This is a genomic window from Mesorhizobium sp. WSM4935, assembly GCF_029625735.1.
Classification (GTDB): domain Bacteria; phylum Pseudomonadota; class Alphaproteobacteria; order Rhizobiales; family Rhizobiaceae; genus Mesorhizobium.
On sequence record NZ_JARTVR010000011.1, the window covers coordinates 1 to 115,343 of the forward strand.

General features: G+C 58.1%; 86 protein-coding genes and 18 pseudogenes (1 of these 104 running past the window's edge). 47 read left to right on the top strand and 57 right to left on the bottom strand.

What is annotated here, in order from left to right:
- Positions 1 to 188: 188 nt before the first annotated feature.
- The 12 genes from P9273_RS22450 to P9273_RS22505 form a co-directional block, all read right to left on the bottom strand.
- A complete protein-coding gene (locus P9273_RS22450; protein ID WP_063169260.1) occupies positions 189 to 2,060 on the bottom strand; it encodes an acyltransferase family protein in 1,872 nt (623 codons plus the stop codon).
- An 83-nt stretch (positions 2,061 to 2,143) separates the two neighbouring features.
- A complete protein-coding gene (locus P9273_RS22455; RefSeq protein ID WP_063169261.1) occupies positions 2,144 to 2,704 on the bottom strand; it encodes a CpaD family pilus assembly lipoprotein in 561 nt (186 codons plus the stop codon).
- Between the two features lie 12 nt (positions 2,705 to 2,716).
- Positions 2,717 to 4,183: a type II and III secretion system protein family protein gene (locus P9273_RS22460; RefSeq protein ID WP_082826566.1), complete on the bottom strand. Its 1,467-nt coding sequence runs from the start codon at positions 4,181 to 4,183 to the stop codon at positions 2,717 to 2,719.
- Between the two features lie 26 nt (positions 4,184 to 4,209).
- Positions 4,210 to 4,896: a response regulator gene (locus P9273_RS22465; protein WP_063169262.1), complete on the bottom strand. Its 687-nt coding sequence runs from the start codon at positions 4,894 to 4,896 to the stop codon at positions 4,210 to 4,212.
- A 754-nt stretch (positions 4,897 to 5,650) separates the two neighbouring features.
- Positions 5,651 to 5,878, bottom strand: coding sequence for a hypothetical protein (locus tag P9273_RS22470; RefSeq protein ID WP_405023112.1), 228 nt, complete (start codon positions 5,876 to 5,878; stop codon positions 5,651 to 5,653).
- A gap of 706 nt (positions 5,879 to 6,584) precedes the next feature.
- A complete protein-coding gene (gene tdh, locus P9273_RS22475; protein WP_063169264.1) occupies positions 6,585 to 7,619 on the bottom strand; it encodes an L-threonine 3-dehydrogenase in 1,035 nt (344 codons plus the stop codon).
- 65 nt (positions 7,620 to 7,684) lie between these two features.
- Positions 7,685 to 8,698: an adenosine kinase gene (locus P9273_RS22480; RefSeq protein ID WP_063170366.1), complete on the bottom strand. Its 1,014-nt coding sequence runs from the start codon at positions 8,696 to 8,698 to the stop codon at positions 7,685 to 7,687.
- Positions 8,699 to 8,798: 100 nt separating this feature from the next.
- On the bottom strand, positions 8,799 to 9,974 hold the full coding sequence (gene metK, locus P9273_RS22485; protein WP_063169265.1) for a methionine adenosyltransferase: 1,176 nt from the start codon (positions 9,972 to 9,974) through the stop codon (positions 8,799 to 8,801).
- A 57-nt stretch (positions 9,975 to 10,031) separates the two neighbouring features.
- Positions 10,032 to 11,369 (bottom strand): serine hydroxymethyltransferase, encoded by a 1,338-nt coding sequence (glyA, locus tag P9273_RS22490; protein ID WP_063169266.1) that lies wholly within the window; start codon positions 11,367 to 11,369, stop codon positions 10,032 to 10,034.
- A 37-nt stretch (positions 11,370 to 11,406) separates the two neighbouring features.
- Entirely contained in the window at positions 11,407 to 11,751 is a 345-nt protein-coding gene (locus P9273_RS22495) for a helix-turn-helix domain-containing protein (RefSeq protein ID WP_082826567.1), read from the bottom strand.
- Between the two features lie 1,056 nt (positions 11,752 to 12,807).
- The gene (locus P9273_RS22500; RefSeq protein ID WP_024505366.1) at positions 12,808 to 14,742 is read right to left on the bottom strand and encodes an HrpF/NolX family T3SS translocon protein; all 1,935 of its coding nucleotides are present in this window, start codon (positions 14,740 to 14,742) and stop codon (positions 12,808 to 12,810) included.
- A gap of 301 nt (positions 14,743 to 15,043) precedes the next feature.
- Entirely contained in the window at positions 15,044 to 15,742 is a 699-nt protein-coding gene (locus P9273_RS22505; protein ID WP_024505367.1) for a secretin N-terminal domain-containing protein, read from the bottom strand.
- A 187-nt stretch (positions 15,743 to 15,929) separates the two neighbouring features.
- Here P9273_RS22505 and P9273_RS22510 point away from each other — a divergent pair, with 187 nt between their 5' ends.
- From P9273_RS22510 to P9273_RS22565, 12 genes are all read left to right on the top strand, one after another.
- Positions 15,930 to 16,439, top strand: a complete 510-nt coding sequence (locus tag P9273_RS22510) for a nodulation protein NolB (protein WP_024505368.1) — start codon at positions 15,930 to 15,932, stop codon at positions 16,437 to 16,439.
- Positions 16,440 to 16,448: 9 nt separating this feature from the next.
- Positions 16,449 to 17,312 carry a type III secretion system inner membrane ring lipoprotein SctJ gene (gene sctJ / locus P9273_RS22515; RefSeq protein WP_024505369.1) on the top strand — a complete coding sequence of 288 codons (864 nt, stop codon included), beginning with the start codon at positions 16,449 to 16,451 and terminating at the stop codon, positions 17,310 to 17,312.
- Entirely contained in the window at positions 17,257 to 17,943 is a 687-nt protein-coding gene (locus tag P9273_RS22520; protein WP_210326671.1) for a nodulation protein NolU, read from the top strand. Before sctJ ends, P9273_RS22520 begins: the two co-directional genes overlap by 56 nt.
- Positions 17,940 to 18,563 (top strand): type III secretion system stator protein SctL, encoded by a 624-nt coding sequence (gene sctL / locus P9273_RS22525; protein ID WP_024505371.1) that lies wholly within the window; start codon positions 17,940 to 17,942, stop codon positions 18,561 to 18,563. The genes P9273_RS22520 and sctL overlap by 4 nt, the downstream gene beginning before the upstream one ends.
- Complete coding sequence (sctN, locus tag P9273_RS22530) at positions 18,560 to 19,918, top strand: type III secretion system ATPase SctN (protein WP_063169268.1); 1,359 nt, start codon at positions 18,560 to 18,562, stop codon at positions 19,916 to 19,918. The genes sctL and sctN overlap by 4 nt, the downstream gene beginning before the upstream one ends.
- Positions 19,894 to 20,406 (top strand): hypothetical protein, encoded by a 513-nt coding sequence (locus P9273_RS22535; RefSeq protein WP_063169269.1) that lies wholly within the window; start codon positions 19,894 to 19,896, stop codon positions 20,404 to 20,406. The genes sctN and P9273_RS22535 overlap by 25 nt, the downstream gene beginning before the upstream one ends.
- Before the next feature lie 89 nt (positions 20,407 to 20,495).
- Complete coding sequence (gene sctQ / locus P9273_RS22540) at positions 20,496 to 21,524, top strand: type III secretion system cytoplasmic ring protein SctQ (RefSeq protein ID WP_095769044.1); 1,029 nt, start codon at positions 20,496 to 20,498, stop codon at positions 21,522 to 21,524.
- Positions 21,517 to 22,182, top strand: coding sequence for a type III secretion system export apparatus subunit SctR (gene sctR / locus P9273_RS22545; RefSeq protein WP_029354851.1), 666 nt, complete (start codon positions 21,517 to 21,519; stop codon positions 22,180 to 22,182). Before sctQ ends, sctR begins: the two co-directional genes overlap by 8 nt.
- Before the next feature lie 29 nt (positions 22,183 to 22,211).
- Positions 22,212 to 22,460: an EscS/YscS/HrcS family type III secretion system export apparatus protein gene (locus tag P9273_RS22550; protein ID WP_081714428.1), complete on the top strand. Its 249-nt coding sequence runs from the start codon at positions 22,212 to 22,214 to the stop codon at positions 22,458 to 22,460.
- A gap of 8 nt (positions 22,461 to 22,468) precedes the next feature.
- Positions 22,469 to 23,287: a type III secretion system export apparatus subunit SctT gene (sctT, locus tag P9273_RS22555; RefSeq protein WP_063169270.1), complete on the top strand. Its 819-nt coding sequence runs from the start codon at positions 22,469 to 22,471 to the stop codon at positions 23,285 to 23,287.
- Positions 23,284 to 24,321 carry an EscU/YscU/HrcU family type III secretion system export apparatus switch protein gene (locus P9273_RS22560; protein WP_024505377.1) on the top strand — a complete coding sequence of 346 codons (1,038 nt, stop codon included), beginning with the start codon at positions 23,284 to 23,286 and terminating at the stop codon, positions 24,319 to 24,321. Before sctT ends, P9273_RS22560 begins: the two co-directional genes overlap by 4 nt.
- A 574-nt stretch (positions 24,322 to 24,895) precedes the next feature.
- Positions 24,896 to 25,480, top strand: a complete 585-nt coding sequence (locus P9273_RS22565; protein WP_278050856.1) for an effector protein NopP — start codon at positions 24,896 to 24,898, stop codon at positions 25,478 to 25,480.
- Positions 25,481 to 26,005: 525 nt separating this feature from the next.
- Here P9273_RS22565 and P9273_RS22570 read toward each other — a convergent pair.
- The gene (locus P9273_RS22570) at positions 26,006 to 28,120 is read right to left on the bottom strand and encodes a hypothetical protein (RefSeq protein ID WP_224570035.1); all 2,115 of its coding nucleotides are present in this window, start codon (positions 28,118 to 28,120) and stop codon (positions 26,006 to 26,008) included.
- Between the two features lie 1,348 nt (positions 28,121 to 29,468).
- On the opposite strand from P9273_RS22570, the gene P9273_RS22575 reads away from it, so the two are divergent.
- The 6 genes from P9273_RS22575 (at position 29,469) to P9273_RS22600 (ending at position 35,377) form a co-directional block, all read left to right on the top strand.
- Positions 29,469 to 29,798 (top strand): hypothetical protein, encoded by a 330-nt coding sequence (locus P9273_RS22575; protein WP_081714433.1) that lies wholly within the window; start codon positions 29,469 to 29,471, stop codon positions 29,796 to 29,798.
- Positions 29,799 to 29,869: 71 nt separating this feature from the next.
- Positions 29,870 to 30,112 (top strand): nodulation protein NopA, encoded by a 243-nt coding sequence (locus P9273_RS22580; RefSeq protein ID WP_224570034.1) that lies wholly within the window; start codon positions 29,870 to 29,872, stop codon positions 30,110 to 30,112.
- A gap of 117 nt (positions 30,113 to 30,229) precedes the next feature.
- Positions 30,230 to 31,120, top strand: a complete 891-nt coding sequence (locus P9273_RS22585) for a SctD/MshK family protein (protein ID WP_024505382.1) — start codon at positions 30,230 to 30,232, stop codon at positions 31,118 to 31,120.
- A gap of 232 nt (positions 31,121 to 31,352) precedes the next feature.
- Positions 31,353 to 33,416, top strand: a complete 2,064-nt coding sequence (sctV, locus tag P9273_RS22590) for a type III secretion system export apparatus subunit SctV (RefSeq protein ID WP_063169272.1) — start codon at positions 31,353 to 31,355, stop codon at positions 33,414 to 33,416.
- Between the two features lie 53 nt (positions 33,417 to 33,469).
- Positions 33,470 to 34,012, top strand: a complete 543-nt coding sequence (locus P9273_RS22595) for a tetratricopeptide repeat protein (RefSeq protein ID WP_082826568.1) — start codon at positions 33,470 to 33,472, stop codon at positions 34,010 to 34,012.
- Between the two features lie 894 nt (positions 34,013 to 34,906).
- Complete coding sequence (locus P9273_RS22600) at positions 34,907 to 35,377, top strand: MucR family transcriptional regulator (RefSeq protein WP_024505385.1); 471 nt, start codon at positions 34,907 to 34,909, stop codon at positions 35,375 to 35,377.
- A gap of 228 nt (positions 35,378 to 35,605) precedes the next feature.
- Here P9273_RS22600 and P9273_RS22605 read toward each other — a convergent pair whose 3' ends face one another.
- Positions 35,606 to 35,818, bottom strand: a complete 213-nt coding sequence (locus P9273_RS22605) for a cold-shock protein (protein ID WP_008874821.1) — start codon at positions 35,816 to 35,818, stop codon at positions 35,606 to 35,608.
- Between the two features lie 1,543 nt (positions 35,819 to 37,361).
- A complete protein-coding gene (locus tag P9273_RS22610; RefSeq protein WP_063169274.1) occupies positions 37,362 to 38,483 on the bottom strand; it encodes a DUF418 domain-containing protein in 1,122 nt (373 codons plus the stop codon).
- A gap of 751 nt (positions 38,484 to 39,234) precedes the next feature.
- Here P9273_RS22610 and P9273_RS22615 point away from each other — a divergent pair.
- The 7 genes and pseudogenes from P9273_RS22615 to P9273_RS22645 all read left to right on the top strand — a co-directional run bounded on the left by P9273_RS22615 (position 39,235) and on the right by P9273_RS22645 (position 49,387).
- Positions 39,235 to 39,693: a response regulator transcription factor gene (locus P9273_RS22615; protein WP_224570033.1), complete on the top strand. Its 459-nt coding sequence runs from the start codon at positions 39,235 to 39,237 to the stop codon at positions 39,691 to 39,693.
- 220 nt (positions 39,694 to 39,913) lie between these two features.
- Positions 39,914 to 40,370, top strand: a pseudogene (locus P9273_RS22620) (helix-turn-helix domain-containing protein); the annotation flags it as partial.
- A gap of 619 nt (positions 40,371 to 40,989) precedes the next feature.
- Complete coding sequence (locus tag P9273_RS22625; RefSeq protein ID WP_024505389.1) at positions 40,990 to 41,649, top strand: response regulator transcription factor; 660 nt, start codon at positions 40,990 to 40,992, stop codon at positions 41,647 to 41,649.
- The gene (locus tag P9273_RS22630; RefSeq protein WP_063169275.1) at positions 41,646 to 42,974 is read left to right on the top strand and encodes a sensor histidine kinase; all 1,329 of its coding nucleotides are present in this window, start codon (positions 41,646 to 41,648) and stop codon (positions 42,972 to 42,974) included. Before P9273_RS22625 ends, P9273_RS22630 begins: the two co-directional genes overlap by 4 nt.
- Before the next feature lie 1,950 nt (positions 42,975 to 44,924).
- Positions 44,925 to 46,229: pseudogene (locus P9273_RS22635) on the top strand (M16 family metallopeptidase); the annotation flags it as partial.
- A 549-nt stretch (positions 46,230 to 46,778) separates the two neighbouring features.
- Positions 46,779 to 47,504, top strand: a pseudogene (locus tag P9273_RS32300) (M16 family metallopeptidase); the annotation flags it as partial.
- 568 nt (positions 47,505 to 48,072) lie between these two features.
- A pseudogene (locus P9273_RS22645) lies at positions 48,073 to 49,387 on the top strand (NAD-dependent succinate-semialdehyde dehydrogenase).
- 784 nt (positions 49,388 to 50,171) lie between these two features.
- Here P9273_RS22645 and P9273_RS22650 read toward each other — a convergent pair.
- Together P9273_RS22650 and P9273_RS32405 are read right to left on the bottom strand one after the other, a co-directional pair.
- Positions 50,172 to 50,687 carry a DUF2285 domain-containing protein gene (locus P9273_RS22650; protein ID WP_224570032.1) on the bottom strand — a complete coding sequence of 172 codons (516 nt, stop codon included), beginning with the start codon at positions 50,685 to 50,687 and terminating at the stop codon, positions 50,172 to 50,174.
- A gap of 115 nt (positions 50,688 to 50,802) precedes the next feature.
- Positions 50,803 to 50,982: pseudogene (locus P9273_RS32405) on the bottom strand (transcriptional regulator domain-containing protein); the annotation flags it as partial.
- Between the two features lie 582 nt (positions 50,983 to 51,564).
- Between P9273_RS32405 and P9273_RS22655 the strand changes: the two are divergent.
- From P9273_RS22655 to P9273_RS22660, 3 genes and pseudogenes are all read left to right on the top strand, one after another.
- Positions 51,565 to 51,936: pseudogene (locus P9273_RS22655) on the top strand (transposase); the annotation flags it as partial.
- Between the two features lie 760 nt (positions 51,937 to 52,696).
- Positions 52,697 to 52,813: pseudogene (locus P9273_RS32410) on the top strand (hypothetical protein); the annotation flags it as partial.
- A gap of 3 nt (positions 52,814 to 52,816) precedes the next feature.
- Entirely contained in the window at positions 52,817 to 52,945 is a 129-nt protein-coding gene (locus tag P9273_RS22660) for a hypothetical protein (protein ID WP_135907184.1), read from the top strand.
- Here the strand turns inward: P9273_RS22660 and P9273_RS22665 are convergent.
- The 3 genes and pseudogenes from P9273_RS22665 to P9273_RS22675 form a co-directional block, all read right to left on the bottom strand.
- Positions 52,911 to 53,540: a hypothetical protein gene (locus P9273_RS22665; protein ID WP_278050857.1), complete on the bottom strand. Its 630-nt coding sequence runs from the start codon at positions 53,538 to 53,540 to the stop codon at positions 52,911 to 52,913. The two genes, P9273_RS22660 and P9273_RS22665, sit on opposite strands and share 35 nt — an antisense overlap.
- A gap of 192 nt (positions 53,541 to 53,732) precedes the next feature.
- Positions 53,733 to 54,046, bottom strand: a pseudogene (locus P9273_RS22670) (ATP-binding protein); the annotation flags it as partial.
- Positions 53,979 to 54,590 (bottom strand): annotated as a pseudogene (locus tag P9273_RS22675) (Mu transposase domain-containing protein); the annotation flags it as partial. The pseudogenes P9273_RS22670 and P9273_RS22675, both read right to left, overlap by 68 nt.
- A 516-nt stretch (positions 54,591 to 55,106) precedes the next feature.
- Between P9273_RS22675 and P9273_RS22680 the strand changes: the two are divergent.
- Positions 55,107 to 55,466, top strand: coding sequence for a hypothetical protein (locus tag P9273_RS22680; protein WP_126066776.1), 360 nt, complete (start codon positions 55,107 to 55,109; stop codon positions 55,464 to 55,466).
- 569 nt (positions 55,467 to 56,035) lie between these two features.
- Here P9273_RS22680 and P9273_RS22685 read toward each other — a convergent pair.
- Together P9273_RS22685 and P9273_RS22690 are read right to left on the bottom strand one after the other, a co-directional pair.
- Entirely contained in the window at positions 56,036 to 57,352 is a 1,317-nt protein-coding gene (locus P9273_RS22685; RefSeq protein WP_063169281.1) for a type II toxin-antitoxin system HipA family toxin, read from the bottom strand.
- Entirely contained in the window at positions 57,342 to 57,641 is a 300-nt protein-coding gene (locus tag P9273_RS22690; protein WP_210326673.1) for a helix-turn-helix transcriptional regulator, read from the bottom strand. Before P9273_RS22690 ends, P9273_RS22685 begins: the two co-directional genes overlap by 11 nt.
- Positions 57,642 to 58,405: 764 nt before the next feature.
- On the opposite strand from P9273_RS22690, the pseudogene P9273_RS22695 reads away from it, so the two are divergent.
- Positions 58,406 to 58,754, top strand: a pseudogene (locus tag P9273_RS22695) (aldehyde dehydrogenase family protein); the annotation flags it as partial.
- Positions 58,755 to 59,300: 546 nt separating this feature from the next.
- Here P9273_RS22695 and P9273_RS32415 read toward each other — a convergent pair.
- Together P9273_RS32415 and P9273_RS22705 are read right to left on the bottom strand one after the other, a co-directional pair.
- Entirely contained in the window at positions 59,301 to 59,519 is a 219-nt protein-coding gene (locus P9273_RS32415) for a hypothetical protein (RefSeq protein ID WP_063169286.1), read from the bottom strand.
- A 549-nt stretch (positions 59,520 to 60,068) separates the two neighbouring features.
- The gene (locus P9273_RS22705; RefSeq protein ID WP_063169287.1) at positions 60,069 to 62,000 is read right to left on the bottom strand and encodes a potassium transporter Kup; all 1,932 of its coding nucleotides are present in this window, start codon (positions 61,998 to 62,000) and stop codon (positions 60,069 to 60,071) included.
- 975 nt (positions 62,001 to 62,975) lie between these two features.
- Between P9273_RS22705 and P9273_RS22710 the strand changes: the two genes are divergently transcribed.
- The 5 genes and pseudogenes from P9273_RS22710 to P9273_RS22730 all read left to right on the top strand — a co-directional run bounded on the left by P9273_RS22710 (position 62,976) and on the right by P9273_RS22730 (position 69,399).
- Complete coding sequence (locus P9273_RS22710; protein WP_063169289.1) at positions 62,976 to 63,254, top strand: helix-turn-helix transcriptional regulator; 279 nt, start codon at positions 62,976 to 62,978, stop codon at positions 63,252 to 63,254.
- On the top strand, positions 63,251 to 63,883 hold the full coding sequence (locus P9273_RS22715) for a hypothetical protein (RefSeq protein ID WP_127287488.1): 633 nt from the start codon (positions 63,251 to 63,253) through the stop codon (positions 63,881 to 63,883). The genes P9273_RS22710 and P9273_RS22715 overlap by 4 nt, the downstream gene beginning before the upstream one ends.
- 702 nt (positions 63,884 to 64,585) lie before the next feature.
- Positions 64,586 to 68,119 carry an autotransporter outer membrane beta-barrel domain-containing protein gene (locus P9273_RS22720; RefSeq protein ID WP_082826570.1) on the top strand — a complete coding sequence of 1,178 codons (3,534 nt, stop codon included), beginning with the start codon at positions 64,586 to 64,588 and terminating at the stop codon, positions 68,117 to 68,119.
- Between the two features lie 243 nt (positions 68,120 to 68,362).
- Positions 68,363 to 69,046: pseudogene (locus P9273_RS22725) on the top strand (integrase); the annotation flags it as partial.
- Between the two features lie 116 nt (positions 69,047 to 69,162).
- On the top strand, positions 69,163 to 69,399 hold the full coding sequence (locus P9273_RS22730; protein ID WP_063169293.1) for a hypothetical protein: 237 nt from the start codon (positions 69,163 to 69,165) through the stop codon (positions 69,397 to 69,399).
- 161 nt (positions 69,400 to 69,560) lie between these two features.
- Here the strand turns inward: P9273_RS22730 and P9273_RS22735 are convergent.
- Positions 69,561 to 69,761: pseudogene (locus tag P9273_RS22735) on the bottom strand (SMC-Scp complex subunit ScpB); the annotation flags it as partial.
- A gap of 93 nt (positions 69,762 to 69,854) precedes the next feature.
- A complete protein-coding gene (locus tag P9273_RS22740) occupies positions 69,855 to 70,115 on the bottom strand; it encodes a hypothetical protein (protein ID WP_095769041.1) in 261 nt (86 codons plus the stop codon).
- A gap of 217 nt (positions 70,116 to 70,332) precedes the next feature.
- On the opposite strand from P9273_RS22740, the gene P9273_RS22745 reads away from it, so the two are divergent.
- Together P9273_RS22745 and P9273_RS22750 are read left to right on the top strand one after the other, a co-directional pair.
- Positions 70,333 to 72,495, top strand: coding sequence for a prolyl oligopeptidase family serine peptidase (locus P9273_RS22745; RefSeq protein WP_082826571.1), 2,163 nt, complete (start codon positions 70,333 to 70,335; stop codon positions 72,493 to 72,495).
- Between the two features lie 38 nt (positions 72,496 to 72,533).
- Complete coding sequence (locus tag P9273_RS22750) at positions 72,534 to 73,232, top strand: OmpW/AlkL family protein (RefSeq protein ID WP_063169295.1); 699 nt, start codon at positions 72,534 to 72,536, stop codon at positions 73,230 to 73,232.
- Between the two features lie 307 nt (positions 73,233 to 73,539).
- Here P9273_RS22750 and P9273_RS22755 read toward each other — a convergent pair whose 3' ends face one another.
- The 8 genes and pseudogenes from P9273_RS22755 to P9273_RS22790 all read right to left on the bottom strand — a co-directional run bounded on the left by P9273_RS22755 (position 73,540) and on the right by P9273_RS22790 (position 80,370).
- Positions 73,540 to 73,740, bottom strand: coding sequence for a hypothetical protein (locus tag P9273_RS22755; RefSeq protein WP_244514237.1), 201 nt, complete (start codon positions 73,738 to 73,740; stop codon positions 73,540 to 73,542).
- A 905-nt stretch (positions 73,741 to 74,645) separates the two neighbouring features.
- Positions 74,646 to 75,301, bottom strand: a pseudogene (locus tag P9273_RS22760) (IS630 family transposase); the annotation flags it as partial.
- Between the two features lie 68 nt (positions 75,302 to 75,369).
- Positions 75,370 to 75,604 (bottom strand): annotated as a pseudogene (locus P9273_RS22765) (aldehyde dehydrogenase family protein); the annotation flags it as partial.
- 308 nt (positions 75,605 to 75,912) lie between these two features.
- The gene (locus tag P9273_RS22770; RefSeq protein WP_063169297.1) at positions 75,913 to 76,161 is read right to left on the bottom strand and encodes an aminotransferase class III-fold pyridoxal phosphate-dependent enzyme; all 249 of its coding nucleotides are present in this window, start codon (positions 76,159 to 76,161) and stop codon (positions 75,913 to 75,915) included.
- Positions 76,122 to 76,349 carry an aminotransferase class III-fold pyridoxal phosphate-dependent enzyme gene (locus P9273_RS22775; protein ID WP_263485461.1) on the bottom strand — a complete coding sequence of 76 codons (228 nt, stop codon included), beginning with the start codon at positions 76,347 to 76,349 and terminating at the stop codon, positions 76,122 to 76,124. Before P9273_RS22775 ends, P9273_RS22770 begins: the two co-directional genes overlap by 40 nt.
- 221 nt (positions 76,350 to 76,570) lie before the next feature.
- The gene (locus P9273_RS22780) at positions 76,571 to 78,553 is read right to left on the bottom strand and encodes an argininosuccinate synthase-related protein (RefSeq protein ID WP_063169298.1); all 1,983 of its coding nucleotides are present in this window, start codon (positions 78,551 to 78,553) and stop codon (positions 76,571 to 76,573) included.
- Positions 78,550 to 79,494 (bottom strand): DMT family transporter, encoded by a 945-nt coding sequence (locus P9273_RS22785; RefSeq protein ID WP_082826572.1) that lies wholly within the window; start codon positions 79,492 to 79,494, stop codon positions 78,550 to 78,552. Before P9273_RS22785 ends, P9273_RS22780 begins: the two co-directional genes overlap by 4 nt.
- A gap of 657 nt (positions 79,495 to 80,151) precedes the next feature.
- Complete coding sequence (locus P9273_RS22790; RefSeq protein ID WP_029354714.1) at positions 80,152 to 80,370, bottom strand: helix-turn-helix transcriptional regulator; 219 nt, start codon at positions 80,368 to 80,370, stop codon at positions 80,152 to 80,154.
- Positions 80,371 to 80,479: 109 nt separating this feature from the next.
- Here P9273_RS22790 and P9273_RS22795 point away from each other — a divergent pair, with 109 nt between their 5' ends.
- Positions 80,480 to 80,746 carry a DNA -binding domain-containing protein gene (locus tag P9273_RS22795; RefSeq protein ID WP_063169299.1) on the top strand — a complete coding sequence of 89 codons (267 nt, stop codon included), beginning with the start codon at positions 80,480 to 80,482 and terminating at the stop codon, positions 80,744 to 80,746.
- A gap of 438 nt (positions 80,747 to 81,184) precedes the next feature.
- Here P9273_RS22795 and P9273_RS22800 read toward each other — a convergent pair whose 3' ends face one another.
- Positions 81,185 to 81,418: a helix-turn-helix domain-containing protein gene (locus P9273_RS22800; RefSeq protein ID WP_082826573.1), complete on the bottom strand. Its 234-nt coding sequence runs from the start codon at positions 81,416 to 81,418 to the stop codon at positions 81,185 to 81,187.
- 115 nt (positions 81,419 to 81,533) lie between these two features.
- Here P9273_RS22800 and P9273_RS22805 point away from each other — a divergent pair, with 115 nt between their 5' ends.
- Positions 81,534 to 81,815, top strand: coding sequence for a DNA -binding domain-containing protein (locus tag P9273_RS22805; RefSeq protein WP_063169301.1), 282 nt, complete (start codon positions 81,534 to 81,536; stop codon positions 81,813 to 81,815).
- Positions 81,816 to 82,253: 438 nt separating this feature from the next.
- A complete protein-coding gene (locus P9273_RS22810; protein WP_063169302.1) occupies positions 82,254 to 83,210 on the top strand; it encodes an IS481 family transposase in 957 nt (318 codons plus the stop codon).
- Positions 83,211 to 83,385: 175 nt separating this feature from the next.
- Here the strand turns inward: P9273_RS22810 and P9273_RS22815 are convergent, their stop codons facing one another.
- From P9273_RS22815 to P9273_RS22860, 10 genes and pseudogenes are all read right to left on the bottom strand, one after another.
- Positions 83,386 to 84,111 (bottom strand): LuxR family transcriptional regulator, encoded by a 726-nt coding sequence (locus tag P9273_RS22815; RefSeq protein ID WP_411908607.1) that lies wholly within the window; start codon positions 84,109 to 84,111, stop codon positions 83,386 to 83,388.
- 882 nt (positions 84,112 to 84,993) lie between these two features.
- Positions 84,994 to 86,400: an aminotransferase gene (locus P9273_RS22820; protein WP_063169303.1), complete on the bottom strand. Its 1,407-nt coding sequence runs from the start codon at positions 86,398 to 86,400 to the stop codon at positions 84,994 to 84,996.
- A 190-nt stretch (positions 86,401 to 86,590) separates the two neighbouring features.
- Positions 86,591 to 87,011, bottom strand: a pseudogene (locus P9273_RS22825) (IS66 family transposase); the annotation flags it as partial.
- A 483-nt stretch (positions 87,012 to 87,494) separates the two neighbouring features.
- A complete protein-coding gene (locus P9273_RS22830; RefSeq protein WP_063169304.1) occupies positions 87,495 to 88,001 on the bottom strand; it encodes a TIR domain-containing protein in 507 nt (168 codons plus the stop codon).
- A 9-nt stretch (positions 88,002 to 88,010) separates the two neighbouring features.
- A complete protein-coding gene (locus P9273_RS22835; RefSeq protein WP_063169305.1) occupies positions 88,011 to 88,871 on the bottom strand; it encodes a DUF4231 domain-containing protein in 861 nt (286 codons plus the stop codon).
- 1,402 nt (positions 88,872 to 90,273) lie between these two features.
- The gene (locus P9273_RS22840) at positions 90,274 to 90,771 is read right to left on the bottom strand and encodes an Lrp/AsnC family transcriptional regulator (RefSeq protein ID WP_063169306.1); all 498 of its coding nucleotides are present in this window, start codon (positions 90,769 to 90,771) and stop codon (positions 90,274 to 90,276) included.
- A gap of 493 nt (positions 90,772 to 91,264) precedes the next feature.
- Positions 91,265 to 92,788, bottom strand: coding sequence for a fumarate hydratase (locus P9273_RS22845; RefSeq protein WP_063169307.1), 1,524 nt, complete (start codon positions 92,786 to 92,788; stop codon positions 91,265 to 91,267).
- A 27-nt stretch (positions 92,789 to 92,815) separates the two neighbouring features.
- Complete coding sequence (locus P9273_RS22850) at positions 92,816 to 94,249, bottom strand: NAD-dependent succinate-semialdehyde dehydrogenase (RefSeq protein WP_063170369.1); 1,434 nt, start codon at positions 94,247 to 94,249, stop codon at positions 92,816 to 92,818.
- Positions 94,250 to 94,442: 193 nt separating this feature from the next.
- On the bottom strand, positions 94,443 to 95,369 hold the full coding sequence (locus P9273_RS22855; RefSeq protein WP_063169308.1) for a LysR family transcriptional regulator: 927 nt from the start codon (positions 95,367 to 95,369) through the stop codon (positions 94,443 to 94,445).
- A 167-nt stretch (positions 95,370 to 95,536) separates the two neighbouring features.
- Positions 95,537 to 95,938, bottom strand: coding sequence for a hypothetical protein (locus P9273_RS22860; RefSeq protein ID WP_063169309.1), 402 nt, complete (start codon positions 95,936 to 95,938; stop codon positions 95,537 to 95,539).
- Positions 95,939 to 97,423: 1,485 nt separating this feature from the next.
- Between P9273_RS22860 and P9273_RS22865 the strand changes: the two genes are divergently transcribed.
- Complete coding sequence (locus P9273_RS22865) at positions 97,424 to 97,771, top strand: IS66 family transposase (protein ID WP_063169310.1); 348 nt, start codon at positions 97,424 to 97,426, stop codon at positions 97,769 to 97,771.
- 713 nt (positions 97,772 to 98,484) lie between these two features.
- The gene (locus tag P9273_RS22875) at positions 98,485 to 98,859 is read left to right on the top strand and encodes a zinc ribbon domain-containing protein (protein WP_063169311.1); all 375 of its coding nucleotides are present in this window, start codon (positions 98,485 to 98,487) and stop codon (positions 98,857 to 98,859) included.
- A gap of 22 nt (positions 98,860 to 98,881) precedes the next feature.
- On the opposite strand, the pseudogene P9273_RS22880 reads toward P9273_RS22875, so the two are convergent.
- The 10 genes and pseudogenes from P9273_RS22880 to P9273_RS22925 form a co-directional block, all read right to left on the bottom strand.
- Positions 98,882 to 99,039: pseudogene (locus tag P9273_RS22880) on the bottom strand (integrase core domain-containing protein); the annotation flags it as partial.
- A gap of 24 nt (positions 99,040 to 99,063) precedes the next feature.
- Positions 99,064 to 99,966 carry an HpcH/HpaI aldolase/citrate lyase family protein gene (locus P9273_RS22885; protein ID WP_210326668.1) on the bottom strand — a complete coding sequence of 301 codons (903 nt, stop codon included), beginning with the start codon at positions 99,964 to 99,966 and terminating at the stop codon, positions 99,064 to 99,066.
- A 133-nt stretch (positions 99,967 to 100,099) separates the two neighbouring features.
- On the bottom strand, positions 100,100 to 101,251 hold the full coding sequence (locus P9273_RS22890; RefSeq protein ID WP_063169312.1) for a CaiB/BaiF CoA transferase family protein: 1,152 nt from the start codon (positions 101,249 to 101,251) through the stop codon (positions 100,100 to 100,102).
- 11 nt (positions 101,252 to 101,262) lie between these two features.
- Positions 101,263 to 102,516 (bottom strand): methylaspartate ammonia-lyase, encoded by a 1,254-nt coding sequence (locus P9273_RS22895; protein WP_063170371.1) that lies wholly within the window; start codon positions 102,514 to 102,516, stop codon positions 101,263 to 101,265.
- A gap of 453 nt (positions 102,517 to 102,969) precedes the next feature.
- Positions 102,970 to 103,965: a succinylglutamate desuccinylase/aspartoacylase family protein gene (locus tag P9273_RS22900; RefSeq protein WP_063169313.1), complete on the bottom strand. Its 996-nt coding sequence runs from the start codon at positions 103,963 to 103,965 to the stop codon at positions 102,970 to 102,972.
- Between the two features lie 319 nt (positions 103,966 to 104,284).
- Positions 104,285 to 104,527, bottom strand: coding sequence for a hypothetical protein (locus P9273_RS22905; RefSeq protein ID WP_127273917.1), 243 nt, complete (start codon positions 104,525 to 104,527; stop codon positions 104,285 to 104,287).
- A 24-nt stretch (positions 104,528 to 104,551) separates the two neighbouring features.
- Positions 104,552 to 106,330, bottom strand: a complete 1,779-nt coding sequence (locus P9273_RS22910) for an ABC transporter permease subunit (protein ID WP_063169314.1) — start codon at positions 106,328 to 106,330, stop codon at positions 104,552 to 104,554.
- A 20-nt stretch (positions 106,331 to 106,350) separates the two neighbouring features.
- Positions 106,351 to 107,430 (bottom strand): ABC transporter ATP-binding protein, encoded by a 1,080-nt coding sequence (locus tag P9273_RS22915; protein WP_095769045.1) that lies wholly within the window; start codon positions 107,428 to 107,430, stop codon positions 106,351 to 106,353.
- A gap of 199 nt (positions 107,431 to 107,629) precedes the next feature.
- Positions 107,630 to 108,736 carry an ABC transporter substrate-binding protein gene (locus P9273_RS22920; RefSeq protein ID WP_063169315.1) on the bottom strand — a complete coding sequence of 369 codons (1,107 nt, stop codon included), beginning with the start codon at positions 108,734 to 108,736 and terminating at the stop codon, positions 107,630 to 107,632.
- A 62-nt stretch (positions 108,737 to 108,798) separates the two neighbouring features.
- The gene (locus P9273_RS22925; RefSeq protein WP_063169316.1) at positions 108,799 to 109,962 is read right to left on the bottom strand and encodes a M20 aminoacylase family protein; all 1,164 of its coding nucleotides are present in this window, start codon (positions 109,960 to 109,962) and stop codon (positions 108,799 to 108,801) included.
- Positions 109,963 to 110,405: 443 nt separating this feature from the next.
- Here P9273_RS22925 and P9273_RS22930 point away from each other — a divergent pair, with 443 nt between their 5' ends.
- Both P9273_RS22930 and P9273_RS22935 read left to right on the top strand, forming a co-directional pair.
- Positions 110,406 to 110,576 (top strand): hypothetical protein, encoded by a 171-nt coding sequence (locus P9273_RS22930; protein WP_164548526.1) that lies wholly within the window; start codon positions 110,406 to 110,408, stop codon positions 110,574 to 110,576.
- An 85-nt stretch (positions 110,577 to 110,661) separates the two neighbouring features.
- A pseudogene (locus P9273_RS22935) lies at positions 110,662 to 111,293 on the top strand (IS5 family transposase).
- Between the two features lie 2 nt (positions 111,294 to 111,295).
- Here P9273_RS22935 and P9273_RS22940 read toward each other — a convergent pair.
- Positions 111,296 to 112,471, bottom strand: coding sequence for a M24 family metallopeptidase (locus P9273_RS22940; protein WP_063169317.1), 1,176 nt, complete (start codon positions 112,469 to 112,471; stop codon positions 111,296 to 111,298).
- Between the two features lie 258 nt (positions 112,472 to 112,729).
- Here P9273_RS22940 and P9273_RS22945 point away from each other — a divergent pair, with 258 nt between their 5' ends.
- The 3 genes and pseudogenes from P9273_RS22945 to P9273_RS32420 all read left to right on the top strand — a co-directional run bounded on the left by P9273_RS22945 (position 112,730) and on the right by P9273_RS32420 (position 114,497).
- Positions 112,730 to 112,885: a hypothetical protein gene (locus P9273_RS22945; RefSeq protein WP_164548527.1), complete on the top strand. Its 156-nt coding sequence runs from the start codon at positions 112,730 to 112,732 to the stop codon at positions 112,883 to 112,885.
- 276 nt (positions 112,886 to 113,161) lie between these two features.
- Positions 113,162 to 114,153: pseudogene (locus tag P9273_RS22950) on the top strand (MFS transporter).
- Entirely contained in the window at positions 114,054 to 114,497 is a 444-nt protein-coding gene (locus P9273_RS32420; RefSeq protein WP_224570031.1) for an MFS transporter, read from the top strand. Before P9273_RS22950 ends, P9273_RS32420 begins: the two are co-directional and overlap by 100 nt.
- Positions 114,498 to 115,327: 830 nt before the next feature.
- On the opposite strand, the gene P9273_RS22955 is transcribed toward P9273_RS32420, so the two are convergent.
- On the bottom strand, positions 115,328 to 115,343 hold the end of the coding sequence (locus P9273_RS22955; RefSeq protein WP_063170375.1) for a penicillin acylase family protein. 2,324 nt of this gene lie beyond the right edge of the window; the window shows 16 of its 2,340 coding nt (coding positions 2,325-2,340); its start codon lies beyond the right edge, outside the window; it ends in the stop codon at positions 115,328 to 115,330.

Genomic DNA, 115,343 nt, shown 5'->3' on the forward strand with positions numbered 1-115,343 from the left:
TCCACATGGCAGCCTAAAGTCAAAAACGCCTATCAGTCGCCTCGCCCTGATCGAGGACAACCTGTTGAAGCTCCACACCTAGGTCACTATCGGGGGGCCTTAAACCTGAACAGCTCCATCGTCGCGGCTGCTGCGGAAGCAGGAGCTATCACTGGGACCCGTACTGGTGCTTGTCAGCCGCTGAGCCGCTACTTCGTCTTAGGAAGAGCATTGTCCTTGCCAAAAGCCGGCCAGTATTTCGAGATTGCCAGTGTGGCGCCGGCTGAAGAGAAATGACCATAGTCGAAATATAAAAACTCTCCTCTATCGAAATAGGCGCAGCGTCCTGCGCTGCACAGGAATTTCAGCGGATCGATGAATGTGGCGCCTTTGGTAAATGAGCGCACACGTTCGTTGACGTCGGGGTCCATCGCGATCGGCCAGGACGTATCGTCCAGATTTTGGCGCTTGGCGAAGAACGCAATTTTCCGGACGTCAGTTGGGAACTGCGGAGACTGGCCGATGACAAACACGCGCACGCCCAGGGCACGAAGCGTAGCGATTGTTTGCTGAAGACCGTCGAAACCTCTGACCTCATAGTCACTCCATCTACCGCTGAGGATAACCGTCTTGATGTCCGCTTCCAAGATGACGTCCAAGGCCTTGCGATTGAACCGGACACAATCAAGACGATCGTACGGGTAGTAATAGAGTATCGGCGCGCAGCTGGCGTACGTATATTCAACGATGTTCGCCTGCAATCGATTTATGTTAGCACCCAAGCCGGAAACATAGTGCGCGGCGAAGGAGTCGCCCCACAAAAAAACCGTTGTTGGAAAACCGCTGGTGCGCGTGCAATCCTCCATATTCCAGCTTTCGATCCGGCTGGTGCCCTCGTTGAAACAGATGCCATTCCTCCAGTCCCCGACGGAAATGCGCCGCTGGACATAGTCCGGAAACCGTTGCGGAAAGCCGTTGCCGAGCGCCCCCGCCGCTCCGCCGGCACAAAGGACAACGATCGCGAGCGCTGAAAAGGCGAAGATAGGCCCCGGGGAGGTGAAGGCCCTCTTCTGTCGAAACGGCTGCTCTACAAACTTCCAGGAGAATGCAGCCAATGCGAGGCTTGCCACCAACATCGCACCGGTCATCAACGGATCGAGTTTTTGGAACGAAAGATAGTGCGCGAACGCATTGAGAGGCCAGTGAACAAGATACAACGAATACGAGATGAGCCCAATCCAGACCAGCGGCCTGACTTCGAGCATGCGGGTGGCGACCGTCGAGGGGGTATTTTGGCCAACATAGATCAGAAGGGCCGTTCCGATGCATGGATACAAGGCGTTGTAGCCTGGGAACGGATCACTCGCCGAAATCGCGAAGAACCCGATGGCGAGAAGGCCAAATCCGGCCACCCCCACCGACTCCATCAGGAGTCGGTTGCCCAGCGGCGAGGGGCATTTGAGCATGAGCAGGGCGCCCAACATGAGTTCCCAGATTCGGGTCGGCAGCAGATAGAATCCGGCGGTGGGTGCCAGCGATGTCGCCATCACCGCCACTACGAAGCTGCAGAGAATTATCGGAAGAAGTGTCGTCAGCCAGCGCTTCCCGATGTAGCGATAGATTAGGAACATCAGGATTGGTGCGAAGATGTAGTACTGCTCCGCTACGGAAAGCGGCCAAGTGTGCAACAGTGGTAGAAGCGCGGCATCGATAGAGAAGTAACTTGACGTTTTCCAGAAGAAAACGTTCGACCAGAAGGTCGAGGTAGCTATGATGCTAAGACTGAATCCGCGCAGATCCGGTGGCAGAAGAATGAACAATGCCGCAATGCAGGTGAGAAGCATCACAAAGACGAGCGCCGGCAGAATGCGCCGGGCACGGCGCCAGTAGAAGTTGACGATGGAAAATTGGCCGCGTTCAAGGTCATCCAGGAGGCTTCCGCTGGTTAGGTAGCCGGAGATGACGAAGAAGATATCGACCCCGCTAAAGCCACCCGGGATCGCCGAAATTCCGAAATGAAAGAGTACGACCGGAAGTACAGCAACGGCCCTAAGGCCCTCGATATAGCGCCTATATTGCATCCAGCGGTTCCTTTTATTTTAGATCAGGACGCGATTGGAAGCTTTCAATCTCCGGTAGGAGTGCTGCCGAGATAAGGGCGGTATCAGCCACCTTTATCCGTCCCGAATGTTCTGTAAGTTGCAACTGGTACAGAAGCACGATCGCCATCGCCGGCCTTGACGGCCTGATTGTCGAGCAGATCGCGCGGATCGTTGACCATCACGGCCAGGTTATGTCCTGTCGAACAACCAAGCGGCTGTTTGAAGGATTCTTCATTGGGTAAGGCACCATATGAGGGACAGACCGGCGGACGGGCGTGATAGACAATCGCCTCAATTCGCACTGAGCCGGCGTCGTGTTGATCGCGCAATTGAATGTTGTCTTCTTCGATTGCCAACTGCCTGGCCTGATGGGCTACCCCTGCGCTGAGCTGGGGCGAACCGCTGATGAGGAGGTGGATGGCATCGAACCGGCCGCGACTGGCCTTGTCTAGGAAAACACGCAAACGCTGCCGTTCGGAAGCGCGCAGGCTTTGCAACGTCAGGACGGTGGTCTCCTCTCGGACAAGCATTGGTGCCGATGGTTCGACATCAACTGGCGTAGTGCTTGTGCAGCCACTTACGCTTGGTGCCAGAGCGACAAAGAGGATTATAAAACGCAACATCTTTGGATGACACTATTCGATGATGAAGCCGAGACCGCCCTGGGCGCTTGGCGCGCCCGCACGGATAGCAGCGCGGTCTCGCGGGGGACTTGTCACGGAATTCGTCGGAGCGCCCCCTCCGTTCAAAGCCGGTGCCGCCCGCTCGGTCGGTGCGCTCATCTGGTTTGGGTTGGAGCCTGGTCTTACAATGTAAGGCGTAACTAGAATGACCAGTTCTGACTCCTCTTTTTGAAACGAGGTCGAGCGAAAAAGCGGTCCCAGGATCGCCAGTTCTCCGAGCCAGGGAAAGGCCCTGACATCATTGTTGACGTTCCGCCTGATTAGACCGCCGATTGCGAAGCTCTGGCCGCTGGCGAGTTCGACGACCGTATCGGCTCGGCGCGTGGAAACTGCCGGCACGGAAATTCCGTTGATTTGCACGGCACCTTGCGTCGACAGTTCACTGACTTCGGGCGTTACGTGAATGTTGATTTGATTGTTGCTGAGAACTGTCGGCACAAATTCCAGACTGACGCCGAAGTGACGGAATTCAACCGATACCTGCCTGTTTTCCTGCAGGACAGGAATGGGAAATTCGCCGCCCGCGAGAAAGCTGGCCTTTTCACCCGACATAGCGGTGAGGTTCGGCTCAGCCAGGACGGAAGCTATATGCTCCTTGGCGAGCGCGTCGAGAACCGCGCTGACGTTGACGGCACCGTTGTCGAATCCGATTTCTGCTGTACCGCCACCCTGGGTTGAACCAGACCCAGCGCTTGCAGCGCTTCCGCTTAGAACGCCCACTTTGAAATTGCCGATTTGACCGAAGGCGGACAAGTTGACGCCGAGTGACTTCATGGCGCTGCGTGAGACTTCGGCTACGCGCACGCTGAGGTTAACTTGCAGGGATCCAGCGACCTTGATGTTGTTGACGACTTGCGCTCCGTCGCCCAGATATTGCTCAGTGACTCTTTTTGCGGTGTCGGCGACCTCTGCGTCGGGCGCCGTCCCGCTAAGGATTGCGCCGCGCGGCGTATAGTTGACGCGGATGGGATAGTCGCCGACCTGCTCCCGCAACATGGCGCGTAAATCCCCGATCGGTTGCGTGACAACGATACGCAATTCGGCGAGAGGCTCGCCATTGCCATCCAAGGCGAATAGGCTGGTCCGCCCCGATTTCTTGCCAAAGACGAAGATTGTTTTGCTCGATGGCGCCTGAAAATCCGCGATCGTGGGGTCAGCAACAAAGATGGTCGTGGCTGGCCCGGGCAGATGAACGGTCTCCCCGAGCGAAGAGGAAAGGGTCAGCGTGGCGTTGATGCTATTCGAAGCCGCATGCGGCGGGCCTTTGTCCTGCTTGTTTTGCGCCGCGACACCAAGTGGGAAAGTCACAATAAGCGCGCAGAGGAGATGGCCCAGGTAACGGGGCACTGCAGGTCTTGTAACCTTGTTGGCGATCGCCCGCCAATTGAGCGCAGCGCAAGGATGTTGAAGGATCAGCAAAATAGATCTTCTTTCGATTCGACAAACTATGCGGACGAGGCGTCAGTCAATTCTAGGATGTAACCAATGCCTCGGATGGTCTTGATCCGTGGCGTTGCACCTGATCTGGTCAGATGTCCCCGTAAACGATAAATTCCGACTTCAAGCGCGTTGGCAGACACGTCGTCGTTGAATGAATAGAGGTGATCTTCCAATTGCGCACGGGGCACGATGCGGCCTGCCCGGTTAAGCAGGTGCTCTAGAACACAGAGTTCGCGACGTGCGATCATCATTGGGTGCCCATCAACGAAAACCTGGCGGGCGACCGGATCAAAGTCGAGATTGCCAAATACGAGCCTCAGGTCGGTCATCTGTGTCGCCCGGCGCAGAATGGCTCTCATTCTGGCAATAAGCTCATCGGTAGAGATGGGTTTGAGCAGAAAGTCGTCCGCACCACCGTTGAAGATCGCAATTCGCTTATCGAGATCGTTAAGGCTGCTCATAATGACGGCAGGAACTGAATGCCCGTGGGTCCTCAACTGCCTCAGCCAACCCAAGCCATCGCCATCTGGCAGAGCCAATTCCAGCAGGAGAATTTCATAGCTGGCGCAAGAAAATGCACTCGAAGCCAGTTCCAGAGTACCAACGACATCAACGACGAAGCCGCCATCCCCGAGCGCAAGTCGCATGGCGCGCGCAAGATCCGCATGATGATCCACGAGCAGCGTTCGCATTTCATCTCCTCTCGAAGAGGGACGGCCCATCGAACGCGTCACCGGCGGCCATCTGATCGGAGCACACGGCGCGCAACTCGTCGCAGCTCTCGGAACTGGTCCGAGTCGGAGGGACATGCAAGTCGCTCGGTGGCAATAGGCGCGGGTGAGGACCAACTGACGGGCTCAAATACGCCGGTCGGCGAACCCACGAGGCCAGCAACCCGCGTGCGATTTCTCGTTGCATCATCTCTCCTACGTGCAGCCCCTGCGCTCGCAAGGCAGCGTCGCGGCTCAGAGCCCGATTCCCACAGAGGGTAGGGTTAGCTTTCGAGAAACTGATTGAACAAATCGATTATTTGGATCGAATGCATCCACGGTATGGATGCAGCGCACCATCTTCAACGACTGCGGCGTCCTGATGCACTGTTGTGTCTGTCGTGCTCTGCTTTTTTCGCTGTCCTTCAAGGCTGGCGAGCCTGGTGGAACCTGCGCGTCATTGGCTTGGTAGCTTGAATGCTCAACAACGGAGCGCCCTGCGCAAAGCCGCTCTCATTTCCAAAAAGCCTTGCAATCTGGTTGGAGCACTTCGCGCTCGACACCAAAATAGGCGAGGAAAACTGACGTCTGACAGGGATGTACATGCAACAGCCGATTTGCGGCACCAGCAAACGACCGCGTTCAGGCTGAAGATCGACGACCAACGGCTCCTCGATTTCCGCACTTTTACAAGCTCTTCCTGTGCGGGCGGATGCCGGCAAACAGCAGCACAGGGTCAGCGAAACCGGGAGCGGGCCTGCTTGATCGCCATGATCACATTGCCGCTGTCGCGCGTGCGGAGCGGAATGCAATCGGTCCAGCCGGCGGCAATCCGGTCAGCACCATCGTCTGCACGAAGCTCCCTGACGAAGACGTGCCCGAATGCGCTCAACAAAGCCGGGCGGCGGATCTTTCCAATCGCCGAAGGTGCGGGCTGGCACCGAGCGGCGAACTGCGAACTCATTCCTGCCCGGCGGCGCTGGCCGCCGCGAGCGTCGATGCGGACCCAGCCGCTCCGAATCCTCCCACAACACGATGAGCGCGTCGCGGACATCGCTGCCGTAACAGCGGCTGCGGCTCTTGCCCGCAGACGGCCTCTGCTCACGACGGTTCATAAGACGGATCGCGCGCTTGCGAATAATAGCCGGTTACCGCCTCGAACTCATCCAGAATGCGCCGCTTGTCAACGCCGCAATAAAGCTCCACGATCGCCGCTTCACCGTGTCGCCATGCTGAGCCGCGCCATCCTTCCCCCGAACCGGAATGGCACGACCTGTCCATCCCCTTTGGAACAGGACACTATTGGTAACATTTTGCTTGAGGCAATGCGGCTCGTTGCCTTCCTTTTCGCTGACCGGAAGGGTACCGGAAGTCGTCTATCGCATCTTACCCGCTGAAAGCGGCAACACCTCGACCTCAATCGCAGATCATAGGAAATAGACGATCGCGTCGGGGCCTCAGCATCGGTTCACCGGGTTTCCGTCATCGACTGAAGCGAATTGCCCCATCGACCGTCACCGGGTGGGCCGCGATACGTCGCCGTATATGATTAGCGAGCGCACGTAGCGGAGCCATAGCTCTCCACCCAGCCATGTTCCCCTAGTTGGAAAATGTCCGGCGGACCAGAGGTGCTGTCGTCAGCTTTTCCTGAATAGCGGCCAAGGCAATCCCTACCAGTCCATCACCACCTTGCCGGAACTGCCGCTCTTCATCGCATCGAAACCGATCTGAAAATCGTCGATGCCGATGCGGTGGGTGATCAGGCCGGAGACATCCAGCGGACCCTGCACAAGCGCGATCATCTTGTACCAGGTTTCGAACATCTCGCGGCCGTAGATGCCTTTGAGATGCAGCATCTTGAAGATGACCTTGTTCCAGTCGATCTCGAAGCCGGTCGGCGCGATGCCCAGAATGGCGATCTTGCCGCCATTGTTCATGGTGTCGATCATGTCGCGGAAAGCGGGGGCGGCGCCTGACATTTCGAGGCCGACGTCGAACCCCTCGGTCATGCCGAGCACCGGCATGACGTCGCGCAGCTTCTCCTTCGAGGCGTCGACGACATGCTGGACGCCGAGTTTCTTGGCTAGCGCCAGCCGCACCGGGTTGATGTCAGTGATGACCACTTTGCGCGCGCCGACGCATTGGGCGACGAGCGCGCCCATGATGCCGATCGGCCCGGCGCCAGTCACCAGCACGTCCTCGCCGACCAGATCGAAGGACAATGCGGTGTGGACGGCATTGCCCAAGGGATCGAAGATCGCGGCAATCTCATCGGGCACATCGTCGGGGATCGGCACGACATTGTGCTGCGGGATCGCCAGATACTCGCCGAAGGCGCCTGGACGGTTGACGCCGACGCCGAGCGTGTTGCGGCACAGATGCCCTCGCCCGGCGCGACAGTTGCGGCAATGGCCGCAGACGATGTGGCCTTCGCCCGATACACGCTGGCCGACCTTGTATTCGGTGACCGCTGCGCCGAAATCGGCAACGGTGCCGACGAATTCATGGCCCGTCACCATCGGCACCGGCACCGTCTTCTGCGCCCACTGGTCCCAATTGTAGATGTGCACGTCGGTGCCGCAGATCGCCGTCTTCTTGATCTTGATCAGCACGTCGTTGGGGCCGATTTCCGGCACCGGCACCTCTTCCATCCAGATGCCCGGTTCGGCCTTGGCCTTCACAAGCGCCTTCATCATGTTCGACATCAGGATTTCCCTATTCCGTGATTGCGCTTCTGGCGAGATAGCCTGCACAACGGGAAGGTAGGCCACTAACTCGTTTGAACGTCCGGAATGGTCAGCCCCGCCTGCTCAGCCTCGCGGCGCAAATTCTGACGGGGCCTGGGGCCGATCTGCTGGATCACCAATCCGGCTGCCAGTGAGCCAAGGTCGCCGCAAGTCTGCAGGTCGCGGCCTTGCGTGTAGCCATGCAGGAAGCCGGCGGCATAGAGATCGCCGGCGCCCGTCGTGTCGACCAGTTCCTTGATGGCGGTCGCCTTGATCACCACGGTCTCGTCGCCGCGCACGATCACCGAGCCTTTTTCCGAGCGGGTGACGGCGGCGATCCGGCAATCCTTGCGGATCTGGGCCAGCGCCTCGTCGAACGACGATGTCTGGTAGAGCGACTTGATCTCGTGGCTGTTGGCAAAGACGATGTCGACCGTGCCCGAGCGCACCAGGTCGAGGAATTCGTCGCGGTAGCGGTCGACGCAGAACGAATCCGACAGCGTCATCGACACTTCTCGGCCTGCCGCGTGCGCCAGCTTCGCCGTCTGGCGGATTGCCTCCTTGGCGCGCGGCGGGTCCCACAGATAGCCTTCGAAATAGGTGACCTTGGCGCCGGACGCCTTGTCGGCTTCGACATCCTCAGGGCCAAGCTCGACGCAGGCGCCGAGATAGGTGTTCATCGAGCGCTCGCCGTCGGGCGTGACGAAGATCATCGAGCGCGCCGTCGGCGGCTCACCCTTGAGCGGCGTGGTGCCGAAGGCGACGCCCTGCGCATGGATGTCGTGGGCGTAGATTTCGCCCAGCGCATCGTTGGAGACCTTGCCGAAGAAGGCCGCGCGGCCGCCAAAGCTGGCGACGCCGGCCGCCGTGTTGCCGGCGCTGCCGCCGGACGCTTCGATCGCCGGGCCCATGCGGCTGTAGAGCAGTTCGGCGCGTTGTGTGTCGATGAGGTTCATCGCGCCCTTGATGATGCCGTTGGTCTCGAGGAATTCCTCGTCGCACTGGGCGATGATGTCGACAATGGCATTGCCGATGCAAAGCACGTCATAATCCGGCATCAAAATCTCCGCCAAAACCCGAGCCGGCTTCTTGCCACGCCGGCCGGGCGTGGTCTCGCGAGTTGAAATGGGTTGCCGCATGCGCTTGATCCAGCCGCCCTCACGCAGCTGCCGGTCCGGCTTCACGCAGCAAATCGTCAGCTTTGTCCGTCTTCTCCCAAGTGAACTCAGGCTCTTCACGCCCGAAGTGTCCGTATGTCGCCGTCTTGCGGTATATCGGCCGTAAGAGATCAAGCATCTTGATGATGCCTTTCGGTCGGAGATTGAAAACCTCGAGAACAAGGCGCTCGATCCTTTTTTCCTCGATCCTTGCGGTTCCGAAGGTATTGACCATGACAGAAACCGGACTGGCCACGCCGATCGCGTAGGCAAGCTGAACCTCGCAGACCTCCGCAAGGCCGCTGGCAACGATGTTCTTCGCGACATACCGGGCGGCATAGGCCGCCGAGCGGTCAACCTTGGATGGGTCCTTGCCCGAAAAGGCACCGCCGCCGTGACGCCCGGTCCCACCGTAGGAATCGACGATGATCTTCCGTCCTGTGAGGCCGCAGTCGCCGGCAGGCCCACCGACCACGAACCGCCCTGTTGGGTTGACCAGAAATCTGATCCCCGAAGTATCCAGGTGGGCCGGCAGGACCGGTTTTATGATCTCCTCAATGACGCCTTCGCGGACCGTGGCTTGTGAGACCGCTTCGTCATGCTGCGTTGACAGGACTATGGTATCCAGCGCCACCGGGCGGAGCCCTTCGTAGCGTACCGACACTTGAGATTTCACGTCCGGACGCAGCCAGCCAAGCTGTCCCGCTTTCCGGACCTCGGCCTGTCTTTTCGTCAAATGGTGAGCGAGTTGGATCGGCAGGGGCATCAATGTATCCGTCTCGTTGCATGCGAATCCAAACATGATGCCCTGATCCCCTGCCCCTTGCCCGAGATCCTGCCCTCGTCCTTCATCAACGCCCTGGCTTATGTCGGGCGACTGCTCGGTGAGGGCCAGAACGACGGCGCAACGTCGACCATCAAAGCCAATCGCATCATCGTCGTAGCCAATATCGAGTATCGTATCGCGGGCGACTTGGCTGTAATCGATGTGGGCATGGCTGGTGATCTCGCCAGCCACAACGACCATCCCCGTCTTCACCAACACTTCACAGGCGACGCGCGCCTTCGGATCGGTGCGCAGGACCGCATCGAGAATGGCATCGGAGATGTTGTCTGCCATCTTATCGGGGTGTCCCGCGCCGACGGATTCGGAAGAGAACACGAACTGCCTGGTCATAAAAATGCCCTCGCTTCAAGTGCTGGAGTTAGTGAGGAGTTTCTGGATTGGGGTGGCTTATCGGTCGGGGATGCCGGGAACATCGAACGCAGTGCAGAAGTCGGCAACGTCTCTTCGTACGCTCGCATGAACTTCCTGGTCATCGGGCTGGCGGCAGACCGAGTCGATGAAAGCGGCGATCTGCACCATCTCCGTTTCGCGCATGCCCATGGACGTCACCGCTGGTGTCCCTAAGCGGATGCCGCTTGTCAGCGCCGGATGCCGCCGGTCGCCCGGGACCATATTGAAATTCGCAATGATGCCTGCACGCGATAAGCGCTCCGCATAGGCTTTGCCTGACAGCGACCGGTCCCGAAGATCAAGGATCAGCATGTGATTGTCAGTGCCCCCGGTGACGAGTTCATAACCTCGCTCCAGAAGTGCCTGGGCCAGAGCCTTGGCGTTGTGGACGATCTGCTGACCGTAGACACGAAAGGACGAGTTCGCTGCTTCCTGCAAAGCGACGGCAAGCGCGGCGATAGTATTCATATGCGGTCCGCCTTGCAGAAGAGGGAACACGGCGCGGTCTATACGTTTGGCCAGATTGTGTTTGCTCTTCGGATGATGGAGGGGCTGATAACGGTCTTCATTCCTTGATAAAATGAAGCCACCCCGGGGACCGCGGATCGACTTGTGAGAGGTGCTGGTGACCACATCGCAATGGGACACGGGGTTCGGATGCACTCCTGCGACAACCAGGCCGCAGATGTGGGCGATGTCAGCCACCAGATACGAGTTCACCTCCGAAGCAATTTCGGCCATTGCCGCGTAGTCAAAAATACGCGGATAAGCAGTTCCGCCGACCCAAATTAGCTTCGGGCGTTCCCGCTTGGCGGTCTCGCGCAAGTGGTCATAGTCAATTTGCTGTGTCTTTTCGTGCAGCCTGTACGGGACGCGCTGATAATCGCTGCCGGAAAAATTGACGGACCAACCGTGAGTCAGATGGCCGCCTTCGGGTAAAGGCAAGCCCATGACTTTGTCACGGGGGCTCAAAAGCGCGCGATAGACAGCCTGGTTGGCTGGCGAGCCTGAATAAGGCTGGACGTTGGCATGTTCACTGCCAAATAGCGCTTTCAGGCGCTCGATCGCGAGGGTCTCAAGCTCATCGACGATCTCGTTTCCGGCGTAGTAGCGCGCACCGGGGTATCCCTCGGCATACTTGTTGGTGAAAATCGACCCGGTCGCTTCCAACACCGCCGAGGAGGCAAAGTTCTCGGAGGCGATCAGTTTGAGAGTTGTCCGCTCCTGACGCTCCTGTCTTAGAAGCAGTTCGTGAACGCGGGAGTCGACGGCGGCTAAGTGAGGCCGCCCGTAAGTGTCGGGCTGCGCGATGGCGCCGCCGGCGGAGTTATCCATGGTAGTCGCGCTCCATTTGGACTGATCTATTTCACGATCAAGCAGGCGGTCCCTTCAACCGCGCGTCTTGTATTGCTTCCAGGCGTTGTAGGTCTCTTTTATGATGGCCATCATCGTGGGGCAGGAGATCGACCACCAATTGAGCCAGCTCGCCATCCTTGCCTCCTGCTTGCATATGGTACGAAGACTGCGGACGTTGTTCGTTGCAGCAAAGAAAGTTGGCTCTGACCAGCCGCCGAACGTGGCGTCGAACCTGCTCGCGAGGCAGACCGGTAATATCGGCCAGCTCGCCGACGGTTAGATCCGCATGCGCGCAAAGGCCCAGGATTCGAAGGCGATCAAGATGCGCTGCCGTCCTTAGGCGATTTACCAGTGTCAACATTGGTTAGCATCAACCCGGACGGGATGCAGCAAGCCGCTAGCCCTTCTATCCCCATCAATCCGCATGAGACCTCTCTCGTCATTTGCTGTAAATCCGCTGGTATGGATGCTAATGGAAGATAGATCACAGTCCTTTCTACGACTAAGACGCCAGATATTGGGGCTAATGTACCACCTGACAGGAGACTACACTCACGAACATTATGTGAATTTTTTTTAACGTTGCTGAGAATCAAGGGGGAGGTTTGGCGAATGTCTCGCCGTCGACTGTCGAATCCTGCCCGACGGGATTATAGGGTGCGTAGCCTGCTTGTCCTTTCCACATGACCAGCGACGATGGGGCGAAGGCGGCAGACATAGCTCTGGAGCATGCTGCGGTATCTTTGGCCTGAAGCCGAGGAAGGCGGACCGTGGCTTCCGCGCCGCTGCCGGGAGCCCGCGAACAGGCCAAGTGGATCAGCCGGGTGTTGCCGTCATAGAGCGTGAGACCCAAAGCTGGCCAGCCGCGCCCTGAGGCTGACGCACCGCTCAGCGTCCACCTTGCTCTCGAAGCCCATCGGCATAGCGCCGATAACGACTTGACCGCGTGCGTGTCGACGAGCGATCGGTGAGCGCAAGGATCGAGGGTGCAGTGCAGGATAATGCTGTTTTAAATCAGCGCTGTTTTCAGCCGACTGCCTTGAGCGTGGCACGAGGATATAGGCCCAAGGCAGGAGATCATCGTCTGCTGTTCGGGAGGCCGCCCTGGGCGCGCGACAGCCGTTCCTTCGGCTGCGCCGCTCCGCCACCATCCGCGCCGTGCCTTCCGGAGACCATTCCCGCTACCGGCCGGCGCCCGTGAAAACCTCGACCCGGCGCACCGGCTCGAGATGGCTGGGCTCAGCGTAACTCTGAAGTCGTCATATACCGAAGTCTTCACAGACTTCGGACATCCCCCTCACAGTCCGATCCAGATGGCGTCAGGAACACCGCTTGCGTTGATGCGGATGAACCCCTGCTTGTGCCACAATGACCCTTATGTCAGCGCGCGAGCCAAAGCTTCCGCGCAAGGCGACGGCTAGGATAAGGCAATGCCGACGAAGGGCACATTGCTTGCCACACTCTGGAATGATGGCATGCTCGGAAGGCCTAGGCTTTGCTCAGGGCCGCCTGCAAGGCGCGCTTTGAGGTTATTCACATAGCCTTCTGCGTAGTCCTGCGCCGTCGAGACCGAAAGATCAATGCCTGCCGCCAAGGCCTCTTCCATCAGGTGCTTTACGAGCCCATTTCGAATGGCCAGCTTGACCTCGGGGCCTGCGATAAGGCCGATCGCCTGCGCGGCCATATTGAGGCCAGCTTCCTCCAGCGCTCGCTTCATATCGCCTCCGTTAATGGCCGTACGCAGGAGATTGGCTGCTTGCGACTCAGCCTCGAGAACCATCGAGGCAAGATCGGCTACTTGTCCGAGGCCCGGAATGAAGCTGAGCAGTCCCACCGCCGTTGCCGCCAAGTCGAGCACTTTCGTCTCGATTTTGAGCACGGAGTCGACGACGTGCATGACGGCCCCGCCGTTCTTTTTGGCTGACTTAATGTCAGGCTGGTCCATCAGGCCCATCTTCATGTCCGCGACGGCATTCTGCTCTTCTGCGGTTTGGGCGCCGTGGGTGATTGGCTGCTGAACGTTGCGGTTCGCAGACGACATGTTTGTGCAAAAATGGGCAAAGTCTTTTTTGCTGATATTGCCGGAATCAACCGTATGCCCGCCGCCAAAGTCGAAGAATTTATGATGGGTCTTATAGCCCGTGATCGAATTGTTCAGGAGGCCAAACAAAAGAGGATCTGAAAGGAGCTGAGAGGCTGCTTCCCGCACTTTCGGATCAAGGCTCTTGTCGTCTTTCATTTTCGCCAGTTTGTCGCGAGTCAGAACACCGCTTCCAAAGAACGTGTCCTGATGGTCCTTGATCATCTCGACCGTATTCAGCTCAGTTTGCGTGAGGCTCATCGACGATGAGGCGACTTGCAGGAAATCCTCTTTGTGCATCTTCCCTTTCGAGCCACCGCACAACTGGTTCCAAGCATCGGGGTGATCGAGGAAATATTGCGCCGCCGCAATGACCTGGGGCGGAAATTTGCCGTTTTTCGATTCGCCGCCGACCATTTTCTTGAACTCATCCAGACTCAGGTCCTTGGACAGATTTTCGGAGTACCGGTAAAACTCCCGCAAGGCATCGCTCAAGGTCATGACCGAAGGCTGCAAACCTCCGCTGCCGTCGGATGGTATGTAGTTCTGCTCGTAGCTTCGCGCTTGGGCTTCCTGAAATGCAGCAACTTGTGGGTGGTGGTTTGAAAATCCGGCCAAGTCCTTGGCGTTGATCTTGCCTCCACAGCGGCCGTCGCCCTGCGAGCCAATCGCATAAAAAAGTCCCGAATCCTGCTGCAGTCCCTGGATCGCCGCTTTCAGATCCGGTGGCGTAGAGGGATCATTGGCTTTGTCGGTCAACGACTTCCAAGTAAGCGGGCATTGGTCCTTGTGACGGTTGAGTACCGCAACAATCTGCAACTCAGCCGTGGTCAGCGACCCACCGTTCCACGTGATTCCGGGGCTCGGCCTGGGAGCCGGCTCGATCTTCGGAGTGACGCCGAGCAGATGTTGGGCTTCAGTCGCCTTGGAGCGTTGCGATTGGTCCTCCTTGAGAGCCGCCCTCATATTTGGCGGCAGCAGATCCAGTGGGTGTTGCTCCAAGCCATTCAATGTCAAGACATCCGGTGCCAGATGGCCCAAAGGGTCCTGCCGCAATTTATCCATTGTCGAATCAAGATTCGACGCTGGCAGATCCCCTTGCGCGAAAGAGCCGGGCTTGTCTGCCAGCACACAAGTGGACAGCATCGCTTCGAAGCACGATGCACTTTGCTGATGCTGGGTCGCAAAATGGGAAACTTTCAGGCCCGGCCAACCCCTTGCGGACTGTAGCGAATTTGAGCGGTAGAAAGTTGAAAGATTACTGGCCGACATTATGCATCCTCAGACGTGACGTTGAAATCCCCACAAGAGACCCCGACAGAAGATCCCTTGCGTTTCACAAAATTCGACAATTCCAAGCGTCGGCAGGTCACGAATGCGCCTGCCCTGCCTTCAATTGCTGTGTTCCGGGCCGGCTCCAAGGTTCGGTCCAACACAATGGCCGGAGTCACCGCGAGAGCTGCCGGGACTCATCATGAGCGGATTAGCTTTCGAGAAACTGACGAGTTTGCGAAGAGTTCACAAAGGGGTAGCCGCAGTCATGTTCTTCAGAGCTGCGGGAAATCCTCAATGTTCATTTCTTGCCCAGCTCAGGCTTCCCGCCAACGCTATCCTGTTGTGGGATGTCAGAAGAATAAGAAGCATCCGGTCGTCCGTCGCGAACGACCGTAGTGGAGGAGCCGCGAAACAAGATCAGCACTGATTCCTTTGGCGTTGCCGCTATGTGAGTCTGCGCCTGCGCCTGCGCCACCAAGCCGTTAAAGGTCTGCTCCACGAGTGCGACGAAGCGCGGTGGACCGGAAACGAAGACGAGGCCATTGCCTGGCACGGGTTTGACCACATAGCGCTCGTCGGAGATATCAAGCTTGTCGAGAGCCCCCTTGAACGCATCGAAGCGAATCGACGTCATCAAAAGCATTCGAGTTTGCGATTCTTGTGCAGCAGACACATAGAGCACAAGGCCGTCATAGTACCATTGTAGACCGTAAAGGTTCGTCAAGCGGTCGAGGAACGCGCGCGGTGGCAAATCAGGCATACGTCCGCGAATTCGCCCCTTCACCGCAGGACTGATGTTGACCCTGATATTCAGGTTGTTGCCGAATTCCTGCAACGCTGCAGCGAGCTCCTGATCCAGAACCGTGTATCTATAGGGTGTCGCCGGAAGGGACAGCGGGACTGCATGCGCCGGGTGAATCCCGGTGGACAGAAAAAACCCGGCACAAAGAAGTCTCAAAACATGCAGGGTGACGGGTTGGATAAGCGTTCTCGGCATGTCGCACTGATAAACCAAACGCTGAAATCATCACAAGTGACTAAATTGCCGAAGAGATTTTAGATTGTCGAAATGACGCCGCCGTTAGTCAGCTTGTTGTCAGCTTGCCCCCCTAGGAGTGTTGCGCCGACACCGGGTGATGAATGGGCGGGGCTCGCCCGGTCAGAGAGAGCAACCGAGTCCTTACATGATGATGCCTGTCACGTCGATCTCTGCCACTCTAACGGCTGGCCTCCCCAGGGTCGGATCACCGTCGATTGTCGAGCAGGCCCAGTTTGAGCGCGCCTTAGGGCATGCAGCCGACTCGCTGAAAAACGATGCCGCCGCGGGGCCAGCGAGTGCGGCGCCAGTTGCTGCGGCGATGGATGTTCAGCGCGCGGCTGCGCCGACGAGCGGCATGGGCGATCGCGTGTTGCAGACGATTTCCTCCCTATATCCACACAACACTGTTTCCTTCCCCGCGCTCGACCATGACATAGCCCTTTCGAAGGGCGCTCTACCGGGACCGGCGCAGAAGCTTCCCGTTCCAGGTGAGGCGGGAACCGGAATCTCGGGCATTCCCCAACAAGGGCAAGACTTCGAAACGATGATGGCTGGTCTTCGGGATGTTTACAACGGCGTCACCCAGGTGGCGCTTATCTCCAAAGGCGTCAGCGGCGTCACATCATCCGTGAATAAACTTTTGAAGGAAGGCTGAACCGCGCGCATGATTGGCTTGGCCGAGGGCGAAATCATGCGTGGCCTGTCAGGGTGGCGGTCGGTTAGACTTGTCATGCTGCCAGTTCTCGTCGCCCTCACTGCTTGCAAAGCCGACCTCTACACGCAATTGCAAGAGCGTGAGGCAAATGAAATGCTCGCACTTCTTGAAGACAACGGGGTCGCCGCGATCCGGGTGGTCGCCAAGGATGGAACCAGCACGATCCAGGTTGACGAAAAGCTGCTCGCCTTCTCAATCAACCTTCTGAACGCCAAGGGGCTGCCGCGCCAATCCTTCAAGAACCTCGGTGAGATATTCCAAGGATCAGGCCTGATTGCCTCGCCGACCGAAGAGCGTGCCCGTTACGTGTATGCCCTGAGCGAAGAGTTGTCGCGGACGATCAGCGATATCGATGGCGTTTTTTCTGTACGTGTTCACGTCGTGCTGCCGCATAACGACCTTGTGCGAGCCGGTGCCACGCCATCCTCGGCCTCGGTGTTTATCAGGCACGACGCAAAAACAAATGTCGCGGCTCTGCTGCCAAAGATAAAGATGCTTGTAGCCGACAGCATCGAAGGCCTGTCCTACGATAAGGTGGAAGTGGTTTTGGTGCCGGTAGAACGTTCCGCACACGAGCAACGGCCCGATCCGACTGCTGTTTTGCCACAAGCATCACTACCTCTTCCTGCGCCACTTCTGGCGACCGTAACAGGTTTTGCCGCAGCCGTATTCGCCGTGGCCTGTTATCTCTTGATCGGCGTTGTTACGCGTCGGCGCAAGCAATCAACCGGCGTTTCCAAGGTCGAGGGGCGCCGGGATGCTTCTGCTGTCGAGGCCATTCGCAAAAGAATGCCTGCAATTGGACGTGGGTGACATCTCATTGCCAATGCCTATACAGACCGCCCGACCTGATGGTCCGCACTTTCCGGGCGCGAGCGAGCTTGCGGCTTCGGCCCATCCAACCCGTCTTGCGGCGCGTCTTGATCCAGCGTTATCGGCCGAAACGTTAGTGAAGTTGCAGAAGTGTTCCAGACTGCATCCAAGGCTGGCAGAATTGCTGGGCAACGATGACGTGGATCTGAACCACATCGGCTGCAGGCCGGACCTTCTACGCGGGCATGATCCATATCGAGCGACCCTTCTTGCTGGTAGTATCTGGCATGCCCGTTCGCTGGTCGCGTTTGTCTCTCAGCCTGAGCTTGCCATCCTTGTTAAACGCATCGGCGTGGATGCACACGCATTCGGAATCCGACACCTGCTGCATGCTGTTGACAAAAGACTGATCTCGGACCCAGAAAAACTCGCTCAGCAAATCGAATACGATGGACACGCATGTCTTGGAGCTTGGCTCCAGGACAGTTCAGCGACCGAGCGTAACCGCGTGCTTCTTCGATTGCCCGAGGGGACTGCCGCGGAGACTCCAGCACATGAGCATTGGACCGCCGCCGGCCAATTGCTTTCACTTGTAGTAGCTCATTTTGAGACAGAGACCCCGGTGAAATGACAGTCGAACTTTCCGAGGGGCCAATAGCGCCGCAGATGCGTCCAGTCGGACCACTGATACCCGCGAGCGAGCTCGAAACCTGGCACAGCGCCGCGCAAGCCCTTGCCGCGGCAGAACGGCATCGGCAGCGCGTTCGAAACTGGGCACGCGCGGTTTACCAGCGGGCGTGGGCGCGCGGCCACATGGAGGGCTCGAATGCAGGCACCGAGGAGATGGCAGGGTTGATTGCGGAGACAATCTCCGAAATCGCGCGACGAAAGGCGGCTCTGGAGCAGGAATTGCCGCAGCTCGTGATGGAAATATTGAGCGATCTTATCGGCGCTTTCGATCCGGGCGAGCTATTGGTGAGGGCTGTTCGTCACGCCATAGAGTGTCAATACAGCGGCGCCGACGTTTGCCTTCATGTTTCTCCCATGCAAGTCGACATGCTTGCACGAGAGTTTGCTCGATGCGACGGCCAGGATGGTCGACCAAGGGTGCGGATCGAGCCCGACCCGACATTGTCGCCGCAACGCTGCGTGCTGTGGAGCGAGTACGGCAATGTTGACCTTGGACTTGACGCCCAGATGCGCGCGCTGCGCCTTGGTTTCGGGACGCTCTGTGAGAAAGGCGAGCTATGAGAAAGCCCGTCCCAGAACATAACGCTGACGCCCACACTCGAGCTCTCGTTCCAGCAATCTCGTCTTTGAGGGCTGCGGCCAAGCGAATTGACACGCGTGCGGTGCGCGGTCGGATCACGCGGGCTATCGGCACACTGGTTCATGCCGTCTTGCCAGACACTCGTATTGGGGAACTTTGCCTCCTAGAGGACCCGCGAACCGGGCTGTCGCTCGAGGCCGAGGTGATCGGCCTGTCGGGTGATGGTGTATTGCTGACACCGATCGGGGACTTGGTGGGCCTATCCAGCCGCGCAGAGGTCGTGGCCACTGGCCGAATGCGTGAGGTGCCCGTCGGCGGCGATTTGCTCGGTCGCGTGATCGACAGTCGTTGCCGCCCATTGGACGGCAAAGGCGAAATCAAGACCGTCGAAACTCGGCCCCTGCATGGCAGAGCCCCCAATCCGATGACGAGGCGCATGATTGAGCGGCCATTCCCGCTTGGGGTCCGTGTCCTCGATGGTCTGCTGACGTGCGGCGAGGGCCAGCGGATCGGGATTTATGGCGAGCCAGGTGGTGGCAAGTCGACGCTGTTGTCACAGATCGTAAAGGGTGCCGCCGCTGACGTCGTCATAGTGGCGCTCATAGGCGAACGTGGACGGGAAGTTCGTGAATTCATCGAAAGGAATCTTGGTGAAGAGGGCCTTCTCCGTACGGTCGTCGTGGTTGAAACATCCGACCGCTCGGCGGTAGAGCGTGCGCAATGCGCTCCAATGGCGACTGCGCTCGCGGAATATTTCCGCGATCAAGGCCTACGCGTTGCTCTCATGCTGGATTCGCTGACGCGCTTCTGCCGCGCTATGCGCGAAATAGGCCTTGCTGCGGGTGAGCCGCCGACGCGACGGGGCTTTCCTCCTTCCGTTTTTGGCATGCTGCCAGGCCTGCTCGAGCGCGCCGGCATGGGTGAGCGGGGCTCAATCACGGCCTTCTATACGGTGCTTGTAGAGGGTGATGGCACGGGTGATCCAATCGCCGAGGAATCGCGTGGTATTCTCGATGGCCATGTCATCCTCTCACGCGCTATTGCGGCGCGATCGCATTTCCCCGCTATTGATGTGCTGCAGAGTCGCAGCCGCGTCATGGATGCAGTCGTTTCGGGGACACATCGCAAGGCAGCATCCATTTTCCGCGAGCTCCTGTCGCGCTATGCCGAGACCGAGTTCTTGATCAATGTTGGCGAATACAAGCCAGGTGGAGATCCCCTGACTGACCGGGCTGTCGCGTCAATCGACGAACTGAGGGAGTTTCTGCGCCAGAGCGAAGATGACGCGTCAGATTTCGAGGAGACGGTCGCATGGATGTCGCGTCTGACCGCGTAAACTGGATTCAGTCTTCGAGTATACGGCTTCTGAAGGAAATGCAAGAGCGTCGTGCCCTTGGCGAGCTGTCCAAGAAGGAAGCCCAGCGCGATGTGGCCGCCTCAGCCGTACAAAATGCCTCTAGGGAGCTTGCAATGATACAGCAACATTGTTCAAGAAAAGAAGCAGCGCTCTATCAGCATCTGATGTCACTCGACAACTTGTCTAGCGCAGCGCTCGACCGTCACCGCCTTCACACTGAACAACTTGCCGCTGAGATCAATTCCAGACGGCAGATGCTTGATGATACCCAAATCGCTCAAGAGGAGGCTGAGATGGCGGCGTCCAGGACGAGGGAGCTATGGGTCATATGTTCGGCGGCAAGGGACAAATGGCAACAAATCGAGGACGACGTGCGGCGCGCCGTCGAGACTCATTCGGAGGCCGCAGCCGAGATCGAGGCCGACGATGAGATACTGCTGAAATATGCGAGGGGGTCGCTTGCCTAAATGCCGCGCAACCGGATCCGACGGTCGCAAGAGGTCGTCCGAATGACACGACCGTGCAGTCTTTGATAGGCGCTGCGGTCACACCCGCCATGTTCGAACCAGTTCTGAAACTGTCCCACACGGTTGTCTCGTGGCTCAATGATACAGCAGCGCCGCGCACGCCGTTTCAAAGCCGGATCAACGAGGTGCCGCTATCGGTGCGAACGGCAGGGCTTGTCTGGCAGCAGGAACCTGCTGCCATTCCGATGCTTGACTGCGTCTGGAGAGTGGGAGCCGAAACGGTCATCTTGTCACTGTCGCGCCCGCTCGTAGAGGAGTTCATCACGACAGTGCAGAACGGCTTGGCCTTCCCTTCCGAGCCAACTGCTTCGCTAATTCTCGAACTCGCTCTGGAGCCGCTTGTCACTCGACTGGAGGAGACGACGCGTCTGAACGTGCAACTCGTGCGGGTATGCGAAGCCACGATGCTGGCTCCTCATCTTGAACTCGACATCATTTTCGGCGCGGTCAAGGGCAAGGGCCGTCTATTCCTGTTCACGCCACTTGACGGCTTAGTACCGCCTGCGTTTCGCGCGCTAGGCGAACTGCTTGCCCAGTTGCCGCGGCAGCTGGGCGGGCTGCCTCCAGAGCTCCCGCTCATTGTTGCAGGAGAGGTCGGCACGCTTCGCCTTCCTGCGGCGCTTCTTCGAAGCGCATGTGTCGGTGATGCATTGTTGCCCGATATTGCGCCGTTCGGCCGCGGCCAGATCACCCTAGCTGTCGGCCAGTTGTGCGCCGAGGCGGATCTTGACGGCGATGAATTAATCTTGCGGGGGCCTTTCCGCCCGCGACCGTGTCCTTTGGAGAGTGCGCATATGACACAACCCGGATCGCAACTGGAGCTTACTAAGGATCTCGACGATGTCGAGATCGTGCTTGTCTTTGAATGCGGCCGCTGGCCTATTTCTCTTGGGGAATTAAGAAGTGCCGGCGAAGGGCATATTTTTGAACTTGGATGGCCGATCGACGGCCCGGTCGACATAGTGGCCAATGGTCAGCGTATCGGGCGTGGCGACATTGTCCGCATCGGAGAAGAGCTGGGCATCAGGCTCCGTGGCGGGTTTGCATGCAATGAGTGAAGCTCAGCCGACAATCCTGGCGCTTCTTGCGGTTACCGCCGGACTCGGTCTGCTGGTTTTAGCAGTTGCCACGACAACGGCCTTTGTAAAGGTATCAATTGTTCTTTTCCTCGTCCGCAATGCGCTCGGGACCCAGACCATACCACCCAATGTGGTGCTGTACGCCGCGGCGATGATCCTCACTATGTTCGTTAGTGCGCCCGTTGCTGAGCAGACCTATGACCGCATGTCGGATCCCAAGCTCCACTATCAGACATTCGACGACTGGGTAAGCGCCGCTAAAGCCGGAAGTGAGCCCTTGCGCGAGCATCTCAAGAAATTCACAAATGAAGAGCAGCGGCGATTTTTCCTATCTTCGACAGAAAAGGTCTGGCCAGAGGAAATGCACGCTGCAGCCACGCCTGATGACTTTGCAATACTTGTACCATCTTTCTTGCTATCAGAATTGAAGCGCGGATTTGAGATAGGATTTCTACTTTATCTGCCTTTTATTGTTATAGATCTGATAGTGACAACTATCTTGATGGCAATGGGTATGTCGATGGTCTCACCAACTGTTATATCTGTTCCGTTCAAGATCTTCTTGTTTGTTGCCATTGATGGTTGGTCAAAATTGATGCATGGGCTTGTGCTGAGTTATACGTTACCGGGAGGCTGATCATCACTGAATCCAGCATCATTACTCTTATGAGCCAATCACTGGTGGTTTTCATGATCTGGATTCTACCGCCGCTCATTGCATCAGTGGTTGTCGGCCTCGTCATCGGCATCCTCCAGGCGGCGACGCAGATCCAGGATGAAAGCTTGCCGCTCACCGTGAAGCTTCTGGTCGTTGTCGCGGTGATTGGGCTGTTTGCTCCTGTGCTAAGCGCCCCGCTCATAGAGCTAGCCGATCAGATCTTCACCGAGTTTCCCGCAATGACACTTAGCTACTAGTCCGCCCCATGGACGCGCCATCGGCCGATATTCAAATTCTGATCCAGACGGCTTTCGAACTCGTCGTTGCGGCAGGTCTTGGGGCAGCCCGCGCGATGGGCATCATGCTGATCTTTCCCGTATTCACACGCTCGCAGATCAGTGGGCTGATCCGGGGCTGTTTGGCTGTTGGCTTCGCACTACCATGCCTGGCACACGTCAGCGGCGGATTGCCGGCGCTGGATCCTGATACGCGCCTGATCCAGCTAACCCTGCTCGGATTCAAGGAAGTTTTTGTCGGTGTACTCCTTGGCACTTTTCTTGGCATTCCGCTTTGGGGCCTTCAGGCTGCCGGGGAGCTTATCGACAACCAACGCGGCATCAGCAGCCCGACCGCTTCGGCCGATCCCGCGACGAACAGTCAGGCTTCCGCGATGGGCGTTTTTCTGGGGATCACTGCGATTGCCATATTCGTCGGATCAGGAGGCCTGGAAACTTTGATCAGTGTCCTGTACCGCAGCTACTTGATCTGGCCGGTGTATCAGTTTCACCCGACACTGAGCGGGCCAGGAGCAATGGAGTTGTTGGGGCTTCTCGACAGCATAATGCGCACGGCATTATTGGTTTCGGGGCCTGTCGTGTTCTTCCTGATACTGATTGATATATCGATGATGCTGCTGCGTCGCTTTGCCCCGCAATTTAAGGCGAGCCAACTGTCTCCGGCAATCAAGAACATTGTCTTTCCAGTTCTCATGGTCACCTACGCTGCCTATCTGGTGGAGAGCATGAAACTGGAGGTCACACGTGCCAACGGCGTGCTGGAGTGGTTCGACAAATTGCTGCCATGAGCGACACAAGTGAAGAGAAGACACACGCCGCCAGCCCGAAGAAGTTAAGTGAAGCGCGCAAAAAAGGACAGCTGCCACGTAGCTCCGATTTCGTCCGCGCGGTCGGGACTTGCGCTGGGCTCGGCTACCTTTGGCTAAGAGGCAGCGTGATCGAGGACAAATGCCGGGAAGCGCTCCTATTAGCCACCAAGTTGCAGAGCCTACCTTTCGATACCGCGGTGCCGCAGGCATTGGTTGTGCTCGTCCAACTCACAGTCGCGGCTGTTGGCCCGCTGCTTGGAACCCTTGTCGCCGCGGTGATTTTGGCCAGCCTGCTAGCCAATGGTGGATTTGTCTTCTCTCTGGAGCCGATGAAGCTCAGCTTTAAGAAAATTGACCCCTTTGAAGGGCTGAAGCGCTTGGGGTCTGCTCGTTCCATGGTCGAAGTCTGCAAGACCATGTTCAAGGTATTGGTTCTCAGCGCAACCTTTTCCATTGTCCTTCTCGGGATGTGGAAGACAATGGTCCCTCTGCCGATCTGCGGCATGGGCTGTGTTGGCCTCATCTTTATGGAGACAAAATTGCTGATGGGAATTGGCGCCGGCGCACTGCTGGTCGGCGGACTGATCGATCTTCTGCTCCAGCGCGCGTTGTATCTGCGCGAAATGCGCATGACCAATACCGAAGTGACGCGCGAGTCGAAGGATCAGCAAGGAGCGCCAGAGTTGAAAGGTGAACAGCGTCGCATCCGCGAGGAGGCGGCCGACGAGCCTGCGCTTGGCGTGCATCGCGCCACGCTGGTCTTAACAGGAAGGGCGGTCCTGATCGGTCTGCGTTACGTTCGCGGTGAAACCGGGGTGCCGTTCTTAGTTTGCCGTGCCGAAGGTGAGCGCGTTTCACATGTGTTGAGCGAGGCGCGGGCACTACGCCTGACGATCGTCCATGACCATGTCTTAGCGCGTCAGCTGATAGGCACTACAAAACTCGGCCACGCGGTTCCTATGCAATATTTCCAGCCTGTCGCGAAAGCATTCTTTGCCGCAGGCTTGGCCTAGTCATGGAAGTCCACGACTGCCCAGTTCAAAACTGACCTGGCTCCATGCTAGTGGCAAATGTCGGCTGGCCATCCGTGCCCCAGTGTCTCTGTCAGGCCAACCGCGCAACCGCGGGCCTGGGGCAATCACTCCCCTCGGATCTGCCACCCAGCAACTACGGCAAGTCCTCCGGGCATGACCTTGCAGCCTCTGCTGGCCGGTGCGTGGCGCAGTCCGAGGTTTTGAGGCCGGCAGTGCGGATTTGATTGGTGCAGCCGTTGGAATGCCCTCGTCAGCTAGTCGTCAACTAAGCGCCCTATGTTGAACAGCCGTGCTAACTTGAGCTCGGTTGCGAAACATAGGAGTACGAATCGTCATGTATGGTCGAATTGGTGGCTCATCCGATAGTTACCGCGCGCATAATGCCGGCGAGCAATCGGATGCAGGAAGCGAAGGGTTCGCGGACACATTTGCCCGAATGCACTTATCCGGATCGGAAGGTAGCGGCGCCTCATCATCGGCGGCTCCCCAAGCATACTCCCTCAATTCCCGACCTCCTGTGGTGGAGATCAACAGGACTTCCTTCAGGAGACAGGTGAGGCAATTTCATGGTGATGAAATCACGCACATCGCCGACAATCCTCAAGAGTATTCGGAGTTCGTATCGTCACGAGCCAGGCGCACCGCGGACGTTGCTCAGCAATATGGCATCCGTCGAGATACGGAGCACGCGCGATATTTCAGTTACCAATTGGGAGACCGGAGTGCCGGACTGCTGAGAATGGAAGGCGGATTCAGCATGAACGAGTTCGAATCGGAAAGTTGGCGGGAACAATTTCCTGGTCGAACTGAGGTCACTTCCATAGTGGATCTTCAAGTCGCCCATCCGCTCGTCGAAAATGCGGGCGATATTCTGCTGGAGCATCAACTTCGGATAGACGGCGACCGACCGTTGCTGAATTGGCGTGCGGCTAATCCGGAAGCACAAGCGCGCGCGCAGACGATGGGGTTTGTTGAAGTGGATCATGGCGACCTGGTGCTTGACCCTACGCAGCATCCCGACAAATGGACGAAGAACAGTGCCGGTGAGTGGCAGCGTGCAGGCAAACCTCCACTCTATCTCCACAAAACCGAGGATAGCGACAGCAGCGATAGCGGGTCCGACGACGATTTCATGTGATTTGTCGACCCGCCGCCGAGCCTTGCAACTGGTGACGGTTGCAAGGCTGTTGGCAGTGAATGCTAATTGTCCGGCGACAGCCCCGCCTTAGCGCCAGCGCCGCCGAGCAATCCAGCCCATCTCCCAGACAATAAACTGCGGATGCGCATCGTGGGTGCTTGCGAGCGGATTGTATTCGGGCCGGAACTCCGCCTCTTGGAACCGAGCTCTCCCGAATCCAATTTTCTCCACCACACCGTTGGGTCGTTGCGATGCGCCGATCCCGATCGGATCGGCTATGCCTGCTCCGCGCTCGCAGGAAGACCTTCCGCCTCGATCTTGGCGGCGCGATCTCGGCGATAAGTTGGATGGGAGGCAAGATACGCCGCCACGTCAACAGCCGGTAACGCGACATCGCAAATCGGCCCTGACGGTAGCCGATCGACTCCAATCGCCGGACCGCAACTCGCGCAGCGGCATTCGCGGTTTGGCCAGGAGAAATGCTCGCTGACTCACAGCGTGGCCGGCCGCATTCTGAGTGCCCTGTCATGCAGCCTGCGCCGACGGGAGCTCGGCACGCGAATGGCGTGGTTGGCGGCCAAGCCCTGAGGTCAACAAGGACTTACAGAAAGCGGGGGTGAGTTTGCCGCGATGAATTATGACCTTCTCGCGACCGGACCTAGCATCGGCTTCCTCTCGCTCTCGATTGTAGCCGCGCTGTTCGTTGGATTTAACGTGGCAAGCGGTGAATTCGGAATCAGCCAGCCCTTCCAAGTTTCTGGCCATGACGGGGCGACTCGTGTGGATGTGCACCCACATCGGGCTCGGCATCGCACCATTGACCAGCATCTTGGGCTGCAGCTTCATCTCAAACAGCTTTCCTGGCTCGCCACGCAGCGCGACCGGTGCCTCCGGCGGCATCAATTCGTCGGCATTGCACAAATGTTCCAGGTATTTTTGCGCCGGAAATGCGTAGGTCTTCATGCAATCAGTCGTAATGCCGGCTTTTCCTTCATTCAATGCGTTGGCCTGTCCCAGCACCATGTTCAGCAACCCTTTGAGCTGGTCTGTGCGTTCGTGCACTTTGGGTAGCTGGGTGGAGGTGAGTAGCAGGCGTACATTACGCCCCTGCAACCCGGCGAGACAGGTTTGCATCTCAATGGCCTGGGCTCGCAGGTACTGGGCCACATCGTCCACGACCTTACCGGCCTCCTCAGGCTTCATCTGGCGCACTTGGGAGACGACGCTTTGCTGACCGGCCAGATCGAACTGCAAAAGTTCGTCCAATCGTTTGAGCCGCTCCGTCAATACCTCCATTGACAACGCGGCGCCCCCGATTGTCGAGCCTGCCCCCGACGAACTCGCAGCCACCTCTTGCGCTCTCACCTGTGTACTCGCAACTTGATCCGAGCGCGCGAGAACCTTGGCTGCTGGCACTGTGCCGGCGTTCGCAGCGACTGGTGTTGATGGCTGCCCGGCGGCAGAAGTCCCGGCGCGAGCTGCCGACTTATGCTTTGACTTCCCTTTCCTTCGCGCTGTAGTGCCTTCTGACACTGCAGCCGTACCAGCAGTGTCAGCCGGTATCGCAGCGCCTGCCCTGGCCGGCATCGCAGCGCCCGCCTGGGCCTGTGGCGCCATGATGGCTGACGGCGGAGACTGCAGGTTCAACAAGTGCATGGCATCGTGCGCAGTGATCCATGCATCGTCCACGATCCGTTCGAACAGTTTCAATGGGAGGCCGGCATCTGGGTAGGTATGGCTTAGCTTGGTATGCACCTCGTGCAACGCCAATCCAAAATCCGAAAGCCGCTCCATGATTTTTTCTACAACCGCGCAATCATGAGCGTTGAGTGTTTTGCCATCATCCATTATGCCCTTCGCCAAAGAGAGGGCGCGAAGAGCTTCTTGAGCGGCGCTTGCCATCAGCTGCACCACTCCATTTCGACCGACGAGGAGTTCCTTCAAATCTGGCTCGAACCTGCTCGCCCGCAGTTCAATCTTGGCCCGCGCAAGACCGATCCGCTCACGGACCAGCCAGATCCTGACACTCAGTACCGAGCCGGCACGCAGCCGCAGTGCGCACCGCTCGGCTTCCCGCATCACGGGCGTTCCACTGGATAGGCTAGCGGTGGCAGCGCAGGCGGATCGCTGCCGTTCGGAGCGCCATGCCTTTTTTTCCCACCACTTAATTGCCGCCGTATGGTGGTTCTCCACATTTAAAATCAACAGCTCCTGCCGGTCCGCCTGGGAGTAGGAGTAGAGTTTATCGACCATACCTGCCGCTTTCTTGGTCTTTTTGTCCAATTTCGTGATCGTCGACAGGCCAAGTTTGTCTACTTCATTCGCGGCGTCGCACACGATCTGGCAACATCTACGCACCTTGTCGTCTGGCATAATTGTCTGCGCCTCAGCCGCAGGCAGGCTAGCGCGGTACTCCAGAATTGCTGAGGCTGCATCGACGACCCCACTGATCAGCTCCACCGCCTCCTCGGGGACGTCGGTTTTCCTGGCCGCAGCCTCGCAATCAGTCAGTTGTTGAACAAGACTGTTCATTCTGAGCTGTGTCGGACTGATATCTTTATTTGACGATGAGCTGGTGCCTTCCACCTGCGCGGTTGATAGTTGGCTACCGACCGGCGCCATGGCTTCGCCCTCAGACATGGAGGGAGAACCGCGCCGCCTTGCGGCTGCGCCACGTGGCGCTACGGTTCCGCGTGGTGGCGCAGCGGCTCCACGTGGCGGTGTGTTCAGGATTTGATCTTCGCCAATCGAGGCGCCTGGCAGACTTTCGCGGGCATCGCCTGGACCGCGCGCAACTGGAAGGGAGGAGGGCCTCCTATCGGCGTCCCCAGAGCGCATCTGCTCCACAACGGAATCGAATGACTGTCCACCTTCTCCCGCAGCAAGACTTGATTGCGAAAGGGAACTGCTCGCCCGCCCCGCGCGGCTGGCTCCAGTTTCAGCCTGCGATTTCCGTGGTCGGCCAATGCCCTTCATATTGCGTCTCCGTAGTAGGCGAGAATGTGCTGCTATTGTGCTGGCGGCTGACGAGACCAGCGGCATCTTTCGGTTAACGTCACGGTCAGCCAGACCCGCGACGGCGTAATGTTCCCGCCAAAGTGCTTCTCAGTAGCAGGCCAAGATTGGCCCGAGCTCACAGGACTTTCGCAACGTTGCCATCGATGTCCTGAGATTATCAGCGCTTCAGTCCGCCGATTTCCAGGAACAGCGAATGAAATCAGACCAACTCGGCTAGCTCCCCTTCCTAGACACGTGCCTGACGATTTTATTGATGCGTCACTCCTCTCGTTCGCCACCGACAAAGTCACACATTTGCTTCAGAGAAGCGTGTGCGTTGCGTATCACGCGGACCATTTCGATCTATAGTTACAAAAAGTGTCGAGACGGGACCTTTGGATCCGAAGGTCAGGCACGGCCGGCCTAGATAGACCGCTTGGCTGACGATTAGCTGACGATGGGAGTTCTCACGAACAGGGCAAGAAAATCCGACCGCTTCAAGCTTTCGATATGGTGAGAAGAGGATCCGCACCGGCCTCCCAAAGCCGGCAGACCATCCCATGTTCGTACGGTCGCCGACCTTCTCGAAGCCAATGAGCTCACCGCGCCGGGCCGTGATGTGCAGGCGAGAGAATGGTGATGCAAAGACCGAGTTCCTGCTCGTTGCGTGCGCCCGTGGAGCCAGCAAGAATACGGTCATTGCGGTCATGCAGCACGTGGACCGTGTCTCCTGTTCGACACCACAGCATCGAGGATGCAAACGAGCTGCTGCGGCTGCCATTCGGTCGCGGCATGCGTGGACGGCGGGATTGGCCGAACAGCCGAGATCGTGGTCGACTGTTCGATGCGAGAGCAACATCCTGCAGAGCATACGTTTTTGCGCTGGCCGGTTTTTGTCAAAAGCCGTCAGGTTCTCGAAAGCTCCCGCCCTTAGCTTGATCGAGGCTAACCTTTAACACGTCGCCGCCAATGGCAAATGCCGGAGTACCTGATGATAGCAGCAATTGGGAGTGGAGTTGGCAACCTCGGGACTTCCTTGATCCGAAAGGGCCATGGGGATTCGAAATCCGAGCATTCTGGTGATGGCAAGCCGGCTGATGGCAATGATGGCAAGCCAGCTGGTGGGAATGATGGCAAGGCAGCTGGCGGGAACGATCGGGCGGATAACCGGACCGTTTCAAATGATCAACTTCAAGACAACTCACAGTCTGCAGCACAAAGTGAAGCCTTCCAAAGTATCCTGCGATCGTTCGCGTTCCAATTCGCGAACGATGCGATGGCTGAGGCCGATGAAGCTTTGGATGACACAGAAGATGCCTGACGCGGGAAATCCGGCGTGAGGTCATACAGGCCGTTATTGACGGCACAACTCCAACAGAAAAAGGAATGATCATGGCTGCAGTTGATAATAATAAAAAATCAGGCAATACCAATACCAGTAGCGCCGGCAATACCGATAAAACTAACAGTGGCACTCCCGGCAATACAAGCGGAGCTGATGCTACTGCTTTTCAGGCGCAAGTGCAGGAACTAACCAATGTTAGCTTGGAGGCGACGAAAAGGAGTGTCCAGTTGCGCACTCTAACGACCAATCTCCAGACCATCAAGAAGGCCGCCGACGAACGCGTTTCGTAATGTCGGAAGCGGGTTTTAGACTGCCCCCTAGCGCGTCTCCTTATTGACGCGACGTAGTCCCGAAATGAGCCGCATGGCAATTGCCATGCGGCTTCTATCCTGTTTGAGAGATGCTCTGTGGATGACGCCGTTTCCCTCCGTTTCGAAGTGCGTTCGGGGCACTATTGCGGTCTGACCGGCAAGACGGATCTTCAAAAGTGTTTAATCGGCAGCGGCTTCGATGCCGATTTGGTCTTTGTCGAGCAGGGACTGGCACCGCATCACCTTCGTGTAACTCTTCTTGGCAAGTCGATCGAACTGGAGGCGCTTGCACCCGGACTCAGTATCGAGGGCAACCGGAATATCGCCGCAGGCCAGTCCGTTGTTGTGCCCCTTCCTGTCGTCCTGCTCGTAGGCGAGATGTCCATTGCTTTGTCCGTGCAGGATGCAGAGCCGCCTGGTTCGACCGGCATACCGCGCCTACCGATCGGTGTGCTCGCCATGGTCATAATCAGCTCACTCGGGATCGGCGCGCTTTCAGGCACGATCTCCTATCTTGGCAATGCAAGTGGATCGAGCCCCAATTCACTTCGGGCTGAAGTCGCGTCCAGAACGATCAGTCACCGCGCTGACAATGAACTTACGGAGGCAGCGGCCCAAGAGCTGCAGGAGGAAGTCGATCGAGCGGGTCTTCTCGACGTCAAGATTGGGTCGGCAAAGGGTGTTGTGACCGCCGAAGGCACCGTCACGTCTGAATCGGTCATCAGTTGGCAGAAGCTTCAGCAATCGTTCGATCGTCGCACCAAGGGTACTCTAACACTGGTGAACGGAGTGCTCATCAAAGAGGAGAAGGCGCCATCCGCAATCGCGGTCGAAGCTGTGTGGCATGGGGTCCAACCATATATTGTCATCGACAGCGAGAAGTATTTTGTCGGCGCCATTTTGGCTGATGGATGGGTGGTCGAACGTATTGAGGACAGCCGTGTGCTGCTGAGCAGGAATGGCCGCATTGCTGCTCTCCAATATTGAAAGCTCGCAGGCCCCATCAAGCAGCACTCTATGGCCAGCCAAACATCCTGTCGCGCTCGGTGCTGACAAGCTGGCTGCGTTGGAAACATTTGCTGCCCAGCCATTTCGCGCCTGCTTGTGGCTCTCATGCAGGGTCACGCGCTGGCCAAGGCTGAGGCGCCTTCGGAGTTCGAAAGCCACGTTTCATGGCGTAACAGCAGAGTAAGTCTCAACCGATTGCAAAGGTGTCTCGATGGCCAACGTCCTGCGTGACTTCATCAAGCGTGCGCCGGCCAGCCCGGATTTAATGGTTGCGTTGATGCTGCTTCTGGCTGTCGCGATGATGGTCATGCCTATCCCGGTCGTGGTGGTCGACGCCCTGATAGGATTCAATATGGGGTTGGCCATACTGCTGATGATGGTTGCCCTGTATGTCAGTACTCCACTTGATTTTTCCTCTTTGCCCGGCGTTATTTTGATTTCCACTGTATTCCGTCTCGCGCTCACGGTCGCAACGACGCGACTGATCCTGGCCGAGGGGGAGGCCGGCAGCATTATTCATACTTTTGGCGATTTCGTCATTTCAGGCAATATCGTGGTGGGTTTCGTCATATTTCTGGTCGTCACCATGGTGCAATTCATGGTCCTCGCGAAGGGTGCCGAACGGGTGGCAGAAGTGGCGGCGCGTTTCACGCTGGATGCTCTGCCGGGCAAGCAAATGGCGGTCGACGCAGAGCTACGCAACGGCCACATCGATGCCAACGAATCCCGCCGGCGGCGCGCCGAATTGGAGAAGGAAAGCCAACTCTATGGCGCGATGGACGGCGCGATGAAATTTGTGAAGGGCGATTCCATCGCCGGGCTGGTGGTTATCTGCATCAACATGCTGGGTGGAATTTCGATCGGCCTGCTCTCCAAGGGCATGTCCTTCGGCGAGGTACTGCATCACTACACTCTGCTGACGATAGGCGATGCATTGATATCGCAGATTCCGGCCCTTCTGCTCTCCATTACTGCGGCGACCATCGTCACCCGTGTGACTGGGACGGCGAGGATCAACCTCGGTACAGAAATGGTCAGTCAGCTCACGGCCAGCACTCGAGCCTTGCGACTGGCGGCCGGCGTCCTGGTTGTAATGGGGTTCGTTCCTGGGTTTCCCCTCCCCGTCTTTCTGATGCTGGCCGCAGTGTTCGCTGCGGTAAGCATTGTCAAGGCTGATGTGCTGGGCGCCGGCACTGCCGATGCGAAAGGTGGAACTGCAGCGGAGCCTAAGCAAGCCGCGCCTGCGAAGGAATTCCCGATCGCATTTTTTCTAGCGCCAGATCTTATGCAGGCGGTCGATCAAGCCGAATTGCAAAAACATATTGGGCGCGTTTCGCTCCTGGTCACAGCCGATCTGGGCATTATCGTTCCTCGCATCCCTGTCTTGGTTGACGAGCAGCTGCCTGAATCGCAATTCCGAATTGATGTCGAGGGCGTGCCAGTCGAACAGGACGCCTTAGATCCAAACCAGATGGCGCTCCGAGCCGATGTAGCGCACGTCGACTCGAGCGGTGTCCCCCTTAGACGTGAGCCGAAAACGGACAGACTCCCGGTTGAACATACCCCTGCAAAGGCCCTTACGGGCGCCGGCACGGAGCATAGGGCTCCCGGCGAACTCCTCGCCTTGCGCGTCCATGCAGCGTTGACCCGCTACGCACCGCGATTGGTGGGCATCCAAGAGACCCGACATTTCCTGGGCCGAATGGAGCAGGAATATTCTGAGCTTGTGAAAGAGGTGCTACGCACGACGCCGATTCCTCGGATTGCCGATGTTCTGCGCCGCCTCCTGGAGGAAGGTATCCCAATCCGCCACACCCGTCTCGTGTTGGAGGCATTGGCCGAATGGAGCGAGCGTGAGCAGAACGTTGCCCTGCTGACGGAATATGTCCGTTCTGGTTTGAAGCGACAGATCTGCCACCGCCATGCCAACACGGAGGGCATCGTGTCCGCCCTGGTCGTCGAGCGCGAGAGCGAGGATGTGATGCGTGGCGCGGTTCGAGATTCGGATGCAGGCCCCTATCTCGCACTGGAGGATCGGCAAAGCGAAGCGATGCTATCACAGATACGTCAGGTCCTTTCGAACGCAGAACCGGGTCAAACCCGCCCTATTCTGTTGACGTCGATGGATGTCCGACGTTTCGTCCGCGGCTTTCTGACGCGAAACGGGGTTGATCTCGCCGTGCTGTCTTATCAAGACCTCGCCTCCGACTTTACAATTCGCCCCGCAGGATCCGTCACACTCCCGCACGGATCGAACAGCGGATTGTTAGAGTAGTCCCACCTTTCCTAACTGAACGCCACGCGCCTCCCCGATAACTGAGAGATAACATGAATAGTAATACAGTTTCTCCATCGCCTATGTTTCTGCGCCGGAACTCACTTCTTTTTGCCGTACTCGCCATTCTGCCTTTGGGCGGTTGCGCCAGCTGGCAAAAGCCGGCTCTTTCCGTGCAGGAGACATCTTCCCCCGAGTTGCTCAGCGCCGATCAAATCGATCCGGCTATGCGCGAACGCATTTTGCGCGAAGTTGGTCAGGATGTTCAAGAGCGGGCTTTGCGGGATGAGGTGAAGCAGCACCCGGACAATGTTGATGCGGCGATACGACTTACAAATGCCTTGGTGGGCCAGAAGCGCCCGCACGAAGCGGTTGAGGTGCTCGACAGCGTCTTGGTTGCAGCCCCAGGAAACGTACGTGCATTGAATGCGAAGGGCGTGATTTTGGACATTGAGGGGCGGCATGACGCGGCACAGGCCCTGTATCGGCGAGCTCTCGAAAACGAGCCAGGCAATCAGATGGTGCAGCATAACTTCAATCTGTCGCTTGCCTTTAACGGCAAGTCCGAACAACCAAGGTTAGCACGATCGCAATAGGTGGGCACAGTGCATGCGCAGCCTGTTCCCCGGCTCGAACACGCGCTCGGCTCCCATCATAGATGGCCCCCTGAAGAGAGCCATATCTATGCAAAACAGTTGCTCCAGATCTGGCCGGCAGAGATCGGCAGGAGAGCCGGATGACATCACGCGGCCACCCGCAAGGCCACCCGCCTCGCTTCGTTGCCAGAGCGCCCTCTCCCTCGCCGGTCACCGTCTCGCAATGCGGCGACCTGGCTTAAGGCGGTCGACCGAGCGCCCGATGCAGTAGCCATGAATACGTAACGCAGCGATGGACCCGCCGGATCGTGTCGCGCTTGTGCTGGCCGTCCCTGCCATTACAGCACGGTGATTGTAGCTGGATCATATTCTAGAGGCATCGATGGTGTGGATGCCTTCGATCCAAACAATCGATTTGTTGAATTCGTCCGCCTGAGGAAATTAGCTGCGGCGATCCGACTTCCGACGCCTGCAGGCGCAAAACCAACAGCGTGAGCGCTGCGGGTCCGGAGGCAGGCTGCAAAGTGCAATCACCAGCGCTGATAAGCGGCAAGTGAAGAATGTATCGCTCGGGCAACTCCTGTGTTGTGCACGGTTGCCCCGCGAGGTGAACTGTAGCAGCTTGGCAGCTCAGCGTTCACGAAAGGAGAAAAGATTTGGGGCCAAGCAAAGACCGGCTTTTTTGATTGTCTTGCTGTATCGCTATGGTGGGGCGGGCGCGACCGCTCCCATAATTCAATACGCTGCCTTTAGCGATGGACGATGACGGGATGCGTCGCCGAGACTTCAATGGTGGAGGAGCAGCGCACCCGTCGATCCATTTGCTTTCAGCGGCAACCGCCACTATGAAGCGACACTTCGCCCAACTGTGTTTCAAGCTGCCCGGAGAAGTTTATGACAGAAGAACCCCACAAGACCGACATCCTCATCGAGCTCACTGCCGATGTTGTATCAGCCTACGTCTCCAACAACCCCGTCCCGGCGGGGGAGCTTCCTGCCCTGATCGCCCAAGTGCACGGGGCTCTAAACGGCACGGCTGGACTCATACCGGCAGAAGAGCCTGTGCCTGTAAAAAAACCTGCTGTCCCGATCAAAAAGTCGATCGAACCGGACTACATCATTAGCCTTGAAGACGGCAAGAAATTCAAATCGCTAAAGCGCCATCTGGCGACGCACTATGGTCTGACCCCAGACGAATATCGCGCCAAATGGGGTCTGCCGTCGGATTATCCCATGGTGGCGCCGAATTACGCCGCTGCGCGCTCCGCCTTGGCCAAGACCATGGGACTCGGCCGCAAACCGAAAGAGCCGGAAGCCCCAGCCACGGCGCCGGCGAAACGGACCCGCAAGAAGGTCGCAGCCTAAATCCGTATCAACAGTCGTTCGGACGCGCAGCAGCCGTTGGCCCAATCTGCGCGGAATCAAAGGGCGGGGATGAGCCCCGCCTTTCCCGTCCAAGAGCCTCATTTCCAGAGTAATTCATGATGGCTCCAGCAATCCCTGCCGCGGCATTAACTTGCATGCTCCGGCCCGGGTTTCGAGCCGTCAATGCGTTCCGGCGATGACGAACCTTGCCAAGGCTTTCCCGGACCGTTAGCCAGCCTTGCTGAGGCTGCCTGCAGAGGACTTTCCCGTGCGGCGATCCTGTTCCACCTCGTAGTTGATCTTCTGGCCCTCATTAAGGGTCGACAGGCCCGCTCGTTCAACAGCGGAAATGTGGACAAAGACATCCTGACCGCCGTTGTCAGGCTGAATAAAACCAAAACCCTTCGTGCTGTTGAACCACTTCACCGTTCCAGTCGCCATATCCATTCCTTTGTAATAAGTCGCAACTTAGGCAGGCCATTCACGCCAGCCTGATTTGTACACGAGACTTTAGGCGCATCAAAATCGGAAAATTGCAAGGCCCACTCGATCGCCTGATCTCCAGCAGCAACTGCAACATATGCGAGGCGCGTGCCAGACGAGGCGTATGCCAGACGTTTCGTCGTGCGCTGTCGCTCGAACGTTGACAGAAACAATGACACACCTTGCAAACTCGGCACATCTTGTGGACGTGCTCGGGTCGCTTCTCGACTGCGATACCCGCTCCTGACCGGGTATCGTCGGCCAAAATGAGAGTTTTTGTCATGTGCCGCCAGACCGAAAGATCAGGCGCGCAGCGACCTGCACATTCAAACCGGAACCCGCGAACCTCGATTAGCTTCTGCCTGCTCCGAAGGGCGGTAGCCTGCTCTGAGGCGGGCCACTGTCGGGTTGAAAACCAACTGTCGGGTTCGGAACCCCAGATTGTCGGCAAGGTACGCGCCGCCCACTGGTTGGCCAAAGGGGCACTGGCTCCTGATCCTGCCGCCATGCTCGCCCGATCTCAACCCGATCAAGACAGGTCTGCTCAAAACTCAAGGCGCGGCTGCGGAAGAAGGCGGCCAAAACTTTCGACGCTCTCTGCGGAACTCTCGGCGATATCTGCCAGCTGTAGGAGCCAAATCAAAAACCATTAATTGCGACAGGTGATTTTATGACATTCATTGCGAAGAGGCCAGAATGAACAGCGGAAGAGAGTAGCAGCTCTCTGGTCGCGGCGAGGTGGATCGTCGACACGATCGGCACCTGGCCCGTGCGGGGATCGCACCGCAGCCAGCACCAGAGCCAGACCTTGACCGCTTGCCTTGCTCAGGCGCCACAACAACGAGTGGCTGGAAGCAGATCCACGTGAACTCAGCGATATCGATCAGACGATGCTTACCCTCATGAAAGCCGATCCCGACGCTGTCCAGCGCCGCGAAATCCTGACCAGCATATGGCGCATCGGATGCCACCGCCTGCACACTCACCATCGACATGCCGGAACTCGGAACCAAAGGCCGCAAGCCTCGCCGGCCTCGGCAAAATGGAGCGGCCGCGCCTTCATCCGGGGCGGCCGGGCCAATGTTCGCCAGGCCCTCTACATGCCCGGCCCTTCGCCCTGCGCTTCAACCCCGACCTCAAGGCAAAATACCAGGCGCTAAAGGCGGCAGGCAAACCCGCAAAGGTCATCATCTTGTTGCGAAAGCTCCTCATCCTAGCAAACGCTCTCCTCAAGGCGCAGCGAAAATGGCCCCTAAAACCCTTGACCGAAACGGATACCTTAGCCTTTCAGGTGAGGCGGGCCGAGATAGACCAACCGCGGGTTTAACTTCGCGAGTTTAAGCTGATTATGCCGATGCAACTCTAGCGCCTGCGCGACCGTTTTAGCTTCCATCAACAAGGCGGCAGGCTGGGAGGAAGTACCCTCCCCTGCCGCGAACAAGCTTTGGACAAAGCCCCACCTTGTCCGTAATGTGATCGGGAGGCCGGGGCGCGGCGGTGCTCAGCGGATGTGACGCGCGAGATCTGCGACCCTACCCATCAGCACTTCCATCGGTCCTCGCTGGAAGATGCGCAGCCAAAGCACCGCAAAAGTGCTGATAACCACAACGAAGCCAAAGAGCGTGGACAGGCTCTCGTCTTTGAAAATGTTTATCTTCATAAGATAGGCTATTCCCGCAATGTGCAGCACATAGGCCGTCAAAGACATCGAGCCGACTGCGATTATTGGCCAGACCAGCTTTCGCAGACGCGGGAGCGCATCCACAGCGAGCATGCAAGCCGCCAAGATGATCATTGCGCAACCGGTGCTGCCCACGATCGAAAGCGTCGTTTCGCTATGAGGTGCGGCTATCCATGACGACTTGACTATAAATGACGACTTGGAAGGCTCAAAAGCGCCGTCAACGTCAGACCACCACAAGGAGGTTTCAGTCAAAGCGCGGGAACTCAGCGCGAGCAAGGATCCCCCATGGCCCAACACGGCCAGCGCGACCCCCGCCAGACCAAGGCGCCAATGCGCTGCTAGCGTATTAAGATTAAGGCGCGCGATGGCCATGCCAGCGATGAGGAAAGGAACCCAGGTCACCGCGGGATAGTAGCCGTTGACCATGAGGTTGAAGACCGGGTCGAGGAGGTTGGGGGCAACCGACAGAAGGGAGGAACGGACTTGCGGGAGAACTAATGCCGTAGCGGCAGCGATCAAGCCCAGCTGATATGCGCTGAGCCGATGGAGCGGCAATACCAACAAGAAGCAAATTCCGTAGTATTCTAGGATGACTTCGACCTGGGTACCGAGGCAGCCCAGGATTGAGCCAAGCGCGAGCAAAACAAGGGCACGAATTGCGACTCTGGCGATGGCCTGTCTACCGGCTATCCCCGACTTCGGCGCCTTGCGACCTGTAATCAGGAGGATTGAAAAACCGGCCAATACGGCAAACAGGGCCGACGGCCGCCCATGGGTTAGTTCCATCAGAAACCCGACTAGTCCTCCTTCGCCGGGGTCGGGACCGAGATGGGCGGCATACATCCCGAAGACAGCCAGGCCCCGAGCGAGGTCGATGCCGACCAGCCGATCTACTACCGACCCATTCCTAGCGTCGGCAACCGGTGCCTTCATTACCATGGTAGATTCCCTTGTTGGGTGTGTGGATCGCGGGAGCCGCGATAGGAGAGCCGGTCGGCTGCTGCCGTCGCCTCGTGAAAGGGTTCAAAACATCGCGCCATCTGGCGCATCGAGCCGGCGACAGAGCTGTTCAGCCATTAGCCTGGGGTAAGAACAACAGATCGGCTCACAAAGCCTGTGTCACGGACCTGAAAAGTGGTGTCGCGGAACCGTCGTTTTTTGCATGATGGCTAAGCCGAGAGATCCACTGCACCGACGAGAGACTCAGCGACGTTAGATATCCGATCAGTACGCCGCGGCTCCGCCGGTGACGATCACCCCGGGTGTCAAGGCCAGGGCGTAAACCTGCCATAATCTGTGGTAGTGCGCCCGCGACCAATCCGTTCGACAAAGCTCGGCGCATGGTCGAGCCAATCATATTCTTCCATGTGGCTGTTGCCTGAAAAACCGAAGACGCCGTTCGCTGGTCCAGCTCCAGACCTCGGCCTGCGTCGGTCATTAGAACCGGCGCGCCTGTTTCCCAAATCAATTTGCTGATGCAGCCGCCGGGGGTCACATTGAGCAAAAGTGCCGAGTTCAGGACGGGTTTCATAGGGGCTCTTCGTTTGGCTTTGTTAACGACCCCTTTCTTGCAAGTTGTAGCTGACAGCAGCCTGAAAGCTCCCCAAATAATTCGCTGCCGCCGGTTCAGCCTATTGTCAGCTTCGACCAATAAGATGGGAGCCTTGCCCTCATACCGGAGCTCGGCAGCATGATGCGAATACTGCTCACTGAAGACGATAAGGACCTTGGAAGTGCTATGCACGATCATTTGGTGGCTGGTGGCCACGCGGTCGACTGGGCCAAGAACCTGTCCGAAGCGCGCGATTATGCAGCTGTGGTCGGCTACGACCTTATTTTGCTCGACGTTCACCTGCCGGACGGCAATGGGATCGACTATCTGCGGGAGCTGATCAAGGAACTTGAATCGGCACCGGTCATCATTCTGACAGCCTGCGATCGGATTTCGCATCGCATCGAGGGCTTCAACGCTGGAGCCGACGACTATTTGGTCAAGCCGTTCGATCTGGGGGAACTCTCAGCGCGTATCCATGCAGTGGCACGTCGCCATGGGCATTTTCCGGAGCCGCAATTTTCGGTTGGGACGCTTTCCATACAGGCAGCCGAGCGACGCCTCTTCCGCGACGGGCAGGAGGTCTACCTGACTTGACGCGGATGGGCGGTGCTCGACTACCGTCTGCCCCAGCCCTGCACGGTCGTTTCAAAAGGGAAGATCGTGGACGCGCTTTTCGGCAGACGGCGCTGATTCATACTCTAAAAGAAAATTCGGCTTCCAGTTGCCTTGGCCATGACTTTCCTTCCCGAGAGATGGGTGACAGTTCATTCCGGATAGATGGGTTACACTTTCGGCCCTTTGCAAGGAGAGCAAGGTGCCTTGGAAGGAGTGTAACGTCATGGAAGAGCGGCTGAAGTTCGTCGCCCGGCTGCTGGACGCGAGAAGATGGCGGTGCTTTGCCGGGAGTTCGATATCTCGCGCAAGACCGGCTACAAGATCCTCACGCGCTACAACGACAGCGGCCTGGAGGGCTGACGGACCGATCGCGGCGGCCCTATCGCCACGCCAATCAGCTTCCGTTTCAAATCGAGAAGCTGATTGTGCGCCTCAAGCAAGACAAGCCGACATGGGGTGCGCCGAAGATACGCGAGCGGCTGGCCCGGCTGTATCCGGATGTGCACCGGCCCGCGATCTCGGCCGTGCATGCCGTGCTCGACCGCCACGGCATGGTCGAGCGCCGCAAGCGCAGGCGCAACAGGGCGACGGGGACACCACTTTCAAACGGCTGTCGCCCTAACGATCTTTGGTGTGCCGACTACAAGGGCGAGTTCGGCAGAGAACACGGCCGGGACAGGGGATCACAAACACTTGACCGTTCCAGACCCTGGCAGTGGCGCATCGATTGACCGTTGGCTCTGTTCGTGGGCACCGAAAATAGGGCCTTCTTGGTCCTCGGCAGAGAATATGGCCCGGACGGGGGATAACAAACACTTGACCGTTCCAGACTCTGGCAGTGGCGCATCGATTGACCGTCGACTCTGTTCGCGAGCGCCGAAAATACGGACGACCCCTATGGTCAAAGTGCACTTCTGACCTGCTAGGCACTGTTCGATAACTGGAGGCACCCGCTACGGTGCCCTCGTATTTAAGACACCTGTCAGTTTCAAGCCTGGACATTGACGCGTGGCGCGGCTGCCATTCGTTGACCGCCACGTCGAATTGCCCGCCAACCAGTGTACAGCCGCCGGTGGTCACATTGAGCAAAAGTGCCGAGATCAGGAGGGGTTTCATAAGGCCTCTTCGTTTGGCTTTGTTAACGACCCCTTTCTTGCAATTGTAGCTGACAGCAGCCTGAAAGCCCCCAGATATTCGCTGGCGCCGGTTCAGCCTACTGTCAGCTTCGATCAATAAGGCAGGAGCCTTGCCCTCATACCGGAGCTCGGCAGCCTGATGCGAATACTGCTCATTGAAGACGACGACGACCTTAGAAGTGCTGTGCACGATCATTTGGTGGCTGGTGGCCACGCGGTCGACTGGGCCGAGGGCCTGTCCGGAGCGCGCGGTCATGCAGCTGTGGCCGGCTACGACGTTATTTTGCTCGACGTTCACCTGCCGGACGGCAATGGCATCGACTATCTGCGGGAGCTGATCAAGGGGCTTGATACAACGCCGGTCATCATTCTGACAGCCCGCGATCGGATTTCGCATCGCATCGAGGGGCTCAACGCTGGCGCCGACGACTATTTGGTCAAGCCGTTCGATCTGGGGGAACTCTCGGCACGCATCCGTGCAGTGGCACGTCGCCAAGGGCATTTTCCGGAGCCGCAATTTTCGGTTGGGACGCTTTCCATACAGGCAGCCGAGCGACGCCTCTTCCGCGACGGGCAGGAGGTCCACCTGTCTGGACGCGAATGGGCGGTGCTCGACTGCCTTCTACGCCGGCCCGGTTCGGTCGTTTCAAAGGGGAGGATCGAGCACGCGCTTTATTCATTCAATTCGGAGTTCGAGAGCAACACAGTGGAGGTTTATGTCAGCCGGCTCCGCAAGAAGATCGGCGGGGATAGAATAGCAACCGTGCGTGGCTCCGGATACAGGCTCGTGGTCACATGACGAACTCGAACAGCATGACGAGAAAGCTGATATCGTGGTTAGGCGGGGCAACGCTCCTGGTTTGGATCGCCGCCCCAACCATTGCTGCGTTCATTTTTTGCAATAATGTAAACGAAAGTTCGGATGACTTGCTCCAGGGGAGCGCAGAGTACAGAGAACCAGAGCTGATCAAGGTCTTGAATGGAAAACACGTTGATCAATACAATAACCACTTGCCAACTTATGAAAAGTACTGGACCTATCGTGAGCAGGTTATTAATAAGTACGGGGTAGTGCTTATTTCTGAACCGGAAGAGGGTCAGCAGCCCTTCCCTGATGCTCCCCTGAGTAACGGCTTTTGGCGAAACGCTGATTACCGCGTCTACACAGAGGAGATCCAAGACGGCGTGTATCATCAGTTGGCCGAACCGCTTGATGGCCGCCGTACCACAATCGCGAAGGGCGCACTTTTTGTCTTCCTTCCGACACTCGTGCTCCTGCCCTTTAGCTTAGCTGTTTGGTGGATCGTGATCCGGCGCTCGCTGCGGCCAATCGAGGTACTGCGACAGCAGATCGGATCGCGCGACGGCGGCAATCTGTCACCAATGGACTTGGGCGATTTCCCGGCAGAGTTGGCTCCAATCGCGGCATCCGTCAATCGGCTTCTCGATCGTCTGCGGGCGGCTCTCGAGGCCGAACGCGAGTTCGCCGCAAACAGTGCGCATGAACTGCGCACGCCGATCGCAGGTTCAATCGCTCAGATGCAGAGATTAGTGGCCGAGCTTCCCAATGGGTCGGCCAAAATGCGTGCGCGCGGCATCGAGCAAGCGCTGTCGAGCCTTGGCCGCCTTGTCGAAAAAGTGCTTCAGCTCGCTCAAGCCGAATCGGGGGTTGGCATGGCGGATCACGCGATCGATCTTGTCCGATCGGTTCGGCTGGAAATCGATGACCTGAGGAAAAAGCCGCAATATGCCGGACGCCTGCATCTTAACGTCGACGGCTGCCCCACTTTGATGCGCAAAGTGGATGTCGATGCGTTTGGGATCCTCCTTCGTAACCTGATCGAGAATGCGCTGATACATGGACTGCCCACTGTTCCGACAACAGTTTCCGTCCAAACTGATGGAACCATCGCTATTGCAAACGCCGGACCGGTGGTGCCCCTCCCCGACCTCGAAGGGCTTACAAAGCGATTTAGTCGTGGTGCTACTCCTGCTGCGGGCTCAGGCCTTGGTCTACATATCGCTAACATGGTTATCCAGCGGATCGGTGGCAGTCTAGAGCTTGCGTCGCCCGCCCGCGGTCGCAATGATGGTTTCGAGGCGATCATACGAATTCCTCAATGACACCGGTGAATTCGACGACAGTTGGACACAGGGCGGATTGCTGGCAAGGCTGCTGACAGGGCGAACTGTACGGCAGTATGTATACGGCGTAGAAATCGTACTTCACACAACGCATTTCGGCCGCGGCAATCAATGCCGCTATCATCGTCTGAGCAGTTCGATCGAAGCGACACGACATGATCGGCAAAATCGAAGGCTCCGCCTCACCGCTCGCTCGATTTCGCCCGGGGAGAAAAAAGGCCATCCGAGAAAGTGCAAGCCGCCGCGCAAAGGCGACGTGTCCAATTGTCTGGGTGCCCCTGTGCGCCGGCCCGATCGGGTTGGCGCAGGTCCAGTAAGGACCCGGACCAACCATTCCATTTAGACGACCGGCAGGTTTTAATCGGCGTCCGGATCGCCGTCCCAAAATGCCCCAAGTATACGGCTAGAAAGGCTGCCAACGATCGAGCTTTGGTCGGAGGCGTGCTTGTCAGCGTCTTGGGTGCTTGACCGGCCTTTGCAATGGCCATCGCCATCGCAAGTATCGTGCGTGGCCAGTGAGACCGCAATTTCATCAGCCTGGAGCCGACCGTATCGGTGCTTTTTTATGATTTAGGGATTTTTCGTTTTCCTCTTGGATCATCACGGGTTTGGAGAGGATCTGGTGTTAAGTGCCATTCGGAGCGCCGGCGAACGGCCCGAAATTAATGTGGTCGAGTGATGAAGCCTCCCGAATGCGTTAAACGAGACCCTTTATGGCGGCCCTGGCTGACAACAGTCTGAAAGCTGCAAGCGGCATGCGAAAATGGGGCGATCCTGAATGACGACAGATGCTATCAACATGAAAGAGGCTCGCCCTGAAAGCTGAGCACGCTTTATGCTCAGGCTGCTGACAAGGCCAAAGCAGCGTAAGTGCGTAGTGAAATCCAAGGTCCACATGGGTCGTCGCGCGTCCCATGCGCCTGGGAAGGCGCCGGCCCGGCCAAGCTTTCCCAGCTCGTCCGCATGATGCTTCGCTGAGCGTCAATGGACGTTGGCGCGAGACCAAGGCGTCGTGCGTTGCAATCCGGACGGTCCAGGGTATCAGGAGTTTCACGGCCTCGGCCCGCTTGGCTGGCCACAGTTGAAGCTCCAACGTACCGGCTGGCACCGGGAAATTGGGCTCTGCGCTGCCTCAACGCTGATGGCACGGTCAATGCTTGCCTACCGATGGGGCCGCCCATGCCGTGATGCTGTCGGTCGACGTTCGCAAACCAGACCCTCGCGAGACCCAGCGAAGGGGCTCGCCGGTACGACGAGGGACCTTACCTCTTTATGCGCGGCATCATTATCGAGGATGACATGTTGCCTTACACGTCGTCCCTCGCGCTCGGGTCTTTGTGGGGCGGATGAAGTCCTGATCGCGGTGGCACTGCTGCATGTTTGCGTAAGACCCATCCAGTCACGATCGCGCTGTCCTTCGATGTCGCGGTGCTGATAGGCGGGCAGATCGGTGTGCGCGGCGCCCGCCAAAGGATCGTCGTCACGCCGGAGGAGGCGAGCGTCATAGCCGGCGCGCCGGCGAAAGGCGCTTTCTGTCGGATGCCCGACAATGTCGGATATCGCAAGTATCAAGGTTGGATCAAACCTTGCGAATCGGGGCTTTCTTACTTGGCACGGGGCATGCTCAGGTATCCGCAAACACCCAATGGATAACGAGCAGACTTCCCATGGCCTCACCATGCCGAAAGTTTCCCGGACGCATCCAAAGATGAGGCTCGCGTCAGGCCCAGCAACACGCTGACGGCTCATGTGGCTCGGCGTCGCGTGCCGATCCACTTTCTCCCAATAGGCGTTCGGGAGACATAGATCCTTCAAAATGAGGAACAGATCACTTTGCCAGGAACGCAGCCCATAACCCCACTCTCCCTACCAGAACTACCAAGCAAGCCCCGCACTCATGGGCTTCGCAGGACGTCCGTTGCGTCCGAGTTGGTCGGCGCGGGGCCGGCTCCGATCCCCGTCGCATGGGAGGACGGCAAGGCGAGGGATTTCGTGCTCGACAACGGCATGGAGGTGGTCGTCATTCCCAACCACCGGGCGCCGATCGTCACCCACATGGTGTGGTACAAGATCGGCAGCGCCGACGAGCCGCCGGGCAAATCCGGCATCGCCCATTTCTTCGAGCATCTGATGTTCAAGGCGACGACCAACCATGCGGGCGGCGAATTCGACCGCGCAGTGTTCGAGATCGGCGGCTCCAACAACGCCTTCACCTCCTCCGACTACACCGCCTTCTATCAGACAGTGGCGCCGTCGGCGCTCGAGCTGATGATGAGCTTCGAGGCCGACCGAATGCGAAACCTCATCCTGACCGACGATGTCGTCAAGACCGAGCGCGATGTGGTCATCGAGGAGCGCCGCTCAAGCACCGACACCAACCCGCAGGACGTTCTCCATGAGGAGATCGACGCGACGCTGTGGCAGAACCACCCCTATCGCATCCCGATCATCGGCTGGATGCAGGAGATCGAGCAGCTGAACCGCGTCGACGCCACCGTCTTCTATGAAAAGTACTACTGGCCCAACAACTCCGTGCTGATCGTGGCCGGCGATGTCGAACCGGACACGGTGCGGGCGCTGGCCGAAAAGACCTATGGCAAGGTGGCGCGCGGACCTGACCTGCCGCCGCGCATCCGGCCGGTTGAGCCCGAGCAGAACACCAGGCGCACCGTCACGCTCTCAGACGCCCGCGTCAGCGTGCCCAGTTTTTCGACGCAGTGGGTGGTGCCGTCCTACCACACCGCCAAGCCGGGCGAGGCCGAAGCGCTCGACCTGCTGGCCGAAATTCTCGGCGGCGGTAACCGCGGCCGGCTCTACCAGGCGCTCGCTGTCCAGCAAGGTATCGCTTCCAGCGCCCGCGTCTATTTCCAGGGCACTATGCTCGACGACACCAAGTTCGCCATCTATGGCGCACCGCGCGGCGATGCCAAGCTGGCTGATCTCGAAGCGGCGGCCGCTGCCGAAGTTGCCCGCATTGCCGAGGATGGTGTCAGCAACGAGGAACTAGGCAAGGCCAAGGACCACTATTTGCTCAATATGATCTTTGCGGAAGACAACCTGGACTGGCTCGCCAGCATCTACGGCTCGACGCTGGCCACCGGCGGTACCGTGAAGGATGTCGAGGAACGGCCGAATCGCATCCGCAAGGTTACCCCCGAGCAAATCAAAGCAGTTGCCGCCCGCTATCTCGCGTTCGACCGTTCGACCACGGGCTATCTCTTGCCCAAGACGGAGAATCAAGAGATGACGCTCGGCGCTCGGCCCCATGCTGCGATGAACATCCAGGAGGTGAAGTCCGAAAAGGGCATCATCGCCTGGCTGGTGGAGGACCACACAGTGGAAATCGTCAACATCGGCTTTGCCTTCAAGGGCGGCACCAAGCAGGACCCGGTCGGGAAGGAGGGGATGGCCAAACTGATGGCCGGCCTGTTCATCGAAGGCGCTGGCCATTACGACAGCGGTGCCTTCCAGGTGAAGCTCGACCATGCCGGCGCCGAAATGAGTTTGGACGCGCAAAGCGACGACATCTACGGATCGATGTGCATGCTTTCCAAAAAGCAGGACGCGGCGTTCGGCCTGCTTCGGCTCGCGCTGAACGCGCCGCGCTTCGAGCAGGGGCCGATCGATCGCGTCCGCGCCGAGATTGTCTCCCGCATCGTCGGCAGCGAGCGAGACCCTAACGCCATCGCTCAGCGCAAATGGCTGCGCGCGATCTATGGCGCGCATCCTTGTTCAAGGCTGGGAGAAGGCACAAAAGAGAGCCTGCCCGGCATCACGCCGTCCGACCTCCGCGCCTTCCACCAGGCCATTTTCGCTCGCGACGGGCTCCATATTGCCGTGGTGGGTGACATTGACGCGAACACGTTGAGGGAAAGGCTTGACCAGCTGTTTGGTGATTTGCCTGAGCAACAAACCCTCGTCCCCGTCTACGATGTCGCGCCGAAACTCGGTCAACTGGTGGAGGAGAACTACGACCTGCCGCAGACTTCGCTGACGTTGGCCTGGCCTGGCGTGAAGCCTAGCGCGCCGGATTTCTACGCGGCCGTGCTGCTGAACGACATCCTTGGCGGCTCATACTTGACTTCCCGCCTTTACGAGGAGGTACGTCAAAAACGCGGCCTTGCCTATCACGTCAGCTCTGAACTAACCCTTGACTCGCTTCTGGTTACGACAGAGACACGCTCGGACTGCGCTGCCCAAACACTGAGCATCGTGCGAGATGTGGTAAAGCAGATGGCGCAGCAAGGACCGACCGGGGCCGAGCTCAAGGCGTCGAAGAAGCACCTGATCGGCGCCTATGCCATCGACCAACTGGGCTCGACCCGCTCGATTGCAGACCGGCTCCTGGATTTGCAGATTCACAAGGCCGACGTCGACTACAACCAGCGTCGCGCCCGCAGCATCGGTCGGGTGACGCTCAAACAGGTCAAGGCGGCGGCCAAAAAGCTGCTTTCGGCCGAGCCCGCCATTTTGGTGGTCGGCCCGCCGCTGGGCGGCAAGGATGAGTAAAGAAACTCATCTCACCTTCCTTCTTCATCGGGGCTTCTCGTGGGAAGAGCGAATGTGGAGGCCCGTGGGCCAAGCAGATCATGCAGACGCGCGGAGTCGTTTTCGCCGACCTTGCGCGGCATTGGCGGTCCGGCGGCCTCTCGCCGAAATGGCGCTCCTCAGCATGTATGCCGCCTTTTTGCAGAATTCAGTCGCATGCCACCAGCAGGCATGGTGGATGAAGCAAACATCCGACTGCTTAATCCATCAATTGATGAACCGCGGGCACTCAAACTAACGAAACTGCTGTCTTTTCATCGGGCTAGCGTGGTCTACCAGCTGCTTTGCCGAGGCCCTACGACGAACCCACTGGTGCAGAATACACACTGACGGCCTGTCGACCTGGATGTTCGCTGCGTTGAGGAGGAATCCGGTATTGCCCCTGTGCCTGCCGATGATCCGCCGTCTGAAATCCCCGCACCTGTTTGGAGCCATCGACCGCCTGCCGGCACTCGGCAGACCAGTTGGCAATAAGACGTTCGAGGTCGTCAATCCGTCGACCGGCGAAGTTTTGGCAGAGCTTCCCGATATGGGCGTGGAGGAGACACGTGCTGCGGTAGACAAGGCCTATGTTGCGCAGTCGGGATGGGCCGCGTTGACGGCCCGAGAACGTAGCGACGTTCTTTGGCGATGGCATCAGCTGATCATCGACCATGCAGGCGATCTCGCCGCGATTCTGACTGCGGAAATGGGCAAGCCGCTTGCCGAAGCCATTTCAGAGGTATCGCATGCGGCGGCGTATCTGCAATGGTATGCCGAGGAGGCCAATCGCGTCTATGGCGAGACGATCTCGGCACCCTCGACAGACCGCCGAATGCTAGTGATCAAGCAGCCCATCGGCGTTGTTGGCACGATCACGCCATGGAATTTCCCGGCCTCCATGGTGGCGCGCAAAATCTCGCCGGCCTTGGCTGCGGGCTGCACAATCGTGCTCAAGCCCGCTGAACAGACGCCGCTCGTGGCTGGCGCAATGTTCGCCCTCGCCCATCAGGCCGGCTTTCCCGATGGCGTGGTCAACCTGATCTATGCGTCCGAAGGTGATCGCGTGGGCCGTGAACTCTGCACCAATTCCAAAGATCAGCTTTACCGGTTCGAACGAGGTCGGACGGCTGCTGATGCGTCAGTGCTCTGACCAGATCAAGAAGGTCAGCCTTGAAACCGGCGGCAATGCACCTTTCATCATCTTCGATGATGCCGACATTGACGGTGCTGTTGACGGTGCGGTCCAGGCGAAGTTCCGCAATGCCGGCCAGACCTGCGTTTCCGCGAACCGCATTTACGTCCAATCGAGCGTTCACGATGAGTTCGTCAAGAAATTCGTGGAAAGAATCCGGCACTTGTCGGTTGGCGACGGATTCGATGCCGGAGTGGACATCGGACCGCTCATCGACAAGCATGCTCTGGCCAAGATCGAGTCTCACGTCGCAGATGCCATTGCGAAAGGCGGCACAATACGATGCGGGGGCCAGCGTATCGGCAAGAATGGCACGTTTTTCGAACCCACGGTCCTCACCGAGATTTCCAGCGTCATGGCAGTCGCGCAAGAGGAGACATTCGGGCCGCTCGCGCCGATCATTCGCTTCAACGATGCGGATCAGGTCGTGCGCGAGGCCAATGACACGATATACGGCCTCGCCGCATACTTCTATGCCTCAAACCTGAAGCGGGTCTGGCGTGTGGCAGAGGCTCTGGAATATGGCATGGTTGGCATCAACACGGGACGCATGTCCTCGGAGGCGGCACCGTTTGGCGGGATCAAACAATCCGGCATCGGGCGGGAGGGTTCCCGTCATGGCCTCGAGGACTATCTGGAAATGAAATATCTTTGCATGGGCGGGATTTGAAACCTGCTGCACTGTCTCTCCGCCCCACCGGGGGGCGGCCTGCGGTCAATGCCGCCACCTAATTGGAAGTTCCAAACGCCGTTGACCTGAAACACGGATGCCCGGCAGGAGACTGAGCTCGCTGTCGGGCCGGACATGCCTTGGGAGGGCATAAGTCAGCGCTCCTAGGGCCGATGGGCCACTCAGTTCGTGCGCCTTTTGCCGATTGCGTTGCATGTGCCGTGCCAAGCCAAAAAGCATTGATAAACCGCCGATGGATCAGCTTTTGCCCTGTTGCGCATTCTACATTGTGGGATATGCGACAATGCCCAAGCGGTTGAATCGTCGTGTTGCAGAACCCCAGACGGGTCATGACTGCTATTCTTAGGACAGTGCGCAGCAAGCCGCTACTCGCTGCACTCCAGGCACACCATTTCCATAATCAAGCGGTGGGTGCTATGTTGACCGAGCTGTCGACCAGGGAACGGTGTGAGGCCTCAGATCCCTCCATATTGTTGCACCCGCCGGTCCAACAGGACTGCAGGTCCGGCCTCAAAGGATCTTGGCTGCTATGGCGACATTGCGGTGCACGCCGCTTTCCGACCAATGATGTGCGTCCAGGTCGAGGCCGGCCCTAATGAACCACCGCCTTGGCACCCTCGCCCATCTCATTTCGGCATCGACAAGCTAGACCAGAGCGCACTTGCAAGGCGCCATGCAGTCCTGTCGGCGGGCGAACTGTTGGTGACGGGTACAGCTGCGAGCGAACGTTCATCCACCGACGCACAGCGCGGACTGTCGCTTTTCAAATTAGGAAATCTCTGTAGCCACCATTCATGAGCGCGCGGCCACGCGAGACGGCCCGACGGATGCGGTCGCGCAGATGATCGCGAGGATCCGCCCAGTCGGCATGGACGCGCCGTTGACCGATGAGAACTTCGGCGAGCTCGCGATGAGGTGCTCCGGCGAGCGAACCGTCGAGCGCACGAAGAACGAAGGACAAACGAACGCCGCGCTTTTCCGGCGCAAACAAGCGGGGGGGCAACTGTTGCCCTAGACTGAGAGCATTGAGGCACTCCAGTCCCCTCAGTCGATGCTTTAAAAGCACCGCGGGCCAGATGGCTTGCGTATGCAGGCAAACAGGGTGGAGGATATTCGCGCCCGAGACGGCGAGCTGCAGCGCGTGGTCCGCATTGCGAAGAAGAACATGCTGGCTCTTGTCGGGCGCCAGCAGGACGATTGCACGACAGGGCAATGCCGAGAGTTCGAACGGCGGTGTCGGCGACGAGGCAGGCAACCGTTCCGCAATGACCGGCAGCACATGGACGCACCAGAGCGGACACCAGAATACGACCGAAGCGCGGCCACAAGACTCCGCGAAACAGAACACCCCAGCGTGACAGGTCGCCGGCCGACGCGACCATATCGAGAAAGGATTGGAGAGACCAAGTCTTGCAATGCTGGCGCGCAGCGGTCAGATCGCGCTGGAACGCTGGATTGCGGCGTAAGAACTCCCAAGCCCACTCCCGCAGCGTCAGGCCAGCGGTGTAGTCGTATGATCTTTCATCCCGCCAATCGGCCTGATCCGCGCCAGTCAGGAGATTCATGACTGACATCCCCTGCCCGCGCCTGCGTGCGTCGAAACATTATGCCACTTCGCAAAGCATCGGCGAAGGCAGCAGACGTCGAAGACCCCGTTTCGTTGAAGCGTCAGCCATCGCCACTGTCGGCGACAGAAGATGTGCCCAAATTGCCACCAGACCGTCGAACTGGCACAGCGACGGCCAGCGCGACCTGGAATTGATCCCGTAACGGTCATCGGCTCCTGCGTCGCGATCCAGACGTCCCTTGAAGGCGCAGTAGCGCGGCAGTGGATCGCACGCTGCTTGTCGGCAAGTTGTCGTAGCGGCGGCGCCATAGGCACGGTCATCGGAGGGTCTCCTGCGGCAAGCTTTCGCCATTGGAGGCCAATCTCCCCGCTAGGGCAGCCTGTGCAGTTGCACAGGTGAAGCGGATCAATCAGGGGGAGCCATGGCGGAAACTGGATGATGGCGGCTTGAGGAGAGCGGCGTATCGAGGCGGGTGATGAAGCCTGCCAGTACCTCTCAAGGAGAGTGATACGCCATGAACGAGACTATCAACACATTGTTCGCCTTCGTCAGCCCGACGAAATCGATGATACCCTGACGGATGTACTTCGCAGCGGCGCGCGCAAATTGCTTGCGCATGCGATCGAGATGGAGGCCGAGGCGTATGCCAAGGCGGTCGACTGCCTGACGAAAGATCATATTGCGTCGCTGGCGCTCTACGATTTCCCCGCCCAACACTGGGATCATCTGCGAACGTCCAATCCCATCGAAAGCGTCTTTGCAACCGTTCGCTATCGCACGGTGCGTACCAAGGGCTCGCTATCCTCGAAAACCGCCCAGCTGATGGTCTTCAAGCTGTTGGCCGCGGCCAGGAAGTGGCGACGATTGAAAGGACAAAATCAGTTGCCGAAACTCATCGCAGGTGCCAGGTTCCTGGACGGAATCCAGGTCATCGAAACGAAGCCGCAGAGCGCCGCTTGATCAGCCTCGTCACCCAAATTCCAGCATAGCTCCATCGGAACTGCCAGCCTTCCTTGCCGATCAGGCGCATATCAGCGCTGACGATACCGAGGACGGCGATGGCGGTCACCTCCAGGCCGCCGAGTAACGACCCTCAAAACACCGCACTGGTCGAGGCCAGCCTGAACCGGTATCTTGTGCCTGCCCTCGGGAGTCGCTCTATCCACCATGTGATCGACACCGACATTGCTAACATCACCAAGAAGATCGTCGCCGGGGGTCACCCGCAAGCGGCTAACACGGCCTTCTGGTGTATGCGGGCATTTTTCAACTGGTGTCGCAAACCGCCGCAACGGCTCATCCGCGGTTTCCCCGCGAGGGATTGGAAAATCCGGATCCGGCCCCGATCGTCAAGCGCAAGCGAGTGGTGAACGATGCCGAACTGGCGGCTATATGAACGGGCTGTGAGCCCGAACCGGGCGATATCGGCTATTCGTTCGGCTCCATCGTCAAGCTGCTCATTCTGACCGGACAGAGGCGTACGGAAGTTGCCGCGATGCGTTGGTCCTCAACCTTGAAGCCGGAACATGGAACTATCGGGTGACCGCACGAAGAACGAAGAGCCTACGCTTATTCCGCTGTCCACACTGGCGGTGTCGGTCCCCCAGACGGTACCGAAGACCAATGACACGTTTTTTTCCCTGCGAGGGGCAACGAAAGAAGCCACTTCTCAGGCTACGCGAAGGGCAAGAAGGCTCTAGACGGCAAGGTCAATACTGACGGGGTGGCTTTGGAGAACTGGACCCTTCACGATCTGCGCAGGACGCTCGCGACAAATCTCGGCAGGCGGCAGGTATTGCCACACGTCATCGAGCACATACTGAATCACAAGGCGGCGTCCTTGACAGACATTGGCGAAATCTACAATCTCTATAGCAACGTCAAGGAGAAGCGCGAGGTGTTGCAGATGTGGTCAAATCACATCGAATGGCTGATCAAGCAGGCTGCGGATGACGCTCTGGCGGCGTAGCTGCTGGCATGGGCGGAAGATGCGGCGCAACAATCGTCAGAGCCTCATCGAATTGGAGAGCATGCTTGACCAGCAAATGCGCGGCCAATGCTTCGATGGCCGACCAGTGATCGAGTACTAGCCGGGCCGTGCAATCTTCGATCCGCCCCCAATCGGGGCGGCGCGGCATCAGGAACCGCAACTCACCATAGATTCGCTTGGCATCCGCGTAGTCGCTGCTCCCCTCATTCCCATCGGACGCATTCATCGCCATATCGCGCGGGTCCAGATAGCCTTCGAATGCGGATTCTGCAAAAGGACCTGCCAGACACGCAACTATCTCTTGGATCGCTTCATCGCGTTGGAAATGTCGATCCATATCGTTCTCGAAAATCGGCTTTAGCTCCGAGGTGAATCCTTGCGCTGAATAGAAAACCGTGCCTTCGACAAAACCACCGCACTCTCCGTCACCGGCGTCGGGGTAAATACTAACACTTGAGAAAGCAGGGAGTTCACGGTCGTCGTCGAACGTCTGACGGTGCAAAACGATGGCGGCCACCGCGTGCCCGGCTTCGTGATGCGCCACAAGCGGCAGATATTGGGAGGCTACATTCATGCGGTGCGGCTCTCAGGTCTAGTTTGCTTTTGCGCATAGGACCGCAATTGTCGTGCCAACTGGGAAAATCGTTTCGGGCAATGCGATCGCTCCGATAGCGTTGCGTCTCCTGTCTGACATTGTTGGGAAGTCGACACGCGCCCGTCGCAATGCGGTCGACCTTCCGCGCGAGTTGGGTGACCCGTGAAGGCGGCCGACCAGGACGATGTTGCGCTGATCGGCGACGAAGGCGCGGCCGGGCGAGATCGCGCATCAGGGGGTGACCGGCGTGTCGGCGAAGTCGAAGTCGTCGATGTCCTTGGCCAGCGGCAACTTGGCGACAGCGAACTGGTATTTGATGGAGCGGGCCTGCTTCTCCGATATCTCGGCCTGCAAGAGATCACCGACAATCCTGGGCGGCTCGTGCCGTCGCTTGATGGCGACGCGCCCATGATCTCGTCATAGGCTCTGCGCATTCCGTAGAGCTTCAGCGCTCCCATCAGTTCCAGTACCTCGGTGCGTTCCATGGCTGTTTGTCCTCCTGAGACTGTCATAGCGGGTGCAGTCGGCGACCGCTCGTGAGCTAGCTTCAGCGCTTGGGGAATGGAAAGGATCGTGCCCGGCGCCGGATCGCGGCTGCGGGCCAGGATGTTGAGGATCACCGGCGCCGACGATGCACCGTGCTCGATGGCTTCCTGACAGGCGGCCTCGACCGCGCTCAATCCGTCGGTCAGCACCCAGGTGAGGATCAACACCATCTGCCGGTCGACGTCATCAACCGCCTTGAGCTGCGCCGCACCTTCTCCATTGCCGACCGCACGACCCAGCCAAGGAACGGCGCGCGCCGTGTGCCAGGGATCGTAGGCGACCTCGTTGCGGCCAAAGGAGCGAACGTGTTCTCCCACGACCACGCCATCCTCTGGCGGATGCGATCCGATCGACATAAGCATGGATCTCGATGGGCCGACCGACGGCACTCGACAGCACCGAGTATTTGTTGTTGTCGAAGCGCACCGTGCAGGTCTTCGACACCGACGGGGGAATGCAATGGAAGCCGTCGAAGCGACCGGCAGCCGCTCCCGCTGCGGCTTGGCCGCATTCGCCGACAGCAGCCGGTCCCGCGTCTCACGCCGAGCTCCCATGCGGGGATAGGGCTGGTGCTTGCGCTCGTAGCGGAACTGCGTCTCCTCAGAACGCAGGACCTTGCGCACCACCTTGCGCGAGATCTTCAGCTCACGGCAGATCGCTTTGATCGACTTCCCCTGGACCAGCGACAGCCGACGTATCTTTGCAATCGTCTCTAAAACCAACATCCAAAACACAAATGCCTCCGATCAAGCCGGAGGCATCTTGATGACCCCATCGTTAAGGGGTCCCGTTTGGACGAAAATCACCCTTTAAACAGGGTCCCCATTCCACGAAAAATCAATGCACTACCTTCCAAAGCTGCGAGAGATCGCCACCGACCGCTTTGAAGGGGCTTTCGGCGGTCTCGTCAGCGAGGTTGTGGCATGAAGAAACATCAATCCACAGCATTGGGCCGAAGCATGCCACGGGCTCATGCCGCGGGAGAGCGGGAAGATATTCTTGAAAGAAGAAGCGGTCTCCGACATCAATACCGACAGGATGGGCAGCTTTCTCACATCACTTGAGGTCGAGCGTGGCAGTTGCGACCCGCAATGCAAGGCTGGCGGCGATGCATGCCTTTGCGCGGTTCCTGATTTCGGAGCACCCCGAATATTAGGATACGCTGCAACTGGTGGTGACACTTCCCTTCAAGAGGGCGCGTGGGTGGCACCTGTCGAATATCTCGATGAGCCCGGAAATCAAGAGCGTCCTGGCGCGTATCGTCCGCCGCACGCCTTCTGGACAGCGGGATTACGCTCTGTTTTCGCTGATGTTCAATACGGATGCACGAGTTCAGGGATCCTGAATCTTCGATTGTGACCTTCGTCTGGTATCGCCCTGTCCCGCCGAGCAAAGCAACGACCGCCCCACACTGCTCACCCGGTTCGGTGTTCCATACTTGCTGCGCACACATGGCTGCGGGCGAAGGAACCACCATGGCGGAAAAAAGCATCCATCATCGCCCTTTGCGGGACACGACGGCCATCCACCTCGTCAAGGCGGGTGTTGACATCGCCACCATCAGTCGATGGCCAGGCCACTCGGGCTGAACTAACGATGCGCTACGCCCAGGCCGGTATCGATATGAAGCGGCAAGCGCTCGAACAAGGCTTCCCCGACGTGATGTCATCGGCAAAAGATCAGACGATCATCGCTTTGATGGCTGGATGTTTGGCTGGCTGCACCGCTTGTAGACGCTCAGTTATGTGGAGTTGTATCGCGGGAAGTCGCGCGTCTTGGGCTTTTGCGGTGTCAGCTCCACATCTCTCCGCAGTGCACGTTGTCACTGTTGAAGAGCCGTTTGTTCAATCTTCGTCCTGGCACGGCAAGGGTTGTCGATATTGTGGGCGTCTTGCGCTTGCCGAGCTTGTCCGAAATCCAGCGCCGGATCAGGCGTGAACACTGTTGCGTAGTTCGTCAGCCAGAGCGCGGAGAACGTCGGCGCTTCCTTCCAGCGCCGTAAAAGCGTAGGGATTGAGGAACTGTCGGCCCCAGAACAGATTGCGATCTGTGCCGGATAGCGTAGCTTCCTCGCTGACACGCGGCCAATTCTCCGCAATGCATCGGAGCTGGCCTTCAACAATCGCAAGAGCTTCCGGCGCGCTGAGCAGGAAGTGATGCGCCGCTTCAAGGCAGGACGCTATCCGGCTCATGCGGTTATTGCCGCTGATGAGCATGGCCTGGCTGGCCTCCTGGCCACTGCGGGCCTGCGGACAAATATCGTACGCAGGCGTGAGGGTGAGCTTAGCGCCGTCCCAGAATGCCGCATGGTTGCGGGCATGATCGTCGGTGTTGCCGCAAAGTATGTTGAAGACAATGCGGCTGAACAACTCGCGCAGAGTTTCCGACGGCGCGGTGAATCGGTGGCGAATGATCTCCGCCAAATCCTGGTAGCTGGCGTAACGCGCCATCATCTCATCGAGCGCGAGCATCGTCAGCGCTGAGACCATGGATTTGCGTTGCCAGCCGCCCGTGACCTTGATCCGGTCGAATCGCTCGACGAGCAACACGTCGTTGCCTGCGGCGCGAACGAGCGAGACGGATGCCGCTCTGATGCCGCACAAGGCGGCAAGCCGCATGGCTATGAATTCTCCTTTGACGACGCTGTAAAGGTCGGCAGACGAGGAAAATTTCGCGACATGCTTGACGGCGTCACCCTCGATCAGCGCCTTTGGCCTTGCGCCGCCGATCGAGCTGCCGTGATGCAGCGCCTGATCTAATTCGGGGGTGAGCGGAATACCTTTCTCTACCCGCTCCGCCGATTGGACAAGCTCTTCGAGAGTGGCATTGGCCAGTGCGCGCGGCTCGTAATGCATTGGCGAAAACTGAAAATCGAGCGCGCCGATGCGGTCCGAGCCTGATTCCAGCAAGAACGTCAGTTCTGAAATATCGAGCCGCGCGATTTCATCGCCCTTCACACCGAATTTGCGGTTTAGGATAACCCGTCGTCCCCAGGCATCAGGGGCAGCATCGCGGATGCATCCCGGCATGGTTAGGCCAGGAAGCAAAGGCAATTCGCCTGCCTTCAGGGGCAGTTCCGGGAGATAAAGCGGGATCGCGCTTCCCAGTTCACGAAAGCTCCTGCCATAGTTGAAGCTGACGAGTCCGTCATGGGCATATAGCCGCCCGGCGACAACCGGCGCGGTCTCGCCCGGCAGCCAGACCCAGACATAGGCTTCGTCGTACTTGGGGACCTTAGAACTCATCGACGATCTGCTTGCCGGCCTTGTAGACGTGCTTCGGCAGCAGCGCGATGCGATCGTCCATGCGGCCTGTGAGGGCTGTGATGCCATTGCCGTCGGCATCGAACAGCTTCACACCGACAATGGCAGCAGCTTCGAACATCAGTCCGATTTCGACTTTGGGATCGCCCTTCTCGATGCGCTGCAGGGTGCTGCGTGAAACACCGATTCTCTCGGCTAACTCCTGTGCGGTTAACCGGTGCTGCATCCGGCCAAGCCGGATGGTCTTACCGAAAAGGCCAAGCGCTTCCATCGCGTAGCGCGAATAGGTGCGTTTATACGTTGCCTTCATTCGGGTCTCTGTGACCTATGCATGATCCATATCGCCTTCTTTCGAACTTTATATAGGTAATGTCACAGAGCGACTGCCAAAGTCAAGACTCCGTATCGCAAGCGTTACCCATCCGAACGAGGAAGGCGGATATTGCCGACGGCTCCTGCACAACCGGCCAGCTCTGCGCGTCTCGGGCGAGGCGGAGATCTGGCGCTGGATCGCGGACAGCCTTGAGACGCCTCGCATGAGTCATTCATGGGCGGTCCCTGGTGCGGGGCCGCGGCGCTCGACTGCTGGCCGACATTCTCGGCGGCGGGACCCGCATCCGGCTACACCAGCACTTTTCGACCGCATACGCGCCCAGCTTCTCTCCGAAATCATTGCCAATGAGCGCGAACCTCATGCGATCGCCGAGCTGGCCTGGCGGCGCGGAATCTACGCACGCATCCGTATTCGAGACCGCCCAAGGGAGGCTGACTAGCGTAACGCCCTCCGATCTAAGCGCCTTCCACAAAGCCGCTTTCGCACGCGACGGGCTGCATGTGGCGGTCGTAGGCGACATAGATGCCAAGCCCTGAGAGTAAGGCTCTACCAGCTGTTCGGCGATTTGCCTCAGAAACTGGCGCTTGCCGGCGCGAACCAGTGGTATCGCGAGGGCGAGCACGCCGAGCGCTTTTCCTCCGCCCTCCACTGACCACAGACCCGCACGCAACGAAGCCGCGCTCGATCTTATCGTGGCGTGGCTAGGTGCAATGTTTGCTCTCGCCATCAGGCCGGCTTTCCCGATGGCGTGGTCAACCTGATCTATGCGTCCGAAGGTGATCGCGTGGGCCGTGAACTCTGCACCAATTCCAAAGATCAGCTTTACCGGTTCGAACGAGGTCGGACGGCTGCTGATGCGTCAGTGCTCTGACCAGATCAAGAAGGTCAGCCTTGAAACCGGCGGCAATGCACCTTTCATCATCTTCGATGATGCCGACATTGACGGTGCTGTTGACGGTGCGGTCCAGGCGAAGTTCCGCAATGCCGGCCAGACCTGCGTTTCCGCGAACCGCATTTACGTCCAATCGAGCGTTCACGATGAGTCCGCCGAGAAATTGTGGAGAAGGTCCGGCACTTATCAGTGGTCCGACGTCTACTCCCGGAGCGAAGCCGTCGCCAACCCAAGATCGAGTCCCACATCGCAGATGATAATTCGATGCGGGGCCGAACGATAAATATGCATGCTTTGGCCACCCCGAGGCAGGGCTCATTGAGATGATCCGACCGCCTTGGAACAAAGATGGGGTAGAGCAGATGAAGCGTTGGCAGCGTGTCTCCATTCGACGCGAGCGCTTAGGATGGGATCACGATCATTCGCATCACGCGCAGCCGCAAGGGCGATGCCATGGCTACTTTGGAATCGTTGAAGTGGTTTGAGCCGGACAGTCACAAATACACCCGTTACGCCGCGGCTCAGGAAACGGGGCGGCGTCCGGCGGTGGAGGTGCTCGCTGACTTAAAAAGGGTGCGGGCAGTCGTTGCGCTTGAGAGCGACGACATTTGGGATCCGGCACGGGGTGACCTGCTGCCAATCGGCAGTTAACAGGGTCCGACAAAAGTGTGCACAACATGCTGCTGAAGTGGCCTCCGGAAGCGCTACCGGAAGTTACGCGTCTTGAACTTGATAGGGTCGATATGGTCATACTGCATCGACGATGTCGCGCCCCTTCGGCATGCCGCGCGGATCGATGCCCGATCCGCCGTGATGAGCCTCGTCCCTCGGCCGTGCGGCAACGGAAACGGCGTCTTGCGGTTTCCCACGCTGGCCAGCCCGGCCGACAGATCGGTCAGCTCGTGGGCGACGAGGTGCACCACCTCCTCTTCCGTCGGATGCGTCCGCGGACGCCGAGCATGGCCGAAGCAAGAAGCACGCGCCGGAATTTCTCGAGAGATCTTGACCCAGACGACGACGTTTGCCGCACCCGTCTCATCCTCCAGAGGAACATGAAGCCTTTGGCCGAGCCCGGCCGCTGCCGGACCAGCACCAGGCCGGCGGCCTCGAGCCAGCTTCTGCCTCGCGCCTGCATAGCATCCTGACAGGTCACGGTGCGGCGCCGGTTAGGCGGCACGCCGATTTTGGCAACGCTAGCCTGTGAACTGAAGAATGAAGGTCGGACTTGCGGCACATCGATTAGGTTCAAATGATAAGTTGCTGCCCGGCGAGGTCGTTTCAGCGCATCTCGACTGGTGGGTCGGCAAGACAATGCGGAACGGAAATGATCGCAGGCGTAAAGGACGGCTTTCGGGGCCGGAAGCTTCAGGCCTGGAACCGGACCCCAGTTTGGCGCAAGCATCGTGGCCTCCGCCCGGTCAGGCATTCACCGGCTCGCGAAATGCCAATTGATTCTGCTTAACCGGGCATACCTAAACGGCCACTTGCGTTCCGATCTCGACCACACGTCCGGTCGGGATCTGGAAATACTCCGTCGCGTCGGCGGCCGTGCGCGCCAAGCCGATGAACAGCTTGTCCTGCCACACCGGCATGCCGGAGTTGGGTGACGCCTTGAGCGAGCGACGCGACAGGAAGAAGGACGTCGTCATGATGTCGAACTTCCAACCCTGCTTGCGGCAGATCGCCAGCGCACGCGGGATGTTAGGCTGTTCCATGTAGCCGAAGGTCAGTGTCACCCGCATGAACAGCTCATTGATCGTTTCCATCTTGATCCGCTCGCTGTCGGGCACCACGGGCTGCTGCGCCGTCACCACAGAGAGGATGACGTTCTGTTCGTGCAGCGCCTTGTAGTGCTTCAGGCTGTGCATCAACGCGGTCGGCGCACTGGCGGGATCGCTGGTCAGGAACACGGCCGTACCGGACACCAGCTGCGGTTTCTTCTTCAACAGATTGCCCGCAAGGAAATCGAGCGGAATCTGGTTCCTGCGCGTCTTGTCAAATAGATACCTGCTGCCTCTTATCCAAGTCCACATGGTCATCACGATCACTGCGGCAATGGCAAGCGAGGCCCAGCCGCCTTCGAATACCTTGACGATGTTAGCTGCAAAGAAGCCGGTATCGATGAAGACGAACACCGCCATTAAGGCTATCGCGACGCCGAGCGGCCATTTCCAGATGCGCGTCATCACAACAAAAAGCAGTATGTTCGTCACCAGCATATTGCCGGTCACCGAAATACCGTAGGCCGAGGCCAGCCGGCTGGATTCGCCGAAGCCGACCACCAGCAGCATCACCACCAGCGCCAGCATCAGGTTGATGCGCGGCAGATAGATCTGGCCCGACTGTTTTTCCGACGTGTGCTGGATGACGAAACGCGGCAGCATGTTGAGCTGTACCGCTTGCCTGGTCAGCGAAAAGGCGCCGGAGATCACCGCCTGGCAGGCGATCACGGTCGCCGCCGTGGCAAGCACGACCATCGGAATAAGCGTCCAGCCCTGGTTCATCTCGAAGAACGGATGACCGACAACGCCGCCATTTGCCAGCACGAAGGCGCCTTGCCCGACATAATTGAGCAACAGACAAGGGAACACGATCGCCAGCCAGGCGAGCACGATCGGCTTGCGGCCGAAATGGCCGAGGTCGGCGTAGAGCGCCTCGGCTCCGGTGACGGCGAGGAAGACTGCACCAACCGTAACGAAGGCGACGTCAGGCGAGTTGACCAGGAACGACACGATGTAATGCGGGCTGATTGCCAGCAGGATTTCCGGGTCGTCCATGATGTGGTTGAGCCCGGAAAGGCCGATGGCCAGGAACCACAGCGCGGTAACGGGTCCGAACACCAATCCTACGCCGCCGGTGCCAAACCGCTGTACCGCAAACACGATCGCCAGGATGGCCAGTGTCAGCGGCACCACATAGGGCTGGAACGTCGGCGTGACGACATTCATACCTTCGACCGCCGACAGTACCGAGATTGCCGGCGTAATGACGGCGTCGCCAAAAAAAAGCGCCGCGCCGACGATGCCGATGCCGATGCCGATGCCGAGGATCACCGCAGAGCAGGTCGGGAAACTGTTGCGCGCCAGCGCCATAAGCGACAGCACTCCGCCCTCGCCTCGATTGTCGGCGCGGAGCACGAACATGATGTATTTGATCGTCACGGTGATCGTCAGGGACCAGATGATCAGCGAGAGTACGCCGAGGATGTCGCCACGGCTGGCGACGTTGCCACCCGCTGATGCATGCAACGCCTCGCGAAATGCATAGATCGGGCTGGTGCCTATATCGCCATAAACGACACCTAGTGCGCCCAACATCAGCGCCTTGGTGCTGTGCTGCTCGACCTCAGAATGGCTCGATTGTTCGACAGGTTCTGCCTCGTTACCAGCATTGGTAAGGGCCATGGACGACACTCCGATAAGCGCGCGGTGCTCTACGCTTGCTGCACTGCAATATCAAGTTCCGTCACGTAATGTCTGCCGTCTCGCCTGTCGTTGCTCGCCTTGGTAGACTCGCCAGCCCGCAGCCCTACCGAGCAGCAATAGCGCCCCGGCAGAACCCTCAATCGCCCAGATCAATGAATGGTTATCGCCCACAGTGCCCCCCCGCGATGCGGCCGATGGCGACCAGGGTGTCGTGGGCGCACAAGGATGGCGCTTTCCTGATGACGCCGTGCTCCAGGTGTGATCGCACCGTTGCTGCGCAAGCCATTTACTTGCTCGTCCCAGCGAGGACCGTGGCCAACTGGAACGCAGGGCCACGCCGCTCACCGGCCGCACTTTGCGGCGCAGATAACGATTCGATCTCCGCGGCGAGATTCTGGTTGAAGAAGCCACCAAGCTTGTCGAAGGACACACGGTCGTAATATCGACATGCCAGTATCCGCAACCCAGAAAAGCTCCTTGGGCTCCGCTGCGCGCGCCACGAACAACCCGATCTTCTCTGCGAAGAGGACGCCGTAATCCTTCAGGTTGAAGCCAAACCGGGGGGCGGCCGTGACGTATGGGCGAAGGGCTAGGAGGCGGGTTCGGTGAGGAACGGCATTGATGTCCACGCCGTCTCCTGGAAAGACAGAGGAATGCGGTGTCACCGACTGGCGCCGGAGGTTGATCCGGTGATTAGGAGGAGCACTCGTTGTCGGATTCTCGACGATGTCGGACATCTGACACAACGCTGCCAGAGCGATCACGTTGTTCCGAAACGATTTTCCCAGTTGGCACGACAATTGCGGTCCTATGCGCAAAAGCACTGCGATGCCGCACCGACTGGAAGAACTCATCAATGATCACGCTTTTCGAACATGTGGGCGCCGCTACCAACACTAAGCGTTCCCGATCAAACGGAAGCCTCTATCCCTTCTTTCTGAAGGCTGTCCGGACATGAACGCATTTGATGTCCGTCCAACGCTGGATGCTCCCGACGACGATCTCTATCTTTGGCTTGAAGATGTGGAAGGCGAGCGGGCACTTGCCTGGGCCGCCGGCCAGTCGGCAAAGACCCTGAAGCACTTCAGTGGAACGCAGTTCGAGCGCGACCGCGCGACTCTGAAGGCAGGCCTGTTCCCTAAGCGGCGTCGCATCTCCCCCGGCCGAGTCGCATGGCTTGAATCCGATATCAGGGCTTGGATGGAAACTAGATCTGAGAGCCGCACCGCATGAATGTAGCCTCCCAATATCTTCTCCCGTCTGTGGCGCATCACGAAGCCGGGCACGCGGTGGCCGCCATCGTTTTGCACCGTCAGATGTTCGACGACGACCGTGAACTCCCTGCTTTCTCAAGTGTTAGTATTTACCCCGACGCCGGTGACGGAGAGTGCGGTGGTTTTGTCGAAGGCACGGTTTTCTATTCAGCGCAAGGATTCACCTCGGAGCTAAAGCCGATTTTCGAGAACGATATGGATCGACATTTCCAACGCGATGAAGCGATCCAAGAGATAGTTGCGTGTCTGGCAGGTCCTTTTGCAGAATCCGCATTCGAAGGCTATCTGGACCCGCGCGATATGGCGATGAATGCGTCCGATGGGAATGAGGGGAGCAGCGACTACGCGGATGCCAAGCGAATCTATGGTGAGTTGCGGTTCCTGATGCCGCGCCGCCCCGATTGGGGGCGGATCGAAGATTGCACGGCCCGGCTAGTACTCGATCACTGGTCGGCCATCGAAGCATTGGCCGCGCATTTGCTGGTCAAGCATGCTCTCCAATTCGATGAGGCTCTGACGATTGTTGCGCCGCATCTTCCGCCCATGCCAGCAGCTACGCCGCCAGAGCGTCATCCGCAGCCTGCTTGATCAGCCATTCGATGTGATTTGACCACATCTGCAACACCTCGCGCTTCTCCTTGACGTTGCTATAGAGATCGTAGATTTCGCCAATGTCTCCGGTGCGGGCTCACAGCCCGTCCATATAGCCGCCAGTCTGCTGCCTTCGAGTGGCCCATGTTGGCCGCGGCCAGGAAGTGGCGACGATTGAAAGGACAAAATCAGTTGCCGAAACTCATCGCAGGTGACGGTCTGGTGGCAATTTGGGCACATCTTGTGTCTCGTCGCCAGTAAACACGGATGCCCGGCAGGAGCTGAGCTCGCTGCCGGCGGAAATCGTAGAGCGCCAGCGACGCATTCTGATCTTTCGTCAGGCAGTCGACCGCCTTGGCATACGCCTCGGCCTCCATCTCGATCGACCTGAACCGGTATCTTGTGCGCCATCCGGACGATCTGGGAAAGCTTGGCCGGGCCGGCGCCTTCCCAGGCGCACGGGAAGCGCGACGACCCATGTGGACCTTGGATTTCACTCCGCACTTACGCTGCTTTGGCCTTGTCAGCAGCCTGAGCATAAAGCGTGCTCAGCTTTCAGGCCGAGCACTCATCCATTGTTGACAGCACCTGTCGTCATTCAGGATCGCCCCATTCTCGCAGGCCGCTTGCAGCTTTCAGGCTGTTGTCAGCCAGGGCCGCCATAAAGGGTCTCGTTAAACAATTCAGGAGGCCGTTCCAATGAACAATCAGTTTGCGAGACTTTTTCGAGGACCAGGTATGCAGGCTTGTTTCAGGACAAAGAACTTTCTGGCGGCAACCACCGCGATGACGACGGTATTCCTGCCGGCTGTGTCTCTCGGGGTGGGTCTGGTAGCATTTCCAACTGGAGAAGCGTTGGCCGACGACCCGATTTCGATCCCGCTGGAGTATGTCGGGGAAGGCCATGACCGCCTGGGCATCTGGGCCAAGATCAACAATGGCAACGCGCAGCGATACGTATTCGACACGGGCTCGGACCAGCTCAACACGCAGATCGGGTCAGAGGTGACCGGGGTCCGCCCGATTGCCGACACGCCTTACGTATATACGTACGGGGACGGAACGTATGGTAATAAGCTTCAGAACGTGGAAATTGATAAATTTACATATGTCGATCCAGATCAAAAGATAACAATCGACGGGCCGTCTGTAAGCGATAAGAAATACCGGGCTGCTCGCATTCTCGATTTTGTCTATACCCATGCGTATTGCAAGGACAACAATCTTAAGTGCACGCCGGGATCCGTGACGGATGGACTTAAAGATATGTATGGTCAGGATCTCCAAGAACCTTATCACGCCGATAAGGAGCAGCGGGCGAAAATGACCGCTGGCAAGATGGCAGACGAAGGCGGCGATTTCGCAGGTACATTCGGGGCCGGCGATTTTCTTGGCAAGACAAGTGTCTGGGGCATGATGGGCAGTGTCACCAGGTCTGGCTACGTGGTCTCCGCCAATGTGAATCCGGATTCCGAGAGCGACCAAACGCCTGGCTGTTCCCCCTGCACGATTGTCAACCTCAATCCAAGCCTCCGGGCCCAATATACTAATGCCATGCCATGGGGAGAACCCGAGGAAAAAGATCAGGATTCTTATCAGAATTTTCCTGGCTCTGGCGCCAATGCCTCGACCGAATACGAAGGCAGCTACAATCTGCAGTACACGGTTAAGGATGGAGCCCCACCAATCACCGACCCCAACAAGACCGCGGTATTGCTCGACACCGGCACACCGGGCGGTGGCAGTCTGGAGATCAGTGATGCGATGCTGAAGCAATTTCAGGATGCGGGCGTCAAACTTAAAAATGTTCGGAGAAATGAGCAACGCGAGATCGTAAGCGCATCGGGCAACATCCCGAGCGTTACAATCGCAGGAACGGATGGCGATCCGGTAAGGCTGGACAATATCGACTTCACCTACACCAGCGGCACGACGGAACAACCCAATGACCAGACCAGTTTTGTTGCCGGTCTTGACTTCTTCAAAAACAGATCGGTCATTTTCGATCTGGAGAAGAAGTATACCGCTTATACGTCACATTTCGTCACTGCCAGCAACTTCTCTACCGATTCATCCGCACCCGAAGGGACCGGTCTGAGCAGGATCACGACGAGCATGGGGAATGAGGGCGGGTTCGGCATAGCGGGTGTCGTCTCCGGCTCCGGATCGCTGACGCTTGATACAAAGACGGTGGTCCGGATGACGAATGTCAACACCTACACCGGCGAGACGAATATTGCTCAGGATGCCTATCTCTCGCTTGCGGGGCTCGGCAACATCCAACGGTCAGCGAAAGTCGTTGCAGACGGCACGTTCGATATCTCCGAACATGGAAATGGCAGCGACTATTGGGGAATCTCCGACGCCTACAACGATGCCCGTATTCGTAGCCTGAGTGGCAGCGGAACGGTCGAACTGGGCAAGCGTACCCTGGTGCTAACGGATTCGAACGACACGTTCGCCGGCAGCATCAACGACCTCGACGTTGATAACAATAATATGGGCGGCAAACTATTCGTTGCCGGTGGCGTGCAAACGCTGAGCGGAAAGAACAATTTTTCCGGCATGACGACGGTCGGTTCCGGCGCGGGATTGCTGCTTGCCGATACAGGTGTGCTTTCCCATGATGCGACCACGTCCGGCTTTCTCGGGAATGACGGGCAGATCGGGGGCACGGCTATCGCAAACAGCGGCGGTGTCGTCGCAGGCGGCGGCACCTACGGTGCGGTCACCATTTCCGAGGGCGGCACGGTCGCTCCTGGCAGTGCGACCGATCCGAGCAGGATCGTCACCACACTGACTGTCACGGGCGATTTCGCGCAGCAGTCCGGATCGATCTATCAGGTCGACCTCGCAAGGTCGTCCGATCTCATCGATGTTGGCGGAGCAGCGGCGATCGACAGCGGCGCGCAGATCGAGCTGCTGCGGCAGGGAACGCTATCGGTCGATGCCCGATATACTCTGCTCTCCGCAGCAGGCGGCGTAAGCGGCACCTATGGCGGGCTGACGGGGGCTCTGGCGACAGACGCGACGCCCTTCGTCGATTTCCAGCTCGTCTACGATGCCAACAATGTCTATCTCGATATCAGCCGCACATCGACGGCGTTTGCCGATGTAGCCAGCACCTTCAATCAACGCTCGGTCGCCGCAGCGGCTCAGGCGCTTGGAAGCGGTAATCCGATCCAGGACAACATCCTGTTCCTGACGGCGCCGGAAGCCCGCAACGCTTTCGATATGCTATCAGGCGAGGTTCATGCTTCCATTCATAGCGGCCTCATCGAGGACAGTCATTCTGTACGCGATGCCGCGAGCGAACGGATCCGTGCGGCGTTCGACGGCGTCGGTGCCTCCAGCGTTCCGGTGATGACTTATGGGCTGGGTGGTCTGGAACTGGCCCCGGCAACGAGTGAGAATTTCGCCGTATGGGGCCGTGGCTTCGGCGCCTGGGGTCATCTCGACAGCGACGGCAATGCCGCCGGTCTCGATCACTCGACAGGCGGCTTTCTGGCTGGCGGTGACGCGGCTGTCGGCGAAAGCTGGCGGCTCGGCCTCATCAGCGGCTACAGCCATACCTCCTTGGAGGCGGACGATCGCGCGTCGTCGGGCTCGAGCGAGAATTACCATCTCGGTCTTTTTGCCGGCACGCAGAACGGCAATCTCGGTTTTCGTTCCGGCCTTGCCTATACCTGGCACAGCATCGAGACCGGCAGGTCCGTGGTCTTTCCAGGCTTCGCCGACAGCCTTTCGGCCGATTACGACGCCGGCACGTTCCAGGCCTTTGGCGAGCTCGGCTACCGTATCAATACGGCTTCGGCTTCCTTCGAGCCCTACGCTAATCTCGCTTATGTGAATTTTGACGCCGATGGCTTCACCGAGAATGGCGGCGCAGCCGCCTTGTCGAGCGGGGATCGCTCGAGCGACACGGCGTTTACCACGCTAGGTCTGCGTGCGTCGACGGTACTGACCCTCGGCACCGTGACTGCTACCGCGCGCGGCGGTCTTGGCTGGCGCCACGCCTTCGGCGACGTCAGGCCGGATACCGCTCTTGCCTTTGCTGGCGGTTCCTCCTTCGCCATCAAGGGCGTGCCGATCGCAAAGAACGCAGCTCTGCTCGAAGCTGGGCTTGACGTAAACATCACCGAGAACGCGACGTTCGGCATCGCCTATCAGGGACAGATCGCCTCGGATGCCCAGACACACGGGTTCAGCGCCAAGCTCGGCGTCCGTTTCTAAATCACCCGCAAAAGAGATTGGTTATGAAGTCAGTGAGTGCATTTTCTTTTACCGTCGTTCTCGGCTCAGCGACGGTGATGTCTGTGTCCGCCGCGCGAACGGACGATGCCTGCTACAACAAGGCACAAAGCCTATGATGACGCAATGTTCAATCGACGACCTGAAGCCAGTCGATGGCGAGCTTGACAAGCTCTACAAGGAGATGGAGACCCGGCTCAAAGAGTCCCGGCGCATGTCCAGGAACTGGTCGAGACCGCGAGGGGCTACAACGCCACCTCGGAGAACACGCGCGACGCCTACCCCAAGGATTGGCGGCATTTTTCCTCCTGGTGCCGGCGCGCTGGCTTCGATCCCCTGCCTCCGGGCTCGAAGGTGATCAGGCTCAATATCAGCGCCTGTGCCTCGGGCACCGCCGCCGGCGATCCGAAGCGTGGCGCCCCTGCCCTTTAGTTTGCGACCATCGAGCGGCGGCTTTCCGGCCTCGCCTGGAACTTTACCCAGCGCGGCCGGCCGTTGGACCGCGCGGAGCGGCATATCTATAAGGTTCTTGCCGGCATTCGCCGCAAGCACGCAAAGCCACCGCGGCAGAAAGAGGCGGTCCTGGCGACGATCTGCTGGCGATGATCGCCACGCTCGGCCACGACCTCAGGGCCTGCGCGACCGCGCTATTTTGCTCCTGGGCTGTGGCGGCGGCCTGCGGCGCTCCGAGATCGTCGGTCTCGACGTCATGCGCGACGACAACAGCGATGGCGCCAGCTGGATCGAGATTTTTGACGGCAAGGGCTGCTGGTCACCCTGCGCGGCAAGACCGGCTGGCGCGAGGTCGAGGTCGGCCGCGGCTCCAGCGACCACACCTACCCCGTAGTCGCGCTCGAGAGCTGGATCCGCTTTGGCCGCATCGCACGTGGACCCCTGTTCCGCCGCATCTTGTCGATCAGGTCGATATAATACGAAAAAGCCGCCGCCATTCGGGACGGGCGTCGGCTATCATGTCCAGCCATTATGCGGCGAGCGGATAGCTTTCGCCGGACCAGGCAGAGAACTTGGCGGCAAAAGCCTTCATCTCGTCGACCGCGAATGTGGTGCGCGGTTGCGAACTCGACTTGCTGGGCGAGAGGGACCTCGCCGAGAAAGGCGCTGACATGAGCGGGATGCTGCTTGGCCAAATCGAGATCCGCAAAGCAATCGGCCAGCGCCGCGTCGTCCAGCTGTACGCTGCAGGGCGCGTTCACGTCGTCAAGACGGATGCCAAATGCTTGCTCATAATGGCCGCAAGGTAATCGTTTCGGGTCGGAGACACAAGTTGCCGCCTCCTTCGCCGTAGAGTGGCCCGATACAATCACGATCGATATTGCCACCTCTTATCGATAGTGATCGCATAGTTCCCTGATTCGACTCTCAACCGCTCATATCAAGCGATTACTTCCATGTATCTGCTGCGCTAGCCCGTCCTGGCCTTGGAGTGTCGCTCCTCACCTCCTCCACCACTCACCAGCCCGATGGGAGTATCGCCCGCCAGCAGCTTCTCCTTGCTGAGCAGCGCGGCAACCTCAATCGCCTCGAAATCGGGCAAATCCCGCAGTGTGTCGAGGCCGAAGTGCAACAGGAAGGTCTTGGTCGTGACGTAGGTGTAAGGCGTGCCAAATTCAGCGGGCAGGCAGACGTTGACCCACAACAATCAAGGGGACGGTGCAGGCCAAGATTGCGGCAGGGCTTGGGCCCCCCACCCTTCTCCTCAGAACTCCGCTGCTTCCAGCTGGCGGCTGAAACTCACAGGCGCAGCCAGCTTGGTCTCTAACAGCATCGATCGCATCATGGTGTCTGCCATGAATCCGTGTGCGTGAAGCGCTCCAGAGCGAAGATGTTGGGCGTCAACCAGGTTCACTCCAATGAGCTTCACTTCTCGAGTTCTGCACAGTGTCCACGACTGGCGCCGGAGGTTGATCCGGTGATTAGGAGGAGCACTCGTTGTCGGATTCTCGACGATGTCGGACATGTGACACAACGCTTCCAGAGCGATCGCATTGTTCCGAAACGATTTTCCCAGTTGGCACGAAGGTTGCGGCCCTATGCGCAAAAGCACTGCGATGCCGCACCGACTGGAAGAACTCATCAATGATCACGCTTTTCGAACATGTGGGCGCCGCTACCGACACTGAGCGTTCCCGAGCCGACGGAAGCCTCTATCCCTTCTTTCTGAAGGCTGTCCGGACATGAACGCATTTGATGTCCGTCCAACGCTTGATGCTCCCGACGACGATCCCTATGTCTGGCTTGAAGATGTAGAGGGCGAGCGGGCACTTGCCTGGGCCGCCGGCCAATCGGCAAGGACTCTGAAGCACTTCGGTGGAACGCAGTTCGAGCGCGACCGCGCGGCTCTGACAGCCATTTTCGACAATCGCGACAATCTTCCCCTGATCGCGCGCCGTAGTCAGTACCTCTACAATTACTGGCGAGATGACGGTAATCCACGCGGACTGTGGCGCCGGACCACCCTTGCCGCCTACATGAAGGCGGATCCCCAATGGGAGCTACTGCTCGATCTGGATGCTCTCGCGGCTAGCGACGGAGAGGACTGGATCTGGGACGGCGCGTCCATCGAGCCGGAGAGACGGGAAAGAGCCGTTCTGCGCCTGTCGCGCGGCGGCAGCGACGCGGTCGTGCATCGCGAATTCGACCTGATTTCTCTGAGCTTTGTCGCCGACGGCTTCAACCTCCCCGAGGCCAAAGGCTACGTTAATTGGCTGGACCCTGACACGCTTCTGCTTTCCAGTGCGCTTGGTAATGGCATGGCCACCCGCTCCGGCTATGCGCGCACAGTTCGACTGTGGAAGCGTGACGCGGATCCCCTCACCACGCCGGCAATCTTCGAGGCCGGGTTCGAAAGCTTCCAAGTGTCTGGTCATTCGGACCGCACCGGCCGCAGCGAGCGCCTTTGGTTCATCGAGCAGCCGGCCTTCTTCGAGAAGATCAGCTGGATCGGCGATAGGAGCGGGCCGAGGAGGCAGATCGATCTTCCTCGCGACGCGTCGTGGCGGGTCTTCGGCGACTGGCTGGCGGTAAGGCCGCGCAAGCCCTGGACGGTGGGAGGCACCACCCATCCCGCCGACGCGCTGATCGTCATCTCGCTTTCCACTTTCCTCGCCGGCGGACGCCGTTTTGAGACCCTGTTTCAACCAGGGGAAAGGCGCTCCATGCAGTCATTCTTCTGGAATGACGGGAAGCTCATTATCTCTTACCTCGTCAATCTCGCACCGCGTTTCGAGATGTTCACTCCCGGCCACCAGGAATGGACGCGCCGAGTCCTGAACACCCTGCCCGCCGAAGGTACTGTCGACGTCTGGTCATTCGATGCGGCAGTTCACGAGACCAATGGAGAGGTCCTGATCTGTGCTCAGGATCCGATCACGCCGCCGCAGCTCTTGCTGTTCGATCTGAATGCCGCGCCGTCTCTCAGCGCTTCAGCAATCCTGAAGCGCAGCCCGGAGAATTTCGATGCATCCGGACTGGTGGTCACGCGCCACGAGGCAGTCTCTATCGATCATGAGCTGATCCCCTATACGCAGGTTGGTCCGGCGAACGGGAACGGAGATGCTCCGATTCACCTTTCCGCTTATGGCGGGTTCGGCGTATCATTCCTGCCCTACTACAACTCCCCGCTGGGCAAGCTGTGGCTCGAGCGCGGTGGCACGTGTGTCGAGGCGAACATCCGCGGCGGCGGCGAGTTCGGCACCCGCTGGCACGAAGCCGGGCGCAGGGAGGGCAAGCGTCTCGCCCACGACGATTTCGCCGCCGTTGCCTCCGACCTCGTGCGAAGGGGCATCACCCTGCCGAGGCGGATTGCCGCCGAGGGTGGCTCAAATGGCGGCCTGCTGATCGCAAACATGCTGACCCGCTATCCTGAGCATTTCGGGGCTCTGTTCTGCACAGCACCGCTTATCGACATGCGTCGCTACACCAAGCTCTTGGCGGGCGCGAGCTGGATCGACGAATATGGCGATCCGGACAAGGTTCACGATTGGGCTTTCCTGAAGGAAATCTCCGCCTATCACGCCGCAGCGCCGGGACAGCCCTATCCGCCTATCCTGATCGCCACCACGAAACGCGACGACCGCGTCCATCCGGGCCATGCGCGCAAGATGGCCGCAAAACTGCAGGCTCTTGGCTATCCCGCTTACTTCTACGAGGCCAGCGCAGGCGGGCACGGCTGCGGCGAGGACAATCGGGAGCAAGCCGCATTCATCAGTCTAGGCACCAATTTTCTCCGCAGCGCAATCGGCTTCAACGATCACCCTCCGGAGACGGCGGAACGCGTTGCAACGCAAGAGGGGCATTTGAGGTCCATCAACAATTCATTCGAGCAGGAGACGAAATAGTGCAGTGCATCCTTTCTGAACATCAAGGAGTGAATCTCATGGCGAGAACGCGAATGGGCGTAGCGCGGGCAACAGCAGCGGCGGTGGCCCTGATCATGGTGGGACAGCAGGCCGTCGCCGCGGAGCCTGCGCAAGCAGAGACCGTCCTGGCGGAGACGGGAGCCTCGGTCACCGAAGCGCCAATCCCTTGGCAGGTCCGCCTGCGGGCGTTGGGCGTCGTTACGAAAGATCTGGGCTACGTTGATACGCTTCCCGGCTCCGGTCTTTCGTATTCGGACACGGTGACGCCGGAACTCGATATCTCGTATTTCTTCACCGACAACATCGCCGCCGAACTCATACTCGGTACCACTTATGCCAACATCGCGGGCCAAGGGACGATCGGAGGGTTGGGCAACATCGGCAAAGTTTGGCTGCTGCCGCCGACACTCACGTTGCAGTACCATTTTACCGATCTCGGCGCGTTCAAGCCTTATGTCGGCGCCGGCGTGAACTACACGATCTTCTACAACCAGGACACTGGCAGCGCTGATGCTCTCAAGGTGAAGAACACGTTCGGCACGGCGCTGCAGGTCGGATTCGACTACATGGTGGACCAGCACTGGGGCCTCAACTTCGACGTGAAGAAGCTTTTCCTGAAGCCGGACTTCGACGTCACGGTGACCGGCGCGAAGCTGACGGGGAAGGCGGAGCTCGATCCCTGGCTGATAGGCGCAGGTGTCACCTACCGCTTTTGAATATCAGAGTGAAGTCTGCTTCCCGACTGCCGGTTTAAATGAAGGGCGCCTCGCGCGCCCTTTTTTACGGTCGACACTGCAGCGCAAGACCTCATGAAGCTATTGTCGGGCGGGGTTCTCTTCCGGCGGACCAAGAAGATGCACTGGCCAACCGGCCTTGCGCCTGAGGTGGAGTGCTTAGAAGCGCTTTGGATCGGGACGGGCTTTGGTATTGTGGGTGGAATGCTTCAGCCAGACCATTTGCCAGCATCGTCTCCCGGACGTCATGTGTGAGCTTCTTTGTCAGCGCAAGGCGAACACGGATCTCCTAGCAGGCCGTTGAAGAAGTGTCCCGTTTGGCCTTGAGGATTGCCTCGTCGCCGTTGTGATAGAAGGTGATGTCGATGGAGCCGTCGTCGAGCAGTTCAGCATGGCCGTCGCCTGTGACCTCGTCCATTTCGTCGAATCCGACCCATGTGAAGAAGACCGTCGACGGGCCGTAGCCGAGTTCGAGGGTTAGATGAGCCAAACGCCAGTGGGGCGTCCTGGGGACGACGCGCGCGAGATTCTGGTCGTGGTGGCCAGCCCAATACGATGTGAGAAGTTGCTGCCGGTGCGGGTACCGGAGGTCGCCGATAGTGACAGCCGATGTTCGACAGCGGCAAGGACATGCTCAGCCGTCAACGCGCCGAGGGCTTGGCCGGGAATGGTGGTGATGGAACCAATCCAGAAAGCGGCGGCTGCCCAGGAGAACGCCTTCGCGGGACTTTGACTCCAGTCCGCACACCCTGCTCAGATAGTCCGAAAAAGAGGTCAGAAGCGGAGCATCCGGATTATTATCTACACTGGGAACAGAAGCATGGAAGCGTTCTGGAGCCACTCGCCGCGCGTTTACCAGTGCCGACACTGCTCCAAGCTGACTATCTGCCATGACCACCTGCCGAACGTAGTCCGTTGATGCCACCGGTACCCTTCGCGGTCTGCTCCAGCGGGAAGATCGGGTCTGATCGACCCTGCTGACCTGTGCGGCGGCCTCTCTCGCTAGGGCGTCCCCCTTCCTGTCGTCCTCCTCCGCCGCTTTCGGCTGCTTTCGGCCCGCCGCCCTCGCCAAGGCGTCGTAGTCGGTAAGCGCGTCCTCCGTCTCCTTTAGGGGCTTCATCGCGTGACTAGAGTTTAGCGCGTGTTTGTAGGCGGCGGACCGAATGGTCGTCGAAATGCCACTCAGCGCCACCGCAAGATGCCCTAGGGCTTCCGCCTCATGATCTGACAGCGGCACGTCACGATTAGAGCCGATTGCCCTGCCTTCTTCCAGTTTCACAATGTTTGTAGTCATTTCCTGCTCCATCGCGTTGACTGAGATACGATGGAGACGGAAGTGGAGAACAAATTTTTACAAGCAACTAAGATGATATTCTCGTCAACGGGACAATAGTGGACGTTGAGGGCGGCGAACAGGGTGGTGGTGCCGTTGCGCTTGTAGTCGTGCCTCATCGTACCGAGCCGCCCCTTCTTCATCGGCAGGCCGGGTGGGTGCGGTCGAGCGCCGGATCTGGCTCTTTTCATCGACCGACAGAACGATGGCATGGGCCGGCGCATCGAGATAGAGGCCGACGACGGCGCGCAACTTGTCGACGAACTTCGGATCATTGGAGAGCTTGAACCTGGCGCCAGCGGTGGGGTGCGAGACCATGCGCCTTCCAGATGCGCCTGACGGCGCTGGCGCTGATTGCGGCGGCTTGCGCCATCATGTCGGCGGTCCAGTGGGTCCTCTCGCCCGGCGGATCGGCAAGCGTCAGTGCCACGACGCGCTCGCCGACATCGGGACCGAGCGGCGGAATGCGCCACTGTCGCGTCTTGTCGCGCAGCAGCCCGTCACAGCCTTCCGCGGCAAAGCGCTCCTGCCAGCGCCAGACGTCGGTCTTCGACTTGCCGATGCGGCGCATGACCTCGCCGGTGCCGACGCCGTCGGCGGGCAAAAGCACTATCTCGGCGCGCCAGACATGCTTTTGCGGGGCGTTGCGATCCCTGATCAGCGCCGTCAGACGGACGCGATCGGCCGACGAAACGGTGAACGATCTTCCTGTGCGCATGCGCCAGACTCGCACGCGCAGGCCAGAAAGGGAATCTCTGATTGGACTCCTATGTCAGGCGGGAACCACTAGACGCCGAGACCGCCGATGCAGACATGTTTGGTGTCGAGATAATCCACGATGCCCTGGAGGCCGCCTTCCTTGCCGAGGCCCGATTCCTTGACGCCGCGGAACGGCACCTCCGGCGTGGTGATCAGGCCTTCATTGACGCCGGTACTTCAGTCCTTCCATCACGCGGAAGGCGCGACCGAGATCGCCGGTGTAGAAGTAGGCCGCGAGGCCGAACTCGGTGTCGTTGGCGAGCGGCGTGCCCGACCTGAGACATGGGTGACGTTTTGTACCGGACACGGATGAAGTGCACCCCTCGGGTGAGCGTTTGCTCGATAATATCCACTGAAGTGAAGCAGTCGGTCTTAATGCTGGAACTCATGCCACCCGACCGACCCGGGAATTCGCAGCAGCGGCGCCGTCGAGTGCAGAACGAATGCCGTCAACCAAGGGGTCGATCTCGCTTTCGGTGATTATATAGGGCGGACAGATTCCAAGCACTTCTCCCATATTGCGGATCATGACGCCGTGCTCGCGGCACCGCCGCTCGACATCGCCGATCCTCAGCTCGGGCGCGAAGACGCGACGGGCGCACGATCCTCGACGATCTGAACCCCCGCGATGAAGCCGCGGCCGCGGGCTTCACCGACAAGCGGATGGTCGCCGAGCGCGTCCGCGAGGGCTCCATGCAAGTGATCGCCGAGACGACGCGCCTGGGTCACGAAATCGATCTCGCTGTAGATCCTGATCGCCTCGGCGGCGACGGCCGCTATCACCGGATGACCGGAGTAGGTGAAACCGTGACCGAACACGCCGACCTTGTGGGCCTCGTCAGCGGCGCATTGATAAATCTTGTCGAGATAATGACGCCGCCAATGGGCAGGTGACCGGATGAAAGCCCCCCGGCGATCGAGAGCATGTCCGGTTCCATCCCAAATGTCTGGCTACCAAACCAGTTCCCGGTGCCTCCGAAGCCGCAGACCACCTCGTCGGACAGCATGAGGATAATTTCTCACTTTCTTGCGAAGATCGGGGGTGTCCACGGTCATTCGTATTACGCGAGATCCGCGAGGCCAAAAACCATCATACCAGAGAGGCGAAACTGCTATCTAGGTGTTTAGATGCAAGAAATTAATCCTGCATTGTTCCCGCACCAGGAACACCCGAGAGGATACCAAGCAGTATTGAACCTTGTTGAAAATGCTCTCGGCGCGCTGGGCGTTATAATTTCTCGAAGGCGATCACAAGGACGTCGCGATAAGCGTACGGCATTTTCAGGTTTTCGGCCACAATCGACGATACATCGTGAAAGGTTTCGCGGTCGTTGCAGATCACAAAATCATTCGGGGAGTTCATTTCGACCTCGCCGAGGAACTCCTTTGAGGCGTCGGTGATCATGCTCATGCCGCCGGTGACGTTGACCCGCCCAATCATATAGCAAGCAATGAAGTCCACCCCGTCCTGGTGAAGGCCCTCGGGTGCCGGTTTGCCATTTACACCATCGCGCGCGACAATCCGGTAGGGATGGATCTTGATATTCCAACGATCATGTCGGGCGGCTTCACATAGAATTCTGCAGAAACCTGTCAGAATCTTTTCTAAGACGGGATGGTCTATAAAGGAGTTTTCAAGGGGCTCGAAGTGGCGCTTGAAGCCGCCATTCAGATGATTGACACTTTTTGATTGTTCGTAGGGGGCGTGGGGTAGGAGCCTAAAGATTCCGTCAGTCGCGTCATATTCAAAAGCGCTATAGCGCCGGTAACGATATGTTCCGCCGTCACGCATGTATTCATCGAGAAGAAGTCGATTCCAATGGTCAGCAAAGTTCTTCCAGGCTGCATCAATTTCGATGCCAAAGCAGGCTTCGGCGCGCTCGCCTTTTGAAAACCACCATCCATTTGTCACCAGACCGTCAGTGCATTGTTGACTGAGGTTGGCCGGCGCCTGGGGTGCGTTGTTTTCCACGGGTGTCTCCCTTTTGGTGACTTGGCGAGGACGGAACGCTTTGGACAACGCTATGTGGGTTGCGGCTTGGTATTCCCAAAGGTCGCGGTCCCTAATGTATCTCGGCGTCCTGGCTCGGATCGACCGAGGTAAAAAGCGTGTGTGATCGACTATGTAGCTGACGCTCCCGCTAACGCCCTCGAGGGCGGATGCAATGGCCCGTTCGCACATCTGGTGAATAGTACTGCCCCATGCACCTGAAACCGCCTCTTGGGACCAGGCTTGCTCAAGCCCTTGCTTCAAAACGATTGATGCCACGTCAAGAGAAGCGGTTTCGAGGTGACGCAGCGCGTCGAAGATAATGGCCGCGGCAGGGGCCTCGCGGACTTCGAGAACCTTTTGGCCGGTTGTGATGTGTTCAAGCCCGACAAAGCGGCCGTGCCCGAATTTGCCGACCGTGTTATTCAGGAACGGGATTGCGTCGACCAATGCAACATCACGGTCATCAATTGACACGAGACTTCCGTCTGCAAACCCGAGTTTGATCTCTACCGGCTGCTCTGCGGGAATGTGGCGCGTCCAAGCAAATGCCTCCTCGGGGATGGAAAAGTTCTCGGGATCTTCCAAAGGCCCCGACTCGAATTCCCGACACCAGAGGTTTTCGTCCGCGCTCCACGTGCGGTCCGCCACAAAAGTCGCTCCACACTTGGACAGGTCGGAGGTCTTCTGTTGTCGGGATATCACAGAGCATTCATACGGACTGCCGAAGTTGCCGGAAAATCCTGAGCGCTTAATGCTATTGTTAAGGCGCGGAAGACTGTTTTGAGAAAGGTTTGCTGTATGAAGAACCAGCCGTGAGTTGATTGACCTAGCATGATTAACAACCAAAGATGCGATTATGGGACGGCTCAACGAACTGCTCAACGGATAGATGCCAAGGTACTTGGCGTGGGCTCGAATGGCTGATTTCACGCCTTGTTCGACAAAGGCATCCCGCCCTTCGAGGCAGACAAAGCGCGCGCCGAACATGGCTGCCGTCCGTTCCAACAAAGGCTGATCGATGCGCGTTCCGACATCCGCTGCGACAGCTTCAATGTTCGCAAAGCCAAGGCTTTGCAGCTTGTAGAGAAGATAGGTGCTGTCGAGACCGCCGCTGAACATGGTTGCAACTGGTGCGGTTCGGTCCGGAAAAGCCTCCAGATCTTCAAAACTCGAAATGCCGCCGATGGCGGGTTTGGTGGAAGCCAAGATGGGGTTCATTTGGATGTCCTGCTCTCAAACCAGATGCCAGCAAACGTCGCAGCGAGGACGAGGCCTGCGCCTATCAAGCTCGGTACTGTCAAAGGCTCATTCAGAAGAAGGTGCGCTAGAACGAAACCAAAAAAAGGTTCTGTTCCCATCAAGAAGCCAACCCGTGTCGGTGTGGATTTTCTCACTGCGGCATTTTGAATGTAGAATGCAGCGAGGGTGCAGAAGAGTGCAAGGAAGGCAACAGCGCCCCAAAACTGAAGGGTGGCCCTCACAACAAGGCCTGAAATTCCGAACTGAGCGACGGCCAAAACGAAAGTAAGTGTTGCCACCGTCGATCCTTGGATGGCCGTCAGGGCTGCAGATGAAATCTGCCGGCCGGCCAGAAGGCGTTTGGTGGAAACGACCATAACCGCTCGCAGAATCGCGGCCCCCAAGACAAGCGCGTCACCCGGGCTGAACCTGCTGATCCCGCCAGTGAGAATGCCGACACCGATGCACGCTATGGCAGCACTTGCCAAAATGCCCGTAGGTGGAAGTCGCCGTGATAGCCCATAGTCGATGCTCGGCGTGAAAATCACACAAAGCGATATGATCAAGGCCGTGTTCATTGCGCTTGTCGATGCAACGCCGTAAGTTTCAGCAATAAAGATGCAAAAAAGTATTGTTCCCAATGCGAAGCCGCGGATGAAATCGCCCCAGGAGACCAATGCGATCTCATGTCTTGCAGCCACTGCCGTAATGATCGTAGTAATCAGGAAGCGATAAAGAACAAGTATCGAAACCGGCGCGTAGAACAGTGCGCCTTTCCCGACCGGATAGCTCGCCCCCCAAACGAATGCGACTCCCAGCAAGGCTAGATCCACCGAGAAAGATGGCGTCCGTGTTTTCCTGACAGGTATTGGAGAACTTTCGAAAACGTCCACCTTCAAAGTTTCCTTTGTGTTAGCCATCCACCCCTGCTGCGAGGGTCAAACAGATCAGGTCGTTCAGCCTCTTGGGCGATCCGTGCCGCGGCGTACTTGTTTTTGGTAACGCAAGTGCCGTGCCGATTCGGAAAACCATTGCTAGACAACAACCTGGTCGCCTTGATAGTTCGGCGGTTCATGTCCATTGTTGTCAGAATGCCGACAATGACTTCAACTGCAGGGATCCTACCGGCAGGGCCTCAAGGCGAACACGCGGCTCCAAGATGCCGACACGATGGCTGGTTCAGCCATGCTTCGACAGTTGCCTGTTTTTTCAGTTCCTTTGCTGTTCGTGCGCTAACCGCAACGCTCCATACTAGTCTCGCGTGGCTGTCCCCGTGGGGTGGGCGGCAGAAAGCGATTAGGCCCGCTGAAAGAGGCGAACCGCATCCGAAGGATCGTAACCAAGAGAAGGACCTGAAGCGAGAGCGAAGGTTGCGGGAGGCCGCGGCGGGCCTAAAAGGCAATGCCGACCGCCCCAGGAAAGGCTGACAAAAACCGCAGCGGCCGACTGTCCAATAGGGTGCGCCGGGCCAGGGCGAGCCAAATGGCAGGGGCTGCCGGGGGACCCTAAGAAAAGCCTGGGTTCACGAGCACCCGGCGCGCGCCATCAGGCGGCCAGCTACTTGGAGGGCGGGTGTATCATGCCTGTTTGTCGGGCCGAACCAGATCCATGTGGCTGACGCCGAGGGCCAATGCCAGTTCATAGATCGTGATAATTGTCGGATTTCTTCGGCCTTTCTCCAAGCCGCTGATGTACTGCTGACTGAACCCGGAAATCTCCGCAAGCTGCTCCTGCGTCAGGCGCTTCCTTTGCCTGATCCTCTGCACATTCCGTCCGACCAACTTGCGCATATCCATGCACGCAAGCCAGCGGATCAGGCGGCTTGAGTTTATCAACTATAATATGTAATCCACATTTAGCAGGCACAGGGCTTCGCGGGTCCATTGGCCGGAGATAGAATTAGCGATGTTGCAGCCCAGATCGAACACGCCGTTCGCCGACGAGGTCCCCTGGTCGGACCGCATTACAGCCTACGACAAGGACCACTTTACAACCTATATGAGGCTCCTGGACGCCTCGGCCGACAACGCCACTGAAGAGGAAATGGCCAAAGTGATCCTCGGCATTGATCCGGCACGCGAACCTGAGCGCGCACGCAACGTTCTTCGCAGTCATCTCGACCGTGCAAACTGGGTGGTGACGAGCGGCTACAAGGATTTGTTCGCCAGTTGACGAAATGGGCGGTGCGGTCGCTTCGCTTCAAGCAACGAAGTCGCGCAACCGCCATGCATCGACGTATCACCACAGCGCGGATGGCCCAGCGCTTCGCTGTCTCATCATTTTGTCCTCCGCTCGCCAATGGCTGCTTCCCAGGAATGGGTGCGGCGGCGAATCATGACAGGAACGGGTCCGCCGTCTGAGCCGCACCGCATCCGAAGGGCCGGATGGACAACCTACTGAAAGCTCACAGCTGGCTAAGGGTTGCGGGACGCCGCGGCGGGCCTAGAAGGATGCGGCGCCACCTGCTGAGAAAGGCACAAAACAGAGCGAATTGCGAGAGTCTAACGACGCGCTAGGAGGCGCAGCGGAATGGTCGAGACGCCAGAGCCAAGAAAATCGGGGCTCGACCCACCGGCACACGGCACGCGCGGTGATGGGCGCGGGCGCCCACTACGTGCGCAGGCTCAACAGAATCTCACACGGATCAGCATCGAGGGCCGCAGTTACGTCGAGAAACTCAATGACATCGAGACGCCGTTCGCCACCCTCATATTTCGCCACGAAAGATTGCGGACGACCAAGCTTCTCAGCCACCTGCGCCTGCGTCAGCCCTTTGACATTGCGCAGTGAGATCAACTGGGCCAGAAACCGCTGGTGGCGGGGAGATCGAAGAGATTTGGGCATTTAGGTGAACCGGCAGGTAGAGACCGGCTCAGCGACTAATCCCCGTTTCGGATTATCCCATTTTGGGATATTCTGCCTTGGATCCAGCGATCAACATGCGAGGTTCGCGGCAGACATGAATCAATCAACGGGAACAGATAGGACTCAAAGCTCAACACTGCTCGACGAAGTCCCTTGGTCTGACCGTCTTACCGCCTACGACAGGGCGCACTTTACCATCTATATGAGGCTCCTGGACGCCTCAGCCGATGAGGCGCCCGAAGAGGAAATGGCCCAACTGATCCTCGGCATTGATCCGGCACTTGAACCGGAGCGCGCCAGGAAGGCGCTTCGTAGTCATCTCGACCGTGCGAACTGGATGGTGACGAGCGGCTACAAGGAATTGTTCGCCAGCTGACAAATTCGCAGTGCTCGGTCATAGAAGCGTTCCTGTGCCATTGGTCAGGCTGATCGGGGCCTGCACCACAGACGCGCCGGCAAAATGGACCCGGTGGCGAGCACAATTCAGTTCCCAGGAAATCGGGGTTTGGCAACTGTCCGAGCGTCTGACGTGATAGAAGGTTCCGCTCTGTCTGGATGGGTATTAGCCCGGAGCAGCACTCCATATCGTACCGGCGCTCGACGAAGGGTCCACCTCTTCGCTTTCAAGCCGCATAACCGATAGCCATCGCCCTAAGTCAAGGGTTAGAGATTACCGGCAGGCAGGTATGCAAGCGGGCCATCCTCGGAAACTATATAACCGCACGACTAGCTGTGAGCTTTCGGGAGGTTGTCCATTCGGACCGGACCGGGGAGACTGGAGTTACCAAGCTTCAGCACTCACCGGAGGGTCCGAATGAACATCCATAAGAATGCCCGTCTCACACCGCTGCGTCGAGAGGAGATGGCGCTGTCGGTGATAGAAGGCGCTTTCTCCAAAGCCCATGCGGCGCGTGTCTACGGCGTGTCGGCCAAGATCGTGGCGCGCTGGGTCGAGCGCTACAAGTCCGAAGGGCGGGCCGGCATGATCGACCGTTCCTCGCGGCCCGCCAATATGCCGCAGGCCACCGCTGCGTTGATCGCCGAGCGCATCATGGCGCTGCGGCGGCAACGTTGGACCGGCAAGCACATCGCCCATGAGGTCGGCGTCTCGCCCGCCACCGTTAGCCGGGTTCTCAAGCGTGCCGGACTGTCGCGGTTGCGGGATATCGAACCGGCCGAGCCGATCCGACGCTACGAGCGCGAGCATCCTGGCGAGATGATCCATATCGATATCAAGAAGCTCGGTCGTTTCGAGCGCATCGGTCATCGCATTACCGGCAAGCGCACCGGCAATGCCAGCTCGCGCGGCAGCAGTTGGGAGTTCGTCCATGTCTGCATCGACGACGCCTCCCGCATCGCCTTCTCGCAGATCCTGCCCGACGAGAAAAAAGAAAGCGCCATCGCCTTCCTCAAGGCGGCGGTGGCCTACTACGCCAGCCTCGGCGTCACGATAGCCCGCGTCATGACCGACAACGGCTCCTGCTACAGATCAAAGGCCTTCGCCAAGGCCTGCCGCGATCTCGGCCTCAAGCACGTCAGGACAAGACCCTATACACCCAAGACCAATGGCAAGGCCGAGCGCTTCATCCAGACAGCACTGCGCGAATGGGCTTATGCCATCGCTTATCCGACTTCAGATCACCGCGCCGCAGAGTTGCCGGTCTGGCTGCACAGATACAATTGGCACCGTCCCCACGGGAGCCTAAAGTCCAAAACACCTATCAGTCGCCTCGCTCTAACCGAGGACAACCTGTTGAGGCTCCACAACTAGCTCGTCAGCGACGACACACCCGCTCGAGCACCCATAGACTATGATCACCGGCGCGGACTGGAAGAATACGGCTGCATCGCCCGAGCCGGCGGAACAGAAGATCTCGGCATCCAGTCAACGCTCGATACAAAGCGCGCGATCGAATGGCCCGAGCACAAGGGGATCAAAAAGCTTCTCAGACAATTGAGGACCCTTCGGACCCCAAAAGGGCTATAGCCTGATTTTGGGTTCGCACGCCTAGCTTCTTCTTGGCATTGTCCAAATGAAAAGCGATCGTGCGTGGCTTGATACCCAAGATGCGGCCGGTCACCCAGGCTGAATTACCCCGCGCTGCCCACCTCAGGCACTCATATTCGCGGGATGTCAGCGAAACCCCATCCACTGTTCGATCGCTCGGCAATTTGCGGCGAACGCAACGATGAAAGCAGGCCGCCATCAGTTGAAGAGCTTGTTCGTACCGCTCAGCGACCCGAAGAAATACTGGACGAGGCTCATCGGCGGCAAAAGTAACCGCAGCGATGCGGCCGCGGAGATCGACAATTGGGATCGTCAAACCGCAGCAGATGCTGAATTGAGCCGCCTCATCGAATAGCTGCTGTTGAGCCGGCGACATTTTATCGCCTCCCAAATTCGATCCCCAGTGAAACGGGCAGCCGCCATTTCGAGCACGCAAGACCACAGGATCGAGTTTCTCATACTGATTTTCCAGATACTGTCTGGTCCAGCGGGGTGGATAGTTTGAAATTAACCTCGGTTTGCCGGAAGGCCGTGCTGGCAAGGAGAGGTAGGCAAAGAAGATTAGGTCAAGTCGTCCGGCCGCCTCAGCCATGGCATCCCGGAAATCTGCCTCATCGATACTCTGTGACAGTCTTTCAAGGAATGTCTCGAAAACAAGTGGCATGTGCCTCGTCATCGTCGCGCTCGATTCTTCCTCTTTCTGCACGCCTTCCGGCTGCGTCGTGTATGTCCCGACAAACGTGATTGAATTCGCGGGCGTCGCTGGGCTGACCGGGCTCCAGAATGCTGCCACACTTTCGATCTTCGTCGGTCATCCCAATCATGCTGGGCTCACCCGATGGGCGTCTGGCAGACGCCTCATGATCTCAACAGCTCAATCAGAGAATCTCCATGCATTAAATCATGACCGCCCCTGCACCGACCAAATCAGGAGAAATCATCCTGCGCTGACCAAAAGCCATCATTGACCCCAGCTTTTGCAGGAATTTGGGTCGGCATTAGCATAACAATTCGGATAGCCGCTCATCCCCCACCCGGGGCGCCGTGATCCGCAAAGAAGTGTTGCGATGCTTTCTTTTCTTTGATAGGCAAATCGTCTCAACAATATTAAAATGCCTTTCCTTGTGAACGGGGTGGCGTGTGAGTATCGTCCTTCTATATACCTGACGTGATAAAATTCACCGCAATGATTATGGCCCGCTGCAATGATGTAAAGGGCACGTCTAAGCTCAATCTGCATCGGAACGTGCAGATGACCTTTACCAGACCCTCGATCCCGCACGGGCCATAATGATACTGATTACGTGGGTCAAAAAGGGCGCCCTGCCGGCGGGGAGGTACACCCGCAGGGCGCGCCGCACAGAGGTCCTGGTCGTTGGGCAACAGGACAGCGGCGGCAGAACTGATTCGGTTACAAATCGTGACTGAAATAGCCCGGAGCATGCTCAAGATCAGATATCTGGAATTCAACAGTTTTGGGTCTGCTCGGCGCAGTAGCGCGCAGGGACATGCCTGCCTCCGGACTCGCTCCTTCGCGATCGCAAAATCATACGGCACCCTCGGCCTTCAGCGCGCGATAGGTGGTATCGACCGACTTTACCGTCGCGTCGACAATGATGTCGATCTCTTTTCGGGTAATGATCAGGGGGGGGGCATAACCGAGGATGTCGCCATGCGGCATGGCCCGTCCGATGACACCATTCTCAAACAGAGCAGCTGCAGTGCGCACCCCGACCTGAAGGTCGGGTTCGAATGGTATCCTTTGTTTTGGGTCCCGCATCATCTCTACGGCCGACAGGATACCCACTCCGCGAACTTCACCAACGATGGGATGTCCCGCCAGCTCGGCCTTCATCCGGTCTTGCCAATACGGTCCAACATCGCGGACATGCTCCAGAATATTTTTTTCTTTAAGCAGTCGAATATTGGCGAGCGCGGCTGCGGCACAAAGCGTGTGCCCCGAATATGTCCAGCCGTGGCCGAGTGCGCCGTGCTTCTCAGTTCCTTGTTCCAAAACCGACCAGACACGGTCGCCAATGATTGACCCGGAGATGGGGAGGTAGGCGGAACTCAAACCCTTTGCGATGGTCACGAAATCCGGACGCATGTTATACAGGTGGGAACCGAACTTCTCGCCGGTTCGCGCGAAGCCACAGACCACTTCATCCGCGATTAGAAGGATATCGTATTTGTCGAGCACCGCTTGAATGGACGTCCAGTACCCTTTGGGGGGCGGCACAATACCTCCTGTCCCAAGTACCGGCTCTCCGATAAAAGCTGCAACCGTTTCCGGTCCTTCGGCCAGGATCAAGGCTTCAAGCTCATCGGCACAGCGCCGGGAGAACGCTTCCTCGCTCTCCTCGACACGCGCCTGGCGGTAATAGTGCGGCGTGGTTGTATGGCGCACCAAATCCAGAGGCAGGTCGAAGAAATTGTGAAAGAAGGGAAGGCCAGTTAGGCTACCCGTGACCAATCCAGACCCGTGATAGCCGCGATTTCGCGAGATGATCTTTTTCTTTTCGGGCCGGCCAAGAATGTTATTATAGTACCAGACCAGCTTGATGTTGGTTTCGTTGGCATCGGAACCGGAGAGGCCGAAATAGACCCTTCGCATGTTCTGACCGAAATACTCGACCACGGCCTCTGCCAACAGGGCGACCGGCTCCGTACCTTGGCTGGCATAGACGTGCGCGAACGGCAATTCGTGTGCTTGCCTGGCAATGGCCTCGGCGATCTCCGTGCATCCATATCCCATGTTGACGCAGTAGAGTCCTCCGAAACCGTCGAGGCTCCTTCGGCCTTCGGTGTCCCAGATATAGACGCCTTCCGCACCGGCCATAATCCTATTTGGCGTTTCGCCTCGGCTGTGCTTGGCCAGATGCGTAGAAGGATGGAAGACGAAGCTTCTATCCTTCTCCCGGAGTTGCTCGGTTCCCAGATTGCTCAAGCGCATGTCCCTCTCCTCGCGATAAATTGGCGGAGGGCACTCGGCCAGCCACCTGTTTAGCAAATAGCATACCGGAAACGTCCCTTGAGTTTCTCGGGAATGCAGGTTATTCGCCGTGAAATTCGCGGGATCGGCCCGAATTGCCGTGAAAACTAAGGCGTCACCTTCGCCTTAGCCGAGGGTCGGGGGCGCGTCCTGCAAACACGAACAGCTTACGACGCGCATGCGCCCAGCATAGTGCCCGATTAGCGGGCGATATTGACGGATGAATAGCGCTCGGGACGCTGTTCCCGCCGGCCGCGCGAGGCACGATAGAGCGCCGGCGGCCATGTTCCGCCGAACTGCCGGTCATCCCTTACATTCTGACGGTCCGGATCGGTCTTGCCCTTCCCAAGGGTGGTAATGAGGTGATCAGGGGCAAAGCACATTCGCCTCGATCAGCAGGCAGCGGGTTCCGTGCCGCGGCACAGGCTCCAACCTGGTTGGCCAGCGCTGAGAGGCTGAGGTCGTGCCCTCGCGCATATTGATAGCTTTGGCGGTGCGGCGGCTGGTGCTCGGCAGACTTCTCGAAGGAGCATAGCCAGAAGGTTCGGCCCGGCAAAGACGCGCGGCGAGAGCTCCTTGCCATTGACATCTTGATTCGCAGCCGACCAGCGCCGCCAAGTTCTATCGTCAGCGTGTTGCCTTTCTTGCGATCGCAAATTCGTGGTTGCTGCGCAGGGCGAGCCGAGCTGCGGCTCGCAGGAGGGGGCGAGCCGACAGAATTGCGCGGCCTGAAAAGCTGCCTCCATCAATGCTGGCCGCTCGTGCAGTCTCGAAACGCTGGATCAAGCCTCAAACATCGAACAGCCGCTCCTTTTCCTCGCGAAACCAGCGCCCTCGCGCGACATGATCTTGTCTGACGATCCGACGCTTCGAGCGGGGCTCCTCTAATAGGTTGCACATGACCTGCAGCTTTCAGCCAAACTCAGCAAATCGGACGTCGTGCTCTTCTTATCATCGCTCGGCAAGCTCGGAACACGCTGGCGGACGTTGCTAAGGCTAGTCGCCGCCAGCGGATGGCGAGGATGTTTGGGCGGCTAAGTGCTTTTAGGTGGCGATTATAAGCCGAGATCGCGATAGGTGCTTTCGCCATAGCTCCTGGCGCCATCGCCACGCTGAGCGTTTGAAAGCCGATGAAATTCGCTCGGCCAATTGGCTAGCGCGTGCTTGATGGCCTTCATCTTGAACGGCACGTGCACAACACATTTGTCCCTGATGATAGGCGGACAGCTCACATCTTGTTGCCGCGAGCCGTTAAGGTTTGCTGCGATTATCGGCAGACCTAGATCAAGAGCCAATTCCATTTCCCAGCGCACGAAGCGAAAAAGGTTTTTCGTCTTCTCACCGATCAGGACAAGTACCTGGCTCGATCCATTCATTCTGTTGCGAAGATTGCGTTTAACATAATCTTCGTCCTGTGCTCGGCTCGTCATATTGTCCAGATCGTGAGCGTTCGCGAATTCAAAACTCACATTCTCGCTGGCGTTCCACCCTTTCATAAAGCGGTATGCCCAAGCGTCTTCATCGCCGTCAAATATTACATAGGTCGGATCGCTGTATGCCATTGTTGTCTCTTAGTTGTTTTGACGAGCAACCCACTGGGTGTGCTCCCGTGAGAAAGCCAGTTCGGCTTCGTTCACCGCGGCGGAGAATGCCTCATCCGAGTTGGCGTCCGTAATAAGGTCGGCAGTCAAGCCGATCTCGTGAGCTGTCAACGTGTAAGCCGATGCCAATTCGTTAAATTTCTTGATCTGGGTCCACCCAATAAGGGAGGCGGCGATGACAATTAGCGGCTCGGTCGGCCAGCCTGGCATCGCGGGGTCAGCGATGCGTACTACGATGAACGAGAATCCCAGAGCGTATGCAAAAATACCAAGGCCCATCCAGACTTTCGCGGACCTCTTGTTCGAGCGCGCCTTCTTCTCGTACCACTTCCGTTGGTCGCAGATTCGTCTCTGCAGATATAGGTCTTTTCTTTCTTTTAGCGGGGAGTCCCTTATCGACATCATCTGGTCGGTTGTTTGGGGGGATGCTGAATCGGTGCCGCTCAACGCGCTACCAAGGTGACGATTGCTATCAAGGATACCTTCCATGAGCTTTCGAAAATCAGCTCTGGCGTCAGCGGCGCGCGCGTCATCGAACGGCTGTGCTCGCATCGCGAAGCGCCAAGTCAATGTCTTCACCGACTCTGCCAGAGCTCGAGCCTGATACCAGACCTGCTCGGGCTTTGTGACCGACCGGAAAATGAGGACTCCCATTGAGCAAAGAAATACCGCAGCATAGACACCGAAATAGGCTTTTGATGGCGACAAGTCCAAAGAGAGCACCGACGCTAAAAAAAGAAGAACGTACTCTGCCCGGATCAGGCGCAGAAACGTCGCCTGCTGCTCGTTGGATGCCACGTCGGCGCTATTATAGAGTCCAGGATATTTCATTTTTGAAGCACACCAGTCTATTTTGTGGCGGTAAATTCTTTAAGCCAGGATTTGGCAAACGTGAGGTTAGCAGTCGAGCTTACAGAGCCTATTCTTGAGCGAGGCGCGGTCCCTCTGTTCATAAACAGGAATGCAGGTCCTGTCCCATCAATGTAAGGGTATAGGCCCAAAAATTCTTGCCCGGAGAATGTTTCCGAAGAATTTTTTGCCACGGGCAGAACCGCTACCGCGGTCCGAAACCCATCGAAAAAGCCAAGCTCCCAAGGCATCCATCTGGATCCTGGAGAATTGTTTGAATGCACATAGATTAGCGTCTTTGACTGCCTCATACGGGTCCGCAGCAACTCGGCGGTGGCCGAGGAGACTTTTGTGCGGTCCAGTTGTGAATCTTCGACCCAATCTACGTAAGCAGTGAACCCAAGCTCCTCGAAAATTCGCTTCACACCGAGAACGATCTCTGCGTCCTTGAAAGAATGTGACAGAAAAACGTCGAATGACGATCTGGCTGTAGCTGCGGCCGTCTCTTCCTTTAGAACGATCGATGCGGCTCTATGTCCTCGACTGGCATTCGCAACTCTTTTCAGCTCTGCCTCGGTCAGTAGCACTATTCAAATCCCCCCATGATCTGTTCGCAATCTATGAACTTGACGCCCATTCGATTAAGCGACCCTTGTCTTGTGAAAACTGGCACCATGCTCTCCAGCCGGTAGCGCAACCTCCACCTTCTCAAAGACCACGTCGGGTGGCAGGAGTGACCGGCCTTGTCACCCACCTACGCGATCCCGGCACAGCCATGCTCCTCGCTTAGAAGGCTGCGGAGACCAGCAATGTCAAACAGGACAGACGATCTCCTAATCTCGAACAGCAACGAACTTAGGACGTAAAAACGCGATCTCCGAATGTCCGCAGGCGTCGAGGGCCGGGTTGGTCGCCAAGGCCGAGCGGGCCAGCTTGCACTCCCGCTACCCGTCGGCTTGCCAAACCCTCGCTGTAGATTTCGCCCCCTACACGGATGCGCTGACCGCGACTAAGCTCAATCGCCACTGATCGCCAATCCAGGGCGAAAGTTCCCCCCTTGAAGTAGCGGTAGAGGCATTTTTCGGCACTTCGCATCTTAGATATGGACGCCTCCTCAACCAGGCACGATCCGGTTTGGCTTCTCGCCGTAACCGTGCTGGGCAAGTGCGTCCGATGGCTGCTTCGATCCTCTCCTGGAATAGATCGGTTCCAGATTGCTCAAGCGCATCGTCCTTGCTCGCGATCAACTGGCGGATAGCGCTCGGCCACCTTTTTCCAGCAATTAGTATACCGCAAATGTCCCTTGAGTTTCGTCGGAATGGGTGCCTTTTGCCGACGAATCTACGGGATCCGTGCCAAACGCCGTTGAAACTTAGCTTTTGGGTTACCGTTGCCTCAGGGCGGACAAAGGTATCGGTGAATTGGACTTCACTGGTTTCGTGACGACAAGGCTATAGTATTGATCAATCCCCAAGCCTGCCTGCAGCAGTCCCTCCATGAAATCCTGATAGGCGGCCATAGAACGAGATGCGACCCGCATCAGATAATCCACGCGCCCCCCAATTGCCCAGCAGTCCAGGATTTCCGGAATGTCTTGGATAGCAGTTTCGAAGTGTCGTTGGTCCTCAAGACGATGACGATCCAGCACGACCTCCACCATCACAAAGATCATGCCGCCGATGAGGGCAGGACTCAGCCGCGCATAAAATCCCTCAATAATCCCCGCGGCCTTGAGTGCTCGGAGCCGCTCCGAACAGGCGGACGCCGAAAGATGAACTCGTTTTGCAAGCTCACTTTTTGAAATCCGACCGTCTGCCTGAATTTCGGAGAGGATCCGCAGGTCCCAACTGTCGAGTTGCACGGGATCGGGTTTCGACTTCATAACCTATGCTCTCAGCGATGACATCGCGTTGTGTGCCGATCAATTCTATCATCAATTGAAACGAGCGAATGTAGCAGTGGAAGGCATCCGTTCCAGGCCCGAGATGTGCCAGAATGGGGTACGAAAATCAGCTGAGGGTGAGCGATCCGCTGAGAAAAGCTGCAGAAGTAATTTGGCTATCGCCCCAACGCCCAACGGGGCAATGGTGCAGCTGGAGAGAATAGTCGGCGGCGGCGGAGACCATGATAAATAGATAACCGATTTTCTTGAATCTCGCTGCCGTACTTGATAGACGCGCGACTGCATTCGACCCTCGATCGCATGGACGGCATACTCAATGCAGTATTCACTCGCACATTCAACTATTAGGGTGAATTGAAGGCCTTGCTTGGCCGGCTCGCCGAGGCGCAGGGCACCGCAAATGCCGCTCGTCTTATGGCTTGCCCGATAATTTGGCGCTCGGGTCTGGCCGAAATCGCCCAACCGGAAAGACTCAAACACCGATGTTGCGTGCGATGCTGTCGGCTGCCATACGCTTACGCCACTCAAGAGGCCCGGAATTGTGAATGGAGTTTCCCTCAACATCGACAGCCATGACGACGGGCATGTCCTGCACATCGAATTCATAGATGGCTTCCATGCCCAGGTCTTCAAAGGCGACAATCCGCGCCGCCTTAATCGACTTTGAAATCAGGTACGCAGCGCCACCCACTGCAGCAAGGTATGGCGTTCTGTGTCTTACAATCGACGCGATGGCCGCCGGTCCCCTCTCCGCTTTGCCCACCATCGCGAAAAGGCCGGTTTCGGCGAGCACCTTGTCCGTAAAATCGTCCAAGCGGCTGGAGGTTGTTGGACCGGCGGGTCCAACGACTTCATTCCTCACTGCCCGGACGGGACCGACGTAGTAGATCACGCGGCCCCTCAGATCGACTGGGAGCGGCTTGCCGGCATCAATCAGTTCGACCATTCGTTTGTGGGCAGCGTCACGGCCCGTCAGCATCTTTCCAGAAAGCAGGAGCGTTTCACCGCAGCGCCACGATGCCGTCTCTTCCTTCGTAAGCGTATCTAAATTGACCCGCCGGACGCCGGCTGGGTTCAATTCGTCGGCTCCGATGTCGGGCCATTCGCGCAAATCGGGCGGCTGGAGGCTGATGGGTCCAGAGCCGTCCAAAGTAAACTTCAGGTGCCGGTTGGCGGCGCATTGCGGGATGAGCGCCACAGGCTTGGACGCTGCATGAGTAGGATAGGTCGCAACCTTGACGTCAACGACTGTCGTCAGACCACCAAGGCCTTGGGCGCCGATACCAAGCGCGTTGATCCGCTCATAAAGCTCAATCCGCAGCCCCTCTTCTGCGCTTGACGCCCCCCTTGCGATCAGTTCCGCCATATCTATGGGCTCGTTCATGGCCTCCTTGGCCAGCAGCATCGCCTTTTCAGCGCTACCACCGATGCCGACAGAGATCAGTCCAGGTGGACACCACCCGCTGCCAAGGGTCGAAACGGTATTGACCACCCAGTCGGAAACGGAGGCGGTGGGATTGAGGGTGGTAAAACGTGCCTTGTTCTCCGACCCGCCGCCTTTCGCGGCGATGGTGATCTCAATCTGGTTACCTTGCACCAGGTCGACATGGACAACTGCCGGTGTGTTGTCGCGGGTGTTGACCCGTCTAGCGAGGGGATCCGCAACGATCGATGCCCGAAGGGGATTGTCCGGATCGAGATAGGCTTGACGTACGCCCTCATTCACAAGATCCGCGAAACTGGCTGTTGACTTAATGCGGGCATCCATGCCGACCTTTGCGAAGACAACCACAAGTCCGGTGTCCTGACAAATCGGGCGCCGCCCAAAGGCCGCCATGCGGGAGTTCAGCAGAATCTGACCTATGGCATTCTTCGCCGACGGGCTCTGTTCTCGCGTGTATGCGTGAGAAAGAGACCGGATATAATCTGGAGGATGATAGTACGAGATGTACTGAAGGGCGTCGGCGACGCTCCTTGTGATGTCGCTACCGGCCATGGTCCGTGTTCTGTTTCCCACCGGATTTTATCCAAATGAACCGAGGCCATTGACCATTTTCAGAATCTGGAAGCTTCGCACCCCCTGCTCGCCGCCTTCATATCCATAGCCGCTTTGTTTGACTCCTCCATAAGGGGCATCAGCGGAAACCCCTTTCAGGTAATTCACACTAACAGCGCCCGCAGAAAGACCGCCCACAAGCCTCTGTTGCGTATCGGCCGCGCCAGTAAACAAGTAGGCGGCCAGACCGTACTCCGTGGCGTTGGCTTCATCGATCGCCTCTTCGATCGTATCGAAAGGAGCCACGGTGAGAATTGGTCCGAACGGCTCTTCATGAAGCACTCTCGCTTCCTTCGGTACGCCAGTCAGGATGGTTGGCGGCCAGTAAAACCCCGGTCGGTCAAGGGGGATGCCACCGGTCTCGATTTGGGCGCCGCCCTCTACCGCATCTTTGGTCAGGCGTTGCATGGCCTCGATTCGCCGCGCGTTTGCCATGGGACCCATCTGCGTTGCAGGGTCATCCGGTGGACCGATCCTGATTTTTCGGACCGCCTCCGTCATCCGGAACAGGAATTCCTCATAGCGGGATCGGGCGACAAGAATCCTGCTGGGCGCATTACAACTCTGGCCCGCGCACTCGAATTTGTATTCCGAAATAGCCGGTATCGCCGTTGCCAGGTCGGCATCTTCGCACACAATAACCGGGGAATGTCCACCGAGCTCAAGGATGCAGCGCTGCAGATTATTCGCGGCCAGTGTGGCCAGCTGTTTCCCAACAGCGGTCGACCCCGTGAACGTCAAGACTTTGACAATTGGCGAACTGAGCAGATGCCGTGATATATGCACAGGAACACCGAACACCAGGTTGACCACGCCTTCCGGTATCCCTGCTTGACGCAAAGATTCCACGACATGGACAGCCACGCTTGGCGTCTCTTCGGCCCCTTTGAGGATCACCGGGCAGCCTGCCGCCAGCGCGGGGGCGAGCTTGCGGGCGATGAGAACGGCTGGATAGTTCCACGGCGTAAAGGCAGCGACGACACCGAGGGCCTCCGGGACGATCATCCTGTTCGGACCCAACGGAATCGGGGTCGACAACTCATCGGCATGCCGGCCATTCCATTCCAGCGTTTCGACTGCGCGCGCGTACTCTCCTGTTGCTTCGGCAATCGTCTTTCCCTGTTCGGACGACAGGTCCCTGGCTGCGGCGCCAGCTTTCTCAGCCAGATTGCTGGCGGCAGAGACGAGGATCTCGCCACGCTCTTTGGCGGGGCGTGAGGACCACGCCTTGCGGCTGCGTTCTGCCGAAGCAAGAGCTTCATCCAAGTCTGGAACCGTAGCCGAGGCCACTGAGGCAAATACCTTCTCCGTCGCCGGGTTGATCACCGGCAAAGTGGCTCGGCTACCACCGGCTCGCCATTTGCCATTAATGAAGAGCTCGTAGCTCCTGGCGTGGGACATCGCGGGCTCCACTTGTGATTCTGGCCATGCGAGCGCCGTTTCAATTTTCGAAGCCGCTGAGCTCGCTTGAGCCAGTTTCATCGCGATGGTCGCAGCGGGTCAAATATCGATTAGTGCCTAAATCCATCTGGAATCCAGATCGATCTGTTCCGACAGGAAGGAAGTCATGCCGTTGTTTACAGATCGATGGTTCTCAGGTCGCGTCAGGAGCCGATGCTACCCAGCCCCGGCTCTCAATCAATTCTCTGGCGACCTTCGGAATGAGCTTGCGGACCGCAGAAACGGCCGCAGAACGCTCATCTTTGGGATTTACAGCAAGCACCACGGAGCGGGTAATTACCGGATCGACTATCTTGACCGTCCGGACCAGCCCTTGAGAGGCTTCTTTCTGAACGGCAGACGGGGCGAGAATAGAATGCGCTTTTCCCTCTACGACCATGTTGATGATCGTTGAGAGCGAGTCCACTTCAAACTTGACGTCCATCGCGCAACCGTGTTGTGCGACGACATCAGCCACCGAACGCCTGACATTGTTGTTGCGCATGGGAACCGCCAGGGGGAATGCATGCAGGTCGGCCAGAGATATCGCATCTTCAAACGGTGGCTCGCCGGACGGAACCACCAGACAAAGGTCTTCGCGCGCTAGCACAGTCATTCGCCCCACACTGTCCGCAGTGCGGTACAGAACCGCCAGATTGAAGCGTCCAGCCGCCATCCATTCCTCTAGCGGTCCCGTCATACCCTCGACCATCTTGAGGGACACCTTGGGCAGTTCGTGTCTTACCGTCTCAAGCAGCGGACCGCTCAGGACGCGAGCAGCTCCAGACGGAATGCCAATAGTCACCTCCCCGGCGGGGGAAGCGGCTGTGTTGGTCAATTCCACCTCGGTAATTCGAATTTCTTTGAGAATCGCCCGCGCCCGCTCCAGGAGTTTGGCTCCTGACGCCGTCACGCTCACGCCGGTCCTGTCGCGTATCAGCAGCTGAGTGCCGAAGCCTTCCTCCAATTGGCGCACATGCAGACTCAGCGCACTCTGGGCGACATTCAGAAAGCCAGCGGCCTTCGTGAAACTGCCTGCTTCGACCACGCCAACAAAGTATCTTAACTGCCTGATTTCCACGGGTACTCTTCCGAGGGCGGACTGCAATGATGTAATCTATCTCGAAATGTGATGGCGCGACAGCAATAATTGCAGAGCGACATGACGCCTAACTGTCGTGTCATCTCAGTGTGGTTTGACCAAAACCGTAACCTATGTGTCCAGAATGGACCCAACCCGCCGAGGCTTCAACCGGCCAACTCGGCGCCCTGATCCATGGAGATGATTTCTCGGACCCTTCGAATAACCGGTAGATCGACCATCTTCCCGTCCAATGTGAACGCGCCTTTGCCTTGCGCCGTCGCATCTTTTTCGCCGCGAGGACACGACGGGTCCCTCGAGTTCTTGTGCGCTTGGTGAAAAGCCCCATCGATGTTTAAATGGATCGCCTGCGGCCCCACGAAGTTATCATTGTCTAAGAATCGCCGATGCTTCCTATCGAGCCGAGACTGCCGCATGGGGAACAGAACGGAAAGGTTCGGCGTCAAAAGCAGGTCGAGTTCTGGGGCACCGCCAACAGCTGCACTGAAGTCTTCAGTACCAAGCGCCATTGCAACCAGCGGCGCTAACAAGATGGGAAAGGAGGTCATTGCTATTGCCGCTGGCGGACTTCGGCCGGCCACCCCATTTCCTCTTCCGAGAGGTGAATTGTCCAACCAACCCTGCTGACTAATGACGAGCATGATCGTATCGTCAACGTGTCACAGAATTGCTTGCAAGCTCACGGCCTCAGCTGGGCCAACGAACATTGAACTCCGTGGACGAAGCCTGGACCCGTCGTCATCCAAGTCAATCCGCGCCTCGATGAGGGGACAGATCCTCAATTGGTTCAGCTGGCTTGCAGTATTGCACCTAGCAGTCACGGCGAGGACTGGGATTTGCGAAGAAGGCATTCTCGCAGTGCGGCCGTACGGTACCTCATTCCTGGCACACTGGATTAGATCGCTGGCGACATTAAGATCAGGTGTGACCGAGGTGAAATTTTATGTCGAAAACCTGAAGGCAGGGCGTCAGGCAGGGCGATTACAGAGATCCTATCGGACATGTCATCGCAGTTTCATCCACCATTGCTCGACCGAGGCGACACTCATCGTCCCATCAACCTAATCCATTGGTCGATCACGCCGTTCACGACCCTTGGCGAAGAAGGAATCAGCAGCCCCTAGGCTCAATTGGAAAGCGGGGCGGGGTCCATACGTATCTTCGTTTCCGGGCACCTCATGCTAATGAAGCCGCGACAACAGGTTGGTTATGCACCCAGGTGCTGGCCAATCCGGCTTGACTGGAAAGTTTCATACCCAGGCCTGGCACAGGCGAGCGTGATGCCGCTCTCGCTATGTTGGACCGCAGACGCCGCGACGGCGCATCGACTGGCGCTGGCGAAGCCTAGGACGCGCCAGTCAAGGACCTGCAAAGAGCAAGATCACGCCGCGCGTTGCCTTCAACGCCCATTTGAGCAGAAAGCAACAAGCCTCGCGTATAGCGATCGATGACCGCACGAAGCGCCATCCGGGCTATGATCTCAGTCAGCACTGCCCTAAGGGGTCAGAGGAGGGTTCGGTCAGTCAAGACCTCAGACGGCATGGCCAAGGTCAAGCTGCGAGGATGTGCCACCGCGGGCGCGGCATAACTTGGCGGGCTACAATTTGGTTCGCTTGCCCAGGCTGCTGGCAGCGCCGGTAGTCGGCCGCGCCGGACTGGCACCTACGTCTGGTCCATGAACGGTTGCTTTAGCAAAACCGAAGTCCTCGCCAAAACTCTTCGCCGACGTGCGACGACCGCGCCGGTGCTCGTTCCGGGGTCGGCAAGACGAAGACAGGCCTACTCTGGATTTATGCCCGCGATGACTGATTAGGGAGGGAGCGGACCGCCGGGCGTCTTATGTCTATGCGCCGGACCGAAAAGGCCCAGCGTGCGATCGCTCATCTCGCAGGCTCTCTACCGGAACTTGCAGGTCGACGGCTATAGCGGGCCATCGCTTGCTGGCCGACGAAAAGCGGCTTCACGCTCGCCTTCTGCCATGCCGCGCCCGATCGAGGCGCTAAGAAGGATCCGCGAACTCTAAAAGATCGAGGATGACATCCGTAGCCGAGGCCAACGAGGCCTTGCTGCACGCAGGCAAAAAGTGCTCAACCATCACGGCACTGGACCCAGGGCGGCTAGAGAAGCTCGGCCAAATCAGTCAGAAGACCAAGCTCACAGCGGCGATCCCCTACACGCTCTCGCGCTGGGAAGCGCCTCTCGCGCATCCTGGACGAGGCCATATCAAGATCGACAGCAACGTGGTCGAACGCTCAATCATACGCAACTCTTTTTGCAGCTCCGGCGGTGGCGCTGAGCACTGGTCAGTCATCGTGTCGCTGGGTGATCGCCGGGATTGGCCGGATAGCCTGAAGCTAAGGCCGTCGAGCCAGACCCTCTGACCTGCCACTGAACTTTCAACCAGTGGCGATTAGCCTCGGCCGTTTCTGTTATGGCGCGGTTTGAGCAACGGGCGGAGGCGCGAAGCCTTCATTGAGTGCAGCGTCGGAGCCGGTTGCGGCGAGGGTTCCGGCGAAGACCGCCGGGGTCAAATAGCGAGCGAGGAATGCGGCCTCACGGTGTTGAACAACACCAGGAAAGAACACCCACAGGACCGAGGAACGCAAGTTTCTTTATCCGTGGCATCCTTGGGCCGGGCGTTGTGTTCACGTTCATGAGGTGATCGAGAACGCCGACCGGGAGGTTTTCCGCTGCAGTCTCTCCCGCCACGCCTCCGATCGGTGGCTGGAAGTTCCGGCCTGGATGTTTGATCGCGGTCTGCACCGCGTGGCGCATTGCCCTGCCCCACATATCGATCCCAGAACGCTTGGCGTCTTGGTGACACTGCTGCAGGACCCGACGGCCAATTCCCACACCCCATCGCAATTGGAGGATTCGGGCGCAGCATCGGGTCCTCACGAAGCGAACCGGGGAGAGGTCCATACCGCGCCAGCCTACGACATATCAGTTCGATCTTCTCCAACCCGCACGACGCGCAGACCGCGCAGATGCCGCCATTCGCTCGCGCAGCCGCCGTAAGGCGCGAGATGCTGGCGCTGATTCCGGGTGCACACGAAGGCTACGTCGGCTGGGAAAGGCGGAAGCGATCCGCAAGATGGTGAGCGACCACGTGCCCACGAGCCGGCATCACGGGGCGCCCAAGCATGGCGACGCTCTGCTCGCCGACCTTGTCCGCTGCCGGCGCTGCGGCCGCGAGCTGACGGTCCGCTACACGGGAACCAAGCACAACATTCCGCGCTATTCCTGCTGGCGTGGTCTGCTTGACAATGGCGAGCCGCGTTGCATCGCCTTCGGTGGACTCGCGTCGATCGAAGGCGTTCATCCTCTGCCGGACGGTCCATGGGTCTTCAGCCGATCAACGCTTGACGAACCGGCGGCTCAGCGCATCGTTCATCGCGCGCGGCAAAACCCAAAATACCCCATGGGATCGCATCCAGATCAGCAAAACCTATTCACTCAAATGACATAGACAGATGAGTGTTATGAACAGGATTTAGGTCCTGCCTCCATTCGGCAGTGGCACTGCGGGCGTGGTCGAGGCCGAAGAACAGGCCATCGTTCAACAGCTCGTCTCGCATTCGGCCGTTGAGGGAATCGCGTAGCCATTTTGCATCGGCTTGCCCGGCGCGGTGTAGTGCCATTCGCTCCTGTTCAGCCGCTGATAACAGGCCAGTCAGTTGTTGCCCACAAGAATCAGGATCTCGTGGGCGCGCCGCACCACTGGCGGATCTATCATTTTGCCATTCAACGAGAATGCGGACAGTCCACGCGTGGCGGCATCATTTGCCGCCGCGACAACTTTATGGGCCCACTCGAGCTCCTGGGCGCTTGGCGAGAAAGCCTCATTGAATATGGCCACCTGTGTCGGATGGATCGCCAAAGCTCCGGCAAAGCCAAGCCGCCGCGCCCGCACCGCGGCCTCACGAAGTTTATGCGTGTCCGAGAACTCGCCGATGCTTCCTATGAAGCCCAGCGGGAGCAAGCCGGCCGCGCGGGCGGCAAACAGAACAGAAAGGTTCGGCGTCAAAAGAAGGTCGAATCCTGGGGCGCCGCCAACAGCGGCGCTGAAGTCTTCAGGGCCAAGCGCCATTGCGACCATCCTTGGATGCGCCGACGCAATGGCCGCAAGCCTTTGCAAGGCGCCCGGGGTCTCAATCTGGGCAAGGAACCGGATGCCTCCCTGCGGAAGATTTCTTTCACGTTCTAGTTCCGAAACCGCATTCGCGATCTCTATAACCCACTCTGCCGAATCCGTCTTCGGAAGAACCAGTGCGTCAACACCCGCCATCACGGCTGCATCGAGATCGGCCGCCAAGGCGCGCAGACCATGATTCACGCGGACCAAAACAGATGCGCCTTTCCGGCCCACCTCTGCCACGCATTCAGGAAGCTGCTGCCGTGACTCTCCTTTCCGATCCTGGGGCACGGAATCCTCCAGGTCGAGAATGACGCCATCTGCGCCCCGCTCATGGGCCGTCTCTACAAAGCGCGGAACGTGAACAGGAACGAAGAGCAGGGATCTCCAGCGCGGTACAGACATCGCGCCTTCAACGGCCGCAAAGGTGTCCTTGATCATGGAGACGCCTTTGCGGCCGATTTTAGCGCGGGCGCTGCCAGTGAGCTTTCTAGGCGGCCGGTGCGCTGAAATGATCCGAGGTACACAGGCATTTTGTAAACCGCGAGCAGTCTCACCTTACTGAAACGCGCGCTCACGCTGACGCGGCTCTTTCGCGCAAAAGCGCCCGCACCTCCTCGCGGACAGCCTCGGTATGAGAGCCAAGAGCCGGGACTGGGCGAAGCGAGGGGAGCTCCGAGTTGAAAATCGCCGCCGGCGCTATCGTCTCGACGGCTCCATCGGGTGTTCCAACCTGCACCCTGCGAATGTGTGGATGCTTTGAAACATCCACCACTTCGTTCAGTCGGCCATATGCCAGGCCGGCCGCCTCGAGCTCCTGCATCGCATCGTGGCAGGATAGTTCAAAAAACCGCTGTTCAATGATCTCATCAAGTTGCGCACGATGAGCGAGGCGCTCCATATTGTCAGCAAAACCAGGTGCGCGTGTGAGCCCGGACTGCTTCAGGAATTTCTCGCAGAAATTCACCCATTCGCGGTCATTCTGAACCGAAAAGATGACCTCTTTGCCGTCGGCACAGCGATAGGCACCATACGGCGCGAGCGACGGGTGTTTCACGCCTGCGCGTACCGTCTGGTAGCCGCTGTAATCATTTTGCAAAACCGGCACGTTCATCCAGTCGGCGACGGCATCAAACAGTGACACCTGGATGCTGGTCCCTTCGCCGGTGACCTCGCGGTGGTACAGTGCCTGAAGAATGGCGCTGTGCGCTGTCATGCCCGCCGAGATATCGCAAACCGAGACCCCTACACGCGCAGGCCCCTGTTGGTTGCCGGTGATAGCGCATAGACCTGTTTCGGCCTGGACGATCAGATCGTAGGCCTTCAAATGGGAATACGGCCCTGACTCCCCGAAACCAGAAATGTCGCAGGTGATCAGCCGCGGATATCGTCGACGCAGATCAGCGGACGCGAACCCCAGTTTTTCTATGCTGCCCGGCTTTAGATTCTGGATGAAGACATCAGCACTGGCAATGAGCGTGTCGAGGACGGCGCGATCCGCCTCCAACCTCAGGTCTAGACAGACCGACTCCTTACCCCGGTTGAGCCAGACGAAGTACGCGCTCTGCCCCCGCACCAGCTTGTCGTAGTTTCGGGCAAAGTCCCCTTCGGGCCTTTCGACCTTGATCACCCGGGCGCCTGCGTCAGCAAGGCGAGACGATGCGTAGGGAGCTGCAACGGCCTGTTCGACCGCCACAACCGTGATGTCCTTGAGACTGTTTAGCATCAGGGCGCTTCCTACGCGGCTTTCAGGTTTTGTGCCCGACGCCGATCAAGCATGGCGAGCAACCGATTTTGTTCGTTGCCTACAATGGAAAGACCTTCGTCGATGCCCATGCCAGGCTTCGCGAGCATCATGTCCGCCTGTGTTGCCACCGAAATGTGAACCGTCGCTCGCGCGGAGAGATCCGTCTCGCTGCAGCTGCCTCCCACATAGGCGTCCACGTTGTTCTCTTTGCACAGAAGCACCGCACGGGCGCTGTCGGCGATCGAGCCCACGTCCGGCGTCTTGATCTGCACGAGATGGGTCGCCTTAGCCTCCGCAAACAGACGCACATCCTCTAAGGTGTTGCAGCGTTCATCGACAACGATGCGCGCACGTGACGCGCGCGCATTCAGAATGCCGACGATCTGCCCGTAATTTTCGACCTGCGCCGGCGTAGACCCGAAGTCGGCTGGCGATTCGATATTCACCGTGAACTCCGGAACCGCGTCAGCAACCTTACTGATGAAGTCGGCGATGCGCTGGACGTCGAGCCCGATCTCCATACCGATCCAGCCGTACACATCGAAATGCAGCACCGGAGAATAGTCTGGTTGGCCGATTTGCTTGACGCGGTGCGCCACCCATTTGACGAAATCCAGAAAGGTTTCTCCCCCAACGCCGAATTTGCTACGCGAGTTGATGAGGCCATGCGGGATCACATCCACCCCCTTCAGGATCATTTTATCGACATTGATTTCGCGCGCATCACCGCTCTGGCAATAAATTGGGACACGACGATGCGGCATGGATAGGCAAAATTCCGAACAAACCACCTCCGCCATGGTACGACGCGCAGCATGGGCAGCAGCGCTTAAAAGGGCTTGGCTGACCCCATATTCGATGCATAGTGGGAGTCGTTTCCCAGTATGGAGATCGAAGACACTGGAGCAGGCTGTCAAAAAGCTGGACGCATCAATGTTTAAGAGCCGCGGGACAACAACACGTGACGTGAGATCCATGATGGCTCCGACGTCAAACAGGGGGTCACGCCCGCCAGCCCCTGAGTATTGCACTCCCATCATATCGCCCCAGGCGACCATATCGTCTTCCAGGACAAGCCCGACGCTTAAGCAAGCTGCCGGAACACGGATATCACGGAAGCCGGGCGTCAATGGCTCGCCGACGTAAACAAAACCGTCCTGGCCAACCCCTGCCCTAATGGCAGCTTGATCGTCATAAAAGAAGGCGCCGTTGCCGGGCGTGAGAATGACGTCTTTGATCTGCACTGAATTATACTCGAGTTTGGCCAAGCTATGAGCTGCGGCCGGATTTGCGCGCTCTGTCCTAAGTTATGCCCCGTTCGGAATCGGTTTTGCCAATATAAAGCCCCGAACGTGCCCATCTCGTTTTAAGATACGATAAAGTTGTTTTACGGGCGTCAGCGGGGACGGCACCGTCCGCCTCCCCTCTTGGTCGCGGTGCGCCGGATCGTCGCCCCTGCTTCCATAACAGAAGCTAGGCGATCAATCCGTCCGGCCAGCTCCCATCTCGGACCGCCACTTTCAACCATGGTTAGTATAAACCAAGCGATCAAGGATCAAGCAATCTTTTTGGCATGATTTTGGAAGACAGGATCAGCCGCTGATCGATCCGAGGAGCTGGCCTATAAGCTCCAGTCGAGGCCAGTGCCTTCATACCGGAGTTACTACAGCTGGCCAAGGCGCGGCTAATCTGTACCTCTAGTTATGCAGCGGCCGCGCAAGGATGGCTACCCCTTCATTGCGGTCGACATGCGCGCCCGATCCTATGGCTAGGACGATTGATGGCCCAGGCGCTCGGATGTCAATGGACGGAGCGGAAACAGAATCCATAGAGTGTAGGATACCTATAAGATCTCCCGACCTCACTTCATCCAACACAGAGCAGCGAGGTTCGAAGATACCCTGCGCGGGCGATTTCAACTCGTCTGATATCAGCGTCTCAAGGGTCTGACTGGACCTTTTGTTACGGAAAGACACGTCCTCGACTTTTCCTTCGACGAGTCCAAGCATAACGAGCGCGTTGCGAACTCCAGCTTCATAAATCGCTAGAGCTTCTGCGCTAACCGTACCACCGCCGAATTCCGCGCAAACGAATACCTTCCCTAGGCTATGTGCCCAACTGTCGAACATCCCAGCCGTGTCGTCATGTTGCCAGAGCAATGTTACGGGCAGCTTAAATGCCGCTGCCATTGCGAGCGTCTTAGCCATGAGATCCGCATCAGCAATTGGATGCGTGATGACCGCCGGGGGAAAATCCCACGTTGGGCCGAAGCTGTGCAGATCGAAAACGATGTCGGCATTTGGCAACAATACGCGTGAAACCGCATCCGCGATTCGTTCCGTAACAGACCCGTCGGCACGGCCCGGAAACACGCGGTTCAGATTCAAACCATCAAGCGGAGTATTGCGGCTCCATGCTTGAACTGCCAATGGATTAAGCACTGGCAGCACGATGATCCTACCACTGGTTTGCGCTTGTGGCAGCCACTCGATAAGCCGCCGCGCGACTAATGGCCCCTCCATTTCATTGCCATGATTCCCACCGGTGATAAGAAGGCGCGGTCCATCGCCCTTATTAAGACTAAAAACCGGAAGCGAGAACTCTTCATGGTCGGCGCCTCCCGGCACAACGAGGTGTCCTCTGCTCACGCCATGCGCATCGAGATCAAACGTAAGATGTGGTGCTTCGTTCATTGCTTAACCTATTGCGGGTGATCTGGCGACTTTGACCGGGCATATGGTCTTGTACACGGCTATTTTTTTCGCCTGGAACTATGCACACGCGGTCACCACTTCGCCAATATAATGTCCGAGACGGCACCATCGCGTTTTCAGATGACCAGGGCTCGCTCTGCTGACCTGTCCCTTGGTTCGTCACCTTGATCCCGGTGCACTAAGGGAGGAGGAAGGTCAAAGTCGCGGTGGGTAGCCGATTTCAGAAATCGCGCGATCAGCCGGTTGACGTTGGCTAGCTGTTCGTTGTTCAGACGGGCGAAGGATCTGTGCGATCCGGTCAGCGCCGTTGACCTCGAATTCCATCCTGGCGCGCAGCAAGAGGATCGGCAGGTCTGAGCTTGCTGGCGAGCAAGGCCGGCCGATCCCAGACATAGTCCGAATCCTTGATCCGCATGTGCCAGATGATAATTGCAAGAGCTTTACTGGTTTCCGTTTTGGACCAGGTGGCCATTTTATCCGCCCGTTGAAGCCCCGAACAGATGCTTGTCGCCAGTCCGTAGGAATAGGTCGGACGCATCATCAGGAAGTGGATCTGCCACGCCAGTTAGGCAGCGGCTTCCTGTAATGTTCGCTGCATGCTCGGTCGAGAACGCCACCAGACGGCATAGAGGACAAGCATCCAGATTAAAGGCAGAAGCATCAAAAGAGAAGCGACTGCAGCAATCGTCGGGTCGATTTGGTGGCGGATATTCTCCAGCATCTTCAAGGGCAACGTCCGCACCGACAGACCGCCGACCAAAGACGTTATGACCGCTTCATCGAATGACTGGAGGAATGCGAACATGGCGCCGCCGATCACTCCCGGCCTGATTAACGGCAGTGTTACGCGAAAAAACGTTTGCAGTGGTCCGGCACGCATACTCTTGGCCGCCTGCTCTAACGTCCGATCGAAGTTGGCCAACGTCGCAGAAACGATCACCACCACAATTCCAACAGCGCCGATACTGTGAGCGAGGGCGATACCACCCTTTGTGCCGATTAGACCAATCTGGATGAGACCCAGATAAGTCGCGATACCGACCACGATAACTGGAAAGGTGATAGGCGTGATTATGATCATTGTCAGCACGCCGCGAAGTCTTGCGCTTATTCGGCTCAATCCGAAAGCAGCAAGTGTTCCCAATAGAGTAGAAATAACAGCTACCTCGACACCAATCTCGACGCTGGTCCAAGCTGCTCCGCTCCAAGATGCATCGCCGAAAAACGAGCGATACCATTGAAGCGACAGGCCCGAAGGCGGAAATTGCAAAAATGCCCCGGAACTGAACGACATGATGACAACGATTATCCCTGGGAATAAAAGAAAGGCCATCACCAAAACGATAAAAACGATCGCGACGACTTTAGGCCATCGCCTTTCCGCCCCAGGCACGTAGCGCCGTCCCGTCCACCGTTTGACACGATAGGGACGCAGAATTTCGCTGAAGTTTCGTTTGATAACAAGAACAATGGGTAGTCGGGACATCGAGCCCTTCGGAGCTCGAGTTTGGCTTTGCTCTTGTTTGCCGGAGAGGTCAAGCCCGACCATGGAAAGCACCACAATGGCAAACCCGAGAAGGATGAAGGACGCAGCGGCAATGCGCGGAATATCGAACGAGCTATTCACCTCGGCCGCAATGAAGGTTGAAAGCATGGCATCGCGCAATCCCCCAAGTGCCGCCGGCGTGATATAGAATCCTAGGCAGAACACAAAAACTAGGAGCGAGCCACTCCGTGCGCCTGGAATGCTAAGGGGGAGAAATACACGCCTGAAAGCGGTGAAAGGTCCCGCTCCCATACTGCGTGCAGCAGCCATCAAGGACCGATCGATCCCCATCATCGCACTAACCAAGGGAAGTATCATCATCGGCAGCATGATGTGGACCATGCCAATATAGACCGCGGTTCGGTTATAGATGAGTTGCAGAGGTCGATCGATCAATCCGACGTCCAGCAAGATGTTGTTGATGACCCCGCGATCCCCAAGAATAACAATCCATGCGTAGGTACGCGCCAGCCCACTGGTCAAATAGGGGATGATCACGAGAGCGATGAGCGTCATGCGCAGAGTCTTGGATGCCGTGACGATCAGATACGCGGTTGGATAGCCTACGATTAAGCAGATGGCAGTTGCGACCAGACTTATTTCTATCGTTTGAAAGAGCACCCGCACATTAGCTGGCTGGGCGAAAAACGCTCCGTAGTATTGGAACGAGAAATCGGGGGCATTGACACTGCTTAGGAAAAGCAAGGTTATAGGGGCACCGAAAACCACAAGCAAAAGCGCGAACGCGGGCGCGGTTAACCCAAGTGGCACCTTGGCCATTCTGCGCAAAAGCTTCATGGATATCCCTTATCAATCGCTTATGGCGAAACGAAGCGAATGTCTGACCGCAGCCACGTGAGGCAAACCTCCTCGCCTGGCTGGAAAACAGGTTGGTCTGCCGCGACATGTTCCCGGACGATGAGAACATTGTTGCCAACGCGAACATGGTATTTTCGCAGAGGGCCGGCAAAAATCATATCGTCGACCGCACCGGCAACATATTGCCGCTGGTCCGTTTGAGCCCACTCCGCAGTCTTCGGAAGTACACTGATGCGCTCTGGCCTTATCATCGCAACGGTGCCGATTTGCGGCGCGTTGCCCCCTCTGGCCAGCAACAAGGCATCCTCGAGAATGTTCGCCTCACCCAGAAATTTAGCGACAAAGCACGATGATGGCCGATCATAGAGGGCCTCTGGTGTATCGATTTGCTCGACACGTCCTGCGCGCATTACAACAATCCGGTCTGACAGAGTAAGCGCCTCCTCCTGGTCATGCGTAACGCACACCGTCGTGATACCGAACTCCTTGTGCAAGCTCTTCATCTCGATCTGCATCTGCTCACGCAGGTTACGGTCGAGTGCGCCAAGCGGTTCATCAAGTAATAGGAAGGGTGGATCGGCAATCAGCGCGCGGGCTAGCGCCACGCGCTGCTGCTGACCGCCACTCAATTGGGATGGCATGCGACCGCCGAATTCCCCTAGATGCACGCGCTCAAGCATACGGGCTACCCGAACCTTCCTCTGATCGGGAGCCATGCCCCGCATTTCGAGAGGGAATTCCAGGTTTCGAGCCACTGTGAGATGCGGGAACAGCGCATAGCTCTGGAACACAATTCCTTGATCGCGCCGGTAGGACGGGACCGAAGCCACTGAATGGCCGGCGATCATAATATCACCCGAACTCGGGGCCTCAAAGCCGGCCAAGAGCATCAGGGTAGTGGTCTTACCCGAGCCGCTCGGGCCGAGAATCGTCAAGAACTCGCCGCGACGCACGGTCAGCGACAGATCCCTGACCGCCGGAACACTCCCGTACATCTTGGTAACACTGCTGAACTGAATTTGTGGCACCGATTGGTTCACATCTGCAGCGTCAACTTCCGAACGGGGGGCGGTATTCATTGCGTGCATGTTCACTGTGGCTCCTCCACCATCGCTGGCGTGCATTAGCAGGCATTTGCCGTACCTTCTGCCGTCGTACCCGATGCCGTGAGCGGAGAGGCTAGTGGGCTACCCCGCTCCCCGTCACATTTTCAGCATCAGTTTCGACTTTAGCCCGGTATGGAGTTACCCCGACCGGACTTTCGCACTTCAACCAACCCTACTGCAGGATCCACTCATTCCACCGCTGGATAAGCATCTCAGTGTTGGAAACACCGCTGGGGCCTACCTCATTGTACCATTTGCCGTTGATGGAAACGCTGCTCTTGATGTAATCTGGGTGGGTAGGGAGCTTGCGCGCAACTTTCTCGGGAAGAAGTTTGAACGCATTGCCGTTGCTTGGTCCCTCAGGAAACAATTGGCAAAATGCTGCCTGACGTTCCGCGCGAGTGGCGAATTCGATAAACTTCTGCGCAGCCTTCGCGTTGGGTGAACCCTTTGGAATGACCCAATAATCCCACTGCAGCTTCGCCTGGTTTCGATTGATCTCCGTCGCGGCGCCCTGATCGATCAACAGTAGAGCTCTTCCGTCATACGATTGAGCGATGTCAACGACCTTATCATGCAACATCTGTTGAATCTCTGATCCGCTGCTCCACCACTTACGGATGTGCGGCTTTATTTTGTCCAAACTGGCAAACACCCGGTCGATATCCATCGGGTAGAGCTTATCGGGAGATACACCGTCCGCTAACAGGGCCTCTTCCCAGGGTCCTTCTGAACCAAACTGGCCGGACACCAAGGTGCGAACGCCGGGAAACTTATCAGCATCCCAGAATTCAGCCCAGTTTGTCGGCCGGGGTTTATCAGCTGGGAATACGTCTGTGCTATATACCATATTATATGAGTAAATCAAATTTGCCACGCCAAACGGTTGCTTGGCAAATTCATAAATTCCGTCTAGCTCTTCTTTCCTGAACAAGGAGTAATCAATTTCTTCAAGAATTCCTTTCTTAGCTGCGACCAAGCCGGACCCTTGCGTAAGCGCCCCGACATCTACCGTGACATTGCCCGATTTTACCATCAACTCGACCTGTCCCATACCCATGTCGTCGGTGATTGGGTTGACCTTGATACCGGTCTCAGCTTCAAATGGCTTAGCGTAAGCCTCAATGTTAGCCTTTCCCCAATCGCCGCCGCCTAGCACTACGTTGATCTGGTTGGGTGTTTGGGCCGCAACGCGGCCCGCAATTGAAGACAGAGCGCCAGCCGCCATGGCGGTCGATGTCGCCTGCAGCAATCGTCGGCGATTTATTTCGTATTTCATGTCGTTACCCTCTTCTTGTGATCTCAGCCTTGATTAGCCAAGGTTGTTTTGCTTGGACAATGTCATGGTGCTAGAGCAGCCTCGGCCAAGTTGACCCAGTATCCAATGCCGTATGGCAGTGCTTCATCGTTAAAGTCGTAGGTTGGATTATGGAGAGCAGCAGTCGATCCATTTCCAAGCAGTATACATGCCCCCGGCCGCGCCTCTAGCATGTACGCGAAGTCCTCTGACCCCAAACTAGGTTTGACTTTGGGGTTCACCGATGAATGGCCGACCAGAGCACGCGCCACCTCTGTTGCCCGACGCGTTTGATCGGGATGATTGACAGTGAGGGGCTCCAGGCGGCGATGCTGAAACTCGACCTTCGCCCCGGAAGCGCGTGCAATATTTTCCGCGCACGCCTCAATCTGTTTTTCAGCGAAGTCGCGCAAAATCGGTGACAGTGTCCTGACTGTTCCGGCAATCTCCGCGCGTTCGGGAATGATGTTGTAAGCTTGTCCGGCGTTCAGCTTTGTGACGGAGATCACCAGGGACTCGGTGGGGTCCGTGTTGCGTGAGACTAGTGTCTGCAAGCCTAAAATGATCTGAGCTGCAACAACGACGGGGTCAATTGTCAGATGGGGAGCGGCCGCGTGACCCCCTCTGCCTTTGACCACAATATCGAACTCGTCGAGCGCGGCAAAAATCGAACCTTCGCAAATGCCGAACGCACCAACCTCCATGCCTGGCCAATTGTGCATGCCAAAGACCTGAGATATCCCGAAACGGTCCATGATCCCCTCCTGGACCATTCTTTGGCCGCCGCGGCCATCTTCCTCGGCAGGTTGGAAGATCAGGGCAACGGACCCTTTGAAGTTCCGGGTCGCGGCGAGGTATTTCGCGGCGCCAAGGAGCATTGCAGTATGCCCGTCGTGACCACACGCGTGCATCTGTCCGGACCTTTTCGACGTCCAAGGTTTGCCTGAAGCTTCGAGTATAGGCAGAGCGTCCATGTCGGCCCGCAACCCGATAGTGGGCCCATCTCCGAGTTGACCTTGGATCAACGCAACCACGCCGGTTTCAGCTATCCTGCACTCGATGTGGTTAATCCCGAAGGAAGCCAGCTTTTCCGCCACAAATGCCGCTGTGTCATTCACCCGATAGTCAAGCTCCGGATTCTCGTGCAGGTACCGGCGCCAAGTCATCGCTTCGATCTCGATCTCCTTGAACCTGTCAACGCCAACCATAGGCACGTTCCCGCATTTGAGTAATTTGGATCAGGCGCCGGTGCGTAATTAATGATCGATGCCACCGGTGTTTTCGTCAAATGCAGTTTGGATATCGTAACCATCTAGAACCGAGATAGCCCCGCGTTCAGGCCTCGGTGTTGGCGCCGGCGACTGCGACCCGATAACAAGCCGTTTGCCCTCAAATGGATAAGCTTCGGCCTTAGAGGACCAGCTGCGAAGTGCTGGCAATCATAAACTCTGGCTCTGCTGGCAACGGCCAATGGCAAAGGTCTGAGTAGGAAGAGCTGTCACCATCGCGACACTCCTCCCCCTCCCACGACCTACTTTCCAGGACTGCATGCGCTTTGCCACTCAATCCGCAAACCGCAGACCCTAGGCGGCGTGGACAAATTCGATGTTAGCAGGGTCGCTTTCCTGCGATCGGGTTGTTAGCATTGGGAATGACACTGGAAGAAGAGAGCGAACGAGCTACGTCGATGCTGATTGGCAAGGTTGTTCGCCGTGTCATGCGCCACCGCGATGGAGAGGTGGTGATCGAGTTTGAGGATGGCAGCCGATTTTTCGCGGATAGCGACAGCCCTCTCGAACTGTCCATCACCTTGGCGGAATAGTATATCCGCCTTACGGAATTTCGGACGTCGATGCGATTGACGTAGCCCAAGAGGATTGATTCAAGGCTGCTTTTTGGAGGCAGGTTTGAGCAGGGGCGATCTCACCGAAGCAGAATGGCGTGTTCTCAAGGGCTTGCTGCCCATCGACCCTGACAAACGCGGCCGAGGTAGACCTCCCAAGCAGAATCGTTCGATCATCAACGGCATTCTCTGGCGGCTCCGCTGCGGCGCTCCATGGCGGGATGTCCCGCCCAAATACGGCAGTTGGAACACCATCTATCGTCGGTTCCGACGCTGGAGCGAGGCCGGGGTCTGGGAGACCGTGGCGGTAATGCTCGCCGAGGTCATGGCGGACAGCGGCCACTACAGCATCGACAGCACCACAGTTCGCGCCCATGTCTCGGCAGCGGGCGGAAAAGGGGGACTCGTGCACCGGACGCCTTCCTTGCGGACAAGGGCTACGATGCCGATACCATTCGCGCCGATCTCGCCGAGCGGAAGATTAAACCCGTCATACCCGGCCGATCAAACCGCCGCGTGAAGATCGAGTATGACCGGGCGCTCTACAAGCAGCGGAACCGAATCGAGCGCATGTTCGGCCACCTCAAAATCAACCGGGCCATTGCCACCCGCTACGATCAATTGGCCAATAGCTTCCTCGGAATGGTCTACCTAGCCACCGCCAGATACTGGCTCAAATTTGTCCACGCCGCCTAGCATCACGCCCGATAAAGTGTTGGCGGGATTTCGCTCAGGAGTTCCGCGCCGCGCTCTGTCACGAGCACGTGTGCGCCGGCACCAAATAGGTAGCCACTTTCGCTGCACAAAATGTTTGGCATGTGCAGGGTCATGCCAGCTCGGAGTGGTTCATTTACATCGGGCTCCAGGCTTAGGTCGCCGCGCTCAGTCCAATTGATGCCAGTTTGGTATCCTGTTCGTTGGCGGAAGACGCCCTTGCGTCCAGATCGCTTCAACACCTCGCCCCCAGCAGCGTGAACGTCCGCCGGCGTAGCACCTGGTCGAATCGAGGAGACAAGGGCCGCAATGACCTCTTCAGCCAAGCCGTGCAAAGATTCGGTTTCGGGATGTTTGCCAAGGACTGCGCATCGAACCATTCCCACTGTATACCCGTGTTTCGAAGCCCCTATCTCCAGAAAGGCAGGTTCGTTGTTGCTGAGAGGATGATGGGTCGCTGGCGCATGGGGCAACTTCACTCGCTCTCCAAACAAAATGGTACCCGGCGCAAGCCCGATATCCCCAGCGGCGTTGCTGGGGTCGTTTGTTACCGCCGCAGCTAGGGCCGCTGCCATTTCGATCTCCGTAATGCCGGGACGAAGCGATTGCTGAAAGGTTCGAATTGCCACGTCAGTGAGTCGAACAGCATCGCGCATACACGCCAACTCAAGTTCTCCTTTCACTGCTGACACTGACGAGACCAGTCGGGTGACGTCAGTAATCTTCAGATCCGGGAGCTGGTCTTGGACTGCGCGCACGTCGGCGGGCGCGAGATTCCAGCAGCCAAGCTCGAAACCGACTCGCTTATTGTCCAGTCCGAGTCGACGCAATACATCGGCGCAGACCCTGCCAAAATCAGGCTGATGTGTATAGGTTTCAATTTCCTCGATGCAGCTATATGAACGTACTGCCTGCTCGTCATATTCTCGGACAACAAATATCGGGACCCGACCCGGCATCAGAATAAGAGGGAAAGGCGCGAAATATCCACCGCTCCCATCGTAGCCGCTGAGATACTTCAAGTGGCCGTGCGCCGTTACTACGATTGCGTCCAAGCCTGCCGTAGCAACCGCATCCAGCACATTGTTTTGCCGGCGCTCATACTCTGATATCGGAAACGGTACACCAGTCAGAGGAATTGCGGAGCGTGTCGTCGCCATATCTCACCTCAATCAGTGTGTCGTGGTTTGGTTGCGCAAAACGCGCGATCGCGTCCATGTTCGAAATTGAACAAAAGCTTCGCCGGCTCATGCGGGGTGACAATCCCCTTTCCTGGCGGCTAGCGTCAAATGCTGTTTTTATATCGGCTGCATCTCGCAGCGAGATGCGCATAGTGCCTTCATCGGCCGCTCAATGCAGGCAACGCTGGTCTCCGACAGCTTTGTTCTCGCCAGAGGATCGCCGACAAAGGCGCCGAGTTGCTCGGCAAGCTCGTCAGCCTCGGCCAGAAGAACCATGCTGACGACCTTGAGCTTGGCAGCGAGTCGGCGCGCCTTCGCATTCTTGCCGGCGAAGCCGCCGACGCCGGGGGAACTGTGCCGGCGCCACGCAACAGCATGTTTGCACTGATGTAAGGCCGCTGCGACACCAGCGACGGCTCTCCGCCGCCACCTCCGCATCTCGCTACCAGATGACACTAATACAAAGACTGCATTTGGCGCATCCGACGTGTAAGAGGATCGTGTCGCGCGAAGTGGTTAAGCTTGGCGGAACCGAATCGGTCGGAGCAATGAGCAAAGCGGCGGGCGCAGATGCGGATGTAGTTTCGCCGAAGACGTTTGCGCCGCTCAGGAATACGACATTTCGCTCAATCTGGTTTAGCCTCTCAAGTCTCTTCCCTTGGCTGGCTGATGCAGACCGTTGCTATCAGCTGGCTAATGGCAACGGTTCCGACCTCCGATCTGATGGTTGCGCTCGAGCAGGCTTCGTCTAACCTGCCCGCTTTCATTTTGTCCATTTTCGCTAGGGGTTCTCGCCGACAACTTCAGCCGTCGAAGAGTCATGTTCGCCGGCCGATGCCTAATGGTAATAGCATCCGCGATGCTACGGCTTCAGTGGTGCTGGGCTTTATCGCCCCGTGGATGATCTTCGGCTTCAGCTTCTTGATCGCAAGTGGTGCCGCGCTCAACGATACCGCCTGGCAGGCTTCTGTTGGCGATATTGTGGACCGACGCGAAGTTCCCGCTGCCGTCACCCTCCTCTCCATTGGCTTCAACACTGCACGGACCGTGGGACCGGCGCTCGCGGCATCATGATTGCGTCGTTCGGACTTATGACGGCTTTCGCTATGTTTACACTCACCTATATGATCCCTTTGGTCACCATATGGCGATGCAAATGGAAGGTTCGCTCCTCACTTCTCCCACGTGAGTCAATGAGGACGGCCATCTATGACAGGCTGCGCTTCACAGCGATGTCATCGGAAATCAAGACGGCGATCGCCCGCGGAACCTTCTTTGGCCTGTCGGGCATCGCCATACTCGCACTGCTGCCATTGGTTGTCCGCGATCAGCTGGGCGAAGGACCGCTCGCCTATGGCACCATCATCGCCGGCTTCGGCACAGGCGCCGTCATGGCTGGCGTCGCCAACAGCCTATTAAGACGGAGCTTGTCAGAAGAGCAACTAATGACGCTGGCATGCGTCGCCTGTGCGGCGTGCTCCCTTTTTCTGGCACTGCCTCTTCCATTGCGAGCGGCGTCCTGTTTCCCCTTCGCGAGGGTCGCGAGGCCGAGCCCGACCCTTTGGAGGAATTCGACGCGCCGGCAGTCGCCCTCAGTCTCAAGCCGAGAAGCGGCCCCATCGTGGTCAAAGTCGAGTACCTCATACTCGTGGAAAATCTAGAAGAATTCCTCGCCATGCGCGGGTGCCGGCATGTACAGAGTCGCGTTGGTGCTCGGCACTGGACTCTCCAGCGCAACCTTCAGGAGCCTGTGCTATGGACGGAGACATTCCGTACGCCGACCTGGACCGACTACCTTCGCCTGAATCATCGCCTTACCGAGGCCGACAAGGAACTGGACGAGAGAATCATCCTCCTCCACAAAGGAAAGCATTCTCCACGAATAACATTGTCAATCGAGCGCCCCACGAGTGCTCCACGCAAGCCTGAGTCATCAACGCCTTTTTTCCCCCGCCATTCAACGAAACGGCCAGCGTGCCACCGCAGGCTGAATGAAGATACATAAGAAGGCACGTCAACTGCTAACCACATCGGGCGGGCAACAAGCATCGCCGCCTTCGGGTATATGACAGACAGAATGTAGCGGACTTGAAAAATGAAAGGCGCTCACCCACCGCCAACATTTCTCGGCTGGTTCCCGGCATTCAAGGTCCTGCGGCTATACGCGAAGGCGGCAAGCCGCGTTGAAGTCGTCGATATTCAGTCGCATCGAAGGACAATGACGTGTTGCCCTGATGCCACTCTCTGCGAGGTTAGCTTGTTTCTCGGATGAGGAGACAGACAATGGTCTGCCCCCTGAAAGGTCCTCCCTGAGGTATGTGTCCATTCTTGAACTCGGCTCGACAATGATAGCGAACCCTGTTGACCGTCGCACTGTCAGTCTCGAATCAAGTGCTCTCCTACAGCAGATGCGATTATCGCCAATGCGTACTGGTAGCGCCCGAAGCGCGCGTTATCGGCAGCCGCCGAGGGCCGTGATGCGGCCGCGATCGAGCCTTGTAGTAACAGACGCGCTCTCCGGTGGTCGGGCCAGCACCTTACCCCTCTTCCCTATGGCCCCAAGGCAGAGCAATTGCCAATGCGGGACATCCCGCTTCTAAGTCTCCTGCAACATTATTGGAGGCCGCGACGGCCCTGCTCGTGACGATCAGGGGTGGTCGCCGCACACCAGCGGGATCATTGCCCCACAAGCGCATCCAGATTCCGGCCGGGCGTTCCGCTGTCAATATCAAAGTCGGCCGGCGGGCGCTAAAGTGTCGATCCTCACCTTGCCGCCAGGTGAGTTCGACCGATATGTTCCTGCTACAATGGTAAGCGGCCTATACTGTCGCATCCTCAACAGTCAGCGGGA

What these genes read in the sequence shown, in the direction of transcription:
- P9273_RS22450 (WP_063169260.1), bottom strand. Translation starts at nt 2,060, where the DNA reads ATGCAATATAGGCGCTATATCGAGGGCCTTAGGGCCGTTGCTGTACTT.
- P9273_RS22575 (WP_081714433.1), top strand. Translation starts at nt 29,469, where the DNA reads ATGATAGCAGCAATTGGGAGTGGAGTTGGCAACCTCGGGACTTCCTTG.
- P9273_RS22690 (WP_210326673.1), bottom strand. Translation starts at nt 57,641, where the DNA reads ATGGAAGCGCTTGGCCTTTTCGGTAAGACCATCCGGCTTGGCCGGATG.
- P9273_RS22500 (WP_024505366.1), bottom strand. Translation starts at nt 14,742, where the DNA reads ATGTCGGCCAGTAATCTTTCAACTTTCTACCGCTCAAATTCGCTACAG.
- P9273_RS22885 (WP_210326668.1), bottom strand. Translation starts at nt 99,966, where the DNA reads ATGATCAAGGACACCTTTGCGGCCGTTGAAGGCGCGATGTCTGTACCG.
- sctR (WP_029354851.1), top strand. Translation starts at nt 21,517, where the DNA reads ATGAGTGAAGCTCAGCCGACAATCCTGGCGCTTCTTGCGGTTACCGCC.
- P9273_RS22470 (WP_405023112.1), bottom strand. Translation starts at nt 5,878, where the DNA reads ATGAGTTCGCAGTTCGCCGCTCGGTGCCAGCCCGCACCTTCGGCGATT.
- P9273_RS22810 (WP_063169302.1), top strand. Translation starts at nt 82,254, where the DNA reads ATGAACATCCATAAGAATGCCCGTCTCACACCGCTGCGTCGAGAGGAG.
- P9273_RS22830 (WP_063169304.1), bottom strand. Translation starts at nt 88,001, where the DNA reads ATGGCATACAGCGATCCGACCTATGTAATATTTGACGGCGATGAAGAC.
- P9273_RS22495 (WP_082826567.1), bottom strand. Translation starts at nt 11,751, where the DNA reads ATGTTGACACTGGTAAATCGCCTAAGGACGGCAGCGCATCTTGATCGC.
- P9273_RS22560 (WP_024505377.1), top strand. Translation starts at nt 23,284, where the DNA reads ATGAGCGACACAAGTGAAGAGAAGACACACGCCGCCAGCCCGAAGAAG.
- P9273_RS22860 (WP_063169309.1), bottom strand. Translation starts at nt 95,938, where the DNA reads ATGACCTCCTTTCCCATCTTGTTAGCGCCGCTGGTTGCAATGGCGCTT.
- P9273_RS22630 (WP_063169275.1), top strand. Translation starts at nt 41,646, where the DNA reads ATGACGAACTCGAACAGCATGACGAGAAAGCTGATATCGTGGTTAGGC.
- tdh (WP_063169264.1), bottom strand. Translation starts at nt 7,619, where the DNA reads ATGTCGAACATGATGAAGGCGCTTGTGAAGGCCAAGGCCGAACCGGGC.
- P9273_RS22890 (WP_063169312.1), bottom strand. Translation starts at nt 101,251, where the DNA reads ATGCTAAACAGTCTCAAGGACATCACGGTTGTGGCGGTCGAACAGGCC.
- P9273_RS22580 (WP_224570034.1), top strand. Translation starts at nt 29,870, where the DNA reads ATGGCTGCAGTTGATAATAATAAAAAATCAGGCAATACCAATACCAGT.
- P9273_RS22785 (WP_082826572.1), bottom strand. Translation starts at nt 79,494, where the DNA reads ATGGCTAACACAAAGGAAACTTTGAAGGTGGACGTTTTCGAAAGTTCT.
- P9273_RS22840 (WP_063169306.1), bottom strand. Translation starts at nt 90,771, where the DNA reads ATGAAGTCGAAACCCGATCCCGTGCAACTCGACAGTTGGGACCTGCGG.
- P9273_RS22925 (WP_063169316.1), bottom strand. Translation starts at nt 109,962, where the DNA reads ATGGTTGGCGTTGACAGGTTCAAGGAGATCGAGATCGAAGCGATGACT.
- P9273_RS22905 (WP_127273917.1), bottom strand. Translation starts at nt 104,527, where the DNA reads ATGATGCGTCCGACCTATTCCTACGGACTGGCGACAAGCATCTGTTCG.
- sctJ (WP_024505369.1), top strand. Translation starts at nt 16,449, where the DNA reads ATGATTGGCTTGGCCGAGGGCGAAATCATGCGTGGCCTGTCAGGGTGG.
- P9273_RS22805 (WP_063169301.1), top strand. Translation starts at nt 81,534, where the DNA reads ATGAATCAATCAACGGGAACAGATAGGACTCAAAGCTCAACACTGCTC.
- metK (WP_063169265.1), bottom strand. Translation starts at nt 9,974, where the DNA reads ATGACCAGGCAGTTCGTGTTCTCTTCCGAATCCGTCGGCGCGGGACAC.
- P9273_RS22720 (WP_082826570.1), top strand. Translation starts at nt 64,586, where the DNA reads ATGAACAATCAGTTTGCGAGACTTTTTCGAGGACCAGGTATGCAGGCT.
- P9273_RS22780 (WP_063169298.1), bottom strand. Translation starts at nt 78,553, where the DNA reads ATGAACCCCATCTTGGCTTCCACCAAACCCGCCATCGGCGGCATTTCG.
- P9273_RS22520 (WP_210326671.1), top strand. Translation starts at nt 17,257, where the DNA reads ATGCTTCTGCTGTCGAGGCCATTCGCAAAAGAATGCCTGCAATTGGAC.
- P9273_RS22600 (WP_024505385.1), top strand. Translation starts at nt 34,907, where the DNA reads ATGACAGAAGAACCCCACAAGACCGACATCCTCATCGAGCTCACTGCC.
- P9273_RS22845 (WP_063169307.1), bottom strand. Translation starts at nt 92,788, where the DNA reads ATGGCCGGTAGCGACATCACAAGGAGCGTCGCCGACGCCCTTCAGTAC.
- P9273_RS22750 (WP_063169295.1), top strand. Translation starts at nt 72,534, where the DNA reads ATGGCGAGAACGCGAATGGGCGTAGCGCGGGCAACAGCAGCGGCGGTG.
- P9273_RS22920 (WP_063169315.1), bottom strand. Translation starts at nt 108,736, where the DNA reads ATGAAATACGAAATAAATCGCCGACGATTGCTGCAGGCGACATCGACC.
- P9273_RS22740 (WP_095769041.1), bottom strand. Translation starts at nt 70,115, where the DNA reads ATGTCCGACATCGTCGAGAATCCGACAACGAGTGCTCCTCCTAATCAC.
- P9273_RS22455 (WP_063169261.1), bottom strand. Translation starts at nt 2,704, where the DNA reads ATGTTGCGTTTTATAATCCTCTTTGTCGCTCTGGCACCAAGCGTAAGT.
- P9273_RS22715 (WP_127287488.1), top strand. Translation starts at nt 63,251, where the DNA reads ATGAATGTAGCCTCCCAATATCTTCTCCCGTCTGTGGCGCATCACGAA.
- P9273_RS22875 (WP_063169311.1), top strand. Translation starts at nt 98,485, where the DNA reads ATGGTGAGCGACCACGTGCCCACGAGCCGGCATCACGGGGCGCCCAAG.
- P9273_RS22915 (WP_095769045.1), bottom strand. Translation starts at nt 107,430, where the DNA reads ATGAATACCGCCCCCCGTTCGGAAGTTGACGCTGCAGATGTGAACCAA.
- P9273_RS22480 (WP_063170366.1), bottom strand. Translation starts at nt 8,698, where the DNA reads ATGCCGGATTATGACGTGCTTTGCATCGGCAATGCCATTGTCGACATC.
- P9273_RS22595 (WP_082826568.1), top strand. Translation starts at nt 33,470, where the DNA reads ATGAATAGTAATACAGTTTCTCCATCGCCTATGTTTCTGCGCCGGAAC.
- glyA (WP_063169266.1), bottom strand. Translation starts at nt 11,369, where the DNA reads ATGGATAACTCCGCCGGCGGCGCCATCGCGCAGCCCGACACTTACGGG.
- P9273_RS22710 (WP_063169289.1), top strand. Translation starts at nt 62,976, where the DNA reads ATGAACGCATTTGATGTCCGTCCAACGCTGGATGCTCCCGACGACGAT.
- P9273_RS22795 (WP_063169299.1), top strand. Translation starts at nt 80,480, where the DNA reads ATGTTGCAGCCCAGATCGAACACGCCGTTCGCCGACGAGGTCCCCTGG.
- P9273_RS22505 (WP_024505367.1), bottom strand. Translation starts at nt 15,742, where the DNA reads ATGCCGAGAACGCTTATCCAACCCGTCACCCTGCATGTTTTGAGACTT.
- P9273_RS22940 (WP_063169317.1), bottom strand. Translation starts at nt 112,471, where the DNA reads ATGGCGACGACACGCTCCGCAATTCCTCTGACTGGTGTACCGTTTCCG.
- P9273_RS22910 (WP_063169314.1), bottom strand. Translation starts at nt 106,330, where the DNA reads ATGAAGCTTTTGCGCAGAATGGCCAAGGTGCCACTTGGGTTAACCGCG.
- P9273_RS22610 (WP_063169274.1), bottom strand. Translation starts at nt 38,483, where the DNA reads ATGGTAATGAAGGCACCGGTTGCCGACGCTAGGAATGGGTCGGTAGTA.
- P9273_RS22605 (WP_008874821.1), bottom strand. Translation starts at nt 35,818, where the DNA reads ATGGCGACTGGAACGGTGAAGTGGTTCAACAGCACGAAGGGTTTTGGT.
- P9273_RS22510 (WP_024505368.1), top strand. Translation starts at nt 15,930, where the DNA reads ATGATGATGCCTGTCACGTCGATCTCTGCCACTCTAACGGCTGGCCTC.
- sctQ (WP_095769044.1), top strand. Translation starts at nt 20,496, where the DNA reads ATGTTCGAACCAGTTCTGAAACTGTCCCACACGGTTGTCTCGTGGCTC.
- sctT (WP_063169270.1), top strand. Translation starts at nt 22,469, where the DNA reads ATGGACGCGCCATCGGCCGATATTCAAATTCTGATCCAGACGGCTTTC.
- P9273_RS22535 (WP_063169269.1), top strand. Translation starts at nt 19,894, where the DNA reads ATGGATGTCGCGTCTGACCGCGTAAACTGGATTCAGTCTTCGAGTATA.
- P9273_RS22820 (WP_063169303.1), bottom strand. Translation starts at nt 86,400, where the DNA reads ATGCGCTTGAGCAATCTGGGAACCGAGCAACTCCGGGAGAAGGATAGA.
- P9273_RS22685 (WP_063169281.1), bottom strand. Translation starts at nt 57,352, where the DNA reads ATGAGTTCTAAGGTCCCCAAGTACGACGAAGCCTATGTCTGGGTCTGG.
- P9273_RS22550 (WP_081714428.1), top strand. Translation starts at nt 22,212, where the DNA reads ATGAGCCAATCACTGGTGGTTTTCATGATCTGGATTCTACCGCCGCTC.
- P9273_RS22465 (WP_063169262.1), bottom strand. Translation starts at nt 4,896, where the DNA reads ATGCGAACGCTGCTCGTGGATCATCATGCGGATCTTGCGCGCGCCATG.
- P9273_RS22900 (WP_063169313.1), bottom strand. Translation starts at nt 103,965, where the DNA reads ATGAACGAAGCACCACATCTTACGTTTGATCTCGATGCGCATGGCGTG.
- P9273_RS22790 (WP_029354714.1), bottom strand. Translation starts at nt 80,370, where the DNA reads ATGGATATGCGCAAGTTGGTCGGACGGAATGTGCAGAGGATCAGGCAA.
- sctN (WP_063169268.1), top strand. Translation starts at nt 18,560, where the DNA reads ATGAGAAAGCCCGTCCCAGAACATAACGCTGACGCCCACACTCGAGCT.
- P9273_RS22615 (WP_224570033.1), top strand. Translation starts at nt 39,235, where the DNA reads ATGATGCGAATACTGCTCACTGAAGACGATAAGGACCTTGGAAGTGCT.
- P9273_RS22865 (WP_063169310.1), top strand. Translation starts at nt 97,424, where the DNA reads ATGACATCCGTAGCCGAGGCCAACGAGGCCTTGCTGCACGCAGGCAAA.
- P9273_RS22775 (WP_263485461.1), bottom strand. Translation starts at nt 76,349, where the DNA reads ATGCTGTCCGACGAGGTGGTCTGCGGCTTCGGAGGCACCGGGAACTGG.
- sctL (WP_024505371.1), top strand. Translation starts at nt 17,940, where the DNA reads ATGACAGTCGAACTTTCCGAGGGGCCAATAGCGCCGCAGATGCGTCCA.
- P9273_RS22850 (WP_063170369.1), bottom strand. Translation starts at nt 94,249, where the DNA reads ATGTCCCACGCCAGGAGCTACGAGCTCTTCATTAATGGCAAATGGCGA.
- P9273_RS22815 (WP_411908607.1), bottom strand. Translation starts at nt 84,111, where the DNA reads ATGCCACTTGTTTTCGAGACATTCCTTGAAAGACTGTCACAGAGTATC.
- P9273_RS22705 (WP_063169287.1), bottom strand. Translation starts at nt 62,000, where the DNA reads ATGGCCCTTACCAATGCTGGTAACGAGGCAGAACCTGTCGAACAATCG.
- sctV (WP_063169272.1), top strand. Translation starts at nt 31,353, where the DNA reads ATGGCCAACGTCCTGCGTGACTTCATCAAGCGTGCGCCGGCCAGCCCG.
- P9273_RS22800 (WP_082826573.1), bottom strand. Translation starts at nt 81,418, where the DNA reads ATGCCCAAATCTCTTCGATCTCCCCGCCACCAGCGGTTTCTGGCCCAG.
- P9273_RS22835 (WP_063169305.1), bottom strand. Translation starts at nt 88,871, where the DNA reads ATGAAATATCCTGGACTCTATAATAGCGCCGACGTGGCATCCAACGAG.
- P9273_RS22745 (WP_082826571.1), top strand. Translation starts at nt 70,333, where the DNA reads ATGAACGCATTTGATGTCCGTCCAACGCTTGATGCTCCCGACGACGAT.
- P9273_RS22625 (WP_024505389.1), top strand. Translation starts at nt 40,990, where the DNA reads ATGCGAATACTGCTCATTGAAGACGACGACGACCTTAGAAGTGCTGTG.
- P9273_RS22665 (WP_278050857.1), bottom strand. Translation starts at nt 53,540, where the DNA reads ATGAATGTAGCCTCCCAATATCTGCCGCTTGTGGCGCATCACGAAGCC.
- P9273_RS22930 (WP_164548526.1), top strand. Translation starts at nt 110,406, where the DNA reads ATGACACTGGAAGAAGAGAGCGAACGAGCTACGTCGATGCTGATTGGC.
- P9273_RS22570 (WP_224570035.1), bottom strand. Translation starts at nt 28,120, where the DNA reads ATGTCTGAGGGCGAAGCCATGGCGCCGGTCGGTAGCCAACTATCAACC.